The 115,343-nt window shown below is 61.2% G+C and carries 96 protein-coding genes, 1 tRNA gene and 3 pseudogenes (1 of these 100 running past the window's edge); 53 read left to right on the top strand and 47 right to left on the bottom strand.

The window, feature by feature from the left end; all coding sequences use genetic code 11:
• The first annotated feature begins 102 nt into the window (after positions 1-102).
• The 3 genes from HYG82_RS27970 (at position 103) to cdd (ending at position 2,651) form a co-directional block, all read left to right on the top strand.
• Positions 103-741: a MaoC family dehydratase gene (locus HYG82_RS27970; protein ID WP_179260369.1), complete on the top strand. Its 639-nt coding sequence runs from the start codon at positions 103-105 to the stop codon at positions 739-741.
• An 80-nt stretch (positions 742-821) separates the two neighbouring features.
• A complete protein-coding gene (locus HYG82_RS27965; RefSeq protein WP_179260368.1) occupies positions 822-2,219 on the top strand; it encodes a phosphohexomutase domain-containing protein in 1,398 nt (465 codons plus the stop codon).
• A 42-nt stretch (positions 2,220-2,261) separates the two neighbouring features.
• The gene (gene cdd, locus HYG82_RS27960) at positions 2,262-2,651 is read left to right on the top strand and encodes a cytidine deaminase (RefSeq protein ID WP_179260367.1); all 390 of its coding nucleotides are present in this window, start codon (positions 2,262-2,264) and stop codon (positions 2,649-2,651) included.
• Positions 2,652-2,849: 198 nt separating this feature from the next.
• Here cdd and HYG82_RS27955 read toward each other — a convergent pair whose 3' ends face one another.
• Complete coding sequence (locus HYG82_RS27955; RefSeq protein WP_179260366.1) at positions 2,850-3,284, bottom strand: DUF488 domain-containing protein; 435 nt, start codon at positions 3,282-3,284, stop codon at positions 2,850-2,852.
• A 59-nt stretch (positions 3,285-3,343) separates the two neighbouring features.
• On the opposite strand from HYG82_RS27955, the gene HYG82_RS27950 reads away from it, so the two are divergent.
• The gene (locus tag HYG82_RS27950; protein ID WP_179260365.1) at positions 3,344-4,165 is read left to right on the top strand and encodes a nucleoside phosphorylase; all 822 of its coding nucleotides are present in this window, start codon (positions 3,344-3,346) and stop codon (positions 4,163-4,165) included.
• Between the two features lie 49 nt (positions 4,166-4,214).
• On the opposite strand, the gene HYG82_RS27945 is transcribed toward HYG82_RS27950, so the two are convergent.
• The 4 genes from HYG82_RS27945 to HYG82_RS27930 form a co-directional block, all read right to left on the bottom strand.
• Positions 4,215-4,982, bottom strand: a complete 768-nt coding sequence (locus tag HYG82_RS27945) for a mechanosensitive ion channel family protein (protein ID WP_179260364.1) — start codon at positions 4,980-4,982, stop codon at positions 4,215-4,217.
• A gap of 1 nt (position 4,983) precedes the next feature.
• Entirely contained in the window at positions 4,984-5,796 is an 813-nt protein-coding gene (gene dacZ, locus HYG82_RS27940) for a diadenylate cyclase DacZ (RefSeq protein ID WP_179260363.1), read from the bottom strand.
• A gap of 273 nt (positions 5,797-6,069) precedes the next feature.
• Positions 6,070-7,407 carry an ABC transporter substrate-binding protein gene (locus tag HYG82_RS27935; protein WP_179260362.1) on the bottom strand — a complete coding sequence of 446 codons (1,338 nt, stop codon included), beginning with the start codon at positions 7,405-7,407 and terminating at the stop codon, positions 6,070-6,072.
• Positions 7,408-7,720: 313 nt separating this feature from the next.
• Positions 7,721-8,176: a hypothetical protein gene (locus HYG82_RS27930; protein WP_179260361.1), complete on the bottom strand. Its 456-nt coding sequence runs from the start codon at positions 8,174-8,176 to the stop codon at positions 7,721-7,723.
• 266 nt (positions 8,177-8,442) lie between these two features.
• Here HYG82_RS27930 and HYG82_RS27925 point away from each other — a divergent pair, with 266 nt between their 5' ends.
• On the top strand, positions 8,443-8,682 hold the full coding sequence (locus HYG82_RS27925; RefSeq protein ID WP_218834206.1) for a winged helix-turn-helix domain-containing protein: 240 nt from the start codon (positions 8,443-8,445) through the stop codon (positions 8,680-8,682).
• Positions 8,683-9,364: 682 nt separating this feature from the next.
• Here HYG82_RS27925 and HYG82_RS27920 read toward each other — a convergent pair.
• Positions 9,365-9,449: transfer RNA gene (locus HYG82_RS27920), tRNA-Leu, on the bottom strand.
• 59 nt (positions 9,450-9,508) lie between these two features.
• A complete protein-coding gene (locus HYG82_RS27915; protein WP_179260359.1) occupies positions 9,509-9,682 on the bottom strand; it encodes a hypothetical protein in 174 nt (57 codons plus the stop codon).
• A gap of 235 nt (positions 9,683-9,917) precedes the next feature.
• Between HYG82_RS27915 and HYG82_RS27910 the strand changes: the two genes are divergently transcribed.
• Positions 9,918-10,226, top strand: a complete 309-nt coding sequence (locus HYG82_RS27910) for a transcription initiation factor IIB family protein (RefSeq protein WP_179260358.1) — start codon at positions 9,918-9,920, stop codon at positions 10,224-10,226.
• Positions 10,227-10,404: 178 nt separating this feature from the next.
• Here the strand turns inward: HYG82_RS27910 and HYG82_RS27905 are convergent, their stop codons facing one another.
• Positions 10,405-10,869, bottom strand: a complete 465-nt coding sequence (locus HYG82_RS27905) for a phosphopantetheine adenylyltransferase (protein ID WP_179260357.1) — start codon at positions 10,867-10,869, stop codon at positions 10,405-10,407.
• Positions 10,870-11,017: 148 nt separating this feature from the next.
• Between HYG82_RS27905 and HYG82_RS27900 the strand changes: the two genes are divergently transcribed.
• From HYG82_RS27900 to HYG82_RS27890, 3 genes are all read left to right on the top strand, one after another.
• Positions 11,018-13,273, top strand: a complete 2,256-nt coding sequence (locus HYG82_RS27900; RefSeq protein WP_179260356.1) for an NADP-dependent malic enzyme — start codon at positions 11,018-11,020, stop codon at positions 13,271-13,273.
• Between the two features lie 20 nt (positions 13,274-13,293).
• Complete coding sequence (locus HYG82_RS27895) at positions 13,294-14,757, top strand: outer membrane protein assembly factor BamB family protein (RefSeq protein WP_179260355.1); 1,464 nt, start codon at positions 13,294-13,296, stop codon at positions 14,755-14,757.
• Positions 14,758-15,049: 292 nt separating this feature from the next.
• Entirely contained in the window at positions 15,050-15,421 is a 372-nt protein-coding gene (locus tag HYG82_RS27890) for a 30S ribosomal protein S8e (RefSeq protein WP_179260354.1), read from the top strand.
• A gap of 39 nt (positions 15,422-15,460) precedes the next feature.
• Here the strand turns inward: HYG82_RS27890 and HYG82_RS44450 are convergent, their stop codons facing one another.
• From HYG82_RS44450 to HYG82_RS27870, 5 genes and pseudogenes are all read right to left on the bottom strand, one after another.
• The gene (locus HYG82_RS44450; RefSeq protein WP_343233112.1) at positions 15,461-15,739 is read right to left on the bottom strand and encodes an outer membrane protein assembly factor BamB family protein; all 279 of its coding nucleotides are present in this window, start codon (positions 15,737-15,739) and stop codon (positions 15,461-15,463) included.
• Positions 15,719-16,081, bottom strand: a pseudogene (locus HYG82_RS44445) (outer membrane protein assembly factor BamB family protein); the annotation flags it as partial. The gene HYG82_RS44450 and the pseudogene HYG82_RS44445, both read right to left, overlap by 21 nt.
• Before the next feature lie 366 nt (positions 16,082-16,447).
• Positions 16,448-17,458, bottom strand: a complete 1,011-nt coding sequence (locus HYG82_RS27880) for a phosphate uptake regulator PhoU (RefSeq protein ID WP_179260352.1) — start codon at positions 17,456-17,458, stop codon at positions 16,448-16,450.
• Between the two features lie 418 nt (positions 17,459-17,876).
• Positions 17,877-18,104 (bottom strand): DUF7511 domain-containing protein, encoded by a 228-nt coding sequence (locus HYG82_RS27875; RefSeq protein ID WP_235217851.1) that lies wholly within the window; start codon positions 18,102-18,104, stop codon positions 17,877-17,879.
• Positions 18,105-18,467: 363 nt separating this feature from the next.
• Entirely contained in the window at positions 18,468-18,668 is a 201-nt protein-coding gene (locus HYG82_RS27870; RefSeq protein ID WP_179260350.1) for a metallophosphoesterase, read from the bottom strand.
• Positions 18,669-18,893: 225 nt separating this feature from the next.
• Between HYG82_RS27870 and HYG82_RS27865 the strand changes: the two genes are divergently transcribed.
• Positions 18,894-19,559 carry a 2,5-diamino-6-(ribosylamino)-4(3H)-pyrimidinone 5'-phosphate reductase gene (locus tag HYG82_RS27865; RefSeq protein WP_179260349.1) on the top strand — a complete coding sequence of 222 codons (666 nt, stop codon included), beginning with the start codon at positions 18,894-18,896 and terminating at the stop codon, positions 19,557-19,559.
• Positions 19,560-19,592: 33 nt separating this feature from the next.
• Here HYG82_RS27865 and HYG82_RS27860 read toward each other — a convergent pair whose 3' ends face one another.
• Positions 19,593-20,363, bottom strand: a complete 771-nt coding sequence (locus HYG82_RS27860; RefSeq protein WP_179260348.1) for an enoyl-CoA hydratase/isomerase family protein — start codon at positions 20,361-20,363, stop codon at positions 19,593-19,595.
• A gap of 128 nt (positions 20,364-20,491) precedes the next feature.
• Between HYG82_RS27860 and msrA the strand changes: the two genes are divergently transcribed.
• The 3 genes and pseudogenes from msrA (at position 20,492) to HYG82_RS27845 (ending at position 22,977) form a co-directional block, all read left to right on the top strand.
• On the top strand, positions 20,492-21,022 hold the full coding sequence (msrA, locus tag HYG82_RS27855) for a peptide-methionine (S)-S-oxide reductase MsrA (RefSeq protein WP_179260347.1): 531 nt from the start codon (positions 20,492-20,494) through the stop codon (positions 21,020-21,022).
• A 151-nt stretch (positions 21,023-21,173) separates the two neighbouring features.
• Positions 21,174-21,588: pseudogene (locus tag HYG82_RS27850) on the top strand (CBS domain-containing protein).
• A gap of 156 nt (positions 21,589-21,744) precedes the next feature.
• Positions 21,745-22,977: an FAD-dependent oxidoreductase gene (locus HYG82_RS27845; RefSeq protein WP_179260346.1), complete on the top strand. Its 1,233-nt coding sequence runs from the start codon at positions 21,745-21,747 to the stop codon at positions 22,975-22,977.
• A gap of 241 nt (positions 22,978-23,218) precedes the next feature.
• Here the strand turns inward: HYG82_RS27845 and HYG82_RS27840 are convergent, their stop codons facing one another.
• Together HYG82_RS27840 and HYG82_RS27835 are read right to left on the bottom strand one after the other, a co-directional pair.
• Positions 23,219-23,668 carry a universal stress protein gene (locus HYG82_RS27840; protein ID WP_179260345.1) on the bottom strand — a complete coding sequence of 150 codons (450 nt, stop codon included), beginning with the start codon at positions 23,666-23,668 and terminating at the stop codon, positions 23,219-23,221.
• A 308-nt stretch (positions 23,669-23,976) separates the two neighbouring features.
• Entirely contained in the window at positions 23,977-24,336 is a 360-nt protein-coding gene (locus tag HYG82_RS27835) for a winged helix-turn-helix domain-containing protein (RefSeq protein ID WP_179260344.1), read from the bottom strand.
• Positions 24,337-24,451: 115 nt separating this feature from the next.
• On the opposite strand from HYG82_RS27835, the gene HYG82_RS27830 reads away from it, so the two are divergent.
• The 4 genes from HYG82_RS27830 (at position 24,452) to HYG82_RS27815 (ending at position 29,444) form a co-directional block, all read left to right on the top strand.
• Positions 24,452-25,141: a cob(I)yrinic acid a,c-diamide adenosyltransferase gene (locus HYG82_RS27830; RefSeq protein ID WP_179260343.1), complete on the top strand. Its 690-nt coding sequence runs from the start codon at positions 24,452-24,454 to the stop codon at positions 25,139-25,141.
• A gap of 105 nt (positions 25,142-25,246) precedes the next feature.
• The gene (locus tag HYG82_RS27825; RefSeq protein ID WP_179260342.1) at positions 25,247-26,020 is read left to right on the top strand and encodes an ABC transporter ATP-binding protein; all 774 of its coding nucleotides are present in this window, start codon (positions 25,247-25,249) and stop codon (positions 26,018-26,020) included.
• A complete protein-coding gene (locus HYG82_RS27820) occupies positions 26,017-27,501 on the top strand; it encodes a hypothetical protein (RefSeq protein WP_179260341.1) in 1,485 nt (494 codons plus the stop codon). The genes HYG82_RS27825 and HYG82_RS27820 overlap by 4 nt, the downstream gene beginning before the upstream one ends.
• A gap of 218 nt (positions 27,502-27,719) precedes the next feature.
• Complete coding sequence (locus tag HYG82_RS27815; RefSeq protein WP_179260340.1) at positions 27,720-29,444, top strand: cobyric acid synthase; 1,725 nt, start codon at positions 27,720-27,722, stop codon at positions 29,442-29,444.
• Positions 29,445-29,474: 30 nt separating this feature from the next.
• Here HYG82_RS27815 and HYG82_RS27810 read toward each other — a convergent pair whose 3' ends face one another.
• Entirely contained in the window at positions 29,475-29,864 is a 390-nt protein-coding gene (locus tag HYG82_RS27810; RefSeq protein ID WP_179260339.1) for a ribbon-helix-helix domain-containing protein, read from the bottom strand.
• A 143-nt stretch (positions 29,865-30,007) separates the two neighbouring features.
• Here HYG82_RS27810 and HYG82_RS27805 point away from each other — a divergent pair, with 143 nt between their 5' ends.
• From HYG82_RS27805 to HYG82_RS27785, 5 genes are all read left to right on the top strand, one after another.
• Positions 30,008-30,820, top strand: a complete 813-nt coding sequence (locus HYG82_RS27805; RefSeq protein WP_235217850.1) for a hypothetical protein — start codon at positions 30,008-30,010, stop codon at positions 30,818-30,820.
• Positions 30,821-31,016: 196 nt separating this feature from the next.
• The gene (locus tag HYG82_RS27800) at positions 31,017-31,268 is read left to right on the top strand and encodes an MTH865 family protein (protein ID WP_179260338.1); all 252 of its coding nucleotides are present in this window, start codon (positions 31,017-31,019) and stop codon (positions 31,266-31,268) included.
• A 161-nt stretch (positions 31,269-31,429) separates the two neighbouring features.
• Entirely contained in the window at positions 31,430-33,568 is a 2,139-nt protein-coding gene (locus tag HYG82_RS27795) for a bacterio-opsin activator domain-containing protein (protein ID WP_179260337.1), read from the top strand.
• A gap of 291 nt (positions 33,569-33,859) precedes the next feature.
• Positions 33,860-34,126 (top strand): hypothetical protein, encoded by a 267-nt coding sequence (locus HYG82_RS27790; protein ID WP_179260336.1) that lies wholly within the window; start codon positions 33,860-33,862, stop codon positions 34,124-34,126.
• A gap of 142 nt (positions 34,127-34,268) precedes the next feature.
• Positions 34,269-35,018: a peptidase M10A and M12B matrixin and adamalysin gene (locus HYG82_RS27785; protein WP_179260335.1), complete on the top strand. Its 750-nt coding sequence runs from the start codon at positions 34,269-34,271 to the stop codon at positions 35,016-35,018.
• 117 nt (positions 35,019-35,135) lie between these two features.
• Here the strand turns inward: HYG82_RS27785 and HYG82_RS27780 are convergent, their stop codons facing one another.
• The 3 genes from HYG82_RS27780 to HYG82_RS27770 form a co-directional block, all read right to left on the bottom strand.
• A complete protein-coding gene (locus HYG82_RS27780; RefSeq protein WP_179260334.1) occupies positions 35,136-35,486 on the bottom strand; it encodes a winged helix-turn-helix domain-containing protein in 351 nt (116 codons plus the stop codon).
• A gap of 232 nt (positions 35,487-35,718) precedes the next feature.
• Positions 35,719-36,582 carry a trehalose-phosphatase gene (gene otsB / locus HYG82_RS27775; RefSeq protein ID WP_179260333.1) on the bottom strand — a complete coding sequence of 288 codons (864 nt, stop codon included), beginning with the start codon at positions 36,580-36,582 and terminating at the stop codon, positions 35,719-35,721.
• A gap of 3 nt (positions 36,583-36,585) precedes the next feature.
• Positions 36,586-38,280, bottom strand: coding sequence for an alpha,alpha-trehalose-phosphate synthase (UDP-forming) (locus HYG82_RS27770; protein WP_179264405.1), 1,695 nt, complete (start codon positions 38,278-38,280; stop codon positions 36,586-36,588).
• Positions 38,281-38,607: 327 nt separating this feature from the next.
• Between HYG82_RS27770 and HYG82_RS27765 the strand changes: the two genes are divergently transcribed.
• Complete coding sequence (locus HYG82_RS27765) at positions 38,608-39,756, top strand: M24 family metallopeptidase (protein WP_179260332.1); 1,149 nt, start codon at positions 38,608-38,610, stop codon at positions 39,754-39,756.
• Positions 39,757-40,535: 779 nt separating this feature from the next.
• Here the strand turns inward: HYG82_RS27765 and HYG82_RS27760 are convergent.
• Positions 40,536-41,681, bottom strand: a complete 1,146-nt coding sequence (locus tag HYG82_RS27760) for a twin-arginine translocation signal domain-containing protein (RefSeq protein WP_179260331.1) — start codon at positions 41,679-41,681, stop codon at positions 40,536-40,538.
• 209 nt (positions 41,682-41,890) lie between these two features.
• On the opposite strand from HYG82_RS27760, the gene HYG82_RS27755 reads away from it, so the two are divergent.
• From HYG82_RS27755 to HYG82_RS27730, 6 genes are all read left to right on the top strand, one after another.
• On the top strand, positions 41,891-42,589 hold the full coding sequence (locus HYG82_RS27755) for an SCO family protein (RefSeq protein WP_179260330.1): 699 nt from the start codon (positions 41,891-41,893) through the stop codon (positions 42,587-42,589).
• A 1-nt stretch (position 42,590) separates the two neighbouring features.
• Complete coding sequence (locus tag HYG82_RS27750) at positions 42,591-43,178, top strand: TlpA family protein disulfide reductase (protein WP_179260329.1); 588 nt, start codon at positions 42,591-42,593, stop codon at positions 43,176-43,178.
• A 1-nt stretch (position 43,179) separates the two neighbouring features.
• Positions 43,180-43,854, top strand: coding sequence for a cytochrome c biogenesis CcdA family protein (locus tag HYG82_RS27745; RefSeq protein WP_179260328.1), 675 nt, complete (start codon positions 43,180-43,182; stop codon positions 43,852-43,854).
• A 363-nt stretch (positions 43,855-44,217) separates the two neighbouring features.
• Positions 44,218-44,640: a universal stress protein gene (locus tag HYG82_RS27740; RefSeq protein ID WP_179260327.1), complete on the top strand. Its 423-nt coding sequence runs from the start codon at positions 44,218-44,220 to the stop codon at positions 44,638-44,640.
• Positions 44,641-45,009: 369 nt separating this feature from the next.
• The gene (locus HYG82_RS27735) at positions 45,010-48,243 is read left to right on the top strand and encodes a bacterio-opsin activator domain-containing protein (RefSeq protein ID WP_235217849.1); all 3,234 of its coding nucleotides are present in this window, start codon (positions 45,010-45,012) and stop codon (positions 48,241-48,243) included.
• 269 nt (positions 48,244-48,512) lie between these two features.
• The gene (locus tag HYG82_RS27730) at positions 48,513-49,247 is read left to right on the top strand and encodes a helix-turn-helix domain-containing protein (protein ID WP_179260326.1); all 735 of its coding nucleotides are present in this window, start codon (positions 48,513-48,515) and stop codon (positions 49,245-49,247) included.
• Positions 49,248-49,472: 225 nt separating this feature from the next.
• Here the strand turns inward: HYG82_RS27730 and HYG82_RS27725 are convergent, their stop codons facing one another.
• On the bottom strand, positions 49,473-49,658 hold the full coding sequence (locus HYG82_RS27725; RefSeq protein WP_179260325.1) for a DUF5786 family protein: 186 nt from the start codon (positions 49,656-49,658) through the stop codon (positions 49,473-49,475).
• Between the two features lie 603 nt (positions 49,659-50,261).
• On the opposite strand from HYG82_RS27725, the gene glmS reads away from it, so the two are divergent.
• Together glmS and HYG82_RS27715 are read left to right on the top strand one after the other, a co-directional pair.
• Positions 50,262-52,073: a glutamine--fructose-6-phosphate transaminase (isomerizing) gene (gene glmS / locus HYG82_RS27720; protein ID WP_179260324.1), complete on the top strand. Its 1,812-nt coding sequence runs from the start codon at positions 50,262-50,264 to the stop codon at positions 52,071-52,073.
• A gap of 917 nt (positions 52,074-52,990) precedes the next feature.
• Positions 52,991-53,197, top strand: a complete 207-nt coding sequence (locus HYG82_RS27715; protein WP_179260323.1) for a DUF7563 family protein — start codon at positions 52,991-52,993, stop codon at positions 53,195-53,197.
• A 96-nt stretch (positions 53,198-53,293) separates the two neighbouring features.
• Here HYG82_RS27715 and glmM read toward each other — a convergent pair whose 3' ends face one another.
• Complete coding sequence (gene glmM / locus HYG82_RS27710) at positions 53,294-54,619, bottom strand: phosphoglucosamine mutase (RefSeq protein WP_179260322.1); 1,326 nt, start codon at positions 54,617-54,619, stop codon at positions 53,294-53,296.
• Positions 54,620-55,002: 383 nt separating this feature from the next.
• Between glmM and HYG82_RS27705 the strand changes: the two genes are divergently transcribed.
• Positions 55,003-55,308 carry a MarR family transcriptional regulator gene (locus tag HYG82_RS27705; RefSeq protein WP_179260321.1) on the top strand — a complete coding sequence of 102 codons (306 nt, stop codon included), beginning with the start codon at positions 55,003-55,005 and terminating at the stop codon, positions 55,306-55,308.
• A 27-nt stretch (positions 55,309-55,335) separates the two neighbouring features.
• Here HYG82_RS27705 and HYG82_RS27700 read toward each other — a convergent pair whose 3' ends face one another.
• A complete protein-coding gene (locus HYG82_RS27700; protein WP_179260320.1) occupies positions 55,336-56,346 on the bottom strand; it encodes a lipid II:glycine glycyltransferase FemX in 1,011 nt (336 codons plus the stop codon).
• A complete protein-coding gene (locus tag HYG82_RS27695) occupies positions 56,343-57,971 on the bottom strand; it encodes an alkaline phosphatase family protein (RefSeq protein ID WP_179260319.1) in 1,629 nt (542 codons plus the stop codon). The genes HYG82_RS27700 and HYG82_RS27695 overlap by 4 nt, the downstream gene beginning before the upstream one ends.
• Before the next feature lie 230 nt (positions 57,972-58,201).
• Here HYG82_RS27695 and HYG82_RS27690 point away from each other — a divergent pair, with 230 nt between their 5' ends.
• Complete coding sequence (locus HYG82_RS27690; RefSeq protein ID WP_179260318.1) at positions 58,202-59,326, top strand: DegT/DnrJ/EryC1/StrS family aminotransferase; 1,125 nt, start codon at positions 58,202-58,204, stop codon at positions 59,324-59,326.
• Between the two features lie 40 nt (positions 59,327-59,366).
• On the opposite strand, the gene HYG82_RS27685 is transcribed toward HYG82_RS27690, so the two are convergent.
• Both HYG82_RS27685 and HYG82_RS27680 read right to left on the bottom strand, forming a co-directional pair.
• Positions 59,367-61,091 (bottom strand): ATP-binding protein, encoded by a 1,725-nt coding sequence (locus tag HYG82_RS27685; protein WP_425495420.1) that lies wholly within the window; start codon positions 61,089-61,091, stop codon positions 59,367-59,369.
• A gap of 140 nt (positions 61,092-61,231) precedes the next feature.
• Positions 61,232-63,199: a DEAD/DEAH box helicase gene (locus HYG82_RS27680; protein ID WP_179260316.1), complete on the bottom strand. Its 1,968-nt coding sequence runs from the start codon at positions 63,197-63,199 to the stop codon at positions 61,232-61,234.
• Positions 63,200-63,488: 289 nt separating this feature from the next.
• Here HYG82_RS27680 and HYG82_RS27675 point away from each other — a divergent pair, with 289 nt between their 5' ends.
• Positions 63,489-65,216, top strand: coding sequence for a sensor histidine kinase (locus HYG82_RS27675; protein WP_179260315.1), 1,728 nt, complete (start codon positions 63,489-63,491; stop codon positions 65,214-65,216).
• 195 nt (positions 65,217-65,411) lie between these two features.
• Positions 65,412-65,588 (top strand): hypothetical protein, encoded by a 177-nt coding sequence (locus tag HYG82_RS27670; protein ID WP_179260314.1) that lies wholly within the window; start codon positions 65,412-65,414, stop codon positions 65,586-65,588.
• Here the strand turns inward: HYG82_RS27670 and HYG82_RS27665 are convergent.
• Entirely contained in the window at positions 65,581-66,540 is a 960-nt protein-coding gene (locus HYG82_RS27665; RefSeq protein ID WP_179260313.1) for a transcription initiation factor IIB, read from the bottom strand. The two genes, HYG82_RS27670 and HYG82_RS27665, sit on opposite strands and share 8 nt — an antisense overlap.
• Before the next feature lie 752 nt (positions 66,541-67,292).
• Here HYG82_RS27665 and HYG82_RS27660 point away from each other — a divergent pair.
• The 3 genes from HYG82_RS27660 to HYG82_RS27650 all read left to right on the top strand — a co-directional run bounded on the left by HYG82_RS27660 (position 67,293) and on the right by HYG82_RS27650 (position 73,136).
• Positions 67,293-67,889, top strand: a complete 597-nt coding sequence (locus tag HYG82_RS27660) for a DUF7344 domain-containing protein (RefSeq protein WP_179260312.1) — start codon at positions 67,293-67,295, stop codon at positions 67,887-67,889.
• Positions 67,890-68,987: 1,098 nt separating this feature from the next.
• On the top strand, positions 68,988-70,811 hold the full coding sequence (locus HYG82_RS27655) for an asparagine synthase-related protein (RefSeq protein ID WP_179260311.1): 1,824 nt from the start codon (positions 68,988-68,990) through the stop codon (positions 70,809-70,811).
• A 288-nt stretch (positions 70,812-71,099) separates the two neighbouring features.
• Entirely contained in the window at positions 71,100-73,136 is a 2,037-nt protein-coding gene (locus HYG82_RS27650) for a right-handed parallel beta-helix repeat-containing protein (RefSeq protein WP_179260310.1), read from the top strand.
• 143 nt (positions 73,137-73,279) lie between these two features.
• On the opposite strand, the gene HYG82_RS27645 is transcribed toward HYG82_RS27650, so the two are convergent.
• The 4 genes from HYG82_RS27645 to HYG82_RS27630 all read right to left on the bottom strand — a co-directional run bounded on the left by HYG82_RS27645 (position 73,280) and on the right by HYG82_RS27630 (position 80,293).
• Positions 73,280-74,440, bottom strand: a complete 1,161-nt coding sequence (locus HYG82_RS27645) for a glycosyltransferase family 4 protein (protein WP_179260309.1) — start codon at positions 74,438-74,440, stop codon at positions 73,280-73,282.
• 192 nt (positions 74,441-74,632) lie between these two features.
• Positions 74,633-76,444, bottom strand: a complete 1,812-nt coding sequence (locus HYG82_RS27640) for a hypothetical protein (RefSeq protein ID WP_179260308.1) — start codon at positions 76,442-76,444, stop codon at positions 74,633-74,635.
• 568 nt (positions 76,445-77,012) lie between these two features.
• Positions 77,013-77,966: a hypothetical protein gene (locus tag HYG82_RS27635; RefSeq protein ID WP_179260307.1), complete on the bottom strand. Its 954-nt coding sequence runs from the start codon at positions 77,964-77,966 to the stop codon at positions 77,013-77,015.
• A gap of 536 nt (positions 77,967-78,502) precedes the next feature.
• Positions 78,503-80,293, bottom strand: coding sequence for a hypothetical protein (locus HYG82_RS27630; protein ID WP_179260306.1), 1,791 nt, complete (start codon positions 80,291-80,293; stop codon positions 78,503-78,505).
• A 334-nt stretch (positions 80,294-80,627) separates the two neighbouring features.
• Between HYG82_RS27630 and HYG82_RS27625 the strand changes: the two genes are divergently transcribed.
• Positions 80,628-81,935, top strand: coding sequence for a hypothetical protein (locus tag HYG82_RS27625; protein WP_179260305.1), 1,308 nt, complete (start codon positions 80,628-80,630; stop codon positions 81,933-81,935).
• A gap of 436 nt (positions 81,936-82,371) precedes the next feature.
• A complete protein-coding gene (locus HYG82_RS27620) occupies positions 82,372-83,775 on the top strand; it encodes a PAS domain-containing sensor histidine kinase (protein ID WP_179260304.1) in 1,404 nt (467 codons plus the stop codon).
• A gap of 126 nt (positions 83,776-83,901) precedes the next feature.
• On the opposite strand, the gene HYG82_RS27615 is transcribed toward HYG82_RS27620, so the two are convergent.
• Entirely contained in the window at positions 83,902-85,494 is a 1,593-nt protein-coding gene (locus tag HYG82_RS27615) for an alkaline phosphatase family protein (protein ID WP_179260303.1), read from the bottom strand.
• Positions 85,495-85,761: 267 nt separating this feature from the next.
• Here HYG82_RS27615 and HYG82_RS27610 point away from each other — a divergent pair, with 267 nt between their 5' ends.
• The 4 genes from HYG82_RS27610 to HYG82_RS27595 all read left to right on the top strand — a co-directional run bounded on the left by HYG82_RS27610 (position 85,762) and on the right by HYG82_RS27595 (position 89,825).
• The gene (locus HYG82_RS27610) at positions 85,762-86,694 is read left to right on the top strand and encodes a polysaccharide deacetylase family protein (protein WP_179260302.1); all 933 of its coding nucleotides are present in this window, start codon (positions 85,762-85,764) and stop codon (positions 86,692-86,694) included.
• 112 nt (positions 86,695-86,806) lie between these two features.
• Positions 86,807-87,916 (top strand): Gfo/Idh/MocA family protein, encoded by a 1,110-nt coding sequence (locus tag HYG82_RS27605; protein ID WP_179260301.1) that lies wholly within the window; start codon positions 86,807-86,809, stop codon positions 87,914-87,916.
• The gene (locus HYG82_RS27600; RefSeq protein WP_179260300.1) at positions 87,913-88,848 is read left to right on the top strand and encodes a DUF362 domain-containing protein; all 936 of its coding nucleotides are present in this window, start codon (positions 87,913-87,915) and stop codon (positions 88,846-88,848) included. The genes HYG82_RS27605 and HYG82_RS27600 overlap by 4 nt, the downstream gene beginning before the upstream one ends.
• Positions 88,845-89,825 carry an NAD-dependent epimerase/dehydratase family protein gene (locus HYG82_RS27595; protein ID WP_179260299.1) on the top strand — a complete coding sequence of 327 codons (981 nt, stop codon included), beginning with the start codon at positions 88,845-88,847 and terminating at the stop codon, positions 89,823-89,825. The genes HYG82_RS27600 and HYG82_RS27595 overlap by 4 nt, the downstream gene beginning before the upstream one ends.
• Positions 89,826-89,956: 131 nt before the next feature.
• Here the strand turns inward: HYG82_RS27595 and HYG82_RS27590 are convergent, their stop codons facing one another.
• Entirely contained in the window at positions 89,957-90,946 is a 990-nt protein-coding gene (locus tag HYG82_RS27590) for a glycosyltransferase (RefSeq protein WP_179260298.1), read from the bottom strand.
• A 227-nt stretch (positions 90,947-91,173) separates the two neighbouring features.
• Between HYG82_RS27590 and HYG82_RS27585 the strand changes: the two genes are divergently transcribed.
• Positions 91,174-92,274, top strand: coding sequence for a DUF354 domain-containing protein (locus HYG82_RS27585; protein WP_179260297.1), 1,101 nt, complete (start codon positions 91,174-91,176; stop codon positions 92,272-92,274).
• 347 nt (positions 92,275-92,621) lie between these two features.
• Positions 92,622-92,828, top strand: coding sequence for a hypothetical protein (locus HYG82_RS27580; RefSeq protein WP_235217891.1), 207 nt, complete (start codon positions 92,622-92,624; stop codon positions 92,826-92,828).
• Here HYG82_RS27580 and HYG82_RS27575 read toward each other — a convergent pair.
• Genes HYG82_RS27575 through HYG82_RS27555 form a run of 5 tightly spaced genes read right to left on the bottom strand, consistent with a single transcriptional unit; the run spans position 92,813 to position 98,255 of the window.
• Positions 92,813-93,901: a glycosyltransferase family 2 protein gene (locus HYG82_RS27575; protein WP_179260296.1), complete on the bottom strand. Its 1,089-nt coding sequence runs from the start codon at positions 93,899-93,901 to the stop codon at positions 92,813-92,815. The genes HYG82_RS27580 and HYG82_RS27575 overlap by 16 nt on opposite strands.
• Positions 93,894-95,396 carry a nucleotide sugar dehydrogenase gene (locus HYG82_RS27570; protein WP_179260295.1) on the bottom strand — a complete coding sequence of 501 codons (1,503 nt, stop codon included), beginning with the start codon at positions 95,394-95,396 and terminating at the stop codon, positions 93,894-93,896. The genes HYG82_RS27575 and HYG82_RS27570 overlap by 8 nt, the downstream gene beginning before the upstream one ends.
• Positions 95,396-96,421, bottom strand: coding sequence for a Gfo/Idh/MocA family protein (locus HYG82_RS27565; protein ID WP_179260294.1), 1,026 nt, complete (start codon positions 96,419-96,421; stop codon positions 95,396-95,398). The genes HYG82_RS27570 and HYG82_RS27565 overlap by 1 nt, the downstream gene beginning before the upstream one ends.
• The gene (locus HYG82_RS27560; protein WP_179260293.1) at positions 96,418-97,668 is read right to left on the bottom strand and encodes a DegT/DnrJ/EryC1/StrS family aminotransferase; all 1,251 of its coding nucleotides are present in this window, start codon (positions 97,666-97,668) and stop codon (positions 96,418-96,420) included. Before HYG82_RS27560 ends, HYG82_RS27565 begins: the two co-directional genes overlap by 4 nt.
• Positions 97,665-98,255: an acyltransferase gene (locus HYG82_RS27555; protein ID WP_179260292.1), complete on the bottom strand. Its 591-nt coding sequence runs from the start codon at positions 98,253-98,255 to the stop codon at positions 97,665-97,667. The genes HYG82_RS27560 and HYG82_RS27555 overlap by 4 nt, the downstream gene beginning before the upstream one ends.
• Before the next feature lie 464 nt (positions 98,256-98,719).
• Here HYG82_RS27555 and HYG82_RS27550 point away from each other — a divergent pair, with 464 nt between their 5' ends.
• Positions 98,720-99,256, top strand: coding sequence for a DUF7344 domain-containing protein (locus HYG82_RS27550; RefSeq protein WP_179260291.1), 537 nt, complete (start codon positions 98,720-98,722; stop codon positions 99,254-99,256).
• 1,020 nt (positions 99,257-100,276) lie between these two features.
• Here HYG82_RS27550 and HYG82_RS27545 read toward each other — a convergent pair.
• The 3 genes from HYG82_RS27545 to HYG82_RS27535 all read right to left on the bottom strand — a co-directional run bounded on the left by HYG82_RS27545 (position 100,277) and on the right by HYG82_RS27535 (position 102,321).
• The gene (locus tag HYG82_RS27545; RefSeq protein WP_179260290.1) at positions 100,277-101,272 is read right to left on the bottom strand and encodes a DUF1616 domain-containing protein; all 996 of its coding nucleotides are present in this window, start codon (positions 101,270-101,272) and stop codon (positions 100,277-100,279) included.
• A 208-nt stretch (positions 101,273-101,480) separates the two neighbouring features.
• Positions 101,481-101,756: a PadR family transcriptional regulator gene (locus tag HYG82_RS27540; RefSeq protein WP_179260289.1), complete on the bottom strand. Its 276-nt coding sequence runs from the start codon at positions 101,754-101,756 to the stop codon at positions 101,481-101,483.
• 232 nt (positions 101,757-101,988) lie between these two features.
• Positions 101,989-102,321, bottom strand: a complete 333-nt coding sequence (locus HYG82_RS27535; RefSeq protein WP_179260288.1) for a winged helix-turn-helix domain-containing protein — start codon at positions 102,319-102,321, stop codon at positions 101,989-101,991.
• A gap of 604 nt (positions 102,322-102,925) precedes the next feature.
• Between HYG82_RS27535 and HYG82_RS27530 the strand changes: the two genes are divergently transcribed.
• Both HYG82_RS27530 and HYG82_RS27525 read left to right on the top strand, forming a co-directional pair.
• Complete coding sequence (locus HYG82_RS27530; protein ID WP_162834899.1) at positions 102,926-103,087, top strand: DUF7563 family protein; 162 nt, start codon at positions 102,926-102,928, stop codon at positions 103,085-103,087.
• Positions 103,088-103,431: 344 nt separating this feature from the next.
• Complete coding sequence (locus HYG82_RS27525) at positions 103,432-103,935, top strand: DUF7344 domain-containing protein (RefSeq protein ID WP_179260287.1); 504 nt, start codon at positions 103,432-103,434, stop codon at positions 103,933-103,935.
• A gap of 398 nt (positions 103,936-104,333) precedes the next feature.
• On the opposite strand, the gene HYG82_RS27520 is transcribed toward HYG82_RS27525, so the two are convergent.
• The 5 genes from HYG82_RS27520 to HYG82_RS27500 all read right to left on the bottom strand — a co-directional run bounded on the left by HYG82_RS27520 (position 104,334) and on the right by HYG82_RS27500 (position 111,845).
• Positions 104,334-106,133 (bottom strand): DUF7282 domain-containing protein, encoded by a 1,800-nt coding sequence (locus tag HYG82_RS27520; protein ID WP_179260286.1) that lies wholly within the window; start codon positions 106,131-106,133, stop codon positions 104,334-104,336.
• A 175-nt stretch (positions 106,134-106,308) separates the two neighbouring features.
• Positions 106,309-106,833, bottom strand: coding sequence for a helix-turn-helix transcriptional regulator (locus HYG82_RS27515; RefSeq protein ID WP_235217847.1), 525 nt, complete (start codon positions 106,831-106,833; stop codon positions 106,309-106,311).
• Between the two features lie 443 nt (positions 106,834-107,276).
• Positions 107,277-108,266, bottom strand: coding sequence for an NAD-dependent epimerase/dehydratase family protein (locus tag HYG82_RS27510; protein ID WP_179260285.1), 990 nt, complete (start codon positions 108,264-108,266; stop codon positions 107,277-107,279).
• Between the two features lie 752 nt (positions 108,267-109,018).
• The gene (locus HYG82_RS27505; RefSeq protein WP_179260284.1) at positions 109,019-110,467 is read right to left on the bottom strand and encodes an aldehyde dehydrogenase family protein; all 1,449 of its coding nucleotides are present in this window, start codon (positions 110,465-110,467) and stop codon (positions 109,019-109,021) included.
• Positions 110,468-110,516: 49 nt separating this feature from the next.
• Positions 110,517-111,845, bottom strand: coding sequence for an aspartate aminotransferase family protein (locus HYG82_RS27500; protein ID WP_179260283.1), 1,329 nt, complete (start codon positions 111,843-111,845; stop codon positions 110,517-110,519).
• A gap of 206 nt (positions 111,846-112,051) precedes the next feature.
• Between HYG82_RS27500 and HYG82_RS27495 the strand changes: the two genes are divergently transcribed.
• From HYG82_RS27495 to HYG82_RS27485, 4 genes and pseudogenes are all read left to right on the top strand, one after another.
• Positions 112,052-112,465: a hypothetical protein gene (locus HYG82_RS27495; protein WP_235217846.1), complete on the top strand. Its 414-nt coding sequence runs from the start codon at positions 112,052-112,054 to the stop codon at positions 112,463-112,465.
• A gap of 68 nt (positions 112,466-112,533) precedes the next feature.
• Positions 112,534-113,901: an allantoinase AllB gene (gene allB / locus HYG82_RS27490; RefSeq protein ID WP_179260282.1), complete on the top strand. Its 1,368-nt coding sequence runs from the start codon at positions 112,534-112,536 to the stop codon at positions 113,899-113,901.
• Between the two features lie 279 nt (positions 113,902-114,180).
• Positions 114,181-114,332: pseudogene (locus HYG82_RS44585) on the top strand (sulfite exporter TauE/SafE family protein); the annotation flags it as partial.
• Positions 114,333-114,734: 402 nt separating this feature from the next.
• On the top strand, positions 114,735-115,343 hold the 5' end (the start) of the coding sequence (locus HYG82_RS27485) for a phytoene desaturase family protein (protein WP_179260281.1). Its footprint extends 873 nt past the window's final position; only the first 609 of its 1,482 coding nucleotides appear in the window; its start codon is at positions 114,735-114,737; its stop codon lies off the right edge, out of view.

Here is a 115,343-nt window from a genome sequence, read left to right as displayed (position 1 = left end):
TCGAGAGTCTCCGTAGGTTGCTATTACAGCCCCATAGTGGAAGAAAAATGATATTAGAACAGCCAAAGAAGTCATATAGACCCCACACTTAGCCGCCCGTAGATGTCCCACCAGAATACTCGAGGAGATAATCTAAGCGCCATGACGACCGCGTGGTCGGCGATGACGCGAGGGTTCCTTCGAACTGCGACGGCTGCGAATCGAGCGGCTGTTTCTGCGATGCTTCCGTCTGTAGATGGCGAGAACGGCCAGGAGGGGGAACGGGTCTCTCCGCCGATTCCGTCGATCGACTACTCCGATCTCGATTGGCAGTTTGATCGTACGGTCGACGATCCCGATGGCATCAGCGTCGGCGACACGGTCACGTTCGAGAAGGCGATCACGGACAACGACGTCCGCGCATTCGCCGCTGTCAGTGGTGACACGAATCGGCTCCACCTGGACGAAGAATTCGCAGCCGACACCCGTTTCGGCGAGCGTATCGTCCACGGGACCCTCGCTTCCGGGCTTATTAGCGCCGCTCTCGCCCGGCTACCCGGACTTACCATCTACCTCTCGCAGGATCTCGAATTCAGCGGTCCGGTCGGTATCGGTGACCGCGTCTCCGCTCGCGTCGAAATCGTCGAAAATCTCGGCAACGACCAGTACAGACTCGAGACGGTCGTCCGCAACGAAGACGCCGATTCGACCGTCATCGACGGTGAGGCCGTCGTCCTGATCGACGACCTCCCCGACGAGTAGTCCGATTAGTTCCGGCTGGCACAGACGTCGAGCAGAACCGGTGCAGTGTTGCTAAGTATCTGCTCGCGGAACGGACGCACATGACGCTTTTTGGGACGGCAGGAATCCGCGGTCCGGTCGAAGAAGTGACGCCACGGTTGGCGCTCTCAGTCGGCCAGGCAGCCGGCGAACCCGGGGAAACGTTCGTTGTCGGCCGTGACGGGCGAGAGACGAGTCCGGCACTCGCCGCGGCGATGGAAGCGGGTCTCGAGAGCGCCGGGGCCGTCGTCCGCCGCGTCGGACAGGTGCCAACGCCCGCACTCGCGTTTGCCACGCGAGGCCGACGAGGTGTCATGCTTACCGCGAGTCACAACCCACCCGCGGACAATGGCATCAAACTCTTCGTAAACGGCGTCGAGTACGATAGCGACGCCGAACAGACTATCGAGGACCGCGTCGCATCCGATGGATCGAGGTTGGCTCGCTGGGACGAGTGGGGCGACTCCGAGCGGCTCCCGGTTCTCGATCGGTACCGTGACGCTGTCGTCGCCTACGTTCGGAATCAGTTCGGTATTCGAAGCGAAAAGGCCGAAGACGGGATTCCAGACGCCCCTCTCACGGGGCTTCGGATCTCGGTTGACTGTGGGAACGGAATGGGATCGCTCGCGACACCGCAGGTTCTGGAGCGCCTCGGCGCGTCGGTCGTCGCTGTCAATGCTACTGTCGACGGCCACTTCCCCGGCCGCGAGAGCAAGCCAACTCCGGAAACGCTGTCTGAATTCTCCGAATTCCTCGCCGACGGGACGTTCGATCTCGGCCTCGCCCACGACGGCGACGCCGACCGACTCGTCGTCCTCGGCTCCGATGGAGATCCGATCCACGAAGATACGGTCCTCGCCGTGGTCGCGGCTCACTACGCTGCCGACAGCGACGCTGCCGATCCAGTCGTCGTGACGACACCCAATGCGTCCGCCCGCATCGACGAGCGAGTCCGTGCAGCCGGCGGTCGCGTCGAACGCGTCCGCCTTGGAGCTCTCCACGAAGGAATCGCCCGCGAACGCGACCGCGCCGGCGAAGACACGGAGGTCGTCTTTGCGGCCGAACCCTGGAAGCACATCCACACCGCCTTCGGCGGCTGGATCGACGGCGTCGTCAGCGCCTCGGCCGTCGCCGCGCTCGTCGACGAAGCAGGTGACACCGACGCAATTCGGAAACCGGTCACGGAACGGCCCTACCGAAAAGTCAGCCTGGACTGCCCGGACGACGCGAAATCCGAAGCCATGGCCGCCCTCGAGATTGCGCTCCCCGACGCGTTCCCGAGGGCCGCCGTCGAGACGGAGTACGGTGTCCGCCTGGAGTTCGAGGACGCATCGTGGCTGCTCGTCCGACCGAGTGGCACGGAACCGTACATCCGCCTCTATGCGGAGAGCGAGACCGTCGACGAACTCGTCGCAGAGGCGCGCGCAGTCATCGAGACGGCGGTGGCCGACAACCGGTGACCAGCCGATATTCTTTGGTAGCCGCTGTTCTAACTGATCCCTATGGACGACTTGATCGACGCCGCTCGCGAGGTGCAGAATCGCGCCCACGTCCCCTACTCTGACTACCGGGTCGGCGCAGCCATAGAGACTGCAAACGGCGATGTCTTCGTCGGCTGTAACCTCGAGAACGCGAACTTCAGCAACAGCCTCCACGCCGAGGAGGTCGCAATCGCTGAGGCGGTCAAGAACGGCCACCGGGAGTTCTCGCGGCTCGCCGTAAGCTCTGACCGCCGGGACGGCGTCACTCCCTGCGGAATGTGTCGCCAGACCCTCGCGGAGTTCTGCGACGACGAACTGGTGATACTGTGCGACGAGGGCGGCGACGACGTTGCCGAGTACTCGCTCGGTGAACTGCTTCCGAATACGATCACGCAGGACATGCTCGATTGATATCTTCCCGCGCCTAAAGACGCTGTAAACCGAGCCCCTATCGAGTGACCGCACCGGACGATCCATCTTGCTCGACGAAGCCGGGTTCGTCCGATGTGGGCCGTTTTGACCGTTTTTGGACGTCTCTTGGTTCCGACCACCGTGGTTTGTCGGGGCTCTGTCAATCACATCAGTAGCGGCTGTGGCTCAATTCAGCCGTTACGGGTCACGTTCCTCCAGAACCTCCCTGAGAATCGTCCGGTGACACCGTTTTTTCTCCGTGTTCTCGTAGCAGACCAGCGCCACCGATTCGCCGGCCGCCAGCCGATCCTCGAGCGTCGCGAGCGCCGCCTGCGCTTTGGCTTCCGTCTCCAGATGCTCCCGATACGCTTCCTCGAATCCGACCTGGTCCCAGGCGGCGTTGTGCGCGCCCTCTTCGCACAGCCCTTGCATCTTCATGTCTTCCTCGCGGTGGCGCATCGATTCGAGCAGGTCGGCGGGCGGGCCGAGGGCGGGCTGATTCTCGTCGACGGCCGCGTGAAACCAGGATGTCGGACGTCGAACGACACCGACGCGGGTCGTATCCGCCGGTAGGTCGGCCAGATCGTGCTGGATGGCGGCGACGTAGGTGTCCGCGAGCGTCCCCCGTGCCATACGTTTCCTACTCGGGCCCCGCATTTATATACAGCGTCGGATCGAACCGCCGATAGCAGATGCCTGGCGACAGCGAAAACCCGAACGCCGACGTACAGTACCACCTCGAGGTCGGCCCCGACGACGTCGCCGACGCCGTTCTGTTACCGGGAAATCCCGACCGTCTCGAGACGATCGTCGCCGACTGGGACGACCACGAGATCATTGCCCGCCACCGTGAATATCGGACGGCAACGGGCAGTTACGACGGAACGCCGATCTCTGTTACGTCGACCGGAATCGGCAGTCCATCGGCTGCGATCGCGCTCGAGGAACTGGCACGCGTCGGCGCCGACACCTTCATTCGTGTCGGCTCTTGCGGGGCGATCCAGCCCGAAATGGACGTGGGCGATCTCGTGATCACGACCGGCGCGGTTCGCCAGGAAGGAACCAGCGACGAGTACGTCCGCGAGGACTATCCGGCCGCCGCGGATCACGAGGTCGTCTCTGCGCTGATCGCAGCCGCGGAGCGACTCGGCTACGATTACCACACCGGCGTCACGATGAGTGCCGACTCGTTCTACGCTGGACAGGGCCGGCCGGGTTTCGACGAGTTCGAAGCCGCCGGCTCGGACGACCTGATCGCCGATCTCAAAGCGGCGAACGTCAAAAACATCGAGATGGAGGCGAGCGTCCTCTTGACGCTCGCGAACCTGTACGACCTCCGTGCAGGGGCGGTCTGTACCGTCTACGCTAATCGTGAAACGGGCGAATTTCGGACCGAAGGAGAATCACGAGCCGCAGAAACCGCGTCGCTCGCCACGCACCTCCTGGCGAGAATGGACGCGGTCAAACGCGACGCTGGCGCCGATCGCTGGCACGCGGGACTGTCGCTCGAGTAGGCGCACCCGTCGGCGAAACCCGTTTCTCACCGCGTCTATGGAACGTCTCTCAGTCCCGCATTCGGACGACACCGTTCTCGAAGACTTTCCGATTGGGAACGATGTACTCCTCCGAGTCATCCTCGATTTTGGTGACGAACAGGTCTACCTCCTGGACGATGCCCGACTGGTCGCCGATCCGTATCTCGTCGCCGATCCCGTAGGGCTGATTGAGCAACAGGTAAATCCCCGCCGCACTCGAGACGAGGAAATCTTTGAACGCGACCGTACCGACGATGACGACGCCGACGGCGTACACCGTCAGGAGAATCAGAAGAGCCAGTACGTGCACGCCGACCTGGCCCAGCGCGATGATGAAGGTGACGTAGAGGACGGAGTACTTGACCAGTTTCGGGATGACCGACACGTCGGGAAGCTTGACCCCCCGAAGATACTCGCTGACGATGAGTTCGGACTTGTCCGCGACGATAAACCCGATGATGAGGACGAGGACGGCGATGAAAAGCTGCGGAATGAACTCCGTAACCCGGAGCCAGAAGGCGTCCGTATCGAGCAATTGCGCGATATGAATCGCCGTGAGAACGGCGATCCCATAGATGAACCACGAGCTCAGCCGCGCGACGATTTCGACCGTCGACGTTCCGATCGACTGGGCGGTTCGCTCGAACGGCGTTCCCTCGACGGCTTCCGGCACCCCCGACGCTGACAGCAACTCTTCGTTGAGCCGGCCGACGAGGTAGCCGACGACGAGCCCAAGCGCCAGCACTGCAGCCGCTATAACGGCCGGTTCGTCGACGAAGAGCTGCCAATCCTCCATATCAGTACGCCTCCGGGTCGACCTCCAGAATCAGTTCACCGGCCTTGAAGGCGCGGACGAGGCCGTCGCTTTCCGACAAAACGATCGTAATCGCGTTCGTATCGCGCGTGATCGCGCCGCCCGCCATGTGTCGCGCACCGAGTCCTTTCGGGATATCGACCCCTTCAGCCGACGGTTCGAGGTAGCGATATGCGGAGACGATCTTTCCCGCATCCGAGATGACGAATGCGCCGTCGAGCCGAGAGAACTCCTTCAACATGACGTTCACGATCGGATCGCCGACGTGAACGTGAGACTTCTCGAACGGGTTATATGAAAGCGGTCGAGACTTGTTCATCACCTTTCCCGCGTCGCCGACCACGAACAGCGCCCCGACGGGCTTTCCCTTCTGTCCTTTCTGACCCAGTTCGATCGCTAACTCGAGAACCGATTTGATCACGTCCGGGTCGGCCCGGGATTTGACGAACAGATCGTAGATTCCGGTATGGGTCTCCGCATCCGCCCGAACGCGGGAGACCGTATCGATTCCGTCGCTGAAGATGCTCGTCGCACAGGCGAGTTCGTCACCGTCTTCGATCACCCCCTGTTCGATGGCGCCTTCGAGACCGAAGCGGATCCGTTCGGTGATATCCTCGAACGCGAGGGGGAGTTCGACGAACGTCTCCGCACCCACGGTATTTTCCGTTCCGACGACGATCACGTCGGCCTCGTCGACGGCAGCGACCTCCTCGTAGAACGAACCGCTCGGCGAGAAGAGTACGACGGCATCGACGTTCGCAAAGAGATCCCCGAACACGTCGTCTAACCCGACCATTAGTCATACAACCCGGTCGTGCCCGAATAAGCGTTTTGGGATGTCTGACGTGTGTCATCCGATTATCTTCAGCAGTGCCGAAACACTCAGTAATCGACATAATTCCGGTCGATACGGCCGTCAGTGCCAGAGTCGCGGATTCGGTATCCCTCGAGAGCACACGAAATTCCACACGGGCCGCTCGCTCGAACCTCGGCCCCATCCGCCGTCATCGACGGAGCGTCTCAGCCACGCACTCGCTTTCGACGTTCTCTGCGAAGGGACGCGTCCGTGTCAAACCCACGGAGGCGACGTGTACGTCGCTGTCTCGAACTTCTCCGGCCAGACGACTTCCTGAACGCCGTTGCCGTTTTCGTCCGTCTGCCACTGGAAGAAGATCGATCCGGAGTGGTCGTCGTTCTCGGGATCGAACTTTCGGTCGTGTGGATATCGGCTCGAACCGTCGTAGTAGCTAATGGTCCCCGTCGTCCCCGGAACCTCGAGCGACTCGAGTTCGGCGATGACGGCCTCCGTGTCGAACGCGCCGGCTCGTTCGACGGCTTCTGCGTATGCGACGATCGAATCGTACATGTTGTACGACGTATAGATCGGCTCGTCACCGCCTGATTTCGACCGATACCGGTCGACGAAATCCTGGGTGCGCGGTGTCAGTTCGCTCGTCGCGGTCGCCGACGTCTGCGTGAACGTAAACCGGGGCGCTGCGTCGAGGTTCTCGTAGTAGTCCGGGTACTGGAGTCGGACGTGCGTTCCGCCGAACTCGAACGCGCGCGTCTCTCGGGCCCACTGTGTGACGGCCTCGTCACCGGTGTGGCCCATCACGACCCACATGACGTCGACGCCCGCTTGCTCGGCGTCGTCGTAAATCGAGCCGAAATCGTCTCTTGCGGGCTGATACCGGTGGCTGTACGGGATCTCGAATCCCAACTTCGGGAGCTGGTCCTCGAACGTCGAAACGATCCCCTCGGTCCACGGATATCCTTCCACCAGGAGCCCGACCGACTGCCACCCCTGCTGTGGCCCCATATTTTGAAGGAACGCAAACTGGTTTTCGATCAACTGCTCGGTGTTGACCGGTCCGGTTCGGAAGTGATATTTGTATTTCTCGTACTCCTCGTCGATGCGTTTCGTTGGCGTGAGCGATTCGGACCCCGTCGTGAAATGGAGCAGTTGCTGCTCGGCGAAATCGTCGATGAGGTAATCGAGCACCGTTCCCGTCGAAATTCCCATCGTCACGTCGACGTCCTCCTCAAGCACCAGCCGATGGTAGCTCCGCCGTGCCTCGAGCGGACTCGAGTCCGTCTCCGCCGTACTAACGGTCACGTCGCGACCGCGAATCCCGCCGTTCTCCTCGAGTGTTTCGGCCGCCACCTCCGCTGCGGTACTCTGAGCCGGTCCGGTTCCGCCGGTCAGAACCCCGATTTTGACCGCTCCCGAATCGCCGCCGGTGCCGGTGAGACTGCTGAGACAGCCGGCGAATGCCGTTCCGAGAGCGCCGGTGGCGGCCGCTCCCAGTAGCCGTCGTCTGCTCGTACGAGACGTCCGCGCCGCCAGAACCGTCGACCGACTGTTAGATTCCACGCCGAGAGATTCGTTTTCGAAGGGAGGAGCCATCGATATCGCTACGACTCGCCGAGCTTTCTTAAATTATCTGACTTCGATGGGTTATCCCTCCGGGTAATTCGTTGAAATACATATTGTAGCGATAGTTACAAGCAAGGGACACGATCTCGACTATCCAGTTTGCGTATCGACTACCGACGACGAGGACTGTTCGTCATCCAGGCCGTCGGTCCGCTTCTGGGGAGCACAGCAACGCGGCCGTGATTTGGGTTTTGGCACCGCTGGCGAACTCCGAGTCCGGTGGTGCCTCCGAAAACCGATGTTCGACGCGTCTCAGCGGGCTCGGCGCAGCGACCACCGCCGGTCAGGTGTCGTGATCAGCGCGCTCGCGTTCGAAGGCGGACGGAGCGGGTCCGAGTACCGACAACACCCCGCCACCACGACGCGTGACCATCGGGACAGCATCGGAGTCAGTGCCGCAAGCGTCGGCCTCGGTCGCGATTTCGCCCCCGCTCGAGCCAGCGCCGTCGTGGTCGGTCTCGCCGTTTGCGGTCCCGATCAGCCGCCCGATGGACACGGCTTCCGACCGTATTTCGTGCAATCGCCCCTCGACATCGCGTCCCGTTTCCCCCTCGAGCACCCCATTTCGACGCAGTCGTCGTACGTCCACGAGCAACCCCTGCACCGCCGCGTCGATCGCCTCGAGGCGGACGCGGTGTGCTGGCTTCGCTCGAGTTTCCGTGCGGTCTCGAGCAGTCAGGTCGGGCGATGCATCTCGTCGGTCGAGGGTTTCAAGCCCCCGCGAATCGTTGGGTAGCATGGCTTCCGTGGATAGAGACGGGAGCTGACGCAGGTCGGTGGGGTAGCACCGGCCTGCACTTTTGCGGATACTGATTCGGCGTAGCCAGTCCGCCGTCCCGCCATCTCATACAATACAGTAGTATAACAAAAAACTATGCTTTGCAGTTCTATTGACCACCCTTACAAAATTTGAAAACTGCTAGAGCGGTTAGGAGACCTGTTAAGGCGTACCTTCATGCAACTATGCTCAGCATAGCTATACAGATGCGAAAGCGTGCCGAATGGATGACGCGGGCAGACGACGAGATACTCGAGTACCTCTCATCGGAAACTGCTGGCACTCCCAAGGTGATCGCAGATGCTCTCGACCGGAATAATGATTATATCGGGACTCGCTGCCGCAAACTCGCCTCCTACGGGTTACTCGAGCGTCCGTCTCGAGGCTTCTACGTGATCTCCGAGGAAGGGAACTCGTATCTCGAGGGGGAACTCGACGCGAGTACGTTGTCGGAAACTGACGGCTAATCACCGGCAGACGGCGTAAGTAAACTGCGATACAATTAAAGCGCGAACATGCCTCCCTGACCGTCAACGGCCACTTCTGGATGTTCGTTCCGTTTCTGCCGGCCAGGGGCGGATCTGGTGGGCTCAGACGGACGGATTGCATGCGCATTCGGAGCGCCGCTCGTCGATGCTCGAGGAATACAGATTTCGGCTCCGCCTCACGGAATGGCATCTCGAGTGCGTGAGACGGAACTCGAACACCACCACGGCAACTCGAGTCGGTGTGCTCGTCTTCTCTCATGCGACTTCTTGGCACGAGACAACTCCGCGAAATCACTCGAAGAAGCATGCGCGGGACCGGATTCGAACCGCGAGTACTTCGCTTCGCACGTCCTCTGGGCCGCGAACCCGCTCCTGCTCCTTCACTCGTGTTCTCGCTCCGCTCGAAAACTCGTTTCAGTGCGCGGGACCGGATTCGAACCACGTGAAGACGGATGTACTCGCTCACGTCGTTCGCTGCGCGCACTGCGACTTCCAGGGTTTGAATCCGCTGACCGCATTCTCTGCTCATGGATTTGTTCGCGGAGAATGCGCGGGACCGGATTCGAACCACGTGAAGACGTGCTCGCTACGCTGCGCGCGTCTTCCCTACTTCGAACCGGCCGACGATTGCTGTCGCTCGCGGATTTGCTCGCGACAGCAATGCGCGGGACCGGATTCGAACCGGCGGACCCCTACGGGACAGCGTCCTAAGCGCTGCGCCGTTGGCCTAGCTTGGCTACCCGCGCGCATCCTCGAGTTTTCACGATTCGAGTAAGAACCTGTCGGTCTGCGCCGTCGGTTCGCCTTACCCGTGTTTCACCGGTTCTTCGGGCGACCAGTCCGGCGGCACGATAAACGTCACGTGTTCGGGGTCCCGAAGCTGGTGTAATTCGGCAGCCTGTTCGGCCAACGACCGCTCCCGATACGGCATCTCGAGCCCGCAACCGGTACAGACGAGTTTGCAGGTTGGCTCTTTCATGGGGATGCAAACCGACGTCGATCGACGGCGCCAGGCGCTCCTTCGGGTGACGCAGGGTTTAGTAGTCGTCTCCTAGTGAAATCGATGGAGAACGGCCGGTTTTCCAAGTCATTCGTAGTTGAACGTTGCCTTCGGTAGTACGCTATTGGCGACTCCGCGGCGTCTCACTCGGCCAATCGATCAGCAGCGTCGTCTCGACCGTAGATTTATCCCCACCGATCCGATACTCGCGGGTATGCACAGCGCCCGGGATCGCGTCGAATACGAACCGTGGCTCGAGGAACTCGAGACCGTCGCCGATCGGTTGGATCTCTCGCCGGATGCGCGGTCTTGTGCCATCGATCTTTTCCTCGCCGACGTCCCTGCGTCCGATCGATCCAAGCGTGCGGTCCTCGCCGCAAGCGTTTACGCTGGTTCGCTCGTCGCCGGTGACGGCCGCACACAGGGTGCTGTCGCCGACGCTGCAGACGTCTCACGATTGTCGATTCAATCACGCTGGAAGGAGTTGCTCGAATCCGCGGGGCTCGAACCGCCGCGATGGTAACGATCACGTACGCTCGACCGTTTCGGAGGCCAGTGACGTACTGATTCGGTGTACGTATCCGTTACGAGAATGAAATGAACGACGGACGGAGTCAATAACCGATGGATATTGCCACCGGGTTGACATCGCAATCAAACGAACCGTCCGCGGGCAGATCGCCGCCGACGCTCAGCGCGTTTCAGTGGTCGACGATGTTCCCGTGTTCGTCGATTTCCCCGTTGACGATCCGCGTACTCGAGATGATGTCGCCGTCGTCGGCCCGGAGGTGCGGAACGACGATGACGTCCAGGGGGTCGTGGCCGCGCTCGGTTCGGATTTCGTTAATGCGCCGCCCACCCTCCTGCGTTTCGGGAGAGACGACGAGGTAGTCGAACTGTGGTTCGGTCGCGATTCCCGTCGGCTTCTCGAGTTTCCGAACTTGGAACTCGCGGTCGTATTCGGCCGCGATTGCGTCGAGTTCGGTCTCGAGGTTCCGTTTACGTTCGTCGTACGATCTCACTCGTCGTTCGACTGCGCGTGTCTTGGGCGCGAGTTCGTCGCTGGTCAGCCCCACAGTCACATCTCCGAGTTCGAATGCCCGTTCAAACAGCCGTCTGTGGCCGTCGTGAACGGGGTCGAAGGTCCCACCAAGCGCGACGTCCATATCCCTCCTCACATGCCCGGTGCTATAAAACGGTCGAATCGAACTATTTGTTCGCCGAGACGAATTGCAATCCGACTGTTAGTTGATATCGACAGATGTCGAAAGATCCCTTCGCATCGTTTTAGTAGTCGCCCGCAGTGTCCCCGATATGGGATTAGACGAGGACTCACTGGAGTACCATCGGACGGACCCACCGGGGAAGATCGAGATATCGACGACGAAACCGACGAATACGCAACGCGACCTGTCGCTTGCGTACTCGCCGGGCGTCGCTGCGCCGTGTCTCGAGATCGACGACGACGAGACGGATGCCTACTCGTACACGGCGAAAGGAAATCTCGTGGGCGTCGTCTCCAACGGATCGGCCGTCCTCGGACTCGGCGATATCGGTGCGCAAGCGTCCAAACCCGTTATGGAGGGGAAGGGCGTCCTGTTCAAGCGCTTCGCCGACATCGACGTTTTCGACATCGAACTCGACGAGGCCGATCCCGACAAACTCGTCGAAGCCGTCAAGATGATGGAACCAACCTTCGGCGGCATCAATCTGGAGGACATCAAAGCGCCGGAGTGTTTCACCGTCGAGGAGCGTCTGCGCGAAGAAATTGACATTCCAGTCTTCCACGACGACCAACACGGGACGGCGATTATTTCCGGTGCTGCGCTGCTCAATGCCGCAGATATCGCCGGAAAAGATCTCGAGGACCTGGAGATTGCCTTCTCGGGCGCCGGTGCAAGCGCTATTGCGACCGCCCGGTTCTACGTTTCTCTCGGCTGTAAGAAGGAGAATATCACGATGTGTGACTCTTCGGGGATCATCACCGAAGAGCGCGCGCGACGGGGCGAAGTAAACGAGTACAAACAGCAGTTCGCCCGTGACGTTCCCGAAGGTGACCTCGCTGACGCGATGGAGGGCGCGGACGTCTTCGTCGGCCTCTCGATCGGCGGCATCGTCTCCGAAGAAATGGTCCAGTCCATGGCGTCCGATCCCATCGTCTTCGCGATGGCCAATCCCGATCCGGAAATCGACTACGAGGTGGCCAAAGAGGCCCGCGACGACACCGTCATCATGGCGACCGGGCGCTCGGATTATCCCAACCAGGTCAACAACGTCCTCGGCTTCCCCTTTATTTTCCGCGGCGCGCTCGACGTGCGTGCCACCGAAATTAACGAGGACATGAAGGTCGCCTGCGCCGAGGCGCTGGCCGAACTCGCTCGCCAGGACGTTCCGGATGCGGTCGTCAAGGCCTACGGAGACGACCCCATCCAGTACGGTCCCGACTACATCATTCCGAAGCCCGTCGATCCTCGCGTCCTCTTTCGCGTCGCGCCGTCGATCGCCGAGGCCGCGATGGAGTCGGGTGCCGCCCGCACCGAAATCGACCTCGAGGAGTACGAAGAGCAACTCGAGGCGCGGCTGGGCAAGTCCCGAGAGATGATGCGCGTCGTCCTCAATAAAGCCAAGAGCGACCCGCAGACAGTCGCGCTCGCCGAGGGCGAAAACGAGAAGATGATCCGAGCGGCATACCAGATTCAGGAGCAGGGGATCGCGCTACCGATCCTCATCGGTGACGAAGATGAGATCAAGGGCACAGCCGCGAATCTCGGGCTGGACTTCGAACCGACCGTCGCCGACCCGTCCATCGGCGATTACGAGGAGTACGCCGACAGACTCCACGAACTTCGCTCTCGCAAGGGCATTACGCGGAGCGAGGCAGGCGAACTCATCGAGCATGATACGAACTACTTCGGCAGCGTGATGGTCGAACGGGGCGACGCCGACGCGTTGCTCACGGGACTTTCCCACCACTATCCGTCGGCACTCCGACCGCCGCTGCAGGTGATCGGAACCGACGAGGACGTCGACTATGCTGCGGGCGTTTACATGCTCGCGTTCAAAAATCGCGTGATCTTCGTCGCCGACGCGACGGTCAATCAATCTCCCGACAAGGACGTTCTCGCCGAAGTTACCAAACAGACCGGCAAGCTCGCACGTCGATTCAACGTCGAACCCCGCGCTGCCTTGCTTTCCTACTCGAACTTCGGGAGCGTCAACAACGAAGCTACCCGGAAACCACGCAAGGCAGCCGCCATGTTACAGGACGATCCCGAGATCGACTTCCCCGTCGACGGTGAGATGCAAGCAGACACGGCCGTCGTCGAGGATATTCTCGAGGGAACCTACGGCTTCTCCGAACTCGATGAGCCCGCGAACGTGTTGGTCTTTCCCAACCTCGAGTCGGGCAACATCGGCTACAAGCTGCTCCAGCGCCTCGGCGGCGCGGACGCGATCGGTCCGATGCTCGTCGGGATGGACAAACCAGTCCACGTCCTCCAGCGCGGCGACGAGGTCAAAGACATCGTTAACCTGGCTGGCGTGGCGGTCGTCGACGCCCAACAGGAGTAAGAGAGGAGACGAAACGGACCGTGCACGAGCCAGTCGCTGACCGCCGCGATGGCGGTTCCACACGAAAGTCGCATGATGCGTCCTCAGAGCGGCCGGATCGGACCGCTGTCGGTACCGGTGTGAGCAGGCGATTGCTCCTTCGCGCTGCGGGAGCGTCCGGTATCGTCGGTCTGGCCGGTTGTATCGGACGACAGTATCGATCGCCACCGGATTGCGACCCCGTCGCTGCCGACGCCGCGACCGGTGATGGATACGTTCCGCTCCCGGCGGACGACGACATCTCGATGTTTCGTCGCGGATTGCGCCGTTACGGCTACTATCCTGACGAAGTCGTCCCGTCGTCCGTCCGAGTCGACTGGTCCGTCCCGGTCAACCGCATCGGTCACACTGCGGCCAAGTCGACGCCCCGACCGACGCCGGACGGCGAGACGATTCTCATCGCGAGTGACACCGGTCACGTTCACGCCGTCGAACCCGACGGCGATCACCGCTGGCAAATCGAGACGGGTGCCGCCCGAAGCCTCGGCTTTCACGGGACGCCAACGATCGTCGAGGATACCGCCTACATCGGCGGCTACGACGGCGAACTCTACGCTATCGACATCGCGACCGGCGACCGGATCTGGCATACCCGAACCCGGGAGTTCGGCGATGCGATCGCGATCGGCTCGAGCCCTGCGTACGTGGACGGAAATCTCTATTTGCTCACCGAACACAAGAACCCGGCCAGCGGTGCACTGTGGGAAGTCGACGCCGAAACCGGGAATCCGACCTGGAGCGACGACCGCATCTGGGGGATGCCCCATCCCTCGCCCGCGATCGACTGCGAGGCCGGCCGACTCGTCACGGGCTCGAACGACGGCGTCGTCTACTGCTGGGAGTTCCCCTCGCTCGAGTTCGCCTGGTCGTTCCAGGCCGGCGGCGGGGGCGGTCCCGACGGCGAATCGATGGCAGATGGAACGTTCCGTCTTGGTGCCCAGATCAAGGGAACGATCCCCGTCTACGACGGCGGGGCGTTCGCCGGCTCGTGGGATGGCCGGTTCTACCGTCTCGATCTCGCCGACGGCAGCGAGGAGTGGTCGGTCGATACGGGTGACGTGGTCATGTCGAACCCGGCTGTCGATCCCGATGAGGGAATCGTCTACGTGGGTGGCGACGACCATTACGTCCGCGCGCTCGATACAGCGACTGGTGACGAACTGTGGTCGACGAACGTGGGCGGCCACATCATCGGCTCTCTTACGGCGACCGCCGAGACGATCCTCGTCGGCTCTTACGACACCCACCTCTATGCTCTCGACAGGACCACCGGCGAGCCACGCTGGCGGGTCGAAAACCGCGGTCACGTTACGAGCGGTGCGATCCCCCGCGACGGCCGGATCTATTACGCCGAGCGCGGCGTCTTTACGAACTACTACGACGAAGACGAAGAGACGGTGCTCGAGGAACCCGGTCGGGCGTACTGTCTGGTTTCCGCCGAATAAGCGGTTCGTAACGCGGCTCGAGACCTCGCCGCTACGGTCTCCCGGTTGGTTGCCGAGAACGAAGTCACCGGCTGAGCGAGTGTGCCGGCGACGGTGTGGAGACCGACGACGTCCGTTGGAACGGAAATAGGTGTAGGTGTGGTCTCGTCGACGGGGTAAACGACAGCTTGGAAGACCCGCCGCGTGTTCCAGTGCTTTCGAGCAGTAGTGTGGATGTACGCGCGTCTTGGCTGCGCCCTCGACAAAATTTCGGAGCAGTGCATTCAAGTATGCGCCCGGTTTTTTACCGGGTATGCAAGATCAGGGACGCTCTACGCGAAAGCGAACCGGAGGTCGACTGAAGAACGTTCGAAAGCGCCGAAAGGACGAACTCGGTCGTCTGCCGACGGAGACGCAGGTCGGCGAACCGCGCTTCCGAACCGTCGACGTTCGCGGCAACGGGACGAAGACTCGCGCACTCGCGACGAACGTTGCGAGCGTCAACGAAGGCGGCGAGACGATCACGGCGGACATCGAAGACGTCGTCGAGAACGACGCCAATCCGAACTACGTCCGACGGAACATCATCACGAAAGGCGCCATCATCGAAACCTCGGAAGGTGAGGCTCGCGTCACGTCTCGCCCCGGTCAGACCGGACAGGTAAACGCCGTTCTCGTCGAATAACGCGACTTCGTTCGCGGTTTTGTACCCGATACCTGTGAGCTACGGCTCCGCGAGCGCAACGATATTACCGTAGTCGTCACCGAATCCGAACACCCCATCGGCCACCGCGACTGATCCCGATATGGCGTCTTCCGCGTCGTCGCTCCAGCGCTTCGACCCGTCCGAGCCGTCGAGCGCGTAGAGTTCTTTCTCCCAGGTACCGACGTAGAGGACCCCGTCCGCGACGGTCGGGGACCCGCCGAAGCGGCCGACGTTCGATTCCCAGCGTCGATCCCCGTTCGCGACGTCGTGACTTTGAACGTAAACGGTATCGTCCACGACGGTCGGTCCTCCGCCGACCGGCCCAGCCGCCCGGAACGTCCAGCGTTCGGACCCGTCGGTCGGCGACAGCGCATAGAGGTTACCGTCGCCACAGCCGATGTAATGGGTCCCATCGACTATCGCGGGACTCGTTCGGGCCGAGGCGGGAAGATCGGTCGTCCAGTGCGGATCGCCGGTTGCGGCGTCGAGTGCGTACAGAGACGAGTCGCCATTCCCGACGAACACCGTTCCGTCGACGACGGCTGCCGGTGAGAGGATACTCCCACCGGTGTCTACCGTCCACTCGAGGCTGCCGTCCGCGATCGACAGCGCATACAATGTGTTGTCCCAGCTGCCGACGTACGAATGTCGTCGACGATTACCGGACTCGCAGTAACCCGGTCCGTCGCGGTAGCGGAACCGATCGGTTCAGGGGATTTCTTCGGGCCGACGCCGGTACCCGGAGTGCCCGTGTTCGCGACGTCGTACTGAGGCGTCGGCCACGCCGCGACTTCGGTACCGTCGGAACCGCCGTTGACGCAGGTATCTGCCCCGTCGCTCCCGGTCGATCCGGTGTCGGACCCGCTCGGATCATCGGAATCGGATCGTGCCAGGCAACCGGCGATCGATGACGCCACGCACCCCAGAAGCCCGAGTGCAGCGCGTCTGCTTGCTCCCTCGCCGTTCATAGTTTCCGTCAAAACGGAAACTATTTAGTTTTCCTGACTATTCGGGTTCCGTTCCCGGTCGAGGTGCGGCCTTTTGCAGCGCCGTTTCGGCGACGTTGCCACCGTAGTCTGCGCTTCGCGACAGCGAGTCGACGATCAGTCCGATCGACTGGGCCTGTGCGGGTTCCAGCTCGCGGAGCATGTCGTCTATCTGTCGCGTGTGTTCGTCGATCTCGAGGACGGCTGCGAGAGCTTCGTGACCGAGTCGGGCGGCTTCGTCAGCGTCGTCGGCGAACAGCGCATCCATCGACTGCTCGAAGACGGTCGCTGTTTCGGCGTGAAGTCCGTGGAGGGCGTCGGCGACGTTAGCGGGGAGTTCATCGAGTTTGAGGGCGATATCGCTGATCTTGACCGCGTGGTCTGCGATCCGCTCGAGTTGGCGGGCACTCGAGTGAAAGTCGAAACAGTCCTCTCGGGAGACGCCGAGTTCTTCAATCGCTCGGGGTGAGCGCAGCGTGGCACGGAAGATTCTGGAGACAACCAGCCAGAGGCGGTCGACGTCGTCGTCGCGCTCGATGACGTCGTATCCGATGTCGTCGTCGTTCTCGATCAACGCGGTCACAGCGTCCTCGAGCATCGACTGAGCGATCAGTCGCATTCGAGTGACGGCATTGACAATCGACAGCTCCGACGAGTCGAGCAGATCCTGAATGATCATGCTGTCGCTGGTTTCTTCGAGGACCTCGACGCCGATGAGACGCTGGGTCGCAGTACGGATCGCGCTGCGTTGCTCGGTCGTGATCCGGCCGGCTTGCAGTCTGATGATGTCGAAGCCGCTTACGTACATCGTCATCACGGCTCGCTCCAGTTGTTCTCCCTCGAGCCCCGAGACGTCGAGGGCACCTTCCTCCCGACGCGTCTCACGTTCGGGAGTCAGGAGAAGTTCGTCTCCTTCCGGGTAGAATTCGACGGTCGTTCCGCTACTGACGCCGTTCTCGGTTGCCCACGTTTTTGGAAGCGAGACCGTGAACGTCGACCCACCTGTCACCTGCACCTTTCGCGTCTCCATACGAGCGGATTCCAACTGCAACAATATAAATCCACTAGTCTATAGAGATATTCGAATCCCCCGAATAATCTCCTGAAGGGCGGTTTTTGACGGTTTTAGATATACACGATTTCGTAACTCTCCATCGACAACTGTACCCTAATATATCTATATATAGATTTGTGCGGTCGAGCGACCTCGTTTTGGAGTGCGGTTACCGAACCGGCTTCTCTGAAAACCGGTGACAGAGCGGATCGACGGCTGGGTTGCTCGGACCGGAGCCGTCGACGGTGACCGCGGCAAATCTGACACTTTCACCGCGGATATCTTCGGCGTCGTCGAGGTCCGCCCGACTGTTCGAGGGAGCTTCGATATTTCGCTGTTCACGGCGGGAACGGTGTCGACCCAGCACGACGCTCGATTGCACCACAGCACTCGACTACCGCGCGTCCTCCAGGTCGACGAACGCTCGCGCGTCTGCTGTCAGCCAGGTGGTCACCCGCTCGGCTTCGGGGCACTCTCGCGGCACAATCGTGCATCGATTGGGCCTGTCCTCGTAGCGAACGACAACCGACTCGAGATCGGTTTTATCGCTCGAATACTGCGTGGCCGCGGCCAGTCGCTGTCGGGTGGACTGATCGTCGTAACCGCCGGTTGATCCGTTCATGATTTCGGGTAGTAGGTCCCGTACCTGAACACAGCGACGATACCTACTAAGTCACTGCTAATTGTGCTATTGAGCCGTCAGTATCGGTGTTAACCCCTCCGTAGCGACCGTACCCTCGTCCGCTGCACCATTGGCACTGCTCTCGTCGGACGGTCTGCCCCCGGGGCCAGTGTGAGTGTTCTCCCTGGTATCAGAGTCGTCAGCGTCGGTAGCCGCATCAGAGTCGTCAGCGTCGGTAGCCGCATCAGAGTCGTCACGTCAACGACCGTATCAGAAGCGTGAGTTTCGTCGGGTGGACGCGATCGATTCTCGTCGACTTCCGTCTCGGATGCCTCGAGTTCCGCCCTCTCCGAAGTCCGTTCGTTACGGTCCATGCCTCCTCCGGTCGCCGACGAACACGACGAGGTCGTTCGCGGCGAGGTCGAGTACCTCCAGTAGCGCTTCGAGCGAATCAAGACAGCCGTGAATGTCACCGACGATGCAAACGTTGCCCCGGTTTTCGAGAGTGATGTGCCGGTGATGGAACGGTACCGTGTCGCCGAACGTGGTGATATCGGTCGTCACGCGGTGTGCTCTGAAATAATTCCGCAAGACCGGATAAGTCGTTTATATGTTCCATATCCGTTCCTATATGGTGACATATATCCGGCGACGAGAGACGCGTCGGTGACTGCTCTGGGCGGAGCAGTCGATTATTCTGGCCGACACATCGAGTATTTCGGGGCGAAGACCTCGGGCCATCCGAGCCGAGATGCGGGGTTTCTTTAGGGCCGACGACTCAGCACGGATATGTACGTCGTCGTCAACGCAGCCGTGAGCGCGGACGGCAAGCTCTCCTCGCGCCGCCGCGACCAACTCGCGATTAGCGGCGACGAAGACTTCGCGCGGGTTGATCGTCTCCGGGCCGACAGCGACGCCGTCGTCGTCGGTGTCGGAACCGTCCTCGCAGACGATCCGCATCTCACGGTCAAAGACGAGCAACTACGTGACCGACGCCGCGAGAACGGACGATCGGCGAATCCCGCACGGGTGGTCGTCGATTCGAACGGTCGGACGCCGATGGATGCCGCGATCCTCGACGACGCGGCGACGACCTATGTCTGCTTGAGCGAGAACGCGCCGGTCGAACGCCGTGCGGACCTCGCCGACCGCGCCCAGTTACTTACGGCGGGAGACGATCGGGTCGACCTCCTGGGCGCGTTCGCGACGCTGCAGGAACAGGGCCTCGAGCAAATCATGGTCGAAGGGGGCGGAGAACTCATTTTCTCCCTTTTCGAGGCCGGCCTGGTCGACGAGCTACGCACGTTCGTCGGTCCGAAAATAGTCGGCGGCCGCGACGCACCGACGCTCGCAGACGGCGAGGGGTTCGTCGCCGAGTTTCCGATGCTCGAACTCGAAGAATTCGATCGGCTCGACGGGGGAGTCTTGCTCACCTGGTGCGTCGAGGGCCGGTAGACGATCTGGAGGAACCGCGTAGCAGGGTGTTCGTTATTCGAACTCCGGCTCTCGGTCCTCGACGAATGCCGCCATTCCTTCGCGCTGATCGTGCGTCCCGAAGAGGCTCGCGAAGGCGCGTTTCTCGTATTCGAGTCCGCTCGCCTGCCCTCCTTCGTATCCCTGATTGATCGCCTGTTTGGCGGTTTGCATCGCGAATGCCGGCTTCGCAGCGATTCGATCGGCCAGTTCGGCGGCGACGTCTGTGAGCTCATCGTCGGGAACGACCTCGCCGAACAGACCCGCCTCAGCAGCGGAGTCGGCGTCGAGACGGTCGCCGAAGAAGATCATCCGACGCGCGGTTTCGTCGCCGACGAGACGCGGCAGCCGCTGGGTGGCGCCCCAACCGGGGATGATCCCCAGATCGATTTCGGTGTTGCCGATCAACGCTGACTCGCTCGCGACCCGCAGGTCACAGGCCAGCGCCATCTCACAGCCGCCACCGAACGCGTATCCGTTGACAGCGGCGATCGTCGGGGCGGGGAACGCCTCGAGCGCGTCGGTGACGTCGTGGCCGAGTTCCCCCCATTCCTGTGCCGCTTCCGCGGAGAGGTCCCGCATATACTTGATGTCTGCACCGGCGATGAACGAATCGCCGGCCCCCGTCAGAACGAGCGCGCGAGCGCCGTCGGTCGCCGCCTCCTCGATCGCTTCGCCCATCGCCTCGAGCGTCGCGACGTTCAACGCGTTGAGTGCGTCGGGTCGGTCGACGGTTAGCGTTGCGACGTCTCCCTCCCATTCGAGTCGAACTGTTTCCCAGGACATGTCCCGGCGTTTCGCGGCCACGTTCAAATCTTTTCGGACCTGCTGCGAATTGAAAGGCTGAAGATGGAGCCGACGAGCGAGCGTCTCTTCCCGTCACATCTTTGCTCGAGGATGTCCTACAGTTCGCTATGGAACGAGCCACGTTCGGCGGCGGCTGTTTCTGGTGTACCGAGGCAGCGATGAAAGAACTCGAGGGCGTCGCGTCGGTCACGTCCGGTTACGCAGGCGGACATGCCGAGGACCCGTCCTATCGTGAGGTCTGCTCCGGGACTACGGGACATGCAGAAGTCGTGCAGGTGGAGTACGATCCGGACGTGATCGGATACGACGAACTACTGGCCGTGTTTTTCGCCACGCACGACCCGACCCAACTGAACAGACAGGGGCCGGACGTGGGCACCCAGTACCGCTCTATCGTGCTGTATCACGACGAGACCCAGCGGGAACGTGCCGAAGCCTACCTCGACGCGCTTGACGACGAGTACGACGACGACGTAGTGACGGAACTCGAGCCCCTCGAAACGTTTTACCGCGCCGAAGAAACGCATCAGGACTACTTCGAAAAGAATCCGAACGACGCGTACTGCACGATGCACGCTGCCCCGAAAGTCGAGAAGGTCCGGGAGAAGTTCCGGGAAAAGGTCGCCGCTGATCAGTAGCGCAGCTAACTTGCGTTCACTCGAAAGATTCGACTTGAATACCGGCCCGGTTGTGATCCTCGTAAACGTGTCTCTGGACAAGCTCGGCTCCGAGAACGTCGTCACCACCGAATGAGACCGCGAACTCGAGGAACTATCGACGCGGTTGGACGTGGAAAACGTCGGTTCGATCGTCGTCACGGAGGGCGACGATCCCGTCGGGATAATCACCGACCGTGACGTCGCGCACACGATACACGAACACGACGACGTCGAGTCGGTGTCGGTCGAGTCGGTGTCGGTCGAGTCGGTGTCGGTCGAGTCGGTGTCGGTCGAGTCGGTGTCGGTCGAGTCGGTGTCGGTCGAGGAGGAACTGACCGAGGATCCGTCGACTGTCCACGAAGACGACGATCCGATCCCGGTCTCGGACGATCAAAGAACACAACGTCCGTCGCTTCCCGATCGTGGATGACGACGGCGAGCTGACGGGAATAGCCACGCTCGACGATCTGGTCGCGACTATCGGTGAGGAACTCGAAAACGTCTCGGAAACGATTGACTCGCAGTCCCCAGATTACAGCCCGTAGCACCCGCCGGGTCCGCTTCGAGTCGCGGCGTATCGACCGTTCAGATCGCACAATGCTCTCTTTCTGACAGTCAATCGCGGTCGTGACGAGTGATAGCAACGAGGACCGAGCGATAGCGGGGTAAACCTATGTCCGGCCGGCTGCCCTCGTGAGATTATGGACAGTTCCATTGACGTCCTCGTGATCGGCGGCGGTGCAACGGGAGCGGGGATCGCACGCGACCTCGCGCTCCGAGGCGTCGACGTGACGCTCGTCGAACGCGACGGGCTTGCCGCGGGCGCATCGGGCCGCTCACACGGTCTGCTTCACAGCGGCGCTCGCTACGCCGAAGCCGACGGTCCGGAGGCTCGTGCGTGTCTCGAGGAGAGTCACACCCTGCGACGAATCGCGGGAGCGTGTATCAGAGAGACGCGAGGGCTCTTCGTTCAGTTGGCTGCCGACGACCCGGCGTACTTCGAGGCGAAGCGACGCGCGTGTGACGACGCTGGGATTTCGACTGAAGTCGTCGACGCTGGCGCAGTTCGCGAGACGATACCTGACGTCACCGACGATCTCGAGCGAGCGATGTGGGTTCCGGACGGCGTGGTCGTTCCGTCGCGGTTGGTCGCGGCAAACGCAGCGGACGTGAGCGAACACGGCGGCCGGATTCGGACGCACGCACCGGTCAGGTCGATGACTCGCGAGGATGATCGGATCGCGAGCGTTGCGCTCGGGGGCGAGGTCGACCGGACCGTTCGCCCGCGCTACGTCGTTAACGCGACCGGACCCCATGCCGGCCGCATCGCGGACATGGCCGGCGTCTCGGTCGCGATGCGGCCGACCCGCGGCGTCATGGTCTCGGTTGCCTACGATGGCCTCGGACCGGTTCTCAACCGGTGTCGCGAACCCGCGGACGGAGATATCATCGTCCCTCACGACGGCGAAGTCGTCCTCGGGACGACGAGCGTCGCCGTCGAGGACCCGGACGACTACGAACGGGCGAACTGGGAGGTCGAGCGTACGATCGAGGAGTGTGCAGCGATGCTCCCGCCGGTCGCCGACGCCGACCGCGTGCGGACGTGGTGGGGTGTCCGACCGTTGTACGAACCCGACGAAGCCGCTCGTGGCGGGCGCGGAATTTCCCGCGGCTTTCACCTGCTCGACCACGCCGACGACGGACTCGCGAACTGTTGTAGCATCGTCGGCGGGAAATTGACCACGTACCGGAAGATGGCCGAAGCGACGGCGGACCTCGTCTGTGATCGACTCGGCGTCGACGCCGACTGTTCCACGGCAGATCGGCAGCTTCCGGCCGTGACGGATCCGACCCAGCTCGACGCGTTCGTCGAGCGGTTCGACGGGCAGGGACCGACGGATTCAGATATCGTCGATCGGACCGACCCACCGTAGGCTATCGGCAAGGGCCGCCGGCGGCACTCCTCCTCCCGGTTTCCGATCAGGTACGATCGAAGCGTTTCCGTCGAACGAATAGCGGCCTCGAATACGGTCGGATCGACCGCGTGCTCTGGGAGGTCGTGTGCGGCTGCTGGATAAACTCGCGAATCGCGGGAGTATCGGGTACCCGGATCGTTTTTCGACGCGAGCCATCACACGGCGAGTCAGTTCGTAGCGGCCCCATAACCGAGTCCCGTCACCGAATGAGACTGACGCGAATCGGTGCACGGAACGCGACAGCCTCGGTTACGCTCCCGAGCAGAATGCGAGCGTCCTCCTCGCGACCGTGACTGCCCATGATGATCTGATCGACGTCGTTGTCCGTCGCGTACTCGACGATTTCCTTGCTCGGGTTTCCGGTGACCGTCTCGAGCGAGAGTTCCGTCTCGTACTCCGCGGCGAGGTCCCGTGCGTCCGCCAGAAGGTCGGTGGCGAGTTCGTCTGCGCGTTCGTACCACTCGTCGGAACCGTGGATCGGTTCGGTCTCACCGTCGTACGGAACGTCGTACACGCTATACCCCGGTTCGAACGGATCGATGACGTGCAACGCGACGATTTCCGCCTCGGGGTGCTCTTCGAGTGCCGTTTCGAGGGCCAGCTGTGAGAGGGGTGAGCCGTCGATTGGAACGAGAATGCGTTCGGACATCGGTCGTCACTCCACCGTACTGAGAGAAAAAACCGGAGCCCGACCGAACCGGTTCGAACGTCGTCCACCACCGCTCCGATAGTCCGTTACCGTCCACGGGTGCGGGGCCAGCACCGATCAATTCCGTTACGAGTCGTCCTCCTCGAGCGACCTCACCGAGTGTGTTTCAGTGCTCGATTCTTCGAACGTGACGGGAGTACTCACCGCGCCAGGACGATTTCGCTCGGGGTTACCAGAGCGGTAGCCCGAGTAGTGGTCGGTGTTGCGTGTTGTCCGTCGGTGATCTCTTCGAAGACGCGGGGATACGGTCAGAACTCTCGGGTGACGTTAGACCAGAATCCGAGTTCCGCAGACAGATCCACGTCGACGCGTAGTTCGTTGTCGTCGTCGAGGTCGATGGAGATTCGGTTCAGGTTGGCGACGTACCGGGACTTCTGGTGACGTCCCTGACGGACGCCGACGGTTTCTTCTACAAGACCAGCCGTCGTCAGGGAATCGAGTTTGCGGTAGGTCGTCGAAAGCGGCCGGTCGGTCGCGTCGGCGACTTCGTGGACCGTCATCGGCTCCTCGAGCACGGCGATGATCTCCCGGCACGTACCGTCGTCGAGTGCGGCGATCACGCCCTCGAACGTGGGAGCATCGTCCGACGAGGAGAACTCGAGTGTCATGCGCTGAACGCGGGTTGGGAGCGAGGCCTAAAGACACGTTTGGTTGGGGACGTTCCCGCTCCGCGACGGATCGATCGTGGACAACTACATGTGCCGTCGGGCCAACCGGGTGCGTATGAGCGACGACCGGGCCGACGACGCACCGATCGAGAACACGCCGGGACAGGGGCGGACGCCGGAACCGGAGCGCATCGAACCGGCCGCACCGGAAGCGTTCGGCCTCGTCCAGGTATGGTGGGGCGACGGAAAAGGAAAGACGACCGCCACGTTGGGTATGGGCGTTCGGGCTGCGGGCCACGGCTACCGCGTTCACATGCTCCAGTTCATGAAAGGCGGGGCCTCGAGCGTCGAGGCGGTTCGCGGCGAATACAACGCTATCGCCGCGATGCCGGGAATCAGCTACGAGAATCTCGGCCACTACGGCTGGCACGGGATGGCCGATGGGAGCGACGAAAGCGACCACGAAGCCGAGGCTCAGGCCGGCCTCGAGCGCGCTCACGAACTCCTCGGGGCGGCCGACGACGCAGACCTCGGCGAACCGATCGCCCTCGACGCGGATCCCGACTCGGGAATGCACATGCTGATCCTCGATGAGATCCTCTACGCCGCGGATCGTGGCCTCCTTTCGGAGTCCGACGTCCACGACCTGATCGACGCAAAGCCAGCCAACCTCGAGATGGTGCTGTCGGGAAGCCACACCGAACCGGCGTATCTCGCCGAACGCGCCGACCTCATCACGAACGTCCGGAAGGTGAAACATCCGATCGACGACGGCCAGCGGGCGCGACGCGGGACCGAGTTTTGATCGGCTCGCTCAGCGAACGACCGCTCACCGGACGCAGCCATGCCACCGACGCTGTTTTTCTCCCAGTACAGCTATTATGAATTCCTGATAATAGCTCGATGTTCAATGGGTGCAATTCGGGTAGACGCACTGCGAAAGTCCTACGGATCCGTGGAGGCGGTCGCCGATATGAGTTTCACCGTCGAGCGCGGGGAACTGTACGGCTTTCTCGGGCCGAACGGTGCAGGAAAGACCACGACGATACGGATACTGACCGGCCAGATCAATCCTGATTCCGGTGACGTGTCAGTTCTCGACACCGATCCCGTCGCGGAGCCGATCGAGACGCGCCGCCGGGTCGGTATCCTGCCGGAACAGGGGATGCCGCCGAGTTTTCTCACGCCGCGAGAGTATTTCGAATTCGTCGGCGAAGTTCGGAATCTCTCGCCGAAGCGGGTCGAAACGCAGACCGACGCCTGGGCAGCCCGGCTCGGGTTCGAGAGTAAACTCGATACGTTACACACCGACCTCTCGCGAGGCCAGCAACAGAAGGTGATGATCACCCAGGCGTTCATCCACGAGCCTGCCGTGGTCTTCATCGACGAACCGCTCGCGAATCTCGATCCACTCGTCCAGGAACAGGTCAAGCAGTTTCTCGTCTCCTACGCGGCCGGCGACAACGCCGTTTTCGTCTCGACGCACAACATCGACGTCGCAGAAGCGATCTGTACTCGCGTGGGGATCGTTGCCGACGGTCGCCTCGTGACCGAACGATCGTTGACCGGCGACGCTCGGGACGGCAGCGAGGGCGACGAATCGTTGCTCGAGATTTTCCTCGAGCGCGTCGAGGACGAAGACACGAGGGACGTCCCGACACTCGAACGGACGGGCGCACAATGACCGGAACGGGTTCTACGGACCCGACACGGGCTGCTGGCCCGGAACGATCGCGATCGGGTCTGCCCACGAGACGGTTACTCGTGATTCTCTTCCGCGAGGAATGGCGACTCCACACGCAGCTATTCGGCGGCTGGCGGTTCGCTCTATTCCCGTTCGTGATCGCCGCTCTCGCGGTGAGCGCGTCCATCGCGCTCGTCGAGACCGGTTCCACGCCGAGAACGGTAATTGGCGGTCTACACGCGCTCGCGTTCGGCTTCGGTCTCTACAGCGGGACTGCCGGGTTCGCGGGCTCGGACATGCTCGAGAACGTGTTCGGCCGGTTGTCGCTGCTCCTCTCGTCGTCGACGACGCTGCCGCTCTCGCGGCGACGCTTGTTGGGCGCGTTCCTCCTGAAAGACGCGCTATTCTACGGCGTTGCGTTCGTCCTACCGATGGCGCTGTCGAGTGTGCCTCTCGAGGGGGTATCGGTTCGGATGCCGCTCGCGATTGCGGAGCTCTGGCTCTCGCTTTACCTCGTTTTCGCGGCCGGAATGGCGGTCACGGACGCGGCGATCGCCGCTCGAACGCGCGGCGTGCCACCGTGGGCGATCGCGCTGACAGTCGGACTCGGTATCGTCGGCGGCTGGACGATCGGCGGATTCGAGGCTATCCGGTCCGTTCTCGTGCCGATTCGTGGGTCCGCGAGTTCCGTCCTGGTGCTGAGTTCGGCAACCATCGTCGTCGCGGCCACGTCGCTTGCGGCCTACGACCCGACCTACGGCCGCCCGTCGCGCACCTCGGCCGACCGATTCGCCCGTCTTTGCGGAACGGTCCCCACCGATCACGCACCCCTGGTGACGAAGACGCTGCTCGATCTCGCACGCTCCTCCGGCGGGGTCTGGAAGCCGTTCGTTTCGTCGACGATCCTGCTAGCGCTCGTAGCCGCGCTCGTCGGCGTCGTCGATTCGATCACCGGCATTGCGCCCGCGCCGGGGATCTTCTTCGGCGGTGTCCTCGGTCTCTCGGCCTTTACGACCTACAACTGGCTCACGCAGTTCGACTCGCTCGAGGACTACCTCGCGTACCCCGTTTCTATCGAGGCTGTCTTTCGGGCGAAGCGGATCGCGTTCGTTCTCGTCGGCGCACCGACGGCTGCGGCGCCGTACCTTGCGGCTGTCGTCTGGTTCGACGCGACGGTCGTCGATGCCCTCGCAGGGGCGCTGCTGTTAGCCGGCTATGCCCTGTACTACTACGGCCTTACCGTCTACATCGCCGGCTTCGACCCCAACGAGTTCCTCTTCGATGCCGTTCGGTTCGCGACGTTTACGGTCGGCGTCGCCGTCGCGCTCGTGCCGACGCTGGTCGCTGGCTTCGTCGTCGCCCCGCCGTCGGTGGAACTCGCCGTCGCGCTCGGCCTCGCCGGAATTGCGTTCGGCGGTGTCGGTACTATCCTCTCGAATCGCGCCGGAGCGCGCTGGGAAAACCGCTATCGGATGGACTAGCGATTCCCAGTGCCGTCGACTGAGATTCCGGTCGGGAATTTCGACACGCTCGCGGATGCGAACCGACTGCGTCTGGCAGACCGAACCCGACCTGCGTACCTGTGTTGGGTCGCTGCCGTGATGGCAGAACACAACGACGCGGTCCATCGGCCCACCGTCGGAGCGCCACCGAACCGACAGGACGATACCGTCGGCTCGACCACTACAGTCCAACGCGGATGACCAGAACGCTCCTCGTCGCCGGAACTGCGAGCCACGTCGGCAAATCGACGGTCGCTGCCGGCCTCTGTCGGTTGCTCGCCGACCGCGGGATCGACGTCGCCCCGTTCAAGGGCCAGAACATGAGTAACAACGCTCGAGTCGTCGTTCGGCCGGATACCGACGGCCGGCAGCCCGACGATGCCGATGACAGTTCCGGCGACGCTGCAAGCGACAAATCCGACGATCGATGGGGCGAGATCGGCGTCTCCCAGTTCGTCCAGGCTCGAGCGGCCCGCACGACGCCGACGACCGATTGCAACCCGGTCCTGCTCAAGCCCCGCGGCAACGGGGAAAGTCAACTGGTACTCCAGGGGGCGGCCCACGACCACGTGCCTGCCGGCGCGTACTACGAGGAGCACTGGGATCGAGCCCGTGCGGTCGCCGAGGAATCCCACCGGCGGCTGGCGGCCGACAACGAGGTGATCGTCGCCGAGGGCGCGGGCGGCATCGGCGAGATCAATCTGCACGACCGCGACCTCGCTAACGTCGAGACAGCCGAATTTGCAGACGCCGACGTTCTCCTGTTGGCCGACATCGAACGCGGCGGGGCGTTCGCCAGCCTCTACGGCACCATCGAACTCGTTCCCGATGCCATTCGCGATCGAATCGTCGGCGCGCTCATCACGAAATTCCGGGGCGATCCCTCCCTGCTTGAGCCCGGGATCGACGAAATCGAATCACGGACAGGGGTTCCAATCTTGGGCGTGCTTCCCTACGACGACCCCGGGCTCCCGGAAGAGGACAGCGTTAGCCTACCCGGCAGCGAAGAGCGGGCCGTCGTCGGTGACGACGACGGGGTTCCCCCGGGCCGACGGATACGGATCGCCGTCCCCAGACTCCCCAGAATATCGAACGCGACGGACCTCGAGGCGCTGGCGTCCGAACCCGGCGTCTCGATCGTGTACGTGCCGGTCGACGCCGGGACCGGGAACGCCGATTGCGCGACCAACGATTCCCCTGCGGACGCCAACGACGGCCACGGCAGCCCGCTTGGAGATAACGGCCACGGCAGCCCGCTTGGAGATAACGGCCACGGCAGCCCACTCGAGGACGTCGACGCCGATGCAGTCGTCCTGCCGGGCACGAAAAATACGGTCGACGATCTCCTGGCGATGCACGAGGCCGGATTTGCCGATGCGCTCGCGGCCTTCGCCGGACCGATCGTTGGCATCTGCGGCGGGTATCAGATGCTCGGCGAACGGATCACCAACGCCGCACTCGAAGGGACGAGCGACGACGATATCGTCGAGGGTCTCGGCCTCCTTCCGGTCGAAACTCGATTCGAAGGCGAGAAACACCTCGAGCAAACGACGGTTCCCGTCGACGGATCGGCCACGTCGTTGCTTTCCGGTGCGGCCGGTGCAGCAACTGGCTACGAGATCCACGCCGGTCGGACGCGGGCAGTGGGTGACGTGAACCGACCGCTTGGCGACTCGAGTGCAGCCTGCGGGCGTGTACTGGGGACCTATCTGCATGGACTGTTCGATAACGAGACGGTGCGGACGGCGTTTCTCGAGTCCGTCGCAACCGACGCGGGCGTTGATCGACCGATGCGTGACGAATCCGCTTTCGAACCACCCAGCGACGATCCGGCGACCGCGACGCCGTCCGATCGAGCGGCACGACTCGTCCGCGACAACGTCACTCTGGCGGCGCTCGGTGAACCGTTCGACGTGATATGATCGCCTCTGAGGGGTCGGGTGACTGACCCGTTACAGTTCGCCGTTGCGGTACGTTCCGAGCAGTTCCTCCAGGATGATACACTCCTGGTCGGACGCGTCGTAGTGGGTATCGATAAACCGCTCTGCGGCCTCGTAATTTCCGCGCAGGCCCTGTTTTCGGACGGTAATCACGGCGTCGAGAAAGAAGGTTCCACCGTCGGTACCGAACGATTCTGCGTATTGGCGGTGGTTGATATCGAGTTCGGACTTGATTTCATCGAAGTTGAACGTCTTCACCTCGTGGTCCGTATCGATCAGCGTGAGGACGTACTCCGCGGAAAACCGATAAAATTCGGATTTGCTTTCGAACATACCGTCTTCGACGAGCGCGTCGATCTGTTCGACCACGTCGTCCGGGTACCTGACGGTATCTTTCGCCATGTCCCGACACTGTTCGCTGCTGACTCATTACTGTTTCGGAGATCTAGTACGGATGTCATACGGTCGTCCGGCGGATCTCGAACGAAGGGTCGAATCGATACGCGAGTCGCCATCGTTTCTCGAGGATTTCGCCGCCTCGGCGGATGTTCGTCGTCGTTCGTATCGAGTTTCGAAACGGAACGAACGTTAAAGGGACCGGCCCGAATCCACTCAGACGAGTTGGTGTAATCGACGTGTATCCGGGTGTCTTCCTCAGTTCCCTCCCGTGGTGGATCGCAGCACCGCTGATACAGATTGCGGTCCTCGTCTTCGGGATGGCGCTCGACGAGACATACGTCAACCGAACGACGGTGTTGACCGGCGCGATCGCGGTCCACATCCACGGATTCGTCGCCGGCGACGTCGGTCTGCTGGTCGGCCTCTACGCCGATCTCGGGCTCGCGGTCGGAGCGTACGGACTTTACGCGTACGTCGTCGACGCTTACGTCGGTCCCGTCTTTCGTCTCGTCGCCTATTTTTGTTATTCTCCGGTATCGGTTTTTCTCGTCATTTTGACGGCCGGGCCGACGCTGTTCGGGATCGAACCGCTGTTCGTCCCCGCTCTCGCACTGGCTGGCTACGGGAACGTTCAACTTCAGGAGTACCTCGCTCCGAACGATCCCTACTACTTCGGCCCAGAATCCGAAGCGGCGTTCGAAGCGGCCGTCGAGGCCGAATCTGGCACCGATGCAGCTGTCGGAAGCGACACGGCGGACGTCTCATCGAACGCGACCGGCCCGACTGCAACTGGCGCCACTGCTGGTTCGCCCGGATCGGCGAGTGCTGACGGGGGAACGGCGGACGCGGCCGGGGATACACACACCCAGGGAGATATCGATCCGTCGGGTGCCGAGCCGGCTGCGACCGGAACGTCGAGCGAGCGAGGCATTCTCCCGGAGTTCATGCGTCGGCTCTAACTGTACTGGATACGGAATGGAGGGCCAGCCGGATTCTACAGGCGGAGCAGGCCGAGTGCCTCGGGGTCGCCCGAAACGGCGTAGCCGTTTCGTGATGACGAGAGACCGCAGGTCTCTCGAACCACTTGACCCCGAGGCGGTTCACCACTCCATAACGGATTTATTGTTTGTTTAACACGTGGAATCGAGGAGCACAATGGCAGATACAGCCGAACTCCGCGAGCAATTGATCGAGGCGTTCGAAGACGCGGATTACCCAGTTTCGGGACAGATGGAACTCGTCCCAGCGCTTCCGGACGGTCCCGGGACGAAATTCGAATCCGCCGACTTTTCGATGACTGCGATGGAACTGAGTACCAAGACCTCCGGCGGCGATTTCCCCTATGAGGACGTCGAGTCCCTCGTCGACGATCTTCTCGAGGAACTGGAAGAACGGAACGAACTCTGACCGACGCCGGCACGTAGCAGTGCAGAATCGAAACGGGGGCTATCCCCGTGATGTCGGACGATTACTGGCCGACCAGCAGACTTTTATTCCGTAGTACCATCCCGCTAGAAAGACACACTGTGTCAGACCGGTTCGAGACGGTGACACAGATGGTACAACGGATGACAACTGCACATCGATCGAGACCGATAATTCTCGTGACAGACGATCGGGAGCAACAGAGTCGTCTCCGAACCCGACTCCGCAAGGCTACTGACCGCGACGTTCGAACAGTTCCCGCAACCGGTGGATTCAGGGCCGTCCTCGACTCTGCCGTAGAGGATGTCGAAACCGGGGCTGAGACTGAAGTCGAAACCGGAACCGAAACCGAGACCGAAATCGACGGACCCGTCGAGTTTCCATCCGACGCGGGCCCGAACGGTGACGAGTCGACCCTGATCGACGCTGAGTCCTCGGCAATCGAGTGTAGCCCGGGATCGGTTCGTCCGATAGCGGTCGTCCTCGAACTCGACTGTCCCGGCGAAATACAGTCGATTCTTCGGCGTCTCCACGCCACGCTTCCTGCTGTTCCGACGATCGTCGCCCCACATAACGGAAGCGAGCGACTCGCCACCGTTGCACTCCGAGCTAACGCGACCGAATACGTTCCAACGGAACGCGACGAGGACCCGATCGATCGTATCGTCACGACGATAGACTCTCAGCCGTCGCCCGTCGGTGAAAGCGACCACCACCGCATTCTCGCCAACAGATTGCCCGACGAAGCGTTCGTTATCAGCGAGGACGGCACATATCTCGAGGCAAAAGTCCATCCCGATTCAGCGGAACTCTCCTCGGTCTCCGCCGACGACATCCTGGGAACGAGTCTCGAGGATGTCTACCCTGATCCGGTCGCCGCGAACTTACAGAACTGCGTCGATCGCGCGATTCGGACCGACGGCGTTCAGTCCGTCGAGTACGAGGCGAACACGGCGGACGGTTGCAGACAATTCGAGGCCCGCGTCGTCCCGATCGAGGAACGGATACAGGGTCGACGTGCGGTCGTCTGGCTCGCTCGAGACATCACCGAGCGAGTCCGACGCGAGCAGCAACTTCGCTCGCGGCAGGATCAACTCGAAACGCTCAATCGGATCAATGCAGTCGTCAGACAAGTGATCGAGACGCTCGTCGAGGCACCGGCCCGCGACGCCATCGAGCGTGAGGTTTGTGAGCAGTTGGTCGACTCGGATCTGTACTGTGCCTCGTGGATCGCCGAACGAACCGGCGACGGAAACCTCTCCTATCGGACCGGTGCGGGCGAGGCCGACACCTACCTCGAACGCGTCCGCGAACTCGGTATTTGTCACGACCGGCCGGTCGCACGGGCGGCCCAGACGGGCGAGATCCGAACGGCGAATCGAATTCTCGAGGACGAAACGGTACCGGACGCACTCGAAGAAGCAGCCTACGAGGACGACGTCCGATCGGCGATCGCCGCCCCGATTACCCACGAAGATGCAACCTACGGGGTTCTCACTGTTCTGGCGAGTCGAGACGACGCCTTCAGCGAGCGCGAACGGGCGGGATTCCGGTTGCTCGGCGAAACGATCGGGTTCACCATCATGGCCGTCAAAAACCGGCAATTACTCTTTGCCGATACGGTAGTCGAACTCGAGTTTCGGATCGACGGGGGTGATACGTTCTCGTTCGACCTGTCCGAGAAGCACGGCTGTACATGCTCCCTCGAATGGGCCGGTACAACCGCGAACGGACGCACGTTTCAGTACGTGACGATCGACGGACTTGACGGCGACACGGTCCTCGAGGAGGCGATGGCGCACGATTCTATCGAGGAGTGTCGACTCATCCACGATGGGGAAGAAAGCTGTACGATCGAGATGCGTCTCTCGGAGTCGGGAGTTCGAACGCTCGCGAATCACGGGGCGACGATTCGGGACGTATCAGTCGAAACCGGTGTCGGTACCTGTCTGGTCGAGGTATCACAGGATGCCGACGTCAGAGAGATTGCCGAAGCGTTGACGCTCATCTACGAGAACACCGAACTCGTCGCCAGACGGGAAGTCGATCGACCGGTTCGGACGGCGGCTGAACGCAGGAATCGGATCCTGGATCGACTTACCGACCGTCAGTTGACGACGTTGCGACTTGCTTATTATGGCGGCTTTTTCGACTGGCCACGAGAGAGTACGGGCGAAGAAATCGCCGAAGCGATGGATATCTCGCCACCGACGATGCACCAGCACTTGCGAAAGGGTCTCAAGTCGATTCTCGGCGAATTCTTCGAGGTCAACCGTCACTAGCCACGAGCCAGTCGGCAGTACCTGTACCGATTGGCCTCTGCGGTCGAAAAGGGTCGAGCACCGCTGTCAGCGGTTGTCAACGTCCGTTCGACTGACGGGACTGTCGATAGACTCGGGATGACACGTCTAATCGGACGCGACGTTCACACGATTTTGAGAGTCACGTTTTCTTTAAGATGCGCTATGTGAACCCGCGAGCGGATGCACGCGGCGGTCGATCCTTCGACGAGGAATGACGACGGTCGTTCGGAATACAGGAGCTCTCGCCCACCCGTCGCGGAGGGTGCAGCCGTGGTAGCGCTGCCGTTCGAGTCCCTCTTCGAGGGTTCAGACGGGCGGTATTACACCGACTGGCAGGTCACGGAACGTCAACGAACCGGCGAATGGACGCTTTGCATTCGGCAGCGAGCACCTGATCGGCGACTGGTCGAAACCGACGGCGGTGCGTTGCTTTTGCTCACGCCGACTGAACTCGAGGAGTTGCCATCTGGAATCGAAATTCGCGTCTCAGACGGACGCGCTCGCGTGGTCGACGCCCGCTGTGCTCCTCCTGGGTAGTCGGTTCGGCCGTTCAATGAGTCGGAACCAGCGAATTGGAAGTTCGAGACTGGGCCCGAGCTGGCAGTGCGGGGTATGGGTCACCTAATGCGTGTCACTGTTCACCCGCAGGAACTGGTGGTCGCTCACGAGACCGACGCTCGTGAACCGTCGCGCGTTCTTCGGAACGGTTGGATCGGCGATTTCGCTGGGGACGCTTGCATACACGACCCGTCGCTCACCAGAAACCCTCTCGGTACGGATCTGGCTGTCGGAACAGGCGTCGACCTACGACGGAGTCTCCGACCGAATTCACGACTACCTAGAGCGGATGCTCGACTTCGAATTCTGGTCGCTCGAGTTCACCGTCGGCGGCACCGTTTCGGTTTCGACCGAGGACGCCGCGCGTCTCATGAAACGCGGGGAGTGGCCGAAGGCCGTCGCGGAAGGCACCCTCGGTCGACGCGATATCGAACCGGTCTCCGACGTCAATCTGCTGGTGACCGACGGTGAAATGAAAGTTGCACCGACCGGATTTGGAATCCCACGCATCGCGTCCGTTGGCGGAGCACGGCACATCGCCGCGCTCGAGTCGTTCGAAGAACTCGTCGCTGACCGTGATCGGGACATCGTTCCGAACACGACGCCGGCGCGAACGATTCAGGTACTCGTCCACGAGGCGGGTCACGCGCTCGGATTGAAGCACGATCACGGCGTTGCGTTCGTCTACGACGGTGCTCTGATCGCGACGCCGATGCTGAGCTCTTACGCGTGGGACCCCGACTACGACGGTGATCGATCACGGTGTGGCACGGCGATTCCGGCCGCGGCCGACCGAGAGCGAAAACTGAGCCTCTCATTTTCGTCGTGCGCTCGCCGTGCGCTGGCAAACCACGGAAGTGGGTTCTCCTGAGAAAACGGCCGAGAACCGAGCCACTCCGATCGAATACCAGGGGCTATTCGCGGTTCAGGTGGTTGGGTCCTGACCGTGTCGAGACGAAGACGAGGCAATCTCGAACGAGATAAGTCGCTACTCGTCGTCGTCTTCGTCGGGTTCGCCGCGGGCGAAACTCGCCTGCGGTTCTCCCTCTTGGTCGGCACTGGCTGTGGGCCCCTCGATGAGCGAATCGAAGTCGTCGACCTCGTCGTACTGATCGCGGTAGACCAGCGCTGCTTTCCCCATCGAGGAAATCTCGTAGAGACCGGACCGCTCAGCGGGCCCGATTTTGTTGACGAGTCCGTAGTCCTCGAGGACCGGTAATCTCGTGTTGATATTCTTGCGGCTTTTTCCAGTGTGTGCGGCTAGATTCGTTGCGACGTTTCGTCCTTTGTCCTCGAGTGCCTCGAGGATCAGGAAGTCAGTTGGTTGGCGGAGTTTCACAATGGTTCACTCTCGTACCGGACTATATTTCCAGTGGTAACTAATACTTTCGGCTCGAGCCAGGTTATTTCTAACGGAAATTTTCATCGGTTTCGTCCCATCGTGGACGAACGACCGATTCGGTTCGGATCGAGCGGAGACAGTATGGCGGTTCACGCCGCGACGGACGGCTTCGGTCGCCTCTCGATTGGAGAGGACCGACGGCGACGGCTTCGAGAGGAACCAAAGGTCGTTATCCGCGCGTCGTTGACGACGGGTCGGCGGCTGGTTCGACGGTGGGGCCGGATCGGCCGAGTAGGTCGGCCCCGGTCGAGCAGAGCCACGACAACACCGATGCGACCTCCGCAGGCGATTCGACACGACAGGACGCCCTCGAGGGTTCGTCATCGCCGACGCGGATTCCGATTCCGTTCGGTTCGACGGCTCGAAATGCTGATTCGTCGGTGACGTCGTCTCCTACGTATACGACGGCCGTCTGCGGCGGTTCGTCTGCAGCGATCAGTTCGACGGCGTTGCCTTTTCCCCACGGCACATCCGGACCGATTTCGAGTATTCGTTTGCCGGTCGAGATCTCGAGGGCGTCGCCGCCGAATCGGTCGACGACCTCGCGCGTAACCCGTCGAACGACGGGTTCGACAGCCGGTGGAACGGATCTGACGTGAACTGTCCCAGTCAGGCGCTTGTTCTCGATCCGGCAGTTCGGAACGGTCGCGAGGGCGGTTTCGAGGACCGAGCAGACGCGCTGGATCCGGTCGGCCCGTTTCCGAGCGACAGGATGGACGGCGACCGCTCCGTTGCGTGCAAGTTCGAGCCCGTGATTGCCGGCGTAAACCGACGGGCCGTCGACGCGTTCTCGAACGTCGGCAAGGGCACGGCCGCTGACGACCGCAGTCGTTATCCCGGGGGCTCGTTCGAGACTGACTACCGCCGTTCGATTCGGCTCCAACGGTGCTGCAGCGTCCGGATTATCGACGATCGGGGCGAGCGTCCCGTCGAAATCGAGGCAGACGAGCGCGCCGGCGGCGCGCTCGAGGGTTGCACGAATATCCGGCAACCGCTCGTCGACCGGCTGCGGCGGAGATTTCGTCTCCGTCATCGTCTACACTGGCTGGGTTGGCTCTCTCGAATCGGATTCGGGGTCGGTTCTCGACGTGGTTTCGTGAGCGTTCTCGTGGATACGGCGAATCCAATCGAACTGCGTATCCATCCAGGACTCGATATCGCCGTTGAAGACGCGCTGGCGAAGCGTGTTCATCCGCCGACTGCGTTCGTACTGCGACATGGAAAGCGCGCGCTCGAGTTGGTGTGCGAACCCGTCGGTATCGGTCGGATCGATCGTCAGGGCGTGCGAACCGAGTCGCTCGTGTGCGCCGGTCCGATCGGAAAGCAGTAACGCGCTATCGCTGTCGACGCTCGCGGCGACGTATTCCTGTGCGACCAGATTCATCCCGTCGACCAACGGGCTCACCACCATCACGTCCGCGTGCCGATAGAGCGCACAGAGATCCTCCCGCGGCAGGACGTCTTCGGTATAGACGATCGGCTGCCAGTCGGCGGTCTCGAATCGTCGATTGATCCGCGTTACCTCGCTGCGAACGTGCTCACCGTACTGCTCGTAGGCTTCGATATCCGTTCGCGAGGGAGTGGCCTTCTGCACGAAGGTAAACGCACCGAGCCAGTCAGGGTGTTGCTCGAAGAACCGCTCGATCGCCAGCAACCGTTCCGGAATCCCCTTCGTGTAATCGAGGCGATCGAGTCCGAGCCCGATCGCGGTGGTTTCCGGGATACCGTACGTGTCGAACAACGACGACAGCCGGTCGACGCTGGCCGATCGCGCGTCCCGGTCGTACGCCGCCGCATCCACGCCCATCGGGGTCGCGACGATGCGAGTCATCCCTCCGTCGTACCGAATTGTCCTGCGTGCACGGTCGACGGTAGCACCGGAGAGGTACCGATCGACGCAGTTCAGGAAACGATCGGCGTACGTTCCGACGTGAAACCCCAGCAGATCGTTGCCGACCAGCCCCTCGAGGATGCGATTACCGGCGGGACAGTGCCGAAAGGTCGCGGGCGACGGCCAGGGAATGTGCCAGAAGTGGGCAACGGTCGCGGTGGCCGGCACCGAATCGCGGATCATCCGCGGGGCGAGCGCGAGGTGGTAGTCTTGCAGCCAGATCACCGAGTCGTCGTCTGCGTGGTCGCCGACTGCGTCGGCGAACTGCTCGTTGACCGTTCGATACCAGTCGAAGTCGGTCGGTCGATCCGCTATCAGATCGGGGAAGCCGTGACAGAGCGGCCAGAGTACGCGGTTACTGAATCCGTAGTAGTACGAGTCGACCGCCTCCTCCGAGAGGTCGAGTCGGCGGAGCGTATAGGCTTCTTCGTCGGGCGGGACGGCGACGCAGTTCTCTTCGTCGGTGACTTCGAAATCCGCGTCGCCGTCTCCCCAGGCGATCCAGGTACCGTCCGTTTTCTTCACGACCGGATCGAGGCCGGCGGTCAAGCCCCCGGTCGGTTCGTCGACCGTAATGGACCGTTCGTTGGGTTTCGCATGGATTCCGCCGTCTGCTTCCGTCGGCGGACCTCCACCGCCACCAGAACGACGAGATGCGGCGTCCGATGTGGATTCGTCTTCGTATTCGTGGCGATACGGTTGCCGGTTCGAGACGACGATCAACGAACCGGGACAGGTCGGCCCGTCGGCACTGGCCGTCTCTTCGCTTCGGCCGCGGCCGTCGGACCCTTGCTGTCGATTACGCGCAGTCGCCAACGACAACCGCTCGGTTATTCGCATTCGCTGGATGATCACAGCATCGCCACAGGTTGCTTCGCGGCCTGCAATCGCTGGGGGATTAATAGCTTCCCGCAAACGATCGCGATCGACTGACTGTTCGCACGTAATGCCGGTCGTCGCTCGAATCCGGCTGGATGGACCGATCGCTCTCCTGACGCCAGCCGCTATCTCGTCGCTGTGAGGTCTCTCGAGCCGAAACGGTTTGTATCGGCAGCGCAAGCGGACGCAGCGATTCATTCTTCGGTTGTACGAGGAGCATGGGTCTGAAGGCGATGCGAAACCCCACGCGCCGGAACGTTGATTCCGTGCTCGAGCGAACTGGGTACCATGAGTGCTCCGTTCGAGCGACGGATCGAGGCCTGTCGGCGTCGCCTCGAAGAGGCGGGTGCCGATCTGATCGTTTGCTTCCCGAGCCCGAACCTGACCTATCTGTCCGGCTTCGAAGAGACCCCGTCCGAACGCCACCTGTGGCTGTTCGTTCCCGAGAGCGGTGCTCCGGCACTCCTCGCGCCGACGATGTACGAGGCCCAACTGGCCGAGCTGCCGATTTCAGGGATGCAACTACACCTCTGGGGCGATGCGGACGACCCGCTCGAGACCGCCGCCGACGTCATCGAGGGATATTCCTTCGATCCGACGGGCCCGGTGACCGTCCTCGTCGACGACCGAATGTGGGCGACGTTCTCGCAGGATCTCCGAACGCTACTTCCCGCCGCCGAGTTCGGCCTCGCGAGTGCCGTCCTCGAGCCGCTCCGGATTCGCAAGGACGACGTCGAACTCGAGACGCTCCGACGGGCCGGTGCAATTGCAGATCAGGTTTCGCTCGAGATTCGCGAGCGCGGTGACGAGTTCGTGGGGACGACGGAGGCGGAACTCGCGAGCGAGATCGACCGATTGCTCACCGCTGCGGGCGGTGTCGAACCCGCTTTCGAGACGATCGTCGCCGCCGGTTCGAACGGAGCACGCCCGCACCATCAAAGCGGCTCGCGGGAGATTCGAACGGGCGATCCCATCGTCCTCGATTTCGGCGCGTTCGTCCCGTCGGATCTCGATGGAGGGACGGCCCGATATCCCGGCGACCAGACCCGGACGATCGTCGTCGGCGATCCTCCCGACGAATACGAACGCGTTCACAAAACCGTCGAGGAGGCTCAGCAGGCTGCAGTCGATGCCATCGAACCGGGCGTCACCGCGGGCGCGATCGACCGCGCTGCCCGGTCGGTCATTGACGACGCCGGCTACGGCGACTCGTTCGTCCACCGGACCGGCCACGGCGTCGGCCTCGAGGTCCACGAACCGCCCTACATCGCAGCGGGCAACGCTCGCGAACTCGAGCCCGGGATGGTGTTCAGCGTCGAACCGGGAATCTACCTCGACGGGGCGTTCGGCGTCAGAATCGAAGATCTCGTCGCGGTAACCGAGACCGGTGCCGAGCGCCTGAACGACACGGTACGGGGATGGGAGACGGGCCGGTGAGTCGACGACGGTGGCGGGACACGCTGAGTAGGTGACGTCCTCCCTGCCGTTACCGGCGGGAGTCTTTCCTCACAGATTGCTAGAGACTGAGTATACTTGACCGGAGATGGTTCCTCATCCTCGAGGACGCGGGTTACACGGGGTTTCGAGAATCCATGTTCGCATCCCGTTTCCGCCGGAACCGCTATCTGTTCGTCTCGAGGGCTCCGACCGTACCTCCCCGTCCTCGTGTCTCGGCCGATGACTTCCGCCGTAGCTTTTCGATTCGTGGTGGGGTTCCGGACCGTGCCGCGCCGTCTCCGTTCCGAACGGCGGTGTGGTGGCCCCAATCCGTGTCTGCTCCGCCCGAATACGGGCGTCTTCAGTAATAATAGAATTCGAGTTCGTGACCGCAATTTCGGCATCGAGTTTGCTTTCCGAGCAGACGATTCGAATCGCTCTCTGCATGGATACCCGGGCCGGGGGGAATGGAAGCGTCAATCGTCGTTCCACACTCCGGGCATCCGACGTGCATATCTGACTGGCCTGTACTGGACATGTCCCGAGCATATTCGTTGATCCCGGATAGTTATCGAAACCGTAAGGGAAGGCGACGGGTCGTCGTTCGATCGTTCGACCGATGTATGATCGAATTTACGGGTCCCGTTCCAGTACACGATTACACGCCAGCGTCGGACACGAACCGCGAATACCGCGATGTCCAGGGACGGCGTTCGACTCGAGGACAAGCCGAGATTTCCAGCCGAAACTCGCCACGATCTGTTCGTACCGCTCTCACGTTAGACCGAGATGGTCACGGGCTCGAACTCGAAAAACGCGGTCTCGTAGCCGTCGTGACGAGCCACCTGCGGCGGGGAGTCGACCGTCACTCGAACGCGATCGCCGGCCCCGAGTTCGTCGACTTCGAGACCATAGTGGTGGCCGAACTCCCCGTCGAGCATCTCCGCGAGCGGTCCCTTCTGGACGACCGAACCGTCTCGCTCGATGGAGACGGACATGGTGAGAAAGGGGAGAACGATGTCGTTGTACGGCGTTCGTGGACAGATTGCGAGGTACGAGCCGCCGTCGGTGAACCGATCGGCGTCGGTGACGATCGCTGAGAATTTCGCATCACCGCTTCGCTCGGTCCCGAGTAATTCACCGGGCATCTCCTCGACGGGCGGGCCCTGCCCCGTCGGCGGTTGGCCGGATTGGCCGCTGCCTTCGGATTCGGTTTTTCCGCCGCGGTTTTGCTCGCCGCTGCCCTCGTGATGCATCAACGACTGCGCATCACGGCTGCCCCGCCGGTCTTCGTCGACCGTTTCGAAGGAGAGATCGTTGATGTCCGCTCGCGAATACTCGAAGCCGACTTCGAGGGTTGCCAGCGATTCGAGTCGCCCCTCGAACGCTCCGGTTCGATTGGGCCGCGTGACGGGACCGGCTCGAATGCGAGCCGTGTACTCCCCCTCCCCTGGGAGCCGAACGTTGTCACCGTAGTGAAAGCCCATTCGCTGGGAGAGCATCGGCCACAGCGAGGAGACGCCGATGTCGACAGGGCTGCCGTCCTGAAGGATCTCGAGGCGGACGTCTACCGGAAGAACGGTGCGCGTCTTCCGGTCCCAGACGGTGGCCATCAGGTGGTGGCTATCGTCGGTGTCGACCTCGACCAATTCCGTTCCCTTCTCGGTGGCCTCGACCGTCCAGAACCGGTGGGGGAAGGTATACGAGAGCGAGACGGCGTAGTCGCCGTCGGTGGCCATCCCGTACATCCCCATCTCCTCGCGTGAGGCCGGAAGGTAGACGGCGTCGGGACGGTTCTCGACGAGCGGCGGGTTTGCCCAGGCGGACTCTTCTTCGAAGCCGAGCCGCTCGAGACACCCAGCGAGCCCGGCGGTCCCGACGGTGCCGACCGCGGCCGTGGCACGGAGAAACCCACGTCGGTTCATTGAAAGCGTGTTGGGATGGGGCGACAAAACGCCTGTTGGTTCGCCGATCGAACGGCCGCAACGAGACTGATGATCGCGATTTTACGTGACAGTTCGGTCAAACTTACCCGTTCACGTGGATCCCGTTGTTCGTCGGCGGCCTGAATGTCCATCGCACCTTCGCGAATCGAACCAACGAACCTTTGATTGGCCGCTCCTACGGATCAAACATGAACCGCCGGACATACCTCGGTTCAGTCGGGATGGCGGGACTCACCAGCGTTGCTGGCTGCCTTGGCGGAGGCCTCGGAAACGATGGTGGGAATACAGGAGACACCAATACCGTACTCGAGCCGCCAGAAACTGACCTGAGCGAAGCGTCACATCCGAGTTACGGCAAGGACCTGCCTGCACTCAGCCTGCCCGATCCCCTGTCAGGAGAAACAATTTCGACTGACCAGTACGAGGGCGAACGGGCCGTTTTGATGACGTTCATTTACACGAACTGTCCCGATGGAATGTGTCCCGCATTGACGCTGCGATTGCGCCGCGTTCAGGAAGTCGCAGCGTCCGAGGGCTATAGCGACGACGTTGCACTGCTTGCGATGACGTTCGACCCGGAGCGTGATACGGAAAAAGCACTCCGGTCGTTCGCCGATCAACAGGGTGTCGATGCGGACGCCGAGAACTGGCACTTCCTCAGGCCGGAGACTTACGAGAAGGCAAAGACGATAATGAACGAAGAGATCGGGTTGCCACTCCAAAAACGGGACGCAAAACAGTACGAAAACCTCGAGTACGCGTTTCCTCACTTCAACCTAATTTTGCTCGCCAACGAACGGGGGATCGTCGAGCGAGCGTATCCGAAAGGAGCAACGAACGAGATTCAAATGGTCGTAGACGACGTCGAAACGGTGGTGACGGCATAAAATGCGAAGACGTGACGTCCTTGCCGGAATCGGTAGTCTGGGCGTCATCGGGAGCGCAGGAGTCGTCGCGATACGGGGGCTGCCGTCGGTGGAGGACGGGCCTGGCGGGAGCCAGAACGAGAATCGGAACGGATCGGCATCGACGAATACGGACCCGATGACGATTGAAACGGTCGACGCACCCGGAAGCGAGGCCGGTGAGGTCCGCGTTCCAGCGTCCGACCAACCGACGTTCATCGACTTTTTCGGGACGTGGTGTCCACCGTGTATCAAGCAGATGCCGTCTCTCGCGGCGGCAAACGAACGAATCGGTGACGAGGTGCTGTTCATTTCGGTCACGAACGAAGCAGTTGGGAGATCCATGACGGAAGAGGAACTGGTCGACTGGTGGAAGAAACACGAGGGGAACTGGTTACTCGGCCTCGATCCGACTGCAGAACTGACCGCCAGATATCTCGCGGGCGGATACCCATCTGCCGTTGCAATCGATACCTCGGGACGCGTGCAGTGGGAGGATACTGGCATCAAAACCGCAGACGAACTCGTCGCCGGGATCGAGCAAGCGGTCGAGGCCAGCGGAGGCGGATAGGATGGTCGACGCGGCGGTCACCACGTCGATCGTTTTCGGACTGACGTCCGGTATTGCGACGTTCTTCTCTCCGTGTGCCTACCCGCTCCTGCCGGGCTACGTCGGCTTTTACGTGAGCCAGACCGACGGCGAACGGGCATCGCTCGGCGGTGCGCTGAGTCGCGGACTGGTCGCTGGAGGCGGCGTCCTCGTCACGTTCACTGCCCTTCTGGGGGCGGCGTTCGCGGTCGGATATTCGACGCTTTCGTCTATCACGCTCTTCGAAGTGATCGCTGGCGTCATCCTGATCGCGTTCGGCCTTCTGGTCGTTTTCGACCGCGCACCGTCGCTGTCCATCCCGCTCCCGAAGCGACGCTCGAGCGTTCTCGGCTTTGCAGTCTTCGGCGTCGGCTACGCGCTGGCGGCGGCGGGCTGTGTCGCGCCGATTTTCTTTAGCGTTGTGACGCGTTCGTTGTCGGTCTCGTCGACCGCAGCGGGCGCGCTCCTGGGAACGTACGTTGGCAGCCTGGTCACTCTCATGGTTTCGCTGACGGTTGCGACCGGGATGGGAGTCGTTGCCGGTGCGGGCAGGTTGACGGCGTACGCCGGTCCGCTCAAGCGTCTCGCAGGTGCAGTAATGATCGTCGCTGGCGTCGGGCAACTTTACCTCGCCATCGTCGTTCTCGACGCGATCTGAGCCACCCGCTCGTCGAGGCACCATTTCGGTCGAATCGTCAGGGGTGTTCGTTCGGATTTCTCCATTCTAATTGACACAGCAACGCTTAATCCAAATTATGATGGTATTATCTTTATTCATACTCACATCTAGAGACGAAATAATGAACCGCCACCGCTGTCCGAACTGTCTCGAAAAGGCGGGCGTGGAAATCGATCGTTCGGTGATCGAGGCCGGGTTGAAACGACAGTTCGAGTGTCGAAACTGCTGTAACGTATGGGAGGTCGTATTCTAAGGAGAAGTATCACGTCGATCTGACAGAGTTCGGCAGGCAACGGCAGGTCCGGGATGTATGTCGCAGTCTCACGAAATCACAGGCGAACGATGTATACGGATCTAGTGCTCGCAACGGACGGTAGCGATCCCGCACGTCGAGCGACCGATCGCGCAGTCGAACTCGCCACCCAGCTCGATGCGACCCTGCACGTGGTGTCGGTATCGGAGGAGGGGCCGCAGGCGGAATCGAAAGAAGATAGGCTTCGAAACGATCCGGAAGACGAGGCCGTGGCGGCTGCCGAAGCGGCCGAAGAGACGGCAACTCGAGAAGGCATCGAAGTGACGTCATCGATTCGCCACGGCGTTCCACAGGAACAGGTCGTCGACTTCGCCACCACCAACCCGGCCGATATGATCGTCGTCGGGACGGCCGGCCGATCGGGGCTCGACCACCTGATCTCGGGCAGCGTTGCCGAGGAGATCGTGCGGAACGCGCCGGTTCCGGTGATGACTGTTCGCGAACAATCGTAACGGACGCTATCCAGGTGGCCCGTAATACTGTGCTACCCGCGGGTACGACGATCCTACTTAAGATGAGCGGCTGCAATTCGGTCGCTATCGTGACAGAAACCCTCAGTTCGGTCCCGTTCCGTGAGGGATTCGGTCCCCGAACTGGTGGACTGAGGTTTGCGTCGGGTCCCACCGATCAGGCTGTCGGTCGTGGCAGGGCTGTCCACCAGGGCAGTGGTATTCGCCGGTCCGGTAGCGCTCCTCTCGCCCATGGTATTCGCCGGTCCGGTAGCGCTCCTCTCGCCCATGGTATTCGCCGGTCCGATGGTCTAACCCAGGGTGATAGTGGCTTTCAACACGCAGTAATCGCTCGCCGGAGGTGTCTGTCCGGTGAGTAACGGTATACCGGCCGTCGCCGCTGACGTTCCGTGCGTCCTGATCGTCGGCGATTCGGACCCCGCCGATGCTGCGATGGATTCGCTATCCGCGGCGGGACCGGACGTCGCACTAATCCGCGAACGAACCGTCGAGGGTGCGATCGAGCGACTCGCGAACCGCGACGTTCACTGTCTCGTCTGCCCGTACGTCCCGTCCGCGGACCGATCGCGGTCATCCGAATCGACGCTCGAGCGGCTCGTCGATCGAACGGACGAACGCCCGATCGTCGCAGTGACAGGCGAGGGGGACGCGGATGCAGCGCTCGAGGCCGGGGCGAGCGACGTCGTCGATCGCGACGCGTCAGCGTCGGTTCTCACCGCTCGCGTCGAGAACGTTGCTGAATGCGAGCGATACAGGCGTACGACGGCCAGCGAGACCCGGCGCTATCAGGCGATCCTCGAAAGCGCTGCGGCAGTCGTCTGGGTGCTCGACGCAGATGGCGACGTCGAGTACGCGAGTCCCGCAGTCGAATCGCGGATGGGATATACGCCGACGGAACTCGAGCGGACGTCGATAACACGAATCGTTCATCCCGACGATCGGGAGGGGGTTCGCAACACGCTTGCGTCCGTCACGGAGGCGTCCGTCGGAACGACAGAGCGTGTCGGGCTTCGGATCGGCCACGCCGACGGGACCTGGCACGTCGCGGAGCTTTCCTGTACGAATCGGCTGGCGGACCCGGCCGTCGAAGGGATCGTCGTCACGCTGATGGGCGCCCGGAGCACCGAATCACTCGCTCGGGGCGACGGTCGGGAAGGGCTCGATCGGCTCGCGGATGCGATGTTTACGTTGGGTCCGCGAGGAGAGCTTCGATACGCCAACGAAGCGGCTATCCAGTTGTTCGCCGACGCGCGAGACGCCACAACCGCTATCGATGCGGCTGACCGGTCGAGAGACGAGATCCCGGTCGGAACAGTCGTCTGGGAGTTACTACCCGACGATTTTGGTGGGAAAATCGCAGACCGGGTCCGCGAGGCCAAAGCGACGGGTGCGGTCGTCAGGTTCGAAACGACCGTTTCAGCGCTCGAACGGGATCTCGTCGTCTCCGTTCACCCCGGCGATGACGGCGTCACGGTGTCCGCAAGCGAGCGGCCCCTCGCCGCTGACGCGTCACCGGAGCGAGACCGCCGTGCCCTCCTCCAGTCGGTCGTCGACGCATTGGACGACGGCATCGCGGTCATCGAGGACTCGACGGTTCGCATGGCCAATCCGGCGCTCGCCGACCTGGCCGGGACTGACCAACTCGTCGGCCGTTCTCTCGAGTCGCTGTTCACCGACGATCTCGCAGCAATCGTTCGAGAGCGCGCCCGATCGCCGATCGTGAGATGGATGGAGCCCGTCACGGGCGAGCTCGCGACCGAGACGCATCGTCCGGTCGACGTGTTCGTGGCACCGCTTTCCGACCCGAATCGAACGCTCTGTGTGATCCGAGACAGACGTGGATCACCGGTCGCGGCGCTCTCGACGCTTCGCCGAACCACTGCTGCCATCCGCGAGGCTGCGACGCCATCGGATATTCGATCAGCAGTAGTGGACGGCATTCGGCAGTCCGTCGATGCCGATATCGCCGCCTGGTACCTCGTGGCTGACGACGGTCTTCGCCCGGCAGCGGTCGCCGCTGCGGATCGGATCGCGTCGGGCGGCCGCGGCGAGATCGAGCCACCGTCTATCGATCCGGACGGAACGCCGCTGGCCGATCCTCTCGAGGACGAAGCGCCGACCATCATCGAGGCAGCGGCGCTCGACGGCCTCCTCGCTCACACCGGATTGCGCGCCGAGCGGGTCCTCGCCGTTCCGATCGGGTCGCGCGGCGTCGTGCTCGCGACCAGTACTGATCCGATGGCCTTCGAAGGGGTCGAGTTCGATCACCTGGTGGGAATTTCGAACGCCGCCGTCGTGGCGCTCGAGAACGTCCAGCACGCCGCGGATCTTCGCATGTGTCGACGCGCTCGGTCTCGGTTCGAGACGCTCGCGGAGCGCACGGAACGGATCTGGGCCGCCGAACGGTCGATACTGGAAGCCGATACGCGCAAAGAGGTCGAGCAGCGACTTAGCGAAGCGGTCGTCTCGCTCTCCCCGCTCGAATCATCGAGCGAGATCGAACTTGCCTGGGTCGGCCGCATCGACGACGGACGGAAGACGGTCGTGCCGTCGACCTGGTCAGGTCGCGACGGAGAGTTCCTCGAGCGGACGACGGTTCCGCTGGAAGAGGAGACTGACTCACCGACGGGAACCGCCGCGGCGACCCGAGAATCGGCCGAACTCGAGACGCTCGAAGCCGGCGGAGCGAGCGCTACCGACGAGGCGCGACCGTGGCGACAACGTCCCCTAGAGCGGGGGTTCCGATCCGTGCTGAGCGTCCCGCTTTCCTCGAGCGAGTTCCAGTACGGAACGCTCACCGCGTACGCGGATCAGACCTCGGCGTTCGACGGGAGTACCCGTCGAGCCTGCGACCACCTCGCGGCGATCGCCGGTGATGCGATCGCCGCGATCGAAACGAAAGACGCGCTCCTCGCCGACCGCATCACCGAACTGGAAGTCGTGCTTCGGAACGCTGCGGAACCACTTTCGTCGATCGCCACCCAACTGGACAGACGGATCGATGTGCGGGCCGTCGTTCCGCGGTCGTCCGGCGGTTCGACGGTATTCTGTGCGGTCTCCGGATCCGACTCGGACGCTGCTCGCGAGTCCGTCGAATCGCTGCCCGCGGTCGGTGCGGCTTCGATCGTCGGCAGCGGCAACGACGACTTCGTTCTCGAGGTCGCCGTGACGGAGCCCACCGTCGCGCGGACGATCGCGGACTGCGGCGGGATTCTCCGGTCGCTCACGCCGGTCGACGACCGGAGTAGGCTCGTGATCGAACTCGGAGAGCCGGTTGCCGTTCGATCGTTCATCCAGACGCTCGACCGAACGTATTCCGGCGCGCAGTTAGTCGCGCGCCGGGAGCGTGATCGCCCTGCGCGAGCGACGCGCCCGTTCGACGAACTGGATGCTCTCCTGTCCGAGCGCCAGCGGCGGACCCTCGAAGCGGCGTACCACAGCGGGTTCTTCGAGTGGCCGCGCGAACGCACGGGCGAAGAAGTCGCGGAGTCGCTCGGCGTCTCTCAGCCGACGTTCAGTCGTCACCTCCGGCTGGCCCAGCGAAAACTGTTCGCGTTGTTGTTCGACGACGCCGCGACTGGCTGAACCGCGACACCGCCCGTATATCGGCTGAACCGCGACACCGCCCGTATATCGATCCTATACGGGTATTTAGACGAGGTAATTTCTTATTTCCGCCCTCCGAGAAACCACTCCTATATCTAACTAATGAATACACATTGATGTCAGATTCGGATACGGTTCCGTATCTAGCGCCCACGGTCATTTCTCCGGCTCCTAATGAGCCATTCAATGAGCGCCGTGGAGGTAATACGATATTACGACGGTCGACCGCTTGCATCGCGGGTGATCACATGAGCATCGACATCGCCGATACCGAGGAGGTGGCAGATGCCGTCGCCGACACCGACGCCGACGTCGACTCGCGAGGAATCCGATCGGAAGCCGAGGGCGGGATCGTCGCCCAACTTCGGCTCGATCATCCGAACCTGTTTTTGCGGCCGACTCTCGGGCAAACGCGAGACGTCACCGTCGAACCCGACTACTGGATCACCGTCGAACCCGACCGAACCCACGTCTTCGTCACCGTCTACGGAACTGCGTTCGAAGAATTCGAAACGGCCCTCGAGACGGATTCGACCGTCACTGATCCGGTTCTCGTCGATCGCTATCCCGACAGGCGCGTCTATCGAGTCACACTGGCCCCACGCGCTGTCACGTTCTCTGCAGCAACCGCCGAGATCGGGGGGCGCCTCCTCGACCTCTCCAGTTCACGCGACGGATGGCTGGTCCAGCTTCGGTTTCCGGATCGGGATCGGCTCGTCGAGTTCAACGACTACTGCCGTGACCGAGAAATCTCGGTCACCGTCGATCACCTCCGCGTGTCTGACGACGAGGGCGACGGCGTCGTCGCCTTGACGGACAAACAACAGGAGCTACTCACTGTGGCACACGAGGAGGGGTATTTCGACGTTCCGCGGGGCATTTCTCAAGACGAGCTCGCGGATCGACTCGACGTCTCGAAGTCTGCCGTCTCCCAGCGACTGCGGCGGGCGATCGGCGAACTCTGCGGTGCGACCCTCTCCTGACGGTACTGCGCGGCGTTTCTCGCTGATATCGATGGGTTCGATCGTCAACAGAGCGCATTCGAAAAACGAGCGGAGCACGTTCGAGTCGGCCCGACCGAGATTCAGCCCCGATCCGCTTCAGTTTGGCCCACGTTCCGCCCTAACTCGGGCGCAGACCGAGGACGTTCTCGAGTCGCCGTCAACCGAAGATGGCCGGATTCGAGGCGACGTCGTTGTGGCAGCGGATTATTCGTCGTCGGTTTCGTCGTCTTTCATCGACCCGAGCTGTGAGACCAGTTCGTCCGTCGAAACGTCGGATTCAAACGACATCTCCCCTTCATGATCGTTTTCGTGGACGTTGACGGCATCTACGTCTTCGTCGTCGGTGGTCTGCTCTTGTTGTTCGGATTCGTCGTAGCTACCAAAACCCATATTCGTGGGTGCCAGATCCACCGCAAAAGGTGTGGCGATTCGTCCCCTTCCAGGTGACCCGTCGACTTCACCGCTTGCTTTCGTGACCGGATCAGGGCGACGACGAGCGGCCGACCGGTCTCTCACGGCGGCGCGTTCCATCGCGGATTTCGGGTCGCTGTTTTGCCTCCCTACTGCCCTTTGGGTAGTCGTTACTGAACAGCGGGCGGTGGCCGCTCGAGCGCCGCTTCGCTGTTCGTTCACCGTACTTTTCCATCGGATGCGATGGTTTCAGCCAAAGACGCCGTGAGCGCGCCTGCAATTGCAGATTCGTATCCGGGGACTGCCCGCTGACTCGAGAGTTTTCGCTTTCGGTAGCCGTCACAGTCACACGCTACCGGCCGAGTACACACAGGCTACGGGGGTTAGTAGCCCGTCTATAGTAATGGGATCGGGTGGTTTGAATTGTTCTCATGGTAGCGTACCGTTCGGCGGTTCGAACAATCGCCATAGACGAGCAGGACATCACGTCATCTTTCCCGCCGCTTTCGGGGGATAGTCGAGTCGACGCCTCGGCCGGGCTAGACGCGCGCCCAGAACGGTTTCACAGTCGGTGATCTGACAATGTGTGGTATTATCGGGCGTGTGGGCGACGGTAGCGCGCTCGAGTCCCTGCTAACGGGGCTCGAGAACCTCGAGTACAGGGGCTACGATTCCGCCGGCGTTGCGGTTCAGAACGGCTCCGGCATCAACGTACGGAAACGCTCGGGAAAGGTCGAAGAATTGAAAGAATCGATCGGTCAACCGCTCAAGGGGGAAGTCGGAATCGGTCACACCCGTTGGAGCACGCACGGGCCGCCGACCGACGCGAACGCACATCCGCACACCGACGAGAGCGAGGACGTTGCGGTCGTTCACAACGGCATCATAGAGAACTACGCCGCGCTCAGAGAACGGCTTGGGGCAAACGGCTACGAATTCACCAGCGATACCGATACCGAGGTTATCCCCCACCTCGTTCAGTACTACCTCGACGCGGGGTTCGACAGTGAGACGGCGTTCCGACAGGCGATCGACGAACTCGAGGGGAGCTACGCTGTCACCGCGATGGTGTCGGGCGAACACGTCCTCTATGCGGCTCGACAGGGCTCGCCGCTCGTGGTCGGGATGGAAGACGGCGAATACTTCCTTGCGAGCGACGTTCCGGCCTTCCTCGAGTACACCGACAGTGTGGTCTACCTCGAGGATGGCGACGTGGTCGTCGTCGACGAGAACGGGGTCGAGTTTACCGATCTCGAGGGGAACCCGATCACGCGCCAGCCCGAGACGGTCGAGTGGGATCCCGAGCAAGCTGGCAAAGGAGAGTACGACCACTTCATGCTCAAGGAAATCAACGAACAGCCCACGTCGCTCGCCCAGGCGATCGAGGGCCGAATCGACCCCGCGAACGGGCGGATCGCCCTCTCCGATTTCGAGCCGGGAACGTTCGAAGGGATCGACAGCGTTCAGTTCGTCGCCTGCGGGACGTCCTATCACGCTGCGCTGTACGGCTCGCTGACGCTGAACCAGGCTGGCGTGCGATCGTCTGCGCTGCTGGCAAACGAGTACAGCGTTTCGGCTCCGCCCGTCGACGACGAAACGCTGGTGATCGCGGTCACACAGAGCGGCGAGACGGCCGACACCTTGAATGCCCTCCGGCAGGCAAACGCCGAGGGTGCTCAAACGCTCACCGTGACGAACGTGGTCGGCTCGACGGCTGCTCGTGAGGCCGACGATGCCCTCTTTATTCGCGCCGGGCCGGAGATCGGGGTTGCTGCGACGAAGACGTTCTCCTCGCAGGCCGTCATGCTCACGCTGCTTGGACAGCGCATCGCCAGCGATCAACGCGGCGAGCCGCGGGCGGATACCGAGTCGCTTCTGGCGGAACTCGCGTCGATGCCCGGAGCGATCGCCGACGTCCTCGACGATTCGGACGCCGCTGCGATCGCCAGGCGCTACGCGGATAGCCAGGCGTACTTCTTCATCGGCCGCGGCCTCGGTTTCCCCGTGGCCCTGGAAGGTGCGTTGAAGTTCAAGGAGATCACCTACGAGCACGCTGAAGGATTCGCCTCCGGCGAACTCAAACACGGACCGTTGGCACTGGTTACGCCCGAGACGCCAGTCTTCGCTATCTTCACTGGCGAAGAAGACGAGAAAACGCTGAAAAACGCGGAAGAGGCCCAGACCCGTGGTGCGCCCGTTATCGCGGTCTGTCCGGACGACCACCCTGCGGTCGAGGCCGCGGACGACCACCTCGAGATTGCCGACACCGATCAGGACCTGGCCGGATTGCTCGCGAACGTCCAGCTCCAACTCGTCTCGTACTACGCCGCCGATCTGCTCGACCGACCGATCGACAAACCGCGAAACCTCGCCAAGAGCGTCACCGTCGAATAATCGGTGGCGAACGCGTTTCGTCCCGTTCTCGAGTATCGGACGGTCCTATCAGTACGCGTTACTGCTAAACGATGCGTGAGGAGTGTCGTGCTCCGATTCCGAAAGCGGCCCGCCGATACCGATCGAACTCGAGTAAGGGTCTCGAGGCCGCAGGATGCGAGACCACCCCCGTAGTCCTAAATCCGCACGGCATCGGTGCTGAGCGACCCGTACTCGAACGATGTCGTGATCGAACGTGGAGGGTTACTGTGGCGATCGAGATCCCGGCAACGGCGTTTCCGGAAATGTGGGTATCGACCGATACCCTCCAGTTCGACTAGTGATTCGCCGTCATATAAAGGGCGGACCTGATAGCGACGGGCGATCCGAGCGAACGGGAACTGTCCCGCTTGAGCGAACCGGTCGGAACGGGCACAGAACCGAGGAACCGTCGGTTTTGGGAGGGACGCAGAGTGGTCTGATACGAGTACCCTCCTTGCCGCAAGAACGATCGCGTTCGTCTGACCGTAATCCTTGACGTGGCGGATAATTATACGGCTGTAATGGCGTCGAATCGGCAACTGAGAGGAGCAGTATCTGCGTCGGTATCTGCCGACCGATGAGCTGTTTTCAGCCCCGATCAGTTAGCGGCAGGCTGATCCTTGTTCCCCCGATCAGTTAGCGGCAGGCTGATCCTTGTTCCCCGATCGCGATGATCGGTTTTGAGCCCTTAATTTGTCTCATTCTGACACATTTGTCGGGGCTAAACACCGTATTACTCCGACGAAATATTGCATTTCTCACGAACGAGGCGCTGATACTCTCGATATCCGAACAGTCTTTCTCACGGGTCACTTTCGGTCGAAACGTGAGAATACTACGGGCGGCGTCGATTATGAGGCCCATAGTAAATACCGATCTGTGGGTATGAATTGTTGATGTCGACGGACCCATCCGCGAACTGGACGCCAATGACGTCCGGCCAGCAAACGACTGCCCCCCGATGTGTCAACTGTGGCAATCAAGTGACCCGACAGTTCGCCCGCGTCTTTGGCGACAATCGTGACGTCGTCCACGCCTGTCCCGATTGCGCGACGTACCGAGAGATGAAGACCTCCGATTTCATCCCCAAAGAGCGGAGATAATTCGTTCGGTGGCGCCAACGGTCGATTCGAGCACGGAGTATTGTCTCGTTTTCCCTATGAATTGGATGCCGCCCAGGTCCGCCCCATCCCGTTCCGTTACATGCTCGTCGCGACGCTCTCGGTTATCAACGTCTGGGCCTCTTCGAATAGCGAATCGGCATCCGTCGGTGACCGCGCCTCCGCCGTCACTCGAATCAGTGGTTGTGTCCCACTTGCCCGAAGCAGGAACCAGCCGTCGGCCGTTTCGACCCGGACACCGTCGAGGGAATCGACTTCGTCGTATCGATCGGTAACTCGGTCGCTCACCTCGGCCATCACCGTTGCTTTGTCTTCGACCTCGACCGACGTTCGTCGGATCGGATAGCCTTCTATCTCGGCGACGAGATCGGAGAGCGGCCCGCCTCGAGAGACGAATGCCACCAGTTTGCAGGCCGCGAGCGGACCGTCCGGGCACCGCGTTTCCGCCGGCCAGATCCAGGCCCCGCTTGGCTCACCGCCGAAGACGACGTCTGCTTCCGTCGTCCGCTCTGCGACGTAGACGTCCCCCACCTGTGTTCGGGTGAGAGACGCACCGACGTCTGCCAACGCGTCGTCGACGGCGAGGCTGGTATCGACGGGCGCAGCGACCCGTTCTCCATCTTCAGCCGCCTCTCGTGCGAACAGGGCGAGCAACGCATCTTTGGGCACGAACGTCCCGGTCTCGTCGACGGCGAGCATGCGGTCGGCGTCGCCGTCGTGAGCGATTCCGACCTCGGCGTCCGTCTGCTCGACGAGCGACGACAGCGTCGCAAGGGACTCCTCGGTCGGCTCGCTCGGTCGCCCGGGGAACGAGCCATCCTCCTGGCCGTTGAGGGTGCGGACCCGACAGCCCAGATCGTCGAGGGCTGACGCCGTTACGCCTCCGGCTCCATTTCCGACGTCGACGATGACGCTTGGCGTCCGTTCGAGGGTGACCGATTTCCGTAGCGTCTCCGCGTGAGCGGCTCGAATACCGCTGCGACGCTCGCGTCTCCCCACCTCGTCCCATGCGGCCAGCTCGTAGTCGTCCTGACGAACACGCCGTTCGATCGCTGCACGCTGGTCCGGACCGAACGCCTTCCCCGAAGGGTTCCAGAGTTTGATTCCGTTGTCGGTCGCCGGATTATGCGACGCCGTTATCACGACTCCCGCGTCGGCCTCGAGGCGAGGAATCGAACGGGCGACCGTCGGCGTCGCTTCGACCCCGACGGTAACGACGTCGGTGCCACACTCGCACAGTCCCGCTCCGATTGCATCGACGAGCATCGATCCGCTTTCCCGAACGTCCCGACCGACGACGACTCGGTCGTACCCCTCCGAAGCGACCGCGCGTCCAACAGCGAGTGCTAGTTCCGCCGTCACCTCGTCGCCGACCCGTCCGCGAATCCCACTGGTTCCGAACATATGCTCCTCTGAGGCGGGCCATCGCCTTACTATGCACGGGTTAACACAGCAGACGACAGACGGATTTCGACCCCGCTACGCGACATCGATAACTCGCAGACGCGCGCTGCCCGGTGTACGGCTCCCGCAGTGTCAATCGAGCGATTGATCCGATAGTTCGTTCATTAGTTCCTCCCTGTATGTTTGAACTGTCGGTGTTGTATATGTGATTCACGCTGGAACTCCCGAGTGAGAATGAGACCGCCACAGACCGCTTCACGTAATCGATTCCCGGACGTCGACGGCAGCGTATCCCCACGGATCTGTTCGGTGACTCTCGACCGGCCGAGAACGCGAGTACCACGGTTCGAACGTTCGAACGGTGACTGTCCCGGTCGGAACGTATGAGTGCAACCGAACCCGATACCGACGTCGACGAGGCTGCAGAGACCGACGAAAGCGACGGTTCGGGCCATCCCTCACAGAACGAGACGGTCCCGGCCGACCTCCCACCCAGCGCGAAACTCGTCTACAAGGTTCTCGAATACGAGGAACCACTGACGCAGGAAGGGATCGCCGACGAATCTCGGCTCTGCCCTCGGACCGTCCGCTACGCGCTGGGAAAACTCGAGGAACAGGAGCTGGTTAGCAGCCGAGTCAGCCTCGAGGATGCCCGGCAGTCGCAGTATCGGATCGGCGAGGTGAAGTGATCGACGACTGGAGCCGTCCGCCCGATTTCACCGGTGTTTCTGGTACCGATCGACTAACAGATCGATCCCGAAGGTTCCCGTGGTAATCTCGTAGTGGGTCTCGAGGCGCGGATTGAACTTCGCCTTGTACCGATTGATGCTCGGGACGCCGGCCCCGACGAGGTCGTATTCCTCGATTCCATCGTGGAGACCGTCGCGCATAACGTGCCAGTCGAGCAGGTCGTTGATCGGAAGGTCGACGTCTGCATCCGGTTTGACGCCGCCTTGCCACCGGTATCGCGTCCCATCGGACTCGAGAACGAGAATGCCGCCCTGAAACTCCTCGCCGACGCGACAGACGTACGGCCGAAGTGAGCCGTCGGGAAGCTGCTCGTGAAGAGAGCACGCGAAGTTCGAACTCAACTGGAACGACTGCCCCTGGTTCTCGTACCGTTGGCGGACCTGGTCGACGATGCGTTCGACGTCGTCGGTGTCCCCTTCCTCGATGACGTAGCTGGTATCGTCTGCGTTTCGAACGTTGCTCCGCGCGTCGCTACTGAACCGTTTTAGGAGTTCGTCCTCGGTACCGTCGAGGTCGACGATGTACGTGTAGCCGGGTTTGACGTCGTGTTCGTTCCAGACGAACGGTCGGATGTCGTCGAACTCCGCGGTGACGAACTTGCTGTACAGCGGCGAGATTTCCTCGTCGATCCACTCGAGACAGCCCTCGATGAACCGTTTTGTACGCCGGTCGGCCTTGCGCTGCTTGAGCTTGTCGACGTTTAGCAGGGAGGGGCCGAGATAGCTCGCCCACGAATAGGGAGCGGGGGAAAACGCACCGGTGATCGGCCCTTTCCTGTACTCGAAGACGGGAAAAATGCCGACCGGTTCCTGGCCCTTGAACCCGGCCAACAGGTTCAGGTCTGTCCCGGTGTCGTCGGCCTGTAATCGGAGTGCTGTGGCCCGGAAAAACGGATTCGAACCGTCAGAACGGTCGACGTATCGGTTCCACTCGTCGGCATCAGTGTCCGGATCGAGGACGCGGATCTCGACACTCATAGGTAGCCAAGGTCGGAGAGTCTGTCTTCGACCGCTCCGTCGTCGGTCGCCGTAATCGGTGCCGGATCGTAGGCCGGATACGGTCGCTCGACACCCCCGTCGATCACCGGGAGCGGGTCGCCGTCCATAGCCGCGTCGACGGGGACGTCGAACAGCGAACAGATCGTCGGCGCAACGTCGAAAATCGTCGCGCTGTCGAGCATCGCTGATTCGTCGAACGCCGGACCGGTCGCCGCGATGACGCCGGTTCGCTTGTGGTTCCACGGTTCCATCGGCTCGCCAAAGCGGTCTCGTCCCAGGTCGGCGACGATCGCGTTGTTGAACTCTGCAGGGACAGTCACGACGTCGGGGGCCATGTCGACGTGCGGTCCCTCGAAGTACGTCTCACGCGGCTCGACGGCGTCGAACATCGGTTCCCCGTCGGGAGTTCGGACCGCCGACAGCGCGTCGATGAGTTCTTCACGAACGGTTTCGTACGCCGACTCGGGGACCCGCCCGTTCGGTTCGCGCCCCTCGAGGTTGATGCGGACGCCGAGTTCGCTCTTCGAGCGGATGAACGCCCGCGATGCCGGGAAATCAACCTGTTCGCTCGCCGCCCGGAGCAGATCGTTCGGTACCCGACTCCCGATCGGTTCCTTCAGGCCGATGCGGTCGAGCGCGCCCGCGACGCGCTGGGTCGTGATCCCGACTCTCGCCGCGACGTTCATCGCTCGTTCGAGCGGATTCGCTTCGTACTCACCGGCCTCAGAACCGTAGAGCAGGTCGTTCTCCCAGGCCTTTGACCAGTTCGGCATCCCTTCACCGCCGCTCTTGGCGGTCACGTATCCGTTGTCCCGGAGGAATTCGTTGACGCGGAATTCGGTACCGGTTACCGGTCCCATGCCGTGATCGCTAACGACGAGAACGTTTTCGGGATCGGTTCGCTCGAGCGTTTCCGCCAGCTGACGATCGACTTCGCGATAGACCGCACTGACCGCCTCCTCGTCGCCCGGCCGTTCGTGAAACACCGAGTCGGTCTGCTGGAACTGGAGGAATCCGAAGTCCGGACTGATCCGCTGACAGAGATATCGAAACGCCGTCCCTCGCAGTTCGATCGTCCGTTCGTACCCGTCGATCGACCTGTCGGGTACCGGGCCACTCTGGGGGTAGACCCAGTACTCGCCACCGCAGGCCATTTTGACGTCCTCGAGAATCCCCGCCGGATGACAGTCGGGGTCCTCGGGGGCTGTCAGCCCCGGAATCAACGCGCCGTCGAATTCTCGAGCGGGGTGTGTCACCGGGACGTTAACGACGACGCTCGAGAATCCGTGCTCGCTCAGTAGCTCCCAGATCGGTCTCGCTCTGACGTGGGTCGCGTTGACGACGTCCCAGTCGTACCCGTCGAACGAGAGAAAGTCGTAAACGCCGTGCTTGCCCGGATTCTTTCCGGTGTACAGCGACGGCCATGCACTCGCGGTCCACGGCGGAATCTGGGACTCGAGCGGCCCCGACGACCCGGTGTCGAACAGTTGCCGAAGAGTCGGAAGATCGCCCGACTCGAATAAGGGCTCGAGTATCGGTCGACAGCCCGCGTCGAGCCCAACGACGAGCAGACGAAGGTCTTCTTCGTCGGTCGAACCTGCCATGTGAAGCGGTATTTGTCCACCCGTGCTTTGTTATGCAAGTGCTGGCCGTCTCTAGGATCGTACTGCCGCCTGTAAGGTCAGAATAGCTGCCCTACCGAGGGACCGACCCGAGCCTGTAAGTATCGATTGCGAATCGATAGCGAACGGTACTGACCGTATCACTAAGGTACCGGCCGTTACTGTATTACGTCGATGATCGTCGCCACTTCCATCGCATACCAATCACACGTATGATCAGTGCAACCCCCTCCGTGTTCGACGCATCACTCTCACGGTCGGGGGACGTGGGAATCGAGTCGTTCGTCGACCTGCACGCCCCGTCCGTCGACTACACGTACTATGGCGCCGGGAAGGTCGCGCTCCGTGACGGCCTCGCCGGGCTCGTCGAGCCCGGTGAAAACGTCCTCGTTCCCGCCTATCTCTCACCAGCGGTCGTCGAGCCGCTTCACGACCTCGGCCTCGAGTCGCGGTTCTACGCGATCAAAGAGACCCTCGAACCCGATTTTACTGACCTCGAACGACGAATGGACGACGATACCGTCGCGGTCATGTCTGTCAACTACTTCGGCTTCCCGCAACCCGGCCTCGAAACCTTCGCGTCGCTGACCGACGAATACGATTGCTATCACATCGACGATAACGCGCACGCGCCACTCAGCGTCGACGGGGAGACGCTGCTCGGGACCGCCGGCGATCTCGGGGTGACGACCCTGCGGAAACTCCTTCCGGTTCCTGACGGTGCGGTCCTGTACTGTCGGGACGAAGCGGTCCGCGAAGCGTTCGAGCCCTCGTCGCTCGCCGGCGTATCGGACCGAGTTGCGGCCGCGGACTGTCGGTACGTCGCCACGTCGGTCGCCGAAACGGTCCTCGGGACGAGCCGATCGCTTCACAGATCTGTCGAAGCCCTCCTCTCCGACGGCACCGACGATCCGTCGAGTGTCGATCCCGGGAGCCGGTACGAGGCCACCAAAGCGCCGATGTCGAGGTTCTCGAAAGCCGTGGCCGACGCCGCGGATCCGGGAGCGATCCGATCAGCACGGCGGGAGAATTACCGCGCCTGGCAACGCGCTCTGGCCGGACGCGACGACGTGACCATCGTCTACGACCGTCTCCCGGAGGGGATCAGCCCGTACGAATTCCCAGTCCGCGCCGACGAACCGGACGCGTTTCTGGCGGAACTCGAAGACTGCGGGGTCATCGGGGCCCACACCTGGCCGATACTCCGCCAGTCGGTCTACGGAAACGAGGAGTACGACATCGCAAACCGCCTCTCTGAGGAACTCGTCGTCCTCCCGGTCCACCAGGGGATCGAAACCGCAGCGATCGAGGCAGCGGGTGACGGGCTTCGTCGCTAGACCTGCCCGCTGTCCTCGATGAATTTCGAACCGACGATACTCATTCCGCCGGCGGCGTTTCGGTCAGCGCGGCGCGAACGTCGTCGCTCAGCGAATACGTCCGTTCAGCGGACCGCTCGAGCATTCCTTCCGTCCGGAGTTCGGACAGGAGACTCTGAACCGCGACCGTCGACCGATCGACCCGGTTTGCGATCGTCTCCGCCTCGAGCGGCCCCTCGTGTGCGAACACGGCCAGAACCTCCTCGGCCGTTTCGATCGAACACTGAGACCCCTCACTCGCGCGGTGAACGCGGTCGCTGACCCACTGTATCTCGAGCAGTTCCGCGGGTTTGCGCTCCTCGTTTGCGACGACAAACGCGCCGTCGCTGGCCACGTCCGTTTCCCCGTCGGCGTTCGGCGATGCGTCCGAACCCGCGTCCGCGTCCCCATCGACCGGCGTGTACCCGTACTCGTGGGCCTCGCCGCCGGCCTGGACGATCGGTGACGATGCGTCGTCTTCGTCGTCCGTCTCATCCTCGGCACTCTCGGCGTAGGGCCGCTCGCGTTCGAGTTTGCGGACGACGGTACGTAACTGATCGTTTTCCTTCTTGATTCGGTTCAGCTTCGACGTCCGAGCCGTGAGCTCGTCTTCGAGATCCTCGATTCGATCGTCGCGGGCGGCAAGCTCCGACCGTAACTCGTCGCGTTCGGACTCGAGATCGGCGATCTCCTCGTGTAGCCGACGCACATCTTCGCCACCGCCCGGTAGTTGCGACTGGACCGTTTCCGTGTTCTGCAGGGCGTCTGCCATCTGCTTCGCCGCACTCGAAACGTCCCGGGCCGAGGACAACTCGTCTTCGAGCGTTTCGATTCGCTTTTCTTTCTTCTCCAGTTCGGTTTCGAGTTCCTGGATGCGATCTTGCTTCCGGTCCTTGCGCTCGGAAATCTCCTGAAGGTCGCCGACGAGCGCGTCCGAGACGGATTTGAGTTCGGGCCGTTCGAAGTCCTCGAGCCCGGGGGTCGCGCCCGCGTCGAAGGTCCGTTTTCGCCGGAACTGAATCTTGCGGACGTCGACCTCCGTCCAGTCGGTCTGAACGAACGCCTGCCCGTCGTCGAGATCCGCAACCAGTTCCGAGTACTCCGAGTCGATGATCCGACCGACGACTTTCGTGTCGTTGTCCCAGGTCAGCCGGTGCCAGACGAGCCAGTTGGCCTGCGTGATGAAGTCCTTCTTGACGTCGGCCGGCCGCTGGCTGATCCCCAGAATTCCGAGGCCGTGTTTGCGGCCGCGCTTGCTGATCTTGATCAGGAGGTTCCCCGTCTCTCCGACGCCGCCGCCCTCCGGGATGTACTCGTGGACCTCCTCGACGACCAGCAGGAACGGCTTCTTGAGCTTTTTCTCCTTGACGAACAGCTGACGGGCCACCTCGCGAAGCAGTTCGTCCGCTACGGTCTCGTCGAGATACCCCGAGACGTCGAGAATCACCGGAACGTTTTCTTCGAGTGCGATGGTCGCCATCTGCTCTGCGTGTTCCGGTCCGATCTGGATGTCACACTCCTCGTCGGCCCCGGCGTGGAGCATCTCGTACTCCTCTTTGAGCCCGTAGTACTCACCGTCGGTATCGACGATGAGGAGGGGATAGCCGGCTTCGAGCAACTCTTCGGCGATGACGGACGCGGTGTTCGACTTCCCGGACCCCGATTTTCCGGTGACGAATCCGCGGCCGGTAAGCAATTCGACGACCGGCAGCTTCAGGTTCGCTCCGTCAGCCGTCTCCCCGACCATAATCTGGCGTTGCGTCGGTTCGTCGTTCACCGTCACACCACCTCGAGTACGCGTGATTCGTTCATACTACTTGTACAGTTCGAATACGCACCCTTGAATATTGGCCTCGAACCGACCGCAGCCTCGCGAGCCGATTTCTCTCAGTGCTCTTCGCCTTCGACCGTTTGCTCGCGGACCGTCAGCCCCTTTCGGCCCAGGTGCTGAAGCTGTTTCCGAGCGAAGTCTTCTTCGCGGGTCCCTCGCGTCGCGAGGACGTATACGAGCGCCCCGCCGGCCGGGCGCATCGTCCGCCCGGCGCGCTGGGTTCCCTGTCGGCGCGAACCGCCGAGTCCGGAGGCGATGATGGCAAGGTCGGCCGTGGGAAGGTCGATCCCCTCGTCGCCGACCCGCGAAATTATCAGTAAATCGCGTTCGTCTCGCCGGAATTCCTCGAGCAGCCGCCGGCGATCGTGATGGGGTGTCTCACCGCTTACGAACGGAACGTCGAGCGCGTCTGAGAGGTCGCGACCCTGTTCTAGGTAATCGACGAAGACCAGCGCCTTCGAGTCCGGATGTGCGGAGAGCAGATAGCGAACCTCGTCGATTTTTCCTCGGTTTTTCGCGGCGATCCGATACTTCTCTCGCCCGTCTGCGGAGCCGTAGGCGTTCCCCTGTTCCTCGTCGCCCCAGGGTACGTATCGGATCTCGAGTTCGGGCTCCGCGACGAAACCCGCGTCGAACAGCGCCTCCCAGTCCGTGCCGATCGGTGGACCGACGAGGGTGAAGATCTCGGTCTGGCGATCGTCTTCTCGAATGGGCGACGCCGACAATCCGAGTCGATGTTTGGACTGTAAGTGGGTACTGCGTCGGTAGACGTCCGACGGGACGTGCTGGCATTCGTCGAAAACGACCAGCCCCCACTCTCGGTCGTCGAACAGCGATCGGTGGCGATCCATGCCCGCGATCTGGTAGGTGGCGATCGTCACCGGTCGTACCTCCTTGCGGCCCCCGTGGTACTGCCCGACCTGCTCCGGCTCGAGCGTCGTATATTCAAGGATCGCGTCAGCCCACTGCTGGGCCAGATCCCGACTCGGCACCAACACCAGCGTCTCGCCTTCGACGCGGGCCATCGCACCCATCGCGGCTATCGTTTTTCCACTCCCTGGCGGGCCAACGAAGACGCCTTCGCCGGCCTCGCCGAAGCGGTCCACCCAGGTCTGTTGATAGTCGCGCAGCCGAACCTGGAGGTCGATCGACAACGCTTCGCCGGACGCGAGCTCGCGATGGTCCTGAACCGGATAGCCTGCCTCGTAAAGAATGCGCTTGATCGCGGCCTCCGATCCCTCGCGGACCCAGTCTTGGGTGTCCGATATCGGCGCGTGGACGTGTTCCTCGTCGAGTTTCTGTCGCGCAACGTTCCCCATGATCTCCGGACTCTGTGCCTCGAGGACGGTATACCCTTCCTCGTGCGTGACGAGCCGAAACTGGTGGGCGCGATCCCACTGGCTTTCCACCCAGTCCTCGAGGTCCGCGGAGCGTTGCCCGAGCGCCTGGCGCATCGTCTGCGCGAGGTCGTCGAACGAGTCGTGAGGGGTCCCCCAGACGTCCGCCGGCCGAACGACGTACCGATACCCCTGTTCCCCGTTCGCGTCCGCGAGGTGGGCGAACTGGGAAAGCTGGGCGCGCGTGAACTGGTCCGGTCGATCGACGACGATCTCCCGCCGTTTCGGAAAGACGATGACGCGTTCGCGATCCGTGAGATCCTCGAGTTCGCTGGGGTACCAGACCACCGGGTCCGTCGACACGGAGAGGCGCTCGATACTCCCCGCGTCGGCGAGCGTCTCGAGTCGGTCGCTGGCTTCCTCGTGGGGGATCTCGAGGGCGCGAGCGACGGCAGCGGCGGTGAGAACCGGTCGGCCCGCTTGCTGGCTGGCGTCGTGGAAATCCGCGATCGTGAACTCGTCGTCCGCGTCGGTCCGTCCCTCGGTATCGGTCGTCTCCGAGTCAGTGCGATCCGTCTCATTCGTCGGTTCTTCGTTCGGATTTGCATCGTCCGGGTTCCCGTTGTTCGGTGCCGCGGAGTGGCTTCGCTGCTCGTCGCTCGGCATCGAAGAACGTTCGTCTGTCACTGACAGGTCGTACTGGCGGTGCAGGTAAACCGATTTCGCTCAGCGAGCGACGTCCGGTGTGTGACCCGAACCGACGAGCCACGGACTACCGATGGAACGAGTCGATATTTTCGGGATTCCGTCGCATGCTCCCGGATTCCCGTCAAACTACGTTCGCCGTCGTTCGCCCGTCCGAGCAGCGCCGAATCGTATTCGTAGCCACAATATTCAACTATCCATCCAATAAACCCCAAATATGGTCTTACCGGAGGTTTCAGCGGGTTTCTTCGGGCATGTTCTGCTGACCAGTATGACATTTTTGACACTTCTGCTGCTCGCTCTCTGGTCATATCGGAGCGGTGCCGAATTCAGTGGGTTTGGAATGTTCCTCCTGTTGATCCTCATTGCTGCTTTTTGGCAACTTGAAATCCTCACAATATATTTCACATCCGACACAGCCCTTTTGAAATTCCTCACGTACAGTGAGAAAGTCACCGGGATAATCGGTGGATCCGTGTATTTCACGCTGATATCACAGTATACGAACAATGACTACCACAGGCGGCGGTGGGTCCAGGCTGTTCTGGTCGGTCTCCCCGTATTTCTCGTCGTCATGGCTACGGTGCCATCTCTTCGACGGCTCACGATCGAAGAGTTCACCGTGCATCAAAGCGGCGTTCCGTTCACGTTCGCGGCGTTCGATCGAGGCCCGCTGTATTTCTTCGCATTGAACCTCAATTATGCGATTACCACAGTCGGGCTGATCATACTCGTTCGGTTTATTTTGCAAACGCGTCGCACCGCGTGGCCCCGTATTCTCTTTCTGATGGCATCGGCCGTTTTCGTGAGTATCCTGAACTTCTTATCGATTAGCGGGAGGGTTCCCCTTCCTGGATTCAATTACGCCTCGTTCGGCGCGTTGCCGACTGCGCTGGCGACGATGGTTGCAATCTACCAGTTCCAGTTGCTCGATATTATTCCCGTCGCGCGGAACACGCTGGTCGAGTCGTTGAACGATGCTGTGATCGTCGTCGATGAACGCCGGTGTGTCGTCGACTACAACCAGAAAGCGGCGTCGATGCGGTCATCGCTCCCGGACGAGGAAGGGGAGCTGTTAGCGGCAGTCTGGCCGGCACTCGCCTCGCAGGTCGACTTCGACGTTTCCACTCGCCACACCACCCAGCTGACGCTGCGGATCGACGGACAACGACGGTATTACTCCTTGCTCATTTCACCCGTTCGGAAATCAACCGACCACGAACTGAGCGGCTATTCGTTGCTCCTCCGTGACGTGACCGAACTGGAGACGTCCCGACAACAGCTCAGAGAACAGAACCAGCGGCTCGATCAGGTCGCATCGACGATCAGTCACGACCTGCGAAATCCGCTGAACGTCGCTCAGGGGTATCTTTTGGCCCTGGAAGAACAGGTCGACGGCGAGGCGCTGGAGACGGTCGAGGAGATCGATCACTCACACGAACGGATGAGCGCAATCATCGACGATGTCCTGTTGCTCGCACGCCAGGACTCCACGGTCGATCGATCCGAACTCAATTTGGCCGACGTCGTTCGCGACGCGTGGGACAACGTCGACACTGCCGGGGCCACGCTCCACGTCGACGTCGATAGGCACCTTCGGGCCGATCGGACCAAGCTACTGCGGGTCTTCGAGAACCTCTTCCGGAACGCCATAGAACACGGGTCCGACGCGGAAATAGATGCTGCCGAACCGGCCGAAGCCGGAGCGGGGGTAACAGTGACGGTCACGGGCCTCGACGATGGGTTCGCAGTTGCGGATGACGGCCCCGGCATTCCGTCGGAGGACCGTGATGACGTCTTCGAGTACGGCTATACGACGAGCGACAGCGGGACTGGCTTCGGACTGGCGATCGTCCAGCGCCTCCTCGAGGTCCACGGCTGGACGATCGAACTCGATCCATCGAGCGACGGTGCTCGGTTCATCGTCAGCGGCGTCAAGCCCGTCGAGCCAGCCAGATCCGACGGCGGTCGAACGGGTGAGCAGATGGGGACCAGCTGACCCGGACCGCGTCAGTTTCCGTTGACCGATGCCTGTGTCCCGAATGATGCGAACCATGTCGCATCGGAGAACTATCGTCGTCGCTGAACGAGCTGCCGTTTCTCGACGTCACGCCGGACGTGAGTCTTTTCACCGGGAGTTCGGATCACGTATCGAGGCTGTGACTATATCAGTCTGGCCGGCCTTGCAACTACCATGTACCGTGCAATCCTGCCCGAAGGTCAGATCACTTGCGAACGCTACGATCACACCGAAAACGGACTCGAACTGTACGACGGTAGCGACCAGTTCCTCGCGTTCGTTCCGTACAGTAACCTGCATGCGCTGCTAGACGAGGAGGTTTACGAAGAGGACGACCGGTCGGTCATGTAGCCGGCTGCTGGTCGATGGCCTCGAGTTGCTCGCGATAGCGATTTCTAACGGTGACGACGGTCGTCTGTGCGGTATCGGCGACGGCTCGTTGCGGGATAGTTTCGTCACAGAGGAGACCGGCGGCGTAAATGGCGGCGGCGGCGAAACCGGTCGGTGACTTCCCCGAGTGCAACCCCTGCTCGGTCGTCCGATCGATGATATCGATGGCCTTCGTCTCGACGTCTTTGTCGACATCGAGCTCGGAACAGAACCGTGGCACGAACTGACGCGGGTTCGTCGGCTCGAGGTTAATGTCCAGTTCATCCGCGATGTACCGGTAGGTTCGACCGATCTCTCGCTGATCGACTCGTGAAACCGACGTTACTTCCTCGAGACTCCGGGGAATATCTTCCTTACGACACGCGGTGTAGAGCGCGCTGGTCGCAACGCCTTCGATCGATCGGCCGCGGATGAGGTCCTGCTCGAGTGCGCGTCGATAGATGACGCTTGCGGTCTCTTTGACCGGCTTGGGAACTCCGAGTGCGCTCACCATTCGATCGATTTCTGACAGGGCGTACTTGAGGTTTCGTTCGCCCGCGTTTTTCGTTCTGATTCGTTCCTGCCAGACGCGGAGCCGATGGAGTTGGCCGTGTTTATCGGCCGACATCGAATGGCCGTTGGCGTCCTTGTTGCGCCAGTCGATCGTCGTCGTCAGCCCTCGATCGTGCATCGACTGCGTCAACGGGGCACCCACCCGGGACAGTTCGTCGTGTTCCTGCGCGTTAAACGCCCGCCATTCCGGACCGTAGTCGATCGGGTCCTCGGTGAGGACGAGACCGCATTCCTCACAGACCTGTTCGCCGCGATCCGGATCGTGGACGACCGTGTCGGTCTCGCAGTCGGGGCACAGACCAGTCTCAACCTCCTCTGACTGTGATTCGCTGCTGCTTTGATCGATGATAGACCGCGTCATCAGTACTGGACAAAGCCGTGCCGGCACTGTAAGGGGTTAACATGGTTTCGGGGGAAACACCGACTTACTGCTCCGTTCGTCTCATCCGGAGAAGAACGGAGAGAAAAGACGCGATCGTTCACACAATTCGAGCGACTATGCGTGAAGACCGCGTCGAGACCGTGTCCCATCGGTCGCGTTCGGGTGAAACGACTGTTCAACGTCAAACGGTCGTTTCGACCCACTTTGGTCAATGTCCACACGGCACAAGAAACATGCAGATAGTTTTTTAGGATTTATGATATCAATGGCCGGTTCATCACGTAAATCCGTCTTTCGTCGATGAACTGTCGTTCGACTTTATATCGCTCGGATCGAACGTTCAGAAACAGTGCCGTGTGCCATCCAGTCCACCGTGGCCGGTCAGCGTTCGGTTTCCTCCGACAGTCTGGGCGTACGAAGATGATACAGCCACACAATCGACTAATACCGATCGGAGTCGCGAGCGACGGCAACCGTCGATGCCGACGGCAGGTGGCTAGCGTAACGTCCCCGTTGAGAAGATGCTCCGTACCCCCTTTGCAGACGGTGCGAAACGTAGGCGTGTTTAAGAGTATCTCTGTTGGTGTACAACCTGGTGTGTCAATCGTGATTTCGACCCGCCGTTCGAACGTACGACGGTCGCCGTCGAGCCGAGACTCCAGCGACGTATACGGGAAGGCACAGGGGTCAGTGAGCTCGAATGGCGCCTTTACAGCCGGAGGTTCAGACTAATGTCCTCGATCGATACGTCGTTACCGGATGAGATCGCATCGGTCGCCGACACCGACGAGGACGAACGTCTTTCGAAGGACGTTATTTTTGAGCTATTAAAGAATCGTCGTCGCCGGGAAGTCCTCGCATACTTGCTGGATGCAGACGAAACGGTCACCCTCGGAGAACTCGCCGAACAGATCGCTGCCTGGGAGAACGATACTGAAGTCAACGCACTTAGTTCCGATCAACGAAAACGCGTTTACGTTGCCCTCTACCAGACCCACCTGCCGAAGATGGACGATGCCGGAATCGTCGAATACGATCAGGACCGTGGTCTGATCACACTTTCGGACAACGCAGACCTGTTGATGATGTATCTGGATACGGATACGCATCGACAGGATCGGTGGGACCGATGGTACGCCGGAGTCAGCGTGATCGGCGCTCTCCTCCTCAGCGCAGCATTCCTCGAGATGCCAGTCCTGGCGGCCGCTCCGTTGCTCGGCCTCGCGAGCGCAGTTATCGCTGCGTTTCTCCTCCTTTCGGTTATGCACGTCGTTACGAATCACCGACGCGAACGCAACGTGGACGGCAAACTATCTCGAATCGAATAACCCTGCACTGACGACGATTCTGCGTAGTCTACGTCGATAGTGTTCTGCCGTTGTCCGCTTACGATTTGCTGGCGGTCATTACGAAAAGTCAAGGTGAAAGCTCCGTGCCTCAGTGCAGGAATGAATCCGACACCAAAGACACCAATCACGGATAGTAAATCTTTGACAGCATATGATTGATTGAATGCGTTTGGCGAAAAGTGGAGGTGGATTGGGGTCTCCATCATCAAAAAGCAACCTGCGTCGGACGGCTACTCGGCCTTCGGGCCGAGTCGGGTCGATGGCACGGCCCGTCGGGTGCAAACGGATACCTACGCACATCTCGCCTCTCACGAGGTCCGACGCGCACGCCCACAGACCACAGCCGAAGCCCCCTCGGTTTTGGTCAAGAGCCTTCGGGGACGCAGGAGCGGCCTGCTGGCCAACGAAGGAATCCTCGCGCTGAAGCGCGAGGTGAATGTCAACGTCCCGCCTCTGTTCCCACGCACCAATGTTCCCACGCACCAATGTTCCCACGCACCAATGTTCCCACGCACCAATGTTCCCATGCGCCAACGATCACCGCGTGTGAGCGATCAACAGCATCGGTCCGATCGTTCTTGGACCATCACCTTCGACTCACGCGTCTCTCCGTTCTAGATGGGCGCCCAATCGTGATGCGTATGCTGATCAACAGGGTCGTTCGACTGCTGAGAAGGGTTTTTATTACCAGGTTCCGTACGTTCGAATGGCTCCCGACGACCGTCATCCAGTACCGGAACAGTCGCGTGCCAGCAGCTGTTCCAGGCGCGGGAGCCTTCTCGTACAGGCGTCGGTCCAACTGGTCTTCTTGAGAATCCACTCCGACAGAGGTCGAAGGGCGCCAGCATATTCCCGAACACAGGGGCGTAGAAGTGACATCCTCACCCGGCGTGAACGGAGAGGGATCTTTGATCCCGCAGGCAGTCGGGCATAGCCCGACGACGGCGGGATTCTCTCGCTGCTTGAAGATAGCCATCTCCGGACGGAATTCCACGGACAACTACATCTACGGGTAGCCCGCAACTTGCGCCGATAAACGCCAACATTACAATACGGGTTACTCACTCGAGGACTGATATGGTAGGTATCTCTGGCCGAACCACGAATCACGACGACCGGTCGTTCGCTGGCTCGCTCGAGCCGCTGACACACACCGATCGATATCAGGCCGAGGTCGTCTTCGATTCGCCATCTTGCTCCGTCGGAACGACGGCTTACCCGGAGTACCCCCTTCGAATTGTCGAGGACGACCACTGCTGGGTCTGTCTGGAGGGACGAATTTACGATCGAGACGAGGAGTCGGTCGAACGTGAATTGCTCGACGTAGCGAACCACGTCCTCGTGGCAGACGACGACGAATTTCTGGCGGACTGGTTACTGGAGACTGACGGGGAGTTCCTGCTCGTCGCCGTGGACAAGGACAGTGGTCGACTCGGATTACTCAACGATCCGCTCGGACGGCTTCCGGCGTACTACTTTCACGACGGGGAGACCTTTCTATTCTCACGCGAACTCCGATATCTCATCAACGAAGCGCCGATCGACGGATTCGACCCGATGGGCGTCGCCCAGTGTCTGCTCTTTGGCTACTCGCTGGGTGACCGAACGCTCGTTGACGGGGCCAACCGACTCCGTCCAGGGACGAAACTTACCGTCGATCCGGACCGAGGTGCGGTCACGGAAACGTCGCTGCACCGGTTCGACTTCGAGGAGCCACGGTACGCCGACCGGAATCGATCACGAAATGCCACGGAACTCGTCGACCGGTTCGAGCGGGCGTGTCGACAGCGGTCGGGGTATGGTAGCCGCGACGTGATCTCGCTGAGCGGGGGGCTCGACTCCCGATCGGTACTGGCTGGGTACCACGCCGAAGGGATTCCGACGATCGCGGCGACGGTGTCCTCCGACGAATTCGTCCCGCCGTCGGACGTGGCCATCGCCCGCGAACTGGCTGCTGAACTAGACGTCGAGTGGCAGCGCTACGAAGTCGGGCCGCCGAACGGTTCTGACCTCGACCGTTTGGTCAAGACCAAAAACGGTCAGATCGGGCTATTGACCTCGTTCATTCTCGAATTCTTCCGCCAGCTTCGCGCGGAGTACGATGCCGGTCTCACGTACGTCACCGGCGACGGCGGGGACAAAGTCCTCCCGGACCTGACCCCTGCGAGATCGATCGACGACGAATCCGAGTTGATCGACTACATCATCGAAGAGAACTGCTTTCTCACGCTCGAACAGGTCTCCCGGATCACCGGACTGCCGGCGGCGGCCATCCGCCGGAGCGTTCGCGATCGACTCGAGATGTATCCCGAGACGGACCCGGCTGCGACGTACGTCCACTTTCTAGTCTACGAGCGAGCCGTCAATTTCCTGTTCGAAGGCGAGGATCGCAATCGGTTCTTCTTCTGGAGTACGACGCCGTTTTATTCGATCGATTTCTTCCGGTACGCGATGAACTGTCCGGACAGCCAGAAGGCGCGGTACGATCTCTATCGGTCGTTTCTCACGGAACTCGAGCCCGCCGCTGCAGCGCTGACTCATCCGGACTACGGGGTGCCCGTCGCGTCTCTCCGTCACAGTGCAGCCGCGTTCGTTGACGATCTACTATCGCGGTATCCCCGTTTGTTCGAGACGGTCCGTCCCATCGTCAAGTCGATAAACGGACTCGAGACGGATTCACAGCTCCGACCGGATACAGTCGACTGCATCCGAACCCAGATCGACCAGTGTGAGGCCGTCGACGACGTCTTTTCGACTGACGAACTTCACGCGTTTCTCGATGCAAACGCCGATCACGACCGGACGTCCGTGTACCGACTCTTCGCGCTAACGTCGTTTATCGACGATATTCACTCCTCGCAGAGCGTTCTCGAAACGCGTCGTGATGCCGTCTTCGGCTGACTGTCAAGAATCGATGTTCGACACGCGACTCGTCAGGTCACGATTCGTGTGTATCGCCTCGGGTGTTCGAGCCTGACAGTTGTCCTCTCGTCACTATCTTTTCCTCATTTGAGACGATTGTGTACGAAGCACTGCCCACGATCACGCCTGCCGGTTTTGGATATAAGAAACCAGTACAATATGCCCTAATAGAAGAAATAGTTAGTAACGATATTATTATAATCACGAAATCTTACTAATAACGAGGGAGGAAAGTTTATGGTTCGGTAGTGTTCTCAGTCAGGTCGCATGGCACGCGACGAACCGGTACGGGACAGAGACAGTCCCGCCGAAACGACAGTTAGCGACGACGAACGTGACGTTCACGGTGTAATTGACCGCCGTTCGTACCTGAAATTAGCCGGCGCAACCGCAATCACCGCGGGCGTTGGAGCGTCCGCGGCGAGTGCGGCCGGCGGCGAGTACGACGTCATCGAGGCGCGCGGACAGACGATCCGCATCGACTCGGGTGAAACCTGGGAGAACAAACTCATCGACTTCGGCGACCGAAACGACATTTTGATCGTCGCCAAGGGAACGAATTGGACGATCCGGAACGTCGGGTTTACGGGAACCATTCCGTACAACGAGACTATTTTCGGCGTCTGCGACTCGGGTTCCGGCACGTCGGTCATGGAGAACATATACTTCGGAGAGTCGACCGGCGAACAACCCGCGAGCGAGCGCTCGATCTGTATCTGGGTTGACCCGGATCACTCCGGCCATCTCGACGTGAAACGCGTTACTTTCAACGTCCCTGGAAACAATGGCATCTACGGTTCCGCGCCCGCATACAACGGAAACGGCGGCTCCATCGCACTGGATAGCTGTTACGGCAACGACTGTCATCACACCGCCTTCCGGATCGGGGACTGCGGGATGTCGATCGAAAATTGCATGAGTTACAAGAGCGGAACGCGAGCCGCGAACCGCAACGCCTGGGTCTGGGAGGGCGACTACGGTGGCGGCGCAACGATTCGGAATTCCCACTTCATAACGAACGGCACCGGCGGATCGGTCGTCACGTACGGCAATCCCAACCTGACGATCGACAACGTTCACACCGATGACGGTCGCGGTGACGGATCGAACCCCCGACACTTCGTCCCCGAAGGGTGTCCGGAAAGCGGCGAGGAAGCCGCACGCGGCGGCAGCGACGATGGATCGTCCAGTCCACCGGCGGACGATGAGGACGGCCAGAGCGACGAGTTGCCGTCGAACACCCTCACGGTTACCGGCACCGGTGAGCCGACGGAATACTACGTCGAGACCACTGACGAACTCGTCGACGATCCGAACGCCGGCCCGCTCGAGACGTACGACGCGATCGACGGGACGAGCGCAACGGGCTGGGTGACGACGTCTTCACACGTCGACCAGTTCCGATTCGCCGGCGATCTCCACGAGGTCGCGTTCCGCCAGGGCTCGGCCCGCGTCGAGGTCAACGGAGAGGTGATCGACCCCGCCGAGTACAACGGCGATCAGTCGAGCCTCGCGAACACGCTGCTGGTCGACGGCGTCGGTACGTCCGGTGGGTCACGCTACGAATTTACGGTCTCCGGAACGGCCGAGAAAGCGACGGTCAAGGGTGCGACGATCGACGACGAGGATTCGATCGAGAGCGGGCACGTGACGGGTTCCGTTGCCGGCTGGCGAGACGGCTTCCGGTTCGACGGCGAACTCGAGGAGCTCACGATCGATGGTGACGCCCGAATCTACGTCAACGGCGAGCAGGTCGATCCGGCCGACTACGGTGACGAACAGCCCCACGTGCTGACGCTCGTCGGCAACGGCTCGTCTGCGAACTACGAAATCACGGTCGACGGAACGATCGACACGGTCGCTGGTGACGACTCAGAAGAGTACGCGACGGTTATGTCGGGCAACACCGTCGAAGGTTCGATCGAACGGGGTGCGCAGCGATTCCGATTCTCCGGGGCGCTCACCGACGTGACCTTCCTCGACGGCTCCGCCCACGTCTACCTCGACGATCAACGTATCGACCCCGATCAGTACGGTGAACAGGTGTTGTTGCCCCACGCAATCGTAGTCGACGGCACGGACACTGACGGCGAGACGTCGTATTCGTTCACCGTCGACGGTGAGGTGATCACCTCGAGTTACCGAGACGCATCGATCGATCCCAGCGACGAAATCGACGGGAACTCTATCACCGGACGCATCGACGACGAAATTGACGCGTACTGGTTCGACGGCGACATCGCCGACTTCCACCTGCGCGGCGACGCCGCGGTCGACGTCCAGTACAACGTTCGGAGCGACTAGACCGTTTTACGCGGGTTTTCGTCCGTCCTCTCTGGCGACACCGATCCGTCTGGCCGCCGGCGGGAGCATCGAGACGAGATACCGCCGCACTCGGCTGCCGGTTCAGAGGGGGTAATCGAGGTCGTGGTATCTAGCTCCGACCGTTATATTGTGTCCGCTCGGGCCGGGACCGTCGACGGCCGATCGATCTCTGTGACTGTTTCGAGTCCGTTACGACAGATTCGTTCCAGATGCCGTGCCTGCGCGGTCCAGGAAAAATCCTGTACGTCCGCTCGTGCCTGCTCGCCGAGACGCGACCGTAGCGCGGGCGATTCGAGGAGCATAGTCAGCTTATCCGTGAGGTCCTGGGGGTCGCCGACCTGTGTTAGCAGGCCGTTCTCGCCGTTGGAAAGGTAGGTTTTGATGCCCTCGAGATCGGTCGTGACGACCGGGAGCCCGCAGGCCATGGCTTCGACGTTTACCAGCCCGAAACTCTCAGTGTGGCTCGGGAGACAGAATACGTCCGCAGCTGCATAGTACGCCGGCAGGTCCGGATGAGGGACTTCCCCGTGACAGACGACGTCATCGTGGATTCCGAGACGTGTCGCTCGTTGACGGATTCGATCGTGGTCTCCCCTGCCGACGAAGTGGACTTCCTGATCCACGTCGAGGGCTGCCACTCCCTCGAGCAGGTCGTCGATTCCCTTGGATTCCACGAGCCGCCCAACGAACAGGATTGCAGGCCGGTCCGTCTCGAAAGCGGGTTCGACGCCGGGTCGGAACTGATCGAGATCGACGCCCGGGTAAACGATCCCCTCGAAGTCGTAGTCGAACGCCTCGGTGAGTTGACGGGCGGTGTCGTCGGAGTTGGCGACGAGAAGGTCCGTCTGCGAAAGTCGATCTCGGACCCAGGCTGCGGGACTGACGGACGACGCCCTGTGAAACGTATGGAGCGTTGGAATATCGACGAGGTTCGAGAGGAGGAGATCGTCGAGGAACTGGTACGTACAGAGGACGTCGAGGTGATCGTTCATGTGGTCGATCACGTCGTTTCGCGCTGCCCACAGCGTCATCAGGAACTTCTCCCGGTTTTGCGCACCCAGCGGATTCAACGGGTCGAGCCAGCGCGTCGGATGATCGCGGAACGATGGGGTCTCGACGATTGTAACGTCGGAGTCGGACAGTACGGGAGCGATCTCGCCACTGCCGGTGTACAGCGTGACGTCGTGTCTCTTGCTGAGTTCGGCCGCCATTCGCTGGGTGTACACTGCAATGCCTCCAGCGTGGCGAGTGCCCGCAGCGTCGTGATAGAACCCAATGTCCATACACCAACACAAGCGTATCAATTAGTTTGTTATTACTCTCGTACCGATAGTACAATGTCCCTACCGTAATGGTATGAAACGATATCGTCTCTCGCTGGAACTCGTCGCTGAGAAACCCTACCCGTAGATCGAACGCGTGAAGAGCCGCCGCTGGCAGGACTGCCGAGGTTGAGGAGAGAAAATCGAATCCCGTTACTGGTCGCGTGCGTTGTACTGGACGTCGACCGCGGCGTCGCCGCGCAGGTGGAAGTCGGCGATGTCGCCGTCGAACCAGTAGGCGTCGAGCCAGTTACCGACGGCACCGCGAACCGCCTGACCTTCGATCACGTCTTCGTCGTCGATAGAGGCGTTCTGGAAGGCCGATTGGACAACCGTTCCGTCGACTTCGAACGAGTACGTACTCGGCCCGTCGGCCTGGACGCCGTCGATGACGATGGCGTGGGGCAGCAGTTGGTTGTCGCCGTATTCGCTCGGATCGATCGACTCGCCGTCGAGGGTAACGTCAGCCGCGCCGTCGGTGAACGTCACGTCCGTCAGTGCCCCCGAGAACCGGAAGGTCTGACTGCCGTCCGTAAGCGAACTCTGCACGGTCGTCCCCGAGATGACTGTCGCCTCCGATTTCGGCTGGTCGTTCGAGACGAGTTCGATCGTCCCGTCGACCGTGATCTCGTAGCTCGTCGGCGTGCCACGACCCGCGATCTCGAGGACGTGGGGAAGCTGCTGGCCGTAGTCGGCGGGATCGACCGCTTCGCCGTTGACCAGTACCGATCCGGGCCCATCCACGGTGAGATCGGTTAGCTCGCCGTCGAATCGGAAGGCATCCTTCCAGTCGGCGACGCTACCGGAAACGTCGGTGCCGTCGATTGTGTCCTCGTCGTCGATCGATGCTCCCTCGTAATTCGAGTGTTCGATTTCGCCGTCGACGCTGAATTCGTACCGGGTCGCATCGGACGGACTGCCGTCGACGAGGAGGACGTTCGGAAGCTGGGGATTCTCGTCGTCTGACTGGTCGCTGTCGGACCCGCCGCTCAAGTCCGTCGTTTCGCTACCCGCCGCAGCGGCTTCGGGAGACGTCGGGACGCCCTCGGGGATCGAAAGGTCGGGTTCGCTCGAGACGTCGCTAGCAACGGAGACCGTCGACCCGTTCGCGCGTCGGATCTGCCCGCTGATACCGCCGCTCTGGAATTCGACGCTACCGGGGGAACCGTTCGCGCCGGCGACCATCGAATACGGATAGGGTCCGTCAGCGAAGTGCGAATCGCGGATCGTCACGGTGCCGCCGTTCCAGACCCAGACGGGGCGGCCGTTCGTCTCGCCGTAGCCGCCGTAGCCGCGGCCGTAGTCTGTGTTGTCGTTGTACGCGACGCAGTTGACGATTTCGTCGTCCTCACTGCCACATCGGAACGTGGTCACGCCGTTGTTCTTGCCGAAACAGCTCTCGAAACGAACGCTGCCGCCGTATGGCGTGTTGGAGCAGTAAAATCCGTTGTTCGGGTACCCCTGGACGTTGCAGTTGCGGAAGGTAAGATCCGCCTCGCTGCCCTTGTGCATGAAAACTCCACCGGGGCCGTGTACGAAGCTCGAGCCTTCTTTCGTTGCTCCGTCACCGAGGTAGACGTTTTCGACGAGTACGTCGCCCGGGCCTGCATTGATCGCGATCATGAACGAATCTCCCCGGTAGAGGCCTTTGAACCCGACATTCCGAATGACGGAGTTCGAACCCTCGACGTAGAGCAGAAAGCTCTCGCCGGTCGTCAGGTCGATAAGTTTGTTTTCGAATGTCTCACCGCTTCCGATGCGGACAGTCTGTCCGCGTGCCTCGATGACGTCGTAATCGGTCCCGGCGCTTGCAGTTCCCGCGAGCGTCGCGGCAGCCGTCGTCGCACCAGCTAGCTTCATGTACGATCGCCGGTGCAGTAACCCGTTATTACCGCCGTTATCTCCAGCTTCCTCGTTCCCGGAAGCGTTCAACTCGTCATTCCGTACCGAAGAGTCGCGTGCCATGCAATCGGGTAATCCGGTACTAACGGTATAAACTTTCCCCATCTCTACACTTAAAATTTACAGACTGTAGATACTATCTGTACTAATTATAGAAGAATGAGTGATTATAGGTCATGAAGTATTATATGTCGACAGTTCAATTTCGGTCGCTGGTAATCAGGTATTAGCCTACAAATCACGGTCGAGGGCTGTCCTGGCTACATAATCTGCGGGTCGCCGACGGCCGGTAATAGGTTATTACTCCACGCCGAGACGGCAAGAACGGTTTCGGAATTCCGAAGCGGTTCAGGAAACGTCGTGTCCCCCGGAGTGGATAGTCGATACTCGAGTCGACGAGCCGCCGCTCGAACGAGAGAAAAGACGGGGAGAACGGGGAGTCGCTCAGAGGGGACGAACGAACCGTCGGTGAAAACCGGGTTGAGGATGCCGTTGGTCAGCGGGGACGTCGGTTAGTGGAGAGAAACGTCAGCGGGGACGTCGGTTGTGGAGAGAAACGTCAGCGGGGACGTCGGTTGTGGAGAGAAACGTCAGCGGAATCGATTTCAACCAGAAAAACGTGTCGGGGTTCTCACTTCGTTTCAGTTCCCGAGGCGGCTTCTTCGGGTGACGTCGGGACGCCTTCGGGGATGACGGCATCGGGGTTCGTTCCGACATCGTCTCCGAGTTTGACGTTCGAACCGGCGTGTTCGGCGATGCCCGCTTGATCGTCGTAGTCGGAGTTCTCGACGACGACTTGGGTCGGCTTCCCGTTGGCACCGGCGTCGATGGCGGTGTTGTGGCCGTTCATCTCGATCTGACAGTCTTTGACCTCGATCGCTCCTGGGGCCCAGCCCCAGATGCCGCGGCCGGCGTACCCTTCGCTTCCGTCGACGTACACGCTCGAGTTCGTGACTTTGCTGCCTTCCGTGGCCAGTCGGAAGTGAGAGACGTAACAGTTCGCGGCGAAACTGCTATCGATGTGGATCGTGCCGCCCCCGTTGGTCCCGGGTGCGGAGCCGTAGATTGCGTTGTCAGCAAATTTTTGGATGTTTACGTTCGAGAAGTCGATGTGCCCGGAGTGATCGGGGGCAACCCAGAACGCGGTCTGGCCGTGGCCGTTCGGATTGTTGTTACCCGTGCTCGAACCGTCACCGAGATAGACGTTCTCGACGGTGCACGTGCCACCTGCCGTATCGGAGATTCCGAACGTGGCAGAGCCGGTCCCGGACGTGTTCTCGCCCTTGAAGCCGATATTGCGAACCGTCCAGTCGCTACTGTGGGCGGTGATAACGATGTCCTGACCGGTCGTCATATCGATGAGCTTGTTCTCCCAGGTTTCACCAGCGTCGAGGGTGATCGTCTGTCCCTGGGCTTCGATAACCTCGTAGTCGTCCTGGGCCGCTACCGAACCGGCTCCGCCGAGTGCGGTCGTCGCCGTCGCCATCGCGGCGAGCGAGCGAACGTAGTTACGGCGTGTAAATTTGGTATTACGGCCTGTAGTCGGAGTGGAATCCGTCTCGGACGTACGGGGGTTCTGCGCCATACACCTATGCAACTCCGCCTTACGAACATAAACTTTTTCTTGCCACCGTAGCTACAATTTACAGACATTCTTCCCATCAGTACATAAATATACACAATCTATCCGTATTTAGATTGTATAATACGAATTTTACGATAGCATGATGTTCCGATCGCAACATCAGATTTTGTGGGGAAATATGAGCATATCCCAGGGTCGAACCAGTTATGAGTCGTTTTTCCACGAACTAGCGGATAGGTGATCGACCGTAGCGACCGACTGTTTCGTTCGATCATATCGCCGTTTCCGGCCAGTAATACTCTGTTACCCGTCGAAATCACGTCGAGATAGGGACTGCCGGATGAGGGACATCTCGGGAGTTGGCGAGCACGGACGGGTTGACAATCTCGACGAACGGTCGCCCGTTCGTCATCTCGGCAAGCGACGTGTCATTCGCTGCCGGTCGTCTCGAGTCGGCTCCGAATTCCACGACTTGGTCTTGGTTGTGGCAGTTCAATCGCGTCGGTTTCCACTGCGGCCCGTTCGAACAGCGACATCTACGGTTCGGCGTCGACCGCATACATCGTGAACTCGTCGTTCGAAATTACCTTGTTCACTCCGGGTTCGGTTTCGAGTCCCTCGAGCGCAGCGCGGTCGTAGTTGAGTTCCTCGTACACCTGGATCTCTTTCGTTCTGTCCCACTCCGTGTAGACGAAGTAGTACTCGTCGGACGGATAGGCACCGCTGTAGTTCCCGCTGCTGAAGACGGTGGCGTTGACGGATCCTGTGGCTGCCGAAGCACCGCTGAGGCTGTCGCTTCCGGCGAGACCGTTTATGCCGTGATCGTATCGGTAGGGGTCGTATCCCATTCCGGCGTAGGGAACGCCCTCCGCGCCGTGGGCTAGCCCGTCATCGTACCCGCTCATCATCTCGGGAGTCACGTGCTGGCCCGGATTGTATATCAGCGGCGACGTAAATACCGTCATCAGGCCGAGGACGAGACAGGCTCCGAGTACCAGCGCCGCAACCGCATTCGCGCCCGGGGACGTGATCACACTCGAGAGACCGCCGACGAATTGTGCCAGGGCGATGCCGGCGAGGATCGTCAACACCACGTAGATGAACCCCATCTGCCGGAACGCCATCGTCGGCGTCCCGAGAAAGTAGACGAAAAACATGCCACACAACGGGAACAACGCGAGCGCGAAGTAGTTGACGAAGGAGCTGGTTTCACCGTCGAGGTTCGACCAGCCGAGCCAGACGAGCAGGATGAACAGACCCACGATGAGGCCGATGACCGCCGCATCGAGAAACATCGTCACGAATAGTTCGCCGAGGCTCCCGCCGATATCGGTCAACGACGATCCGCGCTGGTTGACAGTCGACCCGCCACCGATATCCTGTGCGAGGAGCCCGGAGACGAGTCCGATAGCAGCCCGTCTGAACCGCTCGTTTCCAAGTGCCCAGAGCCCGAACAAGCCGCCGAGGCTGATCGTATGGACGTATGTCGTCGGGTGCTCGATCATCGGATGGTCGTCGAAGCGACGTCGAGCGAGATACTGGACCCCGCTGATCGCGCCGATCAAGACGACCACGTTGAACATCTGCTGTGGGTGGATTAACAGGAGCGCAAGCGCGGTGAGAAAGATGAGGGCGCTAAACGGCGACACGCCGAAGGGGAGGCGCTCGACAGTCGACCGCCGGCGGAGATAGGCGACGAGCGCAAAGACGACGGCGGGGACGAGGAACAGCGCGTTCGAGTTCGTGTGGATGCCCATGTGCGTCGCGATGTTATTGATTGGAAGGACCATCCAGGAAACGATCGCAGCGAGGCCGACCGCCGGTCCACCGCCGGCCATATCGCGAACGACAAGCGGGACGAAGATCACGAACGGAACGAACAGGACGACGATTCCGACCAGGAGGGCGCGCTCGATCGAGATGCCACCGGCGAAGTGGAGGGTCGTCGCGAGGGCGTGCAATCCCGGATAGAATAGTTCGTGCGGCGCGGTTCCGCCGGTGACGATGTCTCTCGTCCAGCCGAGGTGCGTCAGTGCATCACCCATCCCGGCGTAGTGGTAGTTCCGAATCACGGGGAGACTCACGATCGCCGTGACGGCCATCGCGCCGAGACCGATCCCGTATCCCTGCGTTCGCCCCCGACACGTGAGACACGTGCCGACTGCAATCGCGAGCGCGAGCGCGAACCCTCCCCAGGTGATCGTCGGAGCCCCCGCGTACACCGATGACTCGTATGCAGTCGCCGGATTCGCTCTCGCGACGAGAATCCCCATCGAAACCGCGAGAAAACCGACTGCGACCGTCGCGTTGAGCGTCGATCGTCTCATATTCTCTCACCGGACTCGTCCCGGTCAGTCTCGATACGCATGTATTAGACCAGCCGTCGCCGCTGTCAGGGTTTGTTATACAGATCCTACCCTCGAAAGGAGTTGTTGTCGGTACTGCACGTCCGGTATACGGACGGCTGTCCGTCAGAGGATTTGCTACGCCGGGTGATTTCGGCAAATCTGCAACCTAATATATGCGACAAAATATGTGGACCCTGTCGGGGACGCCCGATTAGCTACGGTCCGATTTCTCGACACGGGATCGATCAACGGTTCTGATGGTTTTTGTAGCAGGTCGTGATCCAGTCGACCGACACATCGACTCCCCCTACCTATGTCATCGATCCTCATCGATCAACTCACCACCGACGGCGGGACCCTCCAGTGTTCGGTTCGCACTTCGACCGACCTCGAGCGGTTCATCTCCGACGATCCGTTTCGAACCCGCTACGACGTATCGATCGAAGACGTCCCTGACGGCGTTCTGGCGATTCCCATCCTCGCGCAAGTCTGTCCGGTCGCGTGGGCCAACGGAGCCGACGTGTACGTCGACGAAATCGACGCGACGTTCGCACGAGCGCTCGAGAACGTCGAGAAGTCGCTGTGTGACATGCACGACTTTCTCGAGGGCGGGACGCTGTATGCCCGCCGGACGATCGAACCGGAACCGGAGACGCGCGATGAGAGCGGTCTGCTGTTTACCGGCGGTGTCGATTCGACGTGTTCGTACGTTCGTCACCGCGAGGAATCGCCGACGCTGGTCAGCATTCGTGGATGGACGATTACGCCGAGTTCGGCCGACGACGAGAAGTGGGATGCCCTCAAAACACGCGTCTCCGGATTTGCCGAAGACCACGGCCTCGAGACCGCCTATATCGAGTCGAACATGCTCTCGTTTCTCGATCATCCGATGCTGCTGGCCCACTACAAACGATACGTCGACGGCGGTTGGTACAGTTCCGTGGGCCACGGACTGGGACTACTCGGACTTTGTGCGCCGATGGCCTACGCGCGCGGGATGAACGATCTCTACGTCGCCGCGACCCACTGGAAGGGGATCGATCTCGAATGGGGTTCTCGGCCCGACGTCGACGAGTACGTCCGCTGGGCCGGCACGAAGTGCCATCACGATGCCTACGAACTCACTAGACAGGAGCGACTCGACGTCATCGCCGACTACGTTCGTCGCGAGGATCCATCGCTCGAACTCCAGACGTGCAACGACCGGATAGACGGCAACTGCGGTCACTGCGAGAAGTGTTACCGGACTGCCGTCGGCCTCCGTCTGGCGGGTCTCGAGCCGTCGGACCACGGCTATCCGTTCTCGGACGCAGACTACCACGACCTTCGGCAGTCTCTCGAGCGGGGTGACTGGGTCCTCGGACAGGACGAACGTCACATGTGGGGCGATATTCGTGACCGCGCACGCGAGGCCGAACCGGCCACACCGGCCGAAGAAACCTTCTTCGACTGGCTCGACGACGCAGACCTGGACGTGCTGGTCTCTACGTCGGGTCCGCCGCTCACCCACCGCATCCTTCGGGCCGGAGCGAGAAACGCGCCTAACATCGTCTACAACGCCATGTATCCGGCCTGGACGACTGCAAAGGCTGGCCTTCGATTCGTCCGGTCCAATCGATAGAGCATCAGGCCGTCGACGGGCATTCGCGGTTGTTCCTCGAGTTTCTCGGTCCGATCTCTTGCGATCGAGTCCGGCGACGACCGATTTTCCGCGTAACTCGATGTGGTATAATTTAAGTGACGGTTCGAAGGTCGTTTCAGTACCTGGCTATCTCGGTGTTTGGAATCCTGTGGATACTGGAGTAGTGGCCTGCCCACCGATGGGTCGGGTACAGATCCGTTTCGCCGGAACTGACGGGATGAACTCGAGTCGCCCCGTTCGACGAGCGGTTCCCGACCGCTTGATCGGCGTCCCTCCGATCGAGGTTCGGTGGGGGAATTTCGGCTCGGTCCCGACGCTGGCTTCCCTCCCGGCCGTAACCGGTCACTGGTTGTGACTGTGTTCCGTAGCACCACACTTTTCTGAGGGAGTATCGAAATTGGTCTAGAGAACCGCAATGGACCCAAAGATCGACGATCTGGCTTCAGTCCTCCTCGAACATGCACACGATACACTCGCCATCGTCGATGAAGCAGGGACGTACGTCTACGTCAACGAAGCGAGTGCGTCCATGCTTGGGTTCGAGCCGGACCGGCTGATCGACGAGTACGTGATCGATTTCGTTCATCCGGACGATAGGCAGACGGTCGCGGATCGATTCGGCCGGGTAAGCGGGGTCGCACGGGCGTCGTCGACGGTTCACTATCGGCACGTTACCCGAAACGACGGGTGGGTTTGGCTCGAAAGCCGGTTTACGAATCCGCCTGACGACGCCATCGACGGGTACGTCGTCAGCTCGCGCGACATTTCTCAACGAGTGATGGCGGAGCGAGAACGTCGGGCCGCTCAATGCCGACTCCAGACGATCGCAGGAACTATCGGTGACGTCCTGTGGATGTTCAACGGCGACTGGTCCGAATTGCTGTTCGTCAACCCCGCGTACGAGGACGTTTACGGTCAGTCCGCCGAAACGCTCGAGGCGAATCCCCGCACCTTTCTCGATATGGTCCATCCTGACGACGTCCGCAGCGTTCGAGAGGCTATGGCCCGCGCGTCTGCGGGCGAATCCGTCGACCTCGAATACCGCGTCAATCCCGGGACCGACTACAACCGCTGGGTCTGGGTTCGAGCCGAACCGCTTCTCGAGGACGGCGACGTCGTTCGGATCGTCGGTTTCAGCAAAGACATCACCGATCGGCGGCGACGAGAACGACAGTTAACCGTCATGGACAACCTCCTTCGACACAATCTGCGAAACGACCTCGCCGTCATCCTCGGCAACGCCGAGAGCATCGCCGAGGACGCTTCCAACCCGTCTCGACGGCGCGCGGAGATCATCCGTCAGCAGGGTCAGGAGCTCCTCCAGAGCGCCGACAAACAACGAAAAATAATCGAACTGCTCGGCGACCGAACCGTGAGGGAGTCGATCGACATCGTGACGGTCGTTTCGGACGCAGTCGAGACGATCCGTGATCGGCACCCGAACGTGACGATCCACACGAACCCGAACCGTCCCGAGTCAGCGGTCGCCTGTACAGTCCGCGAGATTCAGGGGGCCGTCACGGAACTCCTCGAAAACGCCGTTCAACACGACCCAGAGGGTCTGCCCGAGCTAGGGATTACGCTTCAGCTCGATCGAGAGACCGTCGACGTGGAAATCCGAGATACCTGTCCGCCGATCCCCGAGGTCGAGTTTCGCGTCTTGACAGGCGAATGGGAGATGAACGACGTGTATCACACGTCGGGCCTGGGACTGTGGCTCGTCTACTGGACGGTCGATCGCTCGAACGGTCACATCGAGTTCGAGCGGTCCGAGACGGGCAACACGATTACCGTCTCACTGCCGCGAGCACCGTCCTGACCAGCCGTCGTTCAATTTATCGTCGCTCCCGGTGGCTGATTCGTCTGATCATCGGTATTCCACGTAGCCGAGTCCGTCTGGCCGCTTCCCTCACTCCATGTAGCCGAGTCTGCCTGGCCGCTTCCCTCACTCCATATAGCCGAGTCCTTTCAGCCGGTCCTCGACGTCGTCGAAATCCTCATCGACCGTCGTATCGCTATCGTTTTGGGTGACAGTCGTCCATTCCACTTTCGTCTCCGCCGGCCGCACGTCGTCTGCGAAGGCGTCGAATAATACTCGTCCATCGGCGTTTTCCGGTACCGGTTCGCCGATTCCGTGGAGCAGTGTCGGTGCGATATCGACCACTCGGGCGCCGCGCAAGGTCGCGTCGGCTTCGATCGACGGGCCGCGACAGAGGACGATCCCTTCGCTCCGGTGGCTCGCATCGTACGTCCCTGTATCGCCGAGCGTCCGGTCCGAAACCGCGCTGCGTGACTCGTAGGTACCCCGGCCACCGACGACCAGGTCAGGCGACTTCTCGTCCGTCGGGAACAGGTCGTCGCCGTCGAATACCTCCAGTACTGTCTCGCCGCTCTCGTCGGTCACCGACTCGAGGGCGTCCCTGATATCCGCTTTGACCTGTGGGATCTCGCTCGGCGAGACGACCCCGCGGTCGAAGCGACCGGTGTCGTTGATGTAACAGTTTCCGGTGTCGTGGACGAACGCCACGGTCCGATCGAAGTCGACGTCGTATAACGCATGATCGCCGGGTATCTGCTCAGCGACTGAGTCGACGAGCCGGCGGGGGAGCGACTGAACGAGCGTCTCTTCGGTGATTCCGACTCGATTGAGTGCACCCGTTATGGCGTCCCGCGAGATTCCGAGACTCGCGAGCGCGCCGCGCGTTCCATCGTCGTCCCGTCGAACCAGGTATCCTTCTTTCTCGAGGATGCGATTGACGTAGACGAGTTCCTCGATCGAGCCAAAGCCGTGATCGGAGACGACGTAGAGATCGGCGTCGTGGTCGTCGGTGTACTCGATGACTTCGCCGAGGATGTCGTCGAGTTTCTTGTAGTGGGCGAGAAGCTTGTCCATGTCCCAGACGAGGTGCTGGAATCGGTCGGGAGCGGTGTAGACGAAGAAAAACAGTTGCCAGTCGGTGCCGGCCCGGTCCATCTGGATACGCATCAGCTTACGGCGCTTCGCGAGCATGTCGTCGACGGCAACCCGAAAGTCGTCCAGCCGATCGGCATACTCGGGATAGTCGAGACTAATTTCGTAGTTGGGGATGCGGGAGTCGATCTCGTCTTGTAGATCAGCCGGTTGCGTGAACTCCCGATCCGTCGAGGGCGTTATCATCCCCGTGACCATGGTGCCGTCGATCTCGCTGGCCGGATAGGTCATCGGGACGTTCCCGACGTGTGCCGGCGCGAGCTGATCCCAGAGGGCCGGCTGGGCGAGATCTTGGCTGGTGTACATTTCGTGACTGTATTCTGAAGAGAGGTTCTGGAAGCCGTAGATGCCGTGTTTGTCCGGCCATACCCCGGTCGCGATCGACGGCCATGCGAGTGGCGTCGTCGGCGGGCGGGTACTATCGAGTGGGCCCGAGGCGCCCTCCTCTCGCAGTCGGGCGAATGCGGGGAGTTCGCCCGCATTGCTCCATCGCTCGATGAGTCTCCACGGCACGCCGTCGAGTCCGAGCACGAACGCTCGCTCGGAAGGGGCTGTATATCCGCTCATGATTATATTTTGAGACGTCAACGACGTCTGCTGTCTTTCCGGTCGCCCGATGAGCGCTTTGTTATAGAGAGATTTCACCCCACGACGGTCCCAAGAGAGAGCTGTTCGGACCCATTAACTCCACGTCCAGATCCTCTCGCCCGTACACTCCCGAGTGACGGTGTATCGCGTCACAGAATCCAGGCGTCGTTCAGACAGGTCCTCCATAACAAAGCCACCAAAACGCAACCGTCCCAATATGAAACGCGTTCAATCGTGGTGGTTTCCGTGGGAAGCGTCGTAATCTCTCTCGACGCCGAACTCGGGTGGGGATTTCACGATCTTCCCGAGCCGCCGGTAGAACGGGTCGAATCTGGACGCCGAGGCTGGAGGTCCATGGTCGAATTGCTCGAGGAGTTCGACGTACCGGCGACGTGGGCCATCGTCGGACACCTCATGCTCGATAATTGTGATGCTACCCACGCCGACCACCCGGCTCCCAACGGCTGGTTCGACCGCGAACGAACAGCGTGGGCAGAACGCCCCGACCTCCGATTCGGCCGGGATCTGGTACGCGACGTCCTCGAGTCCGATGTCGAACACGAGTTCGCCAGTCACTCGTTCTCACACGTTTTGTTCGGCCGGCCGGAGACCAACCGCGAACTCGCCATCGCGGAACTCGAGCGCTGTCGCGAACTCGCAGACGACTGGGGTCAATCGATCGACTCGTTCATTTATCCGCGAAATGACGTCGGCCACCGCGACGTGCTGGCCGAACACGGAATCGGTGCCTACCGGGGAACCTCGCCGACCCGGGACGGTGTTCGTGGCGTTTTCGATTCTGCGATCCGGGATCGATCGATGCTGGTTACCCCGATTGTTGATGAGTACGGGCTCGTCAACGTCCCTGCCTCGATGTTCCTCTTTGGCTTCGAGGGGACGGCACGGGTGGTCGCCGAATCGATCTGGGAGGATCCGATGGTCGTCCTCGCTCGCCGCGGCATCGACGAGGCGGCGCGGACCGACGGTCTCTTTCACATGTGGCTCCATCCGAACAACCTGACTCACCAGCGGGATGATCGGCGTATGCGGGCGATCCTGTCGCACCTCGAGCGCCGGCGGTCCGCCACTGACCTCACCGTCGAGACGATGGCCGACGTCGCTGATCGGTTCAGGAATCCAACGAGCACGAGCGAGCGGGCGACACCGAGTTGGAGCTAGCGAGTCGGGACGGTCGGTAGACGGACGCTGTCGTCCGAATGGACGAACTACTCGTTTGCCCGTCCGGGTACGGCGACGATAACAAAGCCCGCAGCCGGCCCTTTTTCGACAGATGCAACTACCGATTCTGGATCGATGGACCGACTCGAGTGGACTCTCGCTCGGCGTCCTCGGCGTCGGGAACATCGGCATGGTACACCTGAAATCAGCGCTCGCGATGCCGAACGTCGAGGTCGTCGCAGCCGCCGACGCCGTTCCCGAGAACCGTAATCGAGCCGATCGTGCCGGGGTCTCGCGCACGTACGACGATTACGCGGCGCTGCTCGAATCCGAAGATCTCGACGCCGCGGTCGTCGCGTTACCGCCGTTTCTCCACGCCGAAGCCGTCGAGCGTGCCGCCGAGGAGTGTATCGATGTCTTCGTCGAGAAACCGCTTGCACGCTCGACTGAAGAGGCTGACGACTTGCTCGAGACCGCCCGCGAGGCCGGAATCGCCGTCGGCGTCGATCACACGCTGCGCTACCAACCGGACATGACGGGCCTCAAGGAGGCCTACGACGAGGGAAGCGTCGGCCACGTCCCGTACGCTTCGATCACCAGGCTCAACGACGGCCCGTTGGGGCGGCCGCCCGTGGAAAACGCGCCGCCGTCGTGGCCGCTAGATCCCGACGCGGCCGGCGGCGGGTCGCTGCTGGAACTGGGAGTTCATTGCTTCGACGTCCTCGAGTGGCTGTTCGGCGACCTCGAGGTTCTGGATGCATCGATGGGGCGGACGCTCGAAATCGACGTCGAGGACGCCGCGACGGTGCTCCTGGAGGCACGGGAGACGGGAACGACGATCACGCTTCACTGCGGCTCCTACCAGTGGGAGCAACTCCCCGAGGTCAACACTCGACTGCGCCTCGAAGGCGTGACCGGGACGCTCAGCAACCGGGACCACCTGCCAGATAATTTCTACGCCGGCGCAGCGAAGTCCGCCCTTTCGAACGTCGCCAGCCGGTTCACGAACGACGAGCCCGACGTGTTCGGCCCGACGTTCTACCTGCAGGCTCACTACGACGCACTGGCTGACTTCTGTGAGGCGATCCGCGCCGGCAACCGACCACCCGTCGACGGAACAGACGGCCGCCGGACGCTGGCCCTCGCCGAGACGGCCTACGAACGTGCGGCCGTCGATGCCGACGGTGCGGACGAACTCGAAGCGCCGGAGGTGACCCTATGAGTGGGGCGCGGGTCCGTGCGGTCACTGTCGACGAACCCGACCATCACGGCAGCTGGGTGCCCGATGTTGACGCCCGTATAGCCGGTCTCGAGGCTCCGGTTCGTGGCCTGCTAGAGCCCACACTGGAATCGTTTTCGAGCGCCGACCGGATCACGCTCGTCCCCGACGTGCACTACCCGTTTCACCCGTCGTCCGGAATGATCACCGATCCGGCCGTCATCGGCACGATCGTCGGTCATTTGGAGCGGTGCACCGACGCAGATGTCGCCGTTGCTGGCGCGAGCACTGATCGGATGTCGTTCGACAGAACGGCGGCGTACCTCGGTTACACCGACGTACTCGAGGGGTTCGAGGCCGACCTCGTCGATCTGGCGGACGAACCCCATACCGAACACGTCCAACCGGTGGACGGACGGTCGGTATCGCTCACGGTCCCGAACCGACTCGACGAGGACACCGTTATCGTCGTGCCATCGTTGCGGCCGACCGAGAACGGCACGGTCGCGGGCGCGATGCGAACGCTTGCATCGCTCGTTTTAGACGCCGCCGACGCCGATCGAGTGCCCGTCGCGGTGACGCGGCTCGTCGAGCCCGAAACCGCCGTCGTCGACGCGACGACCGTTTACGGCGGCGAACCCGCAGCAGCGAACACGCTGTTTTCGGGAGCTGTTTCGGCCGTCGATGCCGTCGCCAGTTCGTTGTTGGGGCGATCACCCGCGGACGACGGTGCGCTCGAGACGGTCCGCGGTGACGAGGCCGAACCGATCACCGTCGAGGGGACTGGCATCGACTTCGATCGGCTTCGGGCACGGATTCCCGACGGTGACTTGCCACCGGCCGACGAGACCCACCCTGCCGTCTCGACCGCCTACCGAATGTACGCGACGGTGGCCGGCGACGCCGTGCCGCCGCAACTCGAGGGCGGTCGATGACGGCGACGAGCGAACCGCGAACGGCGGCGGTGACGGGTGCGACCGGCTTTCTCGGGACCCACCTGTGTGACCGCCTGCTCGACGATGGCTGGGAGGTTCGCGGACTCAGTCGACCGACATCGGAACGAGGCGACCTCGAGGGGATCGACTGGTACGTCGGCGACCTCTTCGACGACGGGACGTTGCGGTCGCTCGTCGACGGAGCCGACGCCGTCTTCCACCTCGCGGGAATCGGCCTCTGGAGCGCCGGTCCCGATACCGTCTGGACGGTCAACCGCGACGGCACCGAGCGGGTGCTCGAAGCCTGTCGCGACGCCGACGCGGGTCGAGTCGTCTTCACCAGCACGTCGGGAACGCGGCGCCCCGTAGGCGACACCGACTTCGCCGACGAGTCGGACGTCGCCGAGCCGATCGGCGCCTATCAGGCCTCGAAAGCGGCGGCCGAAGGACTGGTCGACCGATACGCTGAGACGAACGGTGACGCCCTCACTGTTCATCCGACGTCGATCTTCGGTCCCGGCGACGAGGAGTTCACCGCCCAGTTGCTCGCGATGGGCGCCGAACCCACCATGCCAGCCTATCTTCCCGGCGGCCTGAGTATCGTCGGCGTCTCGGACGTGGTCGACGGACTGCTTGCCGCCTACGAGCACGGCGAGGCCGGCGACCACTACATCCTCGGCGGCGAGAACCTCACGTACGACCGAGCAGTTTCACGGATCGCCGATGCAGTCGACGGCTCGCCCGCGCGGATCCGCGTCCCGGCGACTGCGATCCGGGCCGCTGGACCGGTCGCGGAGGTCGTCGACGCAGTCGCCGATCGCCGAATGTTCCCGTTCGATCGACAGATGGCCACACTCGCGACCCAGCGGCTATTCTATACGTCGCGGAAAGCGAACGAGGAGCTGGGATACGAGTACCAGCCCCTCGAGGCGCACGTGCCGGACGCGATGGAATGGTATCGGGCGTCGGTCACGTAGTCTCGAAAGCGACGTCGCGGATCACCCGTCCGTAAACGGATGCAAAATCGTCCCGGTCGTCCTCGGACGCCGACGATGGCCGAACCGACTGTTCTCTCTACGCGTCGTTCTCCCGAGATGTGCGCCGGTGCTCACTCGAGTCTCGAGATGCCTTGAACGGTGAGTTCGTCGGTGCAGTCTTCGGTTTCGATCATCTGTCCGGCAACGCGCTCGTACACCTCGAGCATTCGGTCGGCCGTTCGATCGATGCTCACTTCACGAGCGGCTTCGCGACCGTTCGATCGCTCGCCGCGTTCGAGGATTTCCAGCAGGCCCTGGATCAGTTCCTCGTCGCTCGAGCAAACGCAGGAAGGATTCACGCCCGACAGGCGCTCTCGGACGTCGCCGACGTCGACGGCGACGACGGGGAGGTTACAGGCCAGCGCCTCCTTTATCGAGTTCGGTGATCCTTCGCTGTGGGAGGTCAAAATGAGGGCGTCCGCTGCGTTCATGTAGTCCGAGACGGAGTCGTGATCGACGCCGGAGACCGTTCGGAGTCGCACCGGGTGCTCGAGGAGGTTGTCGACGACGGTCACGATGCGCTCGGCCCGCGGATAATTCTTCACTTCCCGTGCGGGTGAATACGGGAACAGGACGTCGTGTGCGTACCCATCGTCGTTCCAGCCCACTTTCTTCGCGGCCCGATCCTGCGGTTCGGGACGGAACTTCTCCAGATCGACGCCGTCGGGAATCACCGTACAGTCGCGGTCGAGGACCTCGCGCATTTCCCGCGACATGACGACGACCTCGTCGCAGAACGGCGCAGACGCTCGACTAACGGGTGCGACTGGCCCGTGGACGTCAGATCCCCACAGTGAGAGAACCACGGGCTTTCGGATCTGTGCGAGCGCCATCGGTGCCGTCAGCCCGTAGTGAGCGTGGATCAGATCGTAGCCATTTCCCGCCTCTCGGATGACCTTCGGGACGGTCCGGAGATAATCGGCCGGCGTCCGTGACGTATCGGCGCCGACATCGCCGGCCACCGACACCGTCGAAAAGGTTACGCCTCGGTCCTCGAGCGCGGCCATCTGCTGGGTCATGAACGGCGCATCGGCGTTCGTCGTAAGCGTGAGGACGTGCATCTCGAGTACGAGAGGGGACAGACCGGAACGGCTTTGTTATCCGCCGAACAGCCCCTTCGACGCGCCGGACAGGCCCTGGCTACGGATGCGCCCCGTTGGGCGGCCGCGGCGTCGACGACGTTTTTCTTCACGTACTCGTGTACGTTCGATCGGTAAACGGAGGGTTCCGTCGGCTCACCCCCGTAGCGATGCTATTACAAAGGGCCAACGGCGGATAGCTCAGAGCGATGCGGATCCTCGTCTTGGCCAATACGCCCGCACACGTCCACCAGTATCGACACGCCGTCGACTGCCTCGAGACGGCGGGACACGACGTTCTCGTCCTGACCCGGGAGTACGCCTGTACGACCGACTTACTCGGCTATTTCGACATGCCGTACCGAGTGTACGGCGACCACCGTACGGAGGGGTACTCGAAACTGCAGTTCGCCAGCGAATTGGGAGGGCAGATCCGTTCGATCGGGACACAGGCTGTCCGCTTCGATCCGGACGTCGTCTTCGGCCGTGGTCCGTACGCGGCCTTCGCCGGGACGCTTACGCGAACGCCGGTCGTCCTCGTCCTCGACGATGAACCCGGTGATTTCAATCACACCGTCTCGCGTCCCTTTGCGGATTGCATTCTCTCGCCGGCGGTCACCCGTCGCGATCTCGGGGACGATCACTACACGTTCGACGGGTTCAAAGAGTGCGCCTACCTCCACCCCGACGTATTCGAGCCGAACGAAGCCGTTCGGAAACACCTCGGCGTCGATTCCGACGAACCGTACGTCCTCGTCCGGTTCAACGCGCTGGACGCTCTCCACGACACCGATCTCGAGGGATTCCGCCCGGAACAGCGACGGGACCTGATCGAACGCCTGAGCGAGGAGGCGACCGTCTTCGTCTCCGACGAGGGTGGCGAGATGGACCTGCAGGATCTCCCGGCGCGAGCGTACGATCTCCACCCCGCACTGATCCACGACGCGATGGCTGACGCGTCGCTGCTCGTCGCCGACACCGGCACGATGGCCACCGAAGCCGCGCTGTTAGGAACACCTGCCTTCCGGTATCGGGGCACCGACGACCACGAATACGGCGAGTTTCAAGAACTCGAGCGCGCCGGCCTGGCTGAACAGTTCGACGCGTACGACGCGGTTCGTGATCGCTCTCTCGAGATTCTCGCCGACGACGAGGCGGCCGATCGGTGGCAACGGCGTCGCCGGGAGTACGTCGGCGACCTCGTGAATCTAACCGACTTACTCGTCGACGTTGCTCAGTCTCGCGGGACTATCGAGCGGTTGGACCGCTCGACGAAACGGATCCTCCAACCGCGATCGCAATCGATGTAGCCGTCGCCCGCCGAACTGTCCTGATTTGGCATCGCCTGCCGAACTGTCCTGACTTCGCATCGCCCGCCGAACTGTCCTGACTTCGCATCGCCCGCCGAACTGTCCTGACTTCGCATCGCCCGCCGAACTGTCCTGACTTCGCATCGCCCGCCGAACTGTCCTGACTTCGCATCGCCCGCCGAACTGTCCTGACTTCGCATCGCCCGCCGAACTGTCCTGACTTCGCATCGCCCGCTGCACCCTCATTGTCCGCGATCACTGACAAACCATAATGGAAGATAATAATATTCGCACGGTCACGAAACGTTTATCGTCGCTTCCTGAATATGACCGCACACCCCCGTTCTATGCCCCTCTCTACCCTCATCACCGAACTGTTCGGCGGAACGGAGTCCAAGACAAACGCACCCGTACCAGCTACGGAGAACGATGAAACCAGCAAATCGGTTACGGTCGTTCACGAGTGTCGTGATTGTGGAACGAACGTCTCGGCCGGTACAGCGCAGTGTCCTACCTGCGAGGGTGACGATCTCGTGACTTACTCGATCGACTGAGTCTGCACCGGCTCATCGGGTTCGTGTCCCCGAATTCGTTCGGTCTCGGCGTCGCGTTCGCCAGAGGGAGCTTCCAGTTCTTCGTTTGCCGCGGCGTCGAGTCGGATAGCGGTGCAAAGCGAGACCAGCCCGAGCAGCGCGGCGACGAATGATGTGATCCCCCCGACAAAGCCGTCCTCTCCGGCTGCCGCCCGCGTGGCTGACCTGATTAGTCCAATCAGTCCGCCCGCCAGTCCCACGGCAGCGACGCCGTAGTTGACGATCGCAGGATTGAACGACTGAACGAGGTATCTCGTTTTCAACCGCCAGCAGAAATTCCGAAGTAACAGAAGTGAGACGAATCTGATGAACGACGTGTACCGAATGCTGCTTTCTTCGTCGCCGTAAACGGCCGACATCGGGACGTCTGCGACCCGACAGCCGGCTACGTTGAGGTGGGTCAGAAGGTGATTGAGGAACCCGTACCTGTCGGTGATCGACTCGAGGTCGAGGGTTTCGATCGCCTCCCGTGAGATGGCCGTGTAGCCGTTTTGCGAGTCGCTGATCGACCAGTAGCCGGTGGCGAACTTCGAAAGGCCGGTGAGTATCGCGTTCCCGGCGAACCGAAACTTCGACATGCCTTCTCTATCTTCCGGGCTCCGTAGCCGGTTACCCTTGGCATAGTCTACCTCGCCGGTGACGACCGGATCGATGATCCGGTCGAGAATAGCGGGATCCATTTGACCGTCACCGTTCATCACTGCGACGACGTCGATACCGTCCGCAGCGGCGTGGCGATAGCCGGTTTTGACCGCCGCTCCGTAGCCGCGGTTCTCATCGTGACGGATGGGAACGACGCGCCGGCCGTCACCACCGTCGGCCACCGTGAGTGTCGCCTCGGCGGGTTCGTTTTCTCGCTCTCCATTTATCCGCTCGGCAACTCGCTGGATCACGTCCCAGCTTGCGTCCGGCGACCGATCGTCGACGGCGTAGATCCGGTCGACGTATTCCGGCACCGTCTCGATGACGCGGCCGACGAACGCAGCCTCATCGTACGCCGTCACGACGACGCCGATACGCTTGTCCTTATACATCCGTTCCCCCATCCGTCGTCGCGCTCATCGTCTCGGAATCCCGTCGTTCGACACCCCTTCTGCGGCCGCGATCACCCCGAGGAGGTCGACCGTCGCTCGAGCCCCCGAGCGCGTACTCTCGATGCGCAGTCTCTTCGAGGTCGACCGTATCCCGGCCGTCGACGACGACCATCGGATCGATGGCGTTCCAGTCGATTCGATCGAATTCTTCGTGCGGGGTGACGACGACGGCGGCGTCGAACGACTCTTCGGCTAGCTCGTCGATTTCGACGGGGCTTGCGCCATAGTCGGCCGGATCGACGAGCGGGTCGATCCCCGAAACGCGAGCGTCGCGCTCGGAGAGTTCGTCGATGACACCGAGTGCCGGCGAAGCGCGAGTCTCTTCGACGCCCGGGCGGTATGTGATTCCGAGAACGACGACCGACGCCCCCTCGATGTCGGTTCCCGCACTATCGAGTTCACGCTCGAGTCGGTCGACGACCACGGACGGCATCTCGGCGTTGGTGCAGCGAGCGGCTCGGGTCACGGCCATCGACTCGCCCGTCTGCCTGAGCAGGAAATGCGGGTAGTAGGGAATGCAGTGGCCGCCGACGCCCGGGCCCGGATCGTGAAGCTGGCACATCGGCAAGTCGTTGGCCGTGTCGATCGCCTCGCGGACCGATATTCCGAGTTCGTCGGCGAGCTGACACAGCTCGTTTGCGAGGCCGATGTTCACGTCCCGATAGACCCCCTCGAACACCTTGACAGCCTCCGCCGTCGTCGCATCCGAGACGCGATGGACCTCGTTGGTCGAGAGTTCGTCATAGACGATCGCCGCGGCCCTGGTACTCTCATCGTCGACGCCGCCGACGACTTTCGGGTACTGGCCGCGAATGTCTCGCAGGGCCGTCCCCGAAGCGGTCCGTTCCGGACAGAACGCGAGCCCGAACTCGTCGGGCGCGAGACTGCTCTGACTCGCGAGGTGTGGCTCGAGAACGTCTCGGCAGGTCATCGGCGGAAGCGTCGACTCGACGATCACCAGATCACCGGGAGCGAGTCCGGTCGCGATGTCGTCGGCGACCGACTCGACGGTCGCCAGATCCGGATCGTTTTCGTCGTCTAAGAGGGTCGGAACGATGACGACGTGAACCCGAGACGCGTCGGCTGCAGCCGGGCCGTCGGTCGTCGCCGTGAGTCGCCCATCATCGACTTGCTCGGCCACGAGGTCCGCGAGGCCCGGTTCGCCGACGACGTGGCTCTCACCGTCGGAGATCGCTGCGACGACGTCGGGGTCGACGTCGATACCGGTTACGTTTCCCGTCGTTTCGGCGTAGACCGCCGCCAGTGGGAGTCCCATCTTACCGAGGCCGTAGACGGCCACCGGAATCTCGCCGTTCGTCAGCCGGTCGCGTTGTTCGTCCGGAGACAGGTCCGTACCGTAGAGTCCGTGCGTGGGAGTAGTTTCGGAGTCGTCGGTCGCGCTGGACTCGACGTCGGCGGGCGACGTTCCCGTCATCAGACTTCCACCTCCGATTCCCGAGTCGGGTCACCGTCCGTTTCGTCTCTCCGACCCGTCGCGAGTCGGTCGATCAACTGGACCGTCTCGAGAGCCGCGATCCCGTCTTCGGCGGTAACTTCCGGTTCGGCGCCGGTTTTGACGGTTTCGACGAACGACCGGAGCTCGTTTCGAAGCGGCTCGCCGCTATCGACACGGGGCCGCTCGACGACGCTTTCGTGGCGATACCGAGGCGTCCCGTCGTTCGTGAGGTATTCGGGGTACGAGTCGCGATGGATCAGCACCGACTGCTCGAGATAATCGACTTCGACGAGGCACTCGCTGGCGGTGACGGTGAGCTTTCGAACTTTCTTTTGGGTCACGCGGCTCGCCGTTACCGTCGCGACGGTCTCTCCGTACTCGATCGTCGCAGTGGCGTACCGTCCGTTTTCTGTGCCCATCGCGGCGACCGAACTCGGTTGTTCGTTCAATATCGATCCAACGACGTCGACGTCGTGAACCATCAGATCGAAGATGACGTTGCCCGGTGCCGTCCGATCGATCGGCGGTCCGAGCCGCTCGGCTTCGACGCTGATCACGTCGAGGTCTTCGATCACCTCCTTGACGGCCTGAACTGCGGGGTTGAACCGCTCGATGTGGCCGACCTGCAGGGTCAGTCCTGCCTCGCGAGCCTGCTCGGCCAACTGCCGACCTTGCTCGACCGTTTCGGCGATCGGCTTTTCGACGAGGACGTGAACGCCGGCCTCGAGACAGGTCGAGACGGCTTCGTAATGAGCGTGAGTCGGGACCGCCACCGTCACGACGTCACACCGCTCGCACAGCGTCTCGGGATCGATCGGCTCTACCCCATATTCGGCTGCGACGCGCAGGGCGATCTCTTCGTCGCGGTCGGCAATTCCGACGAGTTCGACGCCCGGTAATTCGTCGTAGACGCGCGCATGGTTCTCGCCCATAGAGCCGACGCCGATAACGCCGGCTCGAATCGGTTCTTCGGTCGTCGCGTCCGCTAGGTGGTCAGTACTCATTGGCTGGTGAAGTGGTCCCGTACTGCTTCGACGACGATCCGGCGGTCACGCTCGGAGAGGCCCGGATGGACCGGCAGCGAGAGGACCTCGTCGGCCGCCCGCTCTGCTCGCGGGAACTTCGCCGCGGCCGAACTCACCGTTTCGTACGCCGGCTGGCGGTGGATTGCCGTCCGATAATACACGCCGGTTCCGACGTCGCGTTCGGAGAGGGTCGCCTCGAGCGCGTCTCGGTCTTCCGTCCGTACGGTGTACTGGTGGTATACGTGGCGGTAACCGGTCGGTTCCGACGGCGTATCGATCGGGAGATCGGCGAGTCGATCGTCGTAAACGGCCGCGTTCTCCCGGCGCGTGCGGTTGAGTTCGGGCAGGCGCTCGAGCTGGGCGCGACCGATCGCTGCCTCGATGCTCGTCATTCGAAAGTTGTGCCCGAGATCGACGTGGTCGTAGCCACCAGTTCCGCTCACGGTTCGGCCGTGGTTGACGTAACTCGCGGCCCGTTCCGCGACGTCGTCACGGTCGGTGGTGACGATCCCACCTTCGCCAGTGGTCATGTTCTTCGTCGGGTAGAACGAGAAACACGCGGCGTCGCCGAACCCGCCGACCCGTTGACCGCCCACGGTTGCACCATGGGCCTGACACGCGTCCTCGACGACGAACAAGTCGTGTTCGTCGGCGATTTCACACAGAGCCGGCATATCGGCGGGGAGCCCGTAGAGGTGGACGGGAAGGATACCCACGATATCGTCTCGCTCCGCGAGGACCTGTTCGACGGCGGTCGGGTCAAGCGTGTACGTATCGGGATCGATGTCGGCGAAGACGGGCGCGCCGCCGGCCACTCGGATGGCGTTCGCACTCGCGACGAACGAGAACGGCGAGGTGATAACTGCATCGCCGTCCTCGAGTCCCATCGCCTCGAGGGCGGCGTGCAACGCGGTCGTCCCGTTTGCGGTCGCAACCGCTTCGTTCGTCCCGCAGTAAGCCGCGAATTCGTCCTCGAACGCTCTGACTTCCGGCCCGTCGGCGAGCCGGCCGTCTTCGAGTGTTGAGACGACCCGATCGACGGCATCGGCGCTGAGATCGGGGTCCGCGATAGAGACCGGCATCGCCGTATCCGCTACGGAGTCGACGGTCTCGGCGGTCTCCGGTCCCGTATCGCTTTCCGTACTCTCAGTTTCGGTGTCCGTACCGCCATCCGTATTCGGTTCGACGTCCATCTCGGCCTCGTGGTTCGTTTCGGTATCCGTCATGCGATCTGATTTTCCCCCTCCAGTGGATCCGGAAGCGACTGCACTGTCGCAGGCGCTCCGACTGCGAGGCTCCTGGCGGGAACGTCGGTCGTGACGACGGCACCGGCCGCAACGAACGCATTTTCGCCGATCGTGACGCCCGGTAACAGCGTCGCGTTTGCCCCGATCGATGCCCCGTCTTCGATCGTCGGCCCCTCGAGTTCCGTGTCGGTCCGAATGGGGTATTCATCATTGGTTAACACGGCACCAGGACCGACGAAAACGTTGCTTCCGATCGTCGTCTCGGTCGGGACGTAGACGTTCGTCTGCAGACTGACGTGAGAGCCGATCGTCGTCTGGCCATCAATAACGGTCTTGGTGCCGACGAGGACGTCGTCGCCGATAGTAGTCCCTTCGCGAACCAGTACGTCGTGACCGGTCGCGAATCCATCTCCGATCGTCACGTCGCCGTAGACAATCGATCCGGCCCTGATAGTCGCACCGTCGCCGAGCCTGGTGGGGTTATCGAACTCCCCGTAGCCGACGGTCGCCCCGGCATCGACGGTACAACCCTCGCCGCTGACTACCTCCCGCAGCGCCTCGCTCATCGCGGCCCACCACCGTTCCGGTCGCCGCAGTTTTCGCTCGAGCCAACGCGACGACGATGGCTCGTGCCGTCAGTTCGAACCGCTACTCGACGTCGTAGTCGGTTGCGTAGTCGTTTCATAGTGAATCGATACCCACGTGGGCAATCGTGCTGATACAGCCGGTAACGAGCCTTTGTTATCCCTGGCCTGAGACACCCGTAGCCACGAACTACAGTTCCACCCAGCCAACCGGGTCGCAACCACCGTGAGCTGCCCGTTCCGAAATGCGATCCCTCGATGGCTGTGCGATTGAGTCCCCAATCATCGAATACCCGGTCTCTCACGGATGCTAACTGGTATAATACCCTTTCGAGCGGGTAGTCAAGAGATAGTAAAGTGCCACAGACTGGCATTCGATGCTGTGAGATATCCGACCACATCCGTCAGACGGGACCCGGATTCGACACGATACGACGAGGGTAGACATGGCTGACAGCGATCTCACCCAGGCCGAACTGTTCGACGTGTTCAGTAACGCACGCAGACGACGGGCAGTCCAGTATCTCAAACGACAGGGCTGTACGTGCGACCTCGCGCCGCTCGTCGAACAGGTCGCCGCCTGGGAGAACGATACCGACACCGACAACGTGACCCGGACGCAGCGCCGCCGAGTCTACATCTCGTTGTACCAGACTCACCTGCCGATGTTAGAGGACCACGGCATCGTCGACTGGGACCCGGACGGCCACAAAATCGAATTGCTCCCGAACGAGGACCGCTTCGAGCCGTATCTCGACCGCCGTCTCGAAGACCAGCAGCCGTGGCACCAGCTCTATGCGTCGGTGACAGGACTCGGTATCGTCGCGTTCGGGCTGTCATCGCTGGCAGTCGGCCCGCTGACGACGGCCCTCGCACCGGCCGTCGCGGTGGCACTCTGTTTCGTCGTTCTCGGTCTCGCTGCAGCACAATATCTGTCGCGTCGTCCCGGCGTGTCCCTGCCGCTTGGCTTTCCAAGTCGGTAACCCGAATCGACACTCACCTTCCGCCCCAATCGTGTCAGGCACCCGTGTCTCCCCGCGGCACTCTTCTCGGGTCAGACGGCCGTTTGCAGACGATCCGAGACGATTCCTTTTGGCTCCGGCTGAAGTCGATACGTCCCTCGGGTAGACGCTTTGCGGGCGTCACTCCACGACAACCGGGCAGCGGAACGCACCGTCACTCTAGTAACGAGTACCAACTGCACCGACGTCGCCACTGCCACATCGAGGTCGCCACTTCCGCACCGACGTCGCCACTGCCACATCGAGGTCGCCACTTCCGCACCGACGTCGCCACTTTCGTTGACGGCAGTCGGGTTCGTGACGGCCCCGTCGACCGGAACTGTGGCATGCCGTCGGGGTGATCGTCCGTCATTCAATCAATGGATACGTCGGCGAAGTTCCGAATATGCGGGATATCCGTTCCAACGTTCTCGAGCGTGACTTCGCCATGGACATCGACGGAGATGAAGAGCGCTCTGTTCACTCGAGAGGCTGAACGTCTCCCCGTCTCCACGCCGTATTGCGGATTTTCTCGAACGTTTCACATGGATTTATCGTGGTAGGCACGATACTCGAATCGTAACGCACGTTCCAGTTCAGCGTCCACAATCACCACCTGTAACTCTTCGAACCCGTCGTCGTACGATCCCGCTTCGACGGCGAGATCACCTGTCTGTGCGAGTACGACCCCGTGGTTCGTGTCGGTTTACGTTCCCGTGAGGGATTCGCCCCTACCACACCACTTACGGAGGAACCCGATTCGGGAACAGAACGACTACAGCCGCCGAAAATACCCCCGGCTCCAGGACGACCGATCGATTTCACTATTCCGAGTCGGCCTATGCTTATAACGGGCGGCTGAGAGTAGTCGGTTGTCTTTCAGTACAAACGGTGATTTCAACGTCGAGACGTGCTATTGCGACGTGATGATGAACGCTCGGACGCTTTGTGAACGCAGCGGGACATGAGCAGGTTCTTTCACCGCTCGGGAGTTCTCCGGCTTCATTCGGCGGGGGATGAAACGGTTACCCAGAAGTACGTCACCTGTGCAGCGTTTTCGTTCGTCGGTTCGTCCGGCGGATCACCGTGATAGAGTAGCATACTGATCCGAACCGTGTCACCGGGTGCTGCCGTCGGCGTGATCGACCGTTCGCCGGTCCCCGTCGATCCGTCGGAGACGCTCGCGTCGATTCGTTGCAACTCGGTTCGTTCGACGACGTCGCCATCCTCGACGACTTGCTGTTGGACGACGACCGTATACGTCTGGTCCTCCCCTTCCTGATTCTCGATGGAGAGCAGCAACGGAATGGTGTCACCCGGTTCGATTTCGCTCGGAAGTTCTCCAGCAACCATTTCGCCGTCTTCATCCTCGCTGTACAGTGCGAGCTCGGTATATCCGCCAGCCGAGACCGGCATCAAAAACCCGACGAACAACGCGCTCACCGCTGCTCCGATCGCTAATACGAGCAGTACCGACGACAGCGTACTGCTCCCGTTTTTTTCGGGACGAAGAAACTGGAGGACAGCGCTAAGTGAGCCGGTAAATTGCTCACCGTCCGGCGTACGAAGTCGTCGGACGACGCCGAATTGAGCGGTAACGATCGTGACGATACCGAGTCCCGCTGTAATAGACCTGGTCGTCAGCCCCCAATCCGTAAACGGTAACACTAGGACGACCACTGGAGTGATCGCGAGCGATAGGACGAACGCCAATCCTACGCGCTCTATGCCATCGATTCCACGGGGGTGAGTGCTGGCTGCTGCCGAAACCGTGTCGCGAGCGCGTCGCTTACCGGCCGGGAACAGGACCGAGACGAGCGCATACCCGGGGAGAAACAGGGCAAGTGGGAACGTAACGAACAGTCGCAGGCTACTGTCGCTCCCGTAGGTCGTTACGATTAGATACGCGCTCAGTGCGGCGACGGAGACGGCCGCGAGATCGAACGGATAGCGGCGAACGAACGCGAACCGCGTCGAAGTATTCGTCCGATGGCTCATCGAGCATACACCGGCAACCGATGCTTTGCAGTACATCTCCGGGCGAACAGTACTGATACCATTCTCGTTGCGTCGGTTTACTTTCTCGTGCTTTGTTATGGCTGAATTACCGAGAAAACGCGGCCGTCACTCGAGCTATCTCCTTCTCGACGTTCCACCGAGTGACGAAGAAGTGAACACATGACCGGGTCGACGCGACGCGAATTTGCTAAAAGCTAACGTATTGCTCTTCCCACTTGCGGCGCTCTTCGATCTGCTGTTGGCCGTCATCAGTGATCGCGTAGTAATTCGTCCGTCTGTCGAGTTGCCCTTTTTCCACCAGTTCCTTGTTGACGAGCGTATCCAGGTTCGGATACAGTCGTCCGTGATTGATTTCGGAACTGTAGTACTTCTCGACCTCGTCTTTAACGGTCTGTCCCGACGGTCGGTCAGCACCTGCGATTACGTATAATAGGTCACGCTGGAAGCCGGTCAGATCGTGCATTGCTCAATCACACTGACCGTTCCACTGAATAGATATTTGTTATCCGTATCATACAGCACTGGGTCATCATTTTGAGACGTTTTACTCGAGCGAAAGTGATTGTTTTCGCGAAGATACCGCAGTCGCTGAAGATATCTCAATCCGACTGTTCGAGGCGGAATGCGAAGGATACTAACTATCGACGTTCGTCCCGTCGGTTCCGGTAACTGTTTTTCGGCTCGATCGGGTGCCGTCACCCGTCGGTATCCGAAATCACGACGTCGATACCATCAGCGTCGATCTGAACGCGGAGGACATCGACGGTTGCTTCGTAGGCAGTCGTGTGCGACCCGTCGTCGTCGAACCGGACGCACTCCGCCAGCAAATCGCTTTCGAGCAGATTGTTGATTCGTCGGTACACCGTTGCAGACGAGCTATCCGTTCGGTTCGTCAGCTCCTTTGCAGTCTTCGGTCCCTCGCTCGTCGCTGTGAGAATCGTCCGCGCGCAGTCGTCGCCGAGGACGTCGAGCTGGGCGGACGGATTGGAGGTCGGTTCCGATCTCGTGTTGCTCACTTGCGTTGACATCTTTAGTAGTCTGTCGTCGATGATGTGCGGGATCCGTTCGCTCTCCGGGAGAGGTGACGATTCGAAACAGTCGAGAGCGGGTCCACCACTGTCGAGGTGTCCACCATATATTCTGGCACACCGATCGGTAAGCCGTAGTGGTATTTTATAACGATGTACCTTACCCGTCGCCAGAACTTCGTTCCGAGACGTAAGATCGTATTTCGATCCGGAAATCACACCTTTCTGGCATTCGTCGGATAGACAATTGCCAGTTTGACCGCCGAATACGGACCAACACGGCTAAACTCGGCTTGACAGCCGTGGTCACCCGTTTACCCTCTTCCATATCGACTGCCCCGCTCTGGGCCCGTAGTCGCCAGAAAGTGCGTATTTCTCGCTTCTCAGTCTCGCTCTCCGGGTGAACAGTCAACGTCCTTTATTCGCGTTTGCTCCCCTCGATACGATGATGCCCGGACGAGTCTCGTTCCAGTACGGTTACGGTACGCGTCCGCACCGAGTCCGTCACTGATGGGAGGGACCGCCCCCCGAACGGAATCGATCGAGACTCCTCCGAGTACACCCCCAACCAACCATGAACTCCCCACAGCAAGACTGGAAGCCCATGGAATCGTCCACAGCCGGTGCTCGGTGTCGAAACTGCGGAACTCACGTAACACAACAGTTCGCTCGCGTCTTCGGAGACAATGGCGACGTCGTCCACGGGTGTCCGTCCTGTACGACGTACCGGGAAATGCAGTCGGGAGGTCACCTGCCCGGCGACTAACTTCGGTTTTCGATCGCTGAACGTACTGCGGATACGACCCGTTTTCCGCTCGAATCGAATGCGATGATGTCCTGAACCGTCCACACCGTAGTTCGTCCCTGGGCCGGCCGTTCGAGCGTCCCCCTGACTCCCGACTCTCGTCTCTCCAGAATCCCTTCGGAGGGGTCATTGTACTGACCACTGTAGTGGCTTCCTACACACGACCTGAGCTGCTCTCAGTTCACCGTCAGCACCGGACCTCGCCGTAACCTGCAAAAGTTAAAGTTAGTAGTGGGTGAAGAGGCGATACATGGTCATTGGTGGTGGACTGTCCGTCGAGAATCAGTGCCCCTTCTCTCTCATCGATGTCAGTTCAAACGAACAGAACTGAACCCCTCGAAGAGAGCGAGGTGTTTCACATCCTCGGTAACGATCGCCGGCGAGCTATCGTCCAGCAGCTTGCAGACGATGGCGGTCAGATCGATGTCTCTGACGTCGCGACCGAAATCGCTGCGACCGAATCGGACACGACGCCCGTCCCGAACAACCTCTACAAGAGCGTCTACGTTTCCCTCCAGCAGACACATCTTCCACAACTCCAAGAGGATGCGGTGATCGAGTACGATTCGGATGCGAAGACGATCCAGCCTGGCCGGCACTTCGACGACGTCCTTCAGTACGTCGACGGTCACAACGATAACCACTCTAGCATCCTTCAGTTTCATCTCGGACTCTGTGTGCTCGGACTCGTTGTGATCGCTCTGGTCGGTCTCGGCGTCCCCCTGGTCTCGAATATCAACTTGGTGCTCTGGAGCGTCCTCGTGTTCCTCGCTGTTGCGGCGAGCAGCCTCTATCGCCTCCTCGGCTGAGCGAGCACGCTCGTGGAGGTGGCAGCACCGAGCGTTGGAAGTCGTATTTCGACTCGAGAATCGCTGTTACCTCGGTTGTTTCTCCCCGTTCATCTTCGACACACGAAAAACGTCGTTCGACCCGTGGGACACTCTCGAGATGGGGCCCCATACCTGGCACAGCAGCTCATATCCGTTCGAGTAATCAAACACCCGATAGCCACGTCTTCGGAGCGAGTTCGACAGCCGAAGGCGGTTTCGATGGCAGTCGGTCACTTGGTTACCTTGATGGAGTTCAGTGTCGCCACTCCACAGTTCGTTGCCGAGTTCGCCTCCGTGAGAATGCACGCCGTCGTTACTCTCTGACAGCCCTCGACGACGGCGTAAAAAGACGCTCTGTCCGGTAGGTCGACCCTCGTTTAGGCCAGAGGCCCGAGGAGGGACTCGGATTCGTTAGCTGTTTCGTTTGCAGTGTCGTCGAGACCGGTCTCGGTTTCGTTCGTGTCGGTATCGAAACCGTCGTCTTCGGTCTCGGTTTCGTTCGTCTCGTCGACGTCGGTCTCTTCGGTGAGCTCGATGGTTGCGACCTCGCCGGACTCGTCGGCTAACACCATGTGGATGTACTCGCGGGGCGCGAGATCACTGGTGTCGACTTCGAATTCGACGTCGTCGCTCTCATCGCTCTCGAGCGTCAGGTTCTGCTCGGTAACGAGGTCACCGTCCAGCCGGAACTGGATAGCCTCGGTTCGTTCTTCGTCAGCGGGATTCTCGACCGTCGCGTTCACGGTGATAGTATCACCGATCGTCGCGGTGTCGGGTGCCTCGAGATCCGTGACGTTAAACGAATCGGCAGCTGGTTCTTCCTCGGTTTCGTTATCTTCTTCAGTGATGTTTTCCTCAGCTGCGGGAGGTTCTTCAGTGACGTTCTCCTCGAGCGGCTCTTCGTCAGTGACGTTGTCCTCTTCGTCGTCAACCGGCTCTTCGTCAGTGATGTTGTCCTCTTCGTCGTCGAGCGGCTCTTCATCAGTGATGTTGTCTTCTTCGTCATCGACCGGCTCTTCGTCAGTGATGTTGTCCTCTTCGTCGTCGAGCGGCTCTTCATCAGTGATGTTGTCCTCTTCGTCAACCGGCTCTTCGTCAGTGACGTTGTCCTCTTCGTCAACCGGCTCTTCGTCAGTGACGTTGTCCTCTTCGTCAACCGGCTCTTCGTCAGTGACGTTGTCGATTTGATCCGCGATCTCGTCGGCGTCGACGTCCTCACTGACGACGAGAACGTATACGGTTACGTTTTCGACGTTCAGGTTCTCGATGGTGGGATTCTCGACCGTGATGAAGATTGGTCCGCGGTCACCATCGACCGGAAGGTCGTCCATCGGCATCTCATCGAGCGGCTCTTCGTCATCGACCGGCTCTTCGTCAGTGATGTTGTCCTCTTCGTCGTCGAGCGGCTCTTCGTCGTCGAGCGGCTCTTCGTCAGTGATGTTGTCCTCTTCGTCGTCGAGCGGCTCTTCGTCATCGAGCGGCTCTTCGTCAGTGATGTTATCTTCGTCGTCGACCGGTTCTTCGTCGTCGGTCGGTTCCTCATCCGCGGCTGTTTCGACAGTAACCACTGCATCGTCGGTCACTGGCTCGCCGTCGGCCGTGAGGAACGGGATGTCCTCTTGTCCTTCCGTTTCGACGAAGTCGTACGTTTGATTCTGGTTCGTATCGCGATGTGGCATCGCGATCAGGGTTTCGTCCTCCTCGAGGGGCTCGTCGAGCGTTACCGTCACGTTCTCGTGCGTGCCTGCCTCGAGGTACTCGGAGGTGCCAATGACACTTCCGATGGCGTCACCCACGAGGAGACTGCTGTCGTGGATCGTCACGAACCCGGGACTTGCCAGCGAAACGTTCTCGACGACGACCGTCTCGCCATCGGTCGTCTGATCGTTGAACGTCACGTACGCGGCCTGTTGGGCCTCGTCCGTTTCGTTGGCTTCGGTCTCGTTATCGAGCGTGTCATCGTCATCGTCGGTGACGGTGTCGTTCTCTTCGACGTCCGCGCCGTTACCTACTGTCACGTTCGTCGTTTCGTTGTTCGTCTGTTCGTACTCGTCTCCGTTGGCTGATGTGTTCTCGCTCATAGCCCCAGCATTCGACGCTGCTGTGACCATCGCCCCGCTCGAGAACACAAGCATCAGCGCAGTAACTACGACGAGTAGCTGATTGCGTGCATTCATGGTTGCCGTGAAGGCATCCGATTCGTCGTGACTTCTGCGGATAAACCAGCAGAACCATTACGATACGAAATTGCAAACTACGGCCCGGGAGTAACGGATTCAATGGCGCGTTCGTCAGAAGAAAACAACGGTTGTTGATAGGAACGGTGGCGATTGCTTTCGAGAGACGGTGTGACTAATCGTCGGTCGGCTGTTTCGGTTGATCGTCGATCGGCTGTGTCGGCGACTTCGACGCCGTGGGTTCCTCTCCCGGGAGACAAACAAGATTCTCCCGTCCCAGACGGAGTTTCGTGACCTGGTCGTCTTCCTCGAGGTCGGCGAGAAGTCGACTCACCTTCGCCTTCGACCAGTCGACCGACTCCACAATAGCTGATTGTTTCATCCGACCGTCGTTCTCTCGAAGGAGCTGCCGGACGCGTTCTCGATCGGTCACGAACTCGTCGGGGTTCTGTTCAGTTTCGGTCGCGAGGGCGGTCGGTTGATCGTATCGGTTTCGAATAACGAGTATCCCGCCGAGCAGGGCGAGTGCGATGATGCCGATGAGCGCAGCGATATGTGCGTTTCCGTCGATCTGAAGCGGGTGATCGGGTCCCGAAACGATCCTCCCTCGCAAGCTCGTCACAACGACTGATACCACTGCTTCATCGGCCGTCGACCCGAACGTGCCCATTTCTATGGGGACCTCTCCTCGGATACTCATGGCTGCCTATGGAGAGCGTTTTTATGATTCATGTCCAGTACCGTCGTGACCGGCCCACAAATCGCTTTTTATAAACCATATGCTGTTATTATATCGACTGTATCTGCTCGTGAACGTACATTCATACCTGCTAACAGGCCGTGAATCGAACGCTTCCATCGGTTTACATGCCACAAATACCGTGGAAGCGGCTATCAGTCAGTGTTCGATCACTCTGCGTGTCTGGGTCGCGGTGGGGCGACTTCCAGTCCTGGTTCGTGAAATACGTCCCAGTCATGGTATAGGCGGTCTTTGCTCGACTAGCCGAATAAACTCAACCGGACGTTTGAAACGGTTAGCGTGAATTCACTCCGGATTCAGAAGTAACTATCCGCTTCGAGGATACTCGAGGAATCGGATACGAGCGGTCACGACGGACCGAAACGGGGTGATTCCAGCCACAACTAACTGTAGGATCCGCTTTCGTGATTCGAACGCAGCGGTGCGCCTGTGTCTTCGGTGGACTGTGCAGTCGAGTCGTCCTCGATCAACGATTGAATGCCCGCCTCGAGCCCGATTCGTGCATCGAACCCGAGACCCTGGTTCGCCTTCGAAGTGTCTGCTCCGCTGTGTCTGATGTCACCGGCTCTGGGTTCGCGGTGGACGATCGGTGAGGACGATTCTGCCGCATCCCGGATCGTCTCGGCGAGTTCCTCGATCGTCGTTCGATGTCCTGTTCCGATGTTGTACGCCTCGCCTGTCGCGTCTGTCGTCGCCGCTTGAAGGTTCGCCCGGACGACGTCAGCGACGTGGATGAAATCGCGGCTCTGCCGGCCGTCACCTTCGATCGTGATCGGTTCGCCCGCTCGCGCTTGCTCGAGAAATGTCGAGATGACACCGCTGTAGGGACCCTGTTGGCGCGGGCCGTAAACATTGAAATACCGTAGGGCGACGGTGGGAAGATCGTAGAGTTCCTCGTAGAGGCGGGTGTATTGGTCGAGTGCGAGTTTCTGGACGCCGTATGGCGACGTCGGATTCGTCGGTGCCGACTCCGTGATGGGTAGCTCTTCGGGATGCCCGTAGACGGCCGCGCTCGAGGCGACGACGACGCGGGCGTCCTCCTGGCGGGCCTGCTCTAGAACGAGGAGACTCGCCTCGAGGTTCGTCTGGTTGCTCCGTCGCGGCGCGTCGACGCTCTGGGAGACGCTGACGAGAGCGGCGTGGTGAAAGATCAGATCGACGCCGCGAGCGGCTCTCTGGAGGGCGATTGGATCGCCGATGTCGCCTTCGATTACCGTTACGCCGTCGGGAAGATGGGCTCGATCACCGGTTTCGAAGCTGTCGAGGATCCTGACTTCGTTGTGCGGGGTCAAGGCGCCGACGAGGTGGCTACCGATGAAGCCTGCACCGCCGGTCACGAGTATCGTTCTGTCACGGAGCAATGGCGAGTCCATTTCCCGCTGCTACCAGCACCTCGCTGTTTAGTATCCGATTCGTACCCTCGCGTATCCGGTTCCTGCGGCAGTGTAATGCGTTTCCTACCGCGCGTCGTTCGGTACTGGTAACTGAGGGCGTCGGTGGATCGGTGTACGGGTTGATCGTCGCGACTCCGCTGCCCCCGTTCGAGAGTCACGTCCAAGCAACCGGCAGCCGGACGGCCCGTTCGGAGGTGACGGACAGAATCGGACGATTGAACCGCAAACTGATCGGTCGTTTCGGCGAGACAGTTTCGCCGTCCGGGGTGGACGGCAGAAGGCTATCCCGCTCCCGATCGTCCCGGGTTTGATTTCCGAGACGGATGCGGAACGCGACCGTCGAATCCCTCGACGGAGGACGTCGCCGTTCTCGGAAGACACGTGTTCGAACCGGACGATCCCCTCCGATCGATGTGTGATGCCACGGACACTATCACGGAAAGGCACACCACCGAGGTGCCGAAACTAATCGGAGTGACCTCCGGTGGCGACAGTGCCCGTTTCGGACGAAACTCAGGTGGTGCGACGGGTTCATCGGATCGGTGACAGCGATCACCTCTGTGGACCCAACACGTGAGAGATGCCCTCGCGACTCCGCTTTCGACAGATTCGATCCTCGCTGACTAGCTGCGACTGAGGTGTGGGTTTCCGGTCCGGATTGTCGTCGAATCGTCATCGGCGTTCGAGAGTTGGTGGGACGGACCGTGAGCCGGCATCAAAGGCGGCTACATTCAGCTGTCTCTGGCTGCGAGGTTCACCGAGATGTTCTTCGTTTGAAGATACGACTCGAGCGCCTCGAGTCCTTTCTCGCGACCGATGCCACTCCCTTTGACACCGCCGAACGGCGTCTCGACCGAACCACCGAACCACTCGTTTACGTATACGCTTCCAGCCTCGATGTCACGAGCTATTCGGAGCGCCCGTTTGACGTCGTGCGAGAAAACGCCACCCGTAAGTCCGTATTCGGTATCGTTCGCCAGTGCAACGGCCTCTTCACGGTCGGAGACGGGTATCACCGAGAGTACCGGACCGAATATCTCTTCCTGTGCGATCTGCATCCCGTTGTCGACGTCCGAGAAAACTGTCGGTGAGACGAAATGTCCGTCTCTGTCGAGTGGCTCTCCTCCAGTTTCGATCGTTGCACCTTCGCGCAGACCCTCATCGATGTACTCGACGACCGTCTCGAGGTGGGCAGCGTGGTTGAGTGGTCCCATATCCGGGTCATCGATTCCCGGCCCGAGCGTGTACGATTCTGCCTGCTGGACGATTCGATCGATGAACTCGTCGTAAACGTTTTCGTGTACGAGCGCGCGGTCGGCAGCGGAACAGATTTGTCCGGCGTTCGTAAAGATACCCTCCGCGATCGAAACGACCGCCTCCTCGAGGTCGGCATCGGGCATCACGATTGCGGGATTTTTCCCGCCGAGCTCGAGGGTGACGGGCGTCACGCTCTCGGCCGCGGATTTCATGACCGACTGCCCTGTGGGGCCGCTTCCCGTGAACGTAATTTGGTCGACGTCTTCGTGTGTCGCAAGCGCAGCACCCGGCTCCGATGCCCCAGTAACGACGTTTACGACGCCGTCGGGAACGCCGGCATCTCGACAGAGTTCTGCGAAGTGCAATACGGAAAGCGGTGTCGTTGGTGCGGGCTTGATTACGACCGTGTTTCCGGCCGCGAGTGCCGGAGCAACCCCCCGAGCAGTGATATTGAGCGGGAAATTCCAGGGAATGATCTGTCCACTAACACCGTATGGTTCTCGGACGGTGAAATCGAATGTTTCCCGTCCACGTGGGACGCTTTTTCCCTCGAGTTTGTCTGCTGCGCCGGCGTAGTACTCGAAGTATCGAGCCGCTCCTTCTACGTCGTTTTGGGCCTGAGTCAGGGGTTTTCCTTGATCCCGGCTCTCGAGTCGAGCGAGGTTTGCAGCGTCGTCTCGGAGACCGTCTGCAATGCGCTGGATGATCCGCCCTCGTTCGTCGGGAGACATTGATTGCCACGCGGAAAGCGACTCGTTTGCGCTCTCGACGGCGCGGTCGACGTCGCTGTCGGTAGCAGCCGCAACCTCTGCGATCGAATCGCCGGTTGCCGGATCTCTGGTCGTGAAATAATCGCCGCTCGACGGCTGTACGAACTCGTTATTTATGAACAGGGGGTACCGTTGACACGAGTCAAATTCCATAATTGTTTAAAATAACTGAGTGGGGTAGCAACCGATTCCTGCGGCCGTACTACGTCAGTTGATCGAGTGCAGTTCGTAGTTCCGAGGTGGCGCGTTCGAGTTGACTACGGGAAATCGTAAGCGGGGGCTGGATTCGCATGACGTTTTTGTAGTACCCGCCAACGCCCATTACGACGTTCGACTCCTCGCGAAGGTGATCGCTTACGGCCGCCGCGAGATCGCTATCCGGTCGCGGAGCGTCGCTGTGTGGACCGGTCGTTCCAGGTTCTACGAGTTCGACTCCCCACATCAATCCGAGTCCGCGTGCTTGCCCGACGACGTCGTATTCGTCTTCCAGCGCCTCGAGTTCGGACCCGAGCCACTCGCCTTGTTCGCGAGCATTGTCGACTATCCCTCCGCGAAGTTCGTCGATAGTCGCCAGTGCAGCCGCGCAGGCGACCGGGTTCCCGCCGAATGTCGAGAGGTGGTCGCCGGATTCGAACGCGTCCGCGATTTCCGCGGAGGCAGTGAACGCCCCGAGTGGGAGCCCGTTCGCGATCCCCTTTGCCTGCGTTAGGATATCCGGTTCGACGTCAAAATGACTGCTCGCGAAGAACTCGCCCGTTCGTCCGTACCCGGTCTGGACTTCGTCGAGGATGAGCAACGCCCCGTGGTCGTGAGCGATCTCTTGAACGCGATTCAGCCAGCCGTCCGGTGGGACGATGATGCCTGCCTCTCCCATGACGGGTTCGACGACGACCGCCGCGACATCGCCACTGGTGTGAGACCCGATGATTCGCTCTAACTCGTCGGCACAACTGGGGTCACAGTGGGTGCCGTCGCATCGCGGACATCGGTAGCCGTACGGCGGAGCAGTGTGTGCAACGTCGTTGAGAGTCGGTGCCACGCCCTGCTTGTACGATTTGTTTCCCGTCAGCGCGAGGCTTCCGAGGGTCCGGCCGTGAAACCCCATTTCGAGCGCGACGACCTCCTTCGATCCCGTATATTTTCGGGCGAGTTTAATCGCACCCTCGACTGCCTCCGTCCCGGAGTTACAGAAGAAACTCTTCTGTAAGTCACCCGGTGTGACTTCTGCGACCCGTTCGGCGAGATCCGCGACGGGCTCGTTCGGGTGGAGGTACGAACACCCGTGAACGAATTCGTCGAGCTGTTCCTTCGCAGCATCGACGACAGCTTCGTTCCTATGGCCGACGTTCGTCACCGAGATACCGGAGAAGATGTCGAGGTACTCGTTTCCGTCGAAGTCCTCGAGCGTACATCCCGACGCACGCTTGACCGGCACATCGAGTGACTTCCAGACTGGCATGACACGTTCGTCGTACGACGAGACGATGGCCGAGTTAGATCTTCGGTTGGCGTCCGATTGTTGTTCAGGCATTATGTGATTAGTCGTACTTTATCCTAATAAAGCATTCTGTATGGGACACAGTACTATTACGTGGAACGTCTGAGACGAATCGACTCGGTCAATTGACACCGGACGTCGCCACCGACCGTGCGATCGAACTACGTTCAACACGATTTTATTTTCTCGGTTCGGGTTCGAACGACGTCAAATTCTGAATTTGGGACCGCATGCGAGGTATGGACGAGCCAAATATCCGCATTCGTCGGCCTATCGCGGAACTGCAAGCGGGGAGTTCGGACGAAATCGCCGAGTATACCGAGGTACTGAAGTCGACCGTCTATGATCGAATCGCGAAGCTCGAAGGCGACGACATCGTCACGATCGATCTACCGGACGTCGGTCTGGAGATACTCGGGCCAGAGATTGCGGGTATAACGGAGTACTCGCACAGTACGAAAAGCGGTATCACAATGAGGTCGGAGAGAAACCTGCCGACGTCAAAGGGGCAAATCGAGCGTCTTTCACACGGGGGTCGACGAGATCATCCGTGGGGATTCCAGTTCGTCGGCGAAACGAACAAATACGAACCGGGTCCGCTACACGACTTCGAGCTGGAGGCGGTAGTGAAGACAACGATGGACGGGAAGTGACTGCCCGATCGATGCGCGACGAGTCGGTTGGGGAAGCTATATGCGCAGCCCTCGGCAACTCCACGGCAATGACCGTCGATTTCGTCGTGTGCAACTGCACCATCGTTACGCCTGCGGGTCGCACACCCGATGCCGGTGTCGCTGTCGAAGACGGAACGATCGTCGCCGTCGGCAGAACCGATTGCCTTCCGGATGCGGATCGCGTCCTCGACGCAGAGGGAAACGTCCTCGTGCCGGGAATCGTCGATTGCCACATCCACAACCGCGAACCGGGACTCGAGTACAAGGAGGACTGGGAGTCCGCGACGCGAGCGGCCGCCGCTGGCGGCGTGACGACCGTCGTCGGGATGCCGAATACGGACCCGGTAATCGACCGTCCGGACCACCTCGAACTGAAATTCGAACGCGGCGAGGCGTCGGCCCACGTCGACTTTCAGAGTTACGCCGTCGTCACCTCGGAGAACCTCGATCAGATCTCGGCGATCGACGAGGCCGGGGCACTCGGTTACAAGATCTTTCTGGGATCGACTGTCGGCGACGTTCCGCCGCCAGGCGACGGCGAGATCCTCGAGGCCATGGAACGGATCGCCGAGACAGGAAAGCGGCTGGGTTTCCACGAAGAAAACGGCGACATCATCGACTACTATACGGCGGCGTTCAAAGCCGAGGGGCGGAACGATCCCATCGATCACTCCCACTCACGGCCGGTAATCGCCGAGCGGGAGGCCGTCGAACGGATGATCACCTTCGCCGAGGAAACAGGGACAAAAATACACATGTTTCACGTCTCGTCGGGTTCGGCGGCCGAAGCAGTTGCCCGCGGGAAAGATCGCGGCGTCGACGTAACGGCGGAGACGACCCCTCACTACCTCTGGTTCACCGAGGACGTGATGCGCGAGAAGGGCAACGTCGCGCGGGTTCAGCCACCGATTCGCGACGCCGACGAGCGCGAGCGGCTCTGGTCCGTCGGCGTGGATGACGGCGTGATCGACTGCATCGCTACCGACCACGCGCCCCACACCCCCGAGGAAAAGAAAGTGGACGATCCATTCGGAAATACCTGGGATGCGATATCGGGATTCGTCGGACTCGAGACTGAGGTACCGGCCATGCTTACCTTCGTGGATCAGGGCCGGCTCACGCTCGAGGAGTGGGTTCGCCGCCATTCGACTCGGCCTGCTCAGGTCTGGGGGATGTATCCGCAAAAGGGATCGCTACAGGTCGGCACCGACGCCGACTTCACGATCGTCGACCCGACGCTCGAGTGGACGCTGGCAGATCGAGCCGACCTCCATTCGAAGAACTGCGTCACGCCGTTCGAAGGAGAGTCGTTCACCGGGAAGGCGGTCACCACGGTCGTCCGCGGCGAGGTGGTAGCCGAGGACGGTACCGTCGTCGGCGAAACCGGATATGGATCGCGCGTCGATGTCGACTAGTGACGTGACCGATCCGCGCTCGTCGTGATTGCCACTTCGATCAGAAAGAGACGGGCGGTCGATTCGTCACTTTTCACTGCCCGAGTGCGCCTCTACGCGCATCTCGACGTAGCGACTCGCCCACGTCCGGACGTGAGTCTTGAGTAATTCGAGTGGTGTCGCGATGAGTCCGTCCGCGGGGGCGCGGTCGACTGCGCCGCCGTCGTCTACGGCGGACAGTTCGCCCGGTTTGCGGGCCCCTCTGGAAAACTCATTGTGCTAGTACATAGCGTGATCACCGTAATAAATCACGTCGTCGCGACGGCGCTCGGCGGGCAAACCGCTCCCTACGTTTCGGTCGCGCTGGATACGGGAACGATCAAAAAAGCGTCGGTGGCCTGTTCGCGGTTATCGCCGTCGCGTTATTCCTGATGGCGTTCGGTGGGTTCTAAAGACGCGCTTTCGCGTCGGCCGACTGTCTAGAGCCCGAAACACCGATCGGTTCGAGAGACACCACTGAAGCGCCGAATTTGTCCTCCTCGTCGGTCACCAATTATCGACATCGTCTGATAGGGAGCCGGCGATAACGGACGTCACGGATCTCATGCGCCTCGCCAAGGCCTTTTGCGAAGAGGTCCGCGCTGTGGCGTCGCCTCGAGTGACTCGACGGATCGAGCGACGATAGCGAACGGACCCCGACTCTCGAACGTGAGCCGTGACGATCCCCTCCTTCGAACGACTACGAGAGTCCGCCGACGGACAGTGCCCCTGCTGCGTTCCACCTCGGCAATCGGTCGGATTCCCTACCTATGTTTGACATACGTTTAACACCGGTCACCTATTCATCTTCGACTATGGAATCGCTGGGCGGTGAGTCGGTCGTCGTAATCGGAGGCGGGATCGGTGGTCTTTCGACGGCCTGTTACCTCGCGGATGCGGGTGCCGACGTCCGCGTTATCGAAAAAAACGAGCAGGTAGGCGGGCGGGCCAGCCGCCTCGAGCGAGATGGCTTTCGGTTCGACATGGGGCCCTCGTGGTACCTGATGCCCGATGTCTTCGAGCGATTCTTTGCCGACTTCGGGCGGACGCCGAGCGAGTACTACGAACTCACACACCTCGATCCCCACTATCGGATCTTCTTCAAAGACGGGGATCAGGTCGACGTCACGCCGGACATCGAGCGGACGAAGGCAGTCTTCGAGGAGTACGAGGAGGGCGCCGGCGAGACGCTCGAGCGCTATCTCGCGACCTCGAGGGAGAACTACGAGGTGGGGATGGAACACTTCGTCTACGAGGACCGGCCACGGCTCCGTGACTATCTGGACATCGACGTCGCTCGGCAGGCCCGCGGTCTTTCGCTGCTGGGGTCGATGCAGGGCCACGTCGAGGACTACTTCGACCATCCGAAACTCCAGCAGATCATGCAGTACACGCTGGTGTTTCTGGGTGGCTCACCCACGAAC

Origin of the sequence: Natrinema halophilum (genome assembly GCF_013402815.2) — an archaeon.
Lineage (GTDB): Archaea > Halobacteriota > Halobacteria > Halobacteriales > Natrialbaceae > Natrinema > Natrinema halophilum.
The sequence above is the reverse complement of the archived record's forward strand: the minus strand, read 5'-3'. Positions and strand labels throughout refer to the sequence as shown.

Coding starts and splice junctions, on each gene's coding strand:
- HYG82_RS27510 (WP_179260285.1), bottom strand. CDS start 108,266: ATGGACTCGCCATTGCTCCGTGACAGAACGATACTCGTGACCGGCGGT.
- HYG82_RS27670 (WP_179260314.1), top strand. CDS start 65,412: ATGTACCGTGCAATCCTGCCCGAAGGTCAGATCACTTGCGAACGCTAC.
- HYG82_RS27715 (WP_179260323.1), top strand. CDS start 52,991: ATGTCGACGGACCCATCCGCGAACTGGACGCCAATGACGTCCGGCCAG.
- HYG82_RS27860 (WP_179260348.1), bottom strand. CDS start 20,363: ATGTCCTGGGAAACAGTTCGACTCGAATGGGAGGGAGACGTCGCAACG.
- HYG82_RS27905 (WP_179260357.1), bottom strand. CDS start 10,869: ATGGACGTCGCGCTTGGTGGGACCTTCGACCCCGTTCACGACGGCCAC.
- HYG82_RS27575 (WP_179260296.1), bottom strand. CDS start 93,901: ATGTATAAGGACAAGCGTATCGGCGTCGTCGTGACGGCGTACGATGAG.
- HYG82_RS27725 (WP_179260325.1), bottom strand. CDS start 49,658: ATGGGTTTTGGTAGCTACGACGAATCCGAACAACAAGAGCAGACCACC.
- HYG82_RS27800 (WP_179260338.1), top strand. CDS start 31,017: ATGGCAGATACAGCCGAACTCCGCGAGCAATTGATCGAGGCGTTCGAA.
- HYG82_RS27660 (WP_179260312.1), top strand. CDS start 67,293: ATGTCCTCGATCGATACGTCGTTACCGGATGAGATCGCATCGGTCGCC.
- HYG82_RS27540 (WP_179260289.1), bottom strand. CDS start 101,756: ATGCACGATCTGACCGGCTTCCAGCGTGACCTATTATACGTAATCGCA.
- HYG82_RS27700 (WP_179260320.1), bottom strand. CDS start 56,346: ATGAGTGTCGAGATCCGCGTCCTCGATCCGGACACTGATGCCGACGAG.
- HYG82_RS27760 (WP_179260331.1), bottom strand. CDS start 41,681: ATGAACCGACGTGGGTTTCTCCGTGCCACGGCCGCGGTCGGCACCGTC.
- HYG82_RS27745 (WP_179260328.1), top strand. CDS start 43,180: ATGGTCGACGCGGCGGTCACCACGTCGATCGTTTTCGGACTGACGTCC.
- HYG82_RS27555 (WP_179260292.1), bottom strand. CDS start 98,255: ATGAGCGAGGCGCTGCGGGAGGTAGTCAGCGGCGAGGGTTGTACCGTC.
- HYG82_RS27640 (WP_179260308.1), bottom strand. CDS start 76,444: ATGGCACGCGACTCTTCGGTACGGAATGACGAGTTGAACGCTTCCGGG.
- HYG82_RS27565 (WP_179260294.1), bottom strand. CDS start 96,421: ATGAGTACTGACCACCTAGCGGACGCGACGACCGAAGAACCGATTCGA.
- HYG82_RS27675 (WP_179260315.1), top strand. CDS start 63,489: ATGACATTTTTGACACTTCTGCTGCTCGCTCTCTGGTCATATCGGAGC.
- HYG82_RS27705 (WP_179260321.1), top strand. CDS start 55,003: ATGAGTGCAACCGAACCCGATACCGACGTCGACGAGGCTGCAGAGACC.
- dacZ (WP_179260363.1), bottom strand. CDS start 5,796: ATGGTCGGGTTAGACGACGTGTTCGGGGATCTCTTTGCGAACGTCGAT.
- HYG82_RS27820 (WP_179260341.1), top strand. CDS start 26,017: ATGACCGGAACGGGTTCTACGGACCCGACACGGGCTGCTGGCCCGGAA.
- HYG82_RS27970 (WP_179260369.1), top strand. CDS start 103: ATGTCCCACCAGAATACTCGAGGAGATAATCTAAGCGCCATGACGACC.
- HYG82_RS27910 (WP_179260358.1), top strand. CDS start 9,918: ATGCACAGCGCCCGGGATCGCGTCGAATACGAACCGTGGCTCGAGGAA.
- HYG82_RS27600 (WP_179260300.1), top strand. CDS start 87,913: ATGAGTGGGGCGCGGGTCCGTGCGGTCACTGTCGACGAACCCGACCAT.
- HYG82_RS27890 (WP_179260354.1), top strand. CDS start 15,050: ATGCAAGATCAGGGACGCTCTACGCGAAAGCGAACCGGAGGTCGACTG.
- HYG82_RS27620 (WP_179260304.1), top strand. CDS start 82,372: ATGGACCCAAAGATCGACGATCTGGCTTCAGTCCTCCTCGAACATGCA.
- HYG82_RS27545 (WP_179260290.1), bottom strand. CDS start 101,272: ATGAGCCATCGGACGAATACTTCGACGCGGTTCGCGTTCGTTCGCCGC.
- HYG82_RS27630 (WP_179260306.1), bottom strand. CDS start 80,293: ATGAGACGATCGACGCTCAACGCGACGGTCGCAGTCGGTTTTCTCGCG.
- HYG82_RS27570 (WP_179260295.1), bottom strand. CDS start 95,396: ATGACGGGAACGTCGCCCGCCGACGTCGAGTCCAGCGCGACCGACGAC.
- HYG82_RS27500 (WP_179260283.1), bottom strand. CDS start 111,845: ATGCCTGAACAACAATCGGACGCCAACCGAAGATCTAACTCGGCCATC.
- glmS (WP_179260324.1), top strand. CDS start 50,262: ATGTGTGGTATTATCGGGCGTGTGGGCGACGGTAGCGCGCTCGAGTCC.
- HYG82_RS27750 (WP_179260329.1), top strand. CDS start 42,591: ATGCGAAGACGTGACGTCCTTGCCGGAATCGGTAGTCTGGGCGTCATC.
- HYG82_RS27685 (WP_425495420.1), bottom strand. CDS start 61,091: ATGGTCGGGGAGACGGCTGACGGAGCGAACCTGAAGCTGCCGGTCGTC.
- HYG82_RS27740 (WP_179260327.1), top strand. CDS start 44,218: ATGTATACGGATCTAGTGCTCGCAACGGACGGTAGCGATCCCGCACGT.
- HYG82_RS27825 (WP_179260342.1), top strand. CDS start 25,247: ATGGGTGCAATTCGGGTAGACGCACTGCGAAAGTCCTACGGATCCGTG.
- HYG82_RS27930 (WP_179260361.1), bottom strand. CDS start 8,176: ATGCTACCCAACGATTCGCGGGGGCTTGAAACCCTCGACCGACGAGAT.
- HYG82_RS27690 (WP_179260318.1), top strand. CDS start 58,202: ATGATCAGTGCAACCCCCTCCGTGTTCGACGCATCACTCTCACGGTCG.
- allB (WP_179260282.1), top strand. CDS start 112,534: ATGACCGTCGATTTCGTCGTGTGCAACTGCACCATCGTTACGCCTGCG.
- HYG82_RS27935 (WP_179260362.1), bottom strand. CDS start 7,407: ATGGCTCCTCCCTTCGAAAACGAATCTCTCGGCGTGGAATCTAACAGT.
- HYG82_RS27765 (WP_179260332.1), top strand. CDS start 38,608: ATGAGTGCTCCGTTCGAGCGACGGATCGAGGCCTGTCGGCGTCGCCTC.
- HYG82_RS27515 (WP_235217847.1), bottom strand. CDS start 106,833: ATGAGTATCCGAGGAGAGGTCCCCATAGAAATGGGCACGTTCGGGTCG.
- HYG82_RS27605 (WP_179260301.1), top strand. CDS start 86,807: ATGCAACTACCGATTCTGGATCGATGGACCGACTCGAGTGGACTCTCG.
- HYG82_RS27495 (WP_235217846.1), top strand. CDS start 112,052: ATGGACGAGCCAAATATCCGCATTCGTCGGCCTATCGCGGAACTGCAA.
- HYG82_RS27880 (WP_179260352.1), bottom strand. CDS start 17,458: ATGGAGACGCGAAAGGTGCAGGTGACAGGTGGGTCGACGTTCACGGTC.
- HYG82_RS27915 (WP_179260359.1), bottom strand. CDS start 9,682: ATGAAAGAGCCAACCTGCAAACTCGTCTGTACCGGTTGCGGGCTCGAG.
- HYG82_RS27650 (WP_179260310.1), top strand. CDS start 71,100: ATGGCACGCGACGAACCGGTACGGGACAGAGACAGTCCCGCCGAAACG.
- HYG82_RS27535 (WP_179260288.1), bottom strand. CDS start 102,321: ATGTCAACGCAAGTGAGCAACACGAGATCGGAACCGACCTCCAATCCG.
- HYG82_RS27550 (WP_179260291.1), top strand. CDS start 98,720: ATGGCTGACAGCGATCTCACCCAGGCCGAACTGTTCGACGTGTTCAGT.
- msrA (WP_179260347.1), top strand. CDS start 20,492: ATGGAACGAGCCACGTTCGGCGGCGGCTGTTTCTGGTGTACCGAGGCA.
- HYG82_RS27590 (WP_179260298.1), bottom strand. CDS start 90,946: ATGCACGTCCTCACGCTTACGACGAACGCCGATGCGCCGTTCATGACC.
- HYG82_RS27965 (WP_179260368.1), top strand. CDS start 822: ATGACGCTTTTTGGGACGGCAGGAATCCGCGGTCCGGTCGAAGAAGTG.
- glmM (WP_179260322.1), bottom strand. CDS start 54,619: ATGTTCGGAACCAGTGGGATTCGCGGACGGGTCGGCGACGAGGTGACG.
- HYG82_RS27520 (WP_179260286.1), bottom strand. CDS start 106,133: ATGAATGCACGCAATCAGCTACTCGTCGTAGTTACTGCGCTGATGCTT.
- HYG82_RS27730 (WP_179260326.1), top strand. CDS start 48,513: ATGAGCATCGACATCGCCGATACCGAGGAGGTGGCAGATGCCGTCGCC.
- HYG82_RS27525 (WP_179260287.1), top strand. CDS start 103,432: ATGTCAGTTCAAACGAACAGAACTGAACCCCTCGAAGAGAGCGAGGTG.
- HYG82_RS27810 (WP_179260339.1), bottom strand. CDS start 29,864: ATGGCGAAAGATACCGTCAGGTACCCGGACGACGTGGTCGAACAGATC.
- HYG82_RS27875 (WP_235217851.1), bottom strand. CDS start 18,104: ATGAACGGATCAACCGGCGGTTACGACGATCAGTCCACCCGACAGCGA.
- HYG82_RS27655 (WP_179260311.1), top strand. CDS start 68,988: ATGGTAGGTATCTCTGGCCGAACCACGAATCACGACGACCGGTCGTTC.
- HYG82_RS27835 (WP_179260344.1), bottom strand. CDS start 24,336: ATGACACTCGAGTTCTCCTCGTCGGACGATGCTCCCACGTTCGAGGGC.
- HYG82_RS27505 (WP_179260284.1), bottom strand. CDS start 110,467: ATGGAATTTGACTCGTGTCAACGGTACCCCCTGTTCATAAATAACGAG.
- HYG82_RS27815 (WP_179260340.1), top strand. CDS start 27,720: ATGACCAGAACGCTCCTCGTCGCCGGAACTGCGAGCCACGTCGGCAAA.
- HYG82_RS27625 (WP_179260305.1), top strand. CDS start 80,628: ATGTCATCGATCCTCATCGATCAACTCACCACCGACGGCGGGACCCTC.
- HYG82_RS27900 (WP_179260356.1), top strand. CDS start 11,018: ATGGGATTAGACGAGGACTCACTGGAGTACCATCGGACGGACCCACCG.
- HYG82_RS27585 (WP_179260297.1), top strand. CDS start 91,174: ATGCGGATCCTCGTCTTGGCCAATACGCCCGCACACGTCCACCAGTAT.
- HYG82_RS27770 (WP_179264405.1), bottom strand. CDS start 38,280: ATGCGAATAACCGAGCGGTTGTCGTTGGCGACTGCGCGTAATCGACAG.
- HYG82_RS27645 (WP_179260309.1), bottom strand. CDS start 74,440: ATGGACATTGGGTTCTATCACGACGCTGCGGGCACTCGCCACGCTGGA.
- HYG82_RS27805 (WP_235217850.1), top strand. CDS start 30,008: ATGTTCGTCGTCGTTCGTATCGAGTTTCGAAACGGAACGAACGTTAAA.
- HYG82_RS27865 (WP_179260349.1), top strand. CDS start 18,894: ATGTACGTCGTCGTCAACGCAGCCGTGAGCGCGGACGGCAAGCTCTCC.
- HYG82_RS27840 (WP_179260345.1), bottom strand. CDS start 23,668: ATGTCCGAACGCATTCTCGTTCCAATCGACGGCTCACCCCTCTCACAG.
- HYG82_RS27950 (WP_179260365.1), top strand. CDS start 3,344: ATGCCTGGCGACAGCGAAAACCCGAACGCCGACGTACAGTACCACCTC.
- HYG82_RS27615 (WP_179260303.1), bottom strand. CDS start 85,494: ATGAGCGGATATACAGCCCCTTCCGAGCGAGCGTTCGTGCTCGGACTC.
- HYG82_RS27845 (WP_179260346.1), top strand. CDS start 21,745: ATGGACAGTTCCATTGACGTCCTCGTGATCGGCGGCGGTGCAACGGGA.
- HYG82_RS27595 (WP_179260299.1), top strand. CDS start 88,845: ATGACGGCGACGAGCGAACCGCGAACGGCGGCGGTGACGGGTGCGACC.
- HYG82_RS27530 (WP_162834899.1), top strand. CDS start 102,926: ATGGAATCGTCCACAGCCGGTGCTCGGTGTCGAAACTGCGGAACTCAC.
- HYG82_RS27695 (WP_179260319.1), bottom strand. CDS start 57,971: ATGGCAGGTTCGACCGACGAAGAAGACCTTCGTCTGCTCGTCGTTGGG.
- HYG82_RS27635 (WP_179260307.1), bottom strand. CDS start 77,966: ATGGCGCAGAACCCCCGTACGTCCGAGACGGATTCCACTCCGACTACA.
- HYG82_RS27830 (WP_179260343.1), top strand. CDS start 24,452: ATGAGCGACGACCGGGCCGACGACGCACCGATCGAGAACACGCCGGGA.
- HYG82_RS27580 (WP_235217891.1), top strand. CDS start 92,622: ATGCCCCTCTCTACCCTCATCACCGAACTGTTCGGCGGAACGGAGTCC.
- HYG82_RS27925 (WP_218834206.1), top strand. CDS start 8,443: ATGACGCGGGCAGACGACGAGATACTCGAGTACCTCTCATCGGAAACT.
- HYG82_RS27945 (WP_179260364.1), bottom strand. CDS start 4,982: ATGGAGGATTGGCAGCTCTTCGTCGACGAACCGGCCGTTATAGCGGCT.
- cdd (WP_179260367.1), top strand. CDS start 2,262: ATGGACGACTTGATCGACGCCGCTCGCGAGGTGCAGAATCGCGCCCAC.
- HYG82_RS27665 (WP_179260313.1), bottom strand. CDS start 66,540: ATGACGCGGTCTATCATCGATCAAAGCAGCAGCGAATCACAGTCAGAG.
- otsB (WP_179260333.1), bottom strand. CDS start 36,582: ATGACGGAGACGAAATCTCCGCCGCAGCCGGTCGACGAGCGGTTGCCG.
- HYG82_RS27560 (WP_179260293.1), bottom strand. CDS start 97,668: ATGACGGATACCGAAACGAACCACGAGGCCGAGATGGACGTCGAACCG.
- HYG82_RS27955 (WP_179260366.1), bottom strand. CDS start 3,284: ATGGCACGGGGGACGCTCGCGGACACCTACGTCGCCGCCATCCAGCAC.
- HYG82_RS27795 (WP_179260337.1), top strand. CDS start 31,430: ATGACAACTGCACATCGATCGAGACCGATAATTCTCGTGACAGACGAT.
- HYG82_RS27755 (WP_179260330.1), top strand. CDS start 41,891: ATGAACCGCCGGACATACCTCGGTTCAGTCGGGATGGCGGGACTCACC.